The sequence below is a fragment of the Vibrio olivae genome, assembly GCF_042428525.1.
Lineage (GTDB): Bacteria > Pseudomonadota > Gammaproteobacteria > Enterobacterales > Vibrionaceae > Vibrio > Vibrio olivae.
This window is the reverse complement of record NZ_JBHMEP010000003.1, coordinates 115,344-230,686: the sequence shown is the minus strand read 5'-3', so window position 1 is coordinate 230,686 and position 115,343 is coordinate 115,344. Positions and strand designations below refer to the sequence as shown.

Annotated in this window: 105 protein-coding genes and 1 tRNA gene (2 of these 106 cut by a window edge); 48 read left to right on the top strand and 58 right to left on the bottom strand. The window is 45.7% G+C overall.

Annotated elements, in window-relative coordinates:
- The 5 genes in view from traI to ACFFUV_RS13755 are tightly spaced (at most 53 nt apart) and all read right to left on the bottom strand, a layout consistent with a single transcriptional unit that may run on beyond the window.
- Positions 1-718, bottom strand: the beginning of a protein-coding gene (gene traI, locus ACFFUV_RS13775; RefSeq protein ID WP_390193784.1) for a TraI/MobA(P) family conjugative relaxase. It extends 1,055 nt beyond the left edge of the window; only the first 718 of its 1,773 coding nucleotides appear in the window; the start codon lies at positions 716-718; its stop codon lies off the left edge, out of view.
- 5 nt (positions 719-723) lie between these two features.
- Positions 724-1,086 (bottom strand): conjugal transfer transcriptional regulator TraJ, encoded by a 363-nt coding sequence (gene traJ, locus ACFFUV_RS13770; protein WP_222767671.1) that lies wholly within the window; start codon positions 1,084-1,086, stop codon positions 724-726.
- 53 nt (positions 1,087-1,139) lie between these two features.
- Complete coding sequence (locus ACFFUV_RS13765; protein WP_390193782.1) at positions 1,140-1,433, bottom strand: hypothetical protein; 294 nt, start codon at positions 1,431-1,433, stop codon at positions 1,140-1,142.
- Entirely contained in the window at positions 1,430-1,774 is a 345-nt protein-coding gene (locus ACFFUV_RS13760; protein WP_222767670.1) for a TraK family protein, read from the bottom strand. The genes ACFFUV_RS13765 and ACFFUV_RS13760 overlap by 4 nt, the downstream gene beginning before the upstream one ends.
- Position 1,775: 1 nt before the next feature.
- Complete coding sequence (locus tag ACFFUV_RS13755; RefSeq protein WP_113600399.1) at positions 1,776-2,015, bottom strand: helix-turn-helix domain-containing protein; 240 nt, start codon at positions 2,013-2,015, stop codon at positions 1,776-1,778.
- A gap of 779 nt (positions 2,016-2,794) precedes the next feature.
- On the opposite strand from ACFFUV_RS13755, the gene ACFFUV_RS13750 reads away from it, so the two are divergent.
- Positions 2,795-5,038 carry a KAP family P-loop NTPase fold protein gene (locus ACFFUV_RS13750; protein ID WP_390193777.1) on the top strand — a complete coding sequence of 748 codons (2,244 nt, stop codon included), beginning with the start codon at positions 2,795-2,797 and terminating at the stop codon, positions 5,036-5,038.
- A gap of 310 nt (positions 5,039-5,348) precedes the next feature.
- Here the strand turns inward: ACFFUV_RS13750 and ACFFUV_RS13745 are convergent, their stop codons facing one another.
- The 11 genes from ACFFUV_RS13745 to rpsU form a co-directional block, all read right to left on the bottom strand.
- The gene (locus ACFFUV_RS13745; protein WP_390193774.1) at positions 5,349-6,014 is read right to left on the bottom strand and encodes an HhH-GDP family DNA glycosylase; all 666 of its coding nucleotides are present in this window, start codon (positions 6,012-6,014) and stop codon (positions 5,349-5,351) included.
- Positions 5,989-6,627 carry a 7-cyano-7-deazaguanine synthase gene (locus ACFFUV_RS13740; RefSeq protein ID WP_222767667.1) on the bottom strand — a complete coding sequence of 213 codons (639 nt, stop codon included), beginning with the start codon at positions 6,625-6,627 and terminating at the stop codon, positions 5,989-5,991. The genes ACFFUV_RS13745 and ACFFUV_RS13740 overlap by 26 nt, the downstream gene beginning before the upstream one ends.
- Positions 6,624-7,940 (bottom strand): nucleoside 2-deoxyribosyltransferase, encoded by a 1,317-nt coding sequence (locus ACFFUV_RS13735; protein WP_222767666.1) that lies wholly within the window; start codon positions 7,938-7,940, stop codon positions 6,624-6,626. The genes ACFFUV_RS13740 and ACFFUV_RS13735 overlap by 4 nt, the downstream gene beginning before the upstream one ends.
- Positions 7,941-7,958: 18 nt before the next feature.
- Positions 7,959-8,339 carry a hypothetical protein gene (locus ACFFUV_RS13730; RefSeq protein ID WP_058966369.1) on the bottom strand — a complete coding sequence of 127 codons (381 nt, stop codon included), beginning with the start codon at positions 8,337-8,339 and terminating at the stop codon, positions 7,959-7,961.
- Positions 8,340-8,631: 292 nt separating this feature from the next.
- Positions 8,632-9,045 (bottom strand): hypothetical protein, encoded by a 414-nt coding sequence (locus ACFFUV_RS13725; RefSeq protein WP_390193769.1) that lies wholly within the window; start codon positions 9,043-9,045, stop codon positions 8,632-8,634.
- Between the two features lie 256 nt (positions 9,046-9,301).
- Positions 9,302-10,393, bottom strand: a complete 1,092-nt coding sequence (locus ACFFUV_RS13720) for a site-specific integrase (RefSeq protein WP_060658328.1) — start codon at positions 10,391-10,393, stop codon at positions 9,302-9,304.
- A gap of 98 nt (positions 10,394-10,491) precedes the next feature.
- A tRNA-Ile gene (locus tag ACFFUV_RS13715) sits at positions 10,492-10,567 on the bottom strand.
- Between the two features lie 143 nt (positions 10,568-10,710).
- Positions 10,711-12,576, bottom strand: coding sequence for an RNA polymerase sigma factor RpoD (gene rpoD, locus ACFFUV_RS13710; protein WP_390193763.1), 1,866 nt, complete (start codon positions 12,574-12,576; stop codon positions 10,711-10,713).
- A gap of 102 nt (positions 12,577-12,678) precedes the next feature.
- Positions 12,679-14,442: a DNA primase gene (dnaG, locus tag ACFFUV_RS13705; RefSeq protein ID WP_390193760.1), complete on the bottom strand. Its 1,764-nt coding sequence runs from the start codon at positions 14,440-14,442 to the stop codon at positions 12,679-12,681.
- 99 nt (positions 14,443-14,541) lie between these two features.
- Positions 14,542-14,985: a GatB/YqeY domain-containing protein gene (locus ACFFUV_RS13700; protein WP_390193757.1), complete on the bottom strand. Its 444-nt coding sequence runs from the start codon at positions 14,983-14,985 to the stop codon at positions 14,542-14,544.
- A gap of 27 nt (positions 14,986-15,012) precedes the next feature.
- Entirely contained in the window at positions 15,013-15,228 is a 216-nt protein-coding gene (gene rpsU, locus ACFFUV_RS13695) for a 30S ribosomal protein S21 (RefSeq protein ID WP_001145625.1), read from the bottom strand.
- 228 nt (positions 15,229-15,456) lie between these two features.
- Between rpsU and tsaD the strand changes: the two genes are divergently transcribed.
- Positions 15,457-16,476 (top strand): tRNA (adenosine(37)-N6)-threonylcarbamoyltransferase complex transferase subunit TsaD, encoded by a 1,020-nt coding sequence (gene tsaD / locus ACFFUV_RS13690; RefSeq protein WP_390193754.1) that lies wholly within the window; start codon positions 15,457-15,459, stop codon positions 16,474-16,476.
- Between the two features lie 121 nt (positions 16,477-16,597).
- Positions 16,598-17,413 carry an alpha/beta fold hydrolase gene (locus ACFFUV_RS13685; RefSeq protein WP_390193751.1) on the top strand — a complete coding sequence of 272 codons (816 nt, stop codon included), beginning with the start codon at positions 16,598-16,600 and terminating at the stop codon, positions 17,411-17,413.
- Between the two features lie 19 nt (positions 17,414-17,432).
- Here the strand turns inward: ACFFUV_RS13685 and plsY are convergent, their stop codons facing one another.
- The gene (gene plsY, locus ACFFUV_RS13680; RefSeq protein WP_390193748.1) at positions 17,433-18,047 is read right to left on the bottom strand and encodes a glycerol-3-phosphate 1-O-acyltransferase PlsY; all 615 of its coding nucleotides are present in this window, start codon (positions 18,045-18,047) and stop codon (positions 17,433-17,435) included.
- 121 nt (positions 18,048-18,168) lie between these two features.
- Here plsY and folB point away from each other — a divergent pair, with 121 nt between their 5' ends.
- The 12 genes from folB to rpoS all read left to right on the top strand — a co-directional run bounded on the left by folB (position 18,169) and on the right by rpoS (position 26,767).
- Positions 18,169-18,522, top strand: a complete 354-nt coding sequence (gene folB / locus ACFFUV_RS13675) for a bifunctional dihydroneopterin aldolase/7,8-dihydroneopterin epimerase (RefSeq protein WP_390193745.1) — start codon at positions 18,169-18,171, stop codon at positions 18,520-18,522.
- Positions 18,519-19,007, top strand: a complete 489-nt coding sequence (gene folK / locus ACFFUV_RS13670) for a 2-amino-4-hydroxy-6-hydroxymethyldihydropteridine diphosphokinase (protein WP_390193743.1) — start codon at positions 18,519-18,521, stop codon at positions 19,005-19,007. The genes folB and folK (ACFFUV_RS13670) overlap by 4 nt, the downstream gene beginning before the upstream one ends.
- 20 nt (positions 19,008-19,027) lie before the next feature.
- Positions 19,028-19,798: an undecaprenyl-diphosphate phosphatase gene (locus ACFFUV_RS13665; RefSeq protein ID WP_390193740.1), complete on the top strand. Its 771-nt coding sequence runs from the start codon at positions 19,028-19,030 to the stop codon at positions 19,796-19,798.
- A 91-nt stretch (positions 19,799-19,889) separates the two neighbouring features.
- A complete protein-coding gene (locus tag ACFFUV_RS13660) occupies positions 19,890-20,693 on the top strand; it encodes an undecaprenyl-diphosphate phosphatase (protein WP_390193737.1) in 804 nt (267 codons plus the stop codon).
- A gap of 124 nt (positions 20,694-20,817) precedes the next feature.
- Positions 20,818-21,099, top strand: a complete 282-nt coding sequence (gene ftsB, locus ACFFUV_RS13655) for a cell division protein FtsB (protein ID WP_390193734.1) — start codon at positions 20,818-20,820, stop codon at positions 21,097-21,099.
- Positions 21,096-21,821: a 2-C-methyl-D-erythritol 4-phosphate cytidylyltransferase gene (gene ispD, locus ACFFUV_RS13650; RefSeq protein ID WP_390193731.1), complete on the top strand. Its 726-nt coding sequence runs from the start codon at positions 21,096-21,098 to the stop codon at positions 21,819-21,821. The genes ftsB and ispD overlap by 4 nt, the downstream gene beginning before the upstream one ends.
- Entirely contained in the window at positions 21,818-22,294 is a 477-nt protein-coding gene (ispF, locus tag ACFFUV_RS13645) for a 2-C-methyl-D-erythritol 2,4-cyclodiphosphate synthase (protein WP_390193727.1), read from the top strand. Before ispD ends, ispF begins: the two co-directional genes overlap by 4 nt.
- A 17-nt stretch (positions 22,295-22,311) precedes the next feature.
- Positions 22,312-23,358 carry a tRNA pseudouridine(13) synthase TruD gene (gene truD, locus ACFFUV_RS13640; protein ID WP_390193722.1) on the top strand — a complete coding sequence of 349 codons (1,047 nt, stop codon included), beginning with the start codon at positions 22,312-22,314 and terminating at the stop codon, positions 23,356-23,358.
- An 11-nt stretch (positions 23,359-23,369) separates the two neighbouring features.
- Positions 23,370-24,116: a 5'/3'-nucleotidase SurE gene (surE, locus tag ACFFUV_RS13635; protein ID WP_390193720.1), complete on the top strand. Its 747-nt coding sequence runs from the start codon at positions 23,370-23,372 to the stop codon at positions 24,114-24,116.
- 2 nt (positions 24,117-24,118) lie between these two features.
- Entirely contained in the window at positions 24,119-24,745 is a 627-nt protein-coding gene (locus ACFFUV_RS13630) for a protein-L-isoaspartate(D-aspartate) O-methyltransferase (protein ID WP_390193717.1), read from the top strand.
- Positions 24,746-24,749: 4 nt separating this feature from the next.
- A complete protein-coding gene (locus tag ACFFUV_RS13625; protein WP_390193714.1) occupies positions 24,750-25,712 on the top strand; it encodes a peptidoglycan DD-metalloendopeptidase family protein in 963 nt (320 codons plus the stop codon).
- A 74-nt stretch (positions 25,713-25,786) separates the two neighbouring features.
- Positions 25,787-26,767, top strand: coding sequence for an RNA polymerase sigma factor RpoS (gene rpoS / locus ACFFUV_RS13620; protein ID WP_390193711.1), 981 nt, complete (start codon positions 25,787-25,789; stop codon positions 26,765-26,767).
- 76 nt (positions 26,768-26,843) lie between these two features.
- On the opposite strand, the gene ACFFUV_RS13615 is transcribed toward rpoS, so the two are convergent.
- On the bottom strand, positions 26,844-28,112 hold the full coding sequence (locus tag ACFFUV_RS13615; protein WP_390193709.1) for an HlyC/CorC family transporter: 1,269 nt from the start codon (positions 28,110-28,112) through the stop codon (positions 26,844-26,846).
- A 110-nt stretch (positions 28,113-28,222) separates the two neighbouring features.
- The gene (locus ACFFUV_RS13610) at positions 28,223-29,017 is read right to left on the bottom strand and encodes a cytochrome C assembly family protein (RefSeq protein ID WP_390193707.1); all 795 of its coding nucleotides are present in this window, start codon (positions 29,015-29,017) and stop codon (positions 28,223-28,225) included.
- 176 nt (positions 29,018-29,193) lie between these two features.
- Here ACFFUV_RS13610 and ffh point away from each other — a divergent pair, with 176 nt between their 5' ends.
- The 5 genes from ffh to rplS all read left to right on the top strand — a co-directional run bounded on the left by ffh (position 29,194) and on the right by rplS (position 32,815).
- Positions 29,194-30,573 carry a signal recognition particle protein gene (ffh, locus tag ACFFUV_RS13605; protein WP_390193704.1) on the top strand — a complete coding sequence of 460 codons (1,380 nt, stop codon included), beginning with the start codon at positions 29,194-29,196 and terminating at the stop codon, positions 30,571-30,573.
- A gap of 262 nt (positions 30,574-30,835) precedes the next feature.
- Positions 30,836-31,084 (top strand): 30S ribosomal protein S16, encoded by a 249-nt coding sequence (rpsP, locus tag ACFFUV_RS13600; protein ID WP_004742593.1) that lies wholly within the window; start codon positions 30,836-30,838, stop codon positions 31,082-31,084.
- Positions 31,085-31,101: 17 nt separating this feature from the next.
- The gene (gene rimM, locus ACFFUV_RS13595) at positions 31,102-31,650 is read left to right on the top strand and encodes a ribosome maturation factor RimM (protein WP_390193702.1); all 549 of its coding nucleotides are present in this window, start codon (positions 31,102-31,104) and stop codon (positions 31,648-31,650) included.
- Positions 31,651-31,676: 26 nt separating this feature from the next.
- Positions 31,677-32,420 carry a tRNA (guanosine(37)-N1)-methyltransferase TrmD gene (gene trmD, locus ACFFUV_RS13590; protein WP_390193701.1) on the top strand — a complete coding sequence of 248 codons (744 nt, stop codon included), beginning with the start codon at positions 31,677-31,679 and terminating at the stop codon, positions 32,418-32,420.
- Positions 32,421-32,461: 41 nt separating this feature from the next.
- Positions 32,462-32,815: a 50S ribosomal protein L19 gene (gene rplS, locus ACFFUV_RS13585; RefSeq protein WP_390193699.1), complete on the top strand. Its 354-nt coding sequence runs from the start codon at positions 32,462-32,464 to the stop codon at positions 32,813-32,815.
- Between the two features lie 276 nt (positions 32,816-33,091).
- On the opposite strand, the gene yacG is transcribed toward rplS, so the two are convergent.
- The 8 genes from yacG to nadC all read right to left on the bottom strand — a co-directional run bounded on the left by yacG (position 33,092) and on the right by nadC (position 40,091).
- Positions 33,092-33,289: a DNA gyrase inhibitor YacG gene (gene yacG, locus ACFFUV_RS13580; RefSeq protein WP_390193697.1), complete on the bottom strand. Its 198-nt coding sequence runs from the start codon at positions 33,287-33,289 to the stop codon at positions 33,092-33,094.
- A 75-nt stretch (positions 33,290-33,364) separates the two neighbouring features.
- Positions 33,365-34,105 carry a cell division protein ZapD gene (zapD, locus tag ACFFUV_RS13575; protein WP_390193695.1) on the bottom strand — a complete coding sequence of 247 codons (741 nt, stop codon included), beginning with the start codon at positions 34,103-34,105 and terminating at the stop codon, positions 33,365-33,367.
- Positions 34,106-34,144: 39 nt separating this feature from the next.
- Entirely contained in the window at positions 34,145-34,753 is a 609-nt protein-coding gene (gene coaE / locus ACFFUV_RS13570) for a dephospho-CoA kinase (protein WP_390193692.1), read from the bottom strand.
- A 1-nt stretch (position 34,754) separates the two neighbouring features.
- Positions 34,755-35,624: a prepilin peptidase gene (locus ACFFUV_RS13565; protein WP_390193691.1), complete on the bottom strand. Its 870-nt coding sequence runs from the start codon at positions 35,622-35,624 to the stop codon at positions 34,755-34,757.
- Between the two features lie 66 nt (positions 35,625-35,690).
- Positions 35,691-36,908 carry a type II secretion system F family protein gene (locus ACFFUV_RS13560; protein WP_390193688.1) on the bottom strand — a complete coding sequence of 406 codons (1,218 nt, stop codon included), beginning with the start codon at positions 36,906-36,908 and terminating at the stop codon, positions 35,691-35,693.
- Positions 36,909-36,920: 12 nt separating this feature from the next.
- Positions 36,921-38,561, bottom strand: a complete 1,641-nt coding sequence (locus tag ACFFUV_RS13555) for a GspE/PulE family protein (protein WP_390193686.1) — start codon at positions 38,559-38,561, stop codon at positions 36,921-36,923.
- Positions 38,558-39,109 (bottom strand): pilin, encoded by a 552-nt coding sequence (locus ACFFUV_RS13550; RefSeq protein ID WP_390193684.1) that lies wholly within the window; start codon positions 39,107-39,109, stop codon positions 38,558-38,560. The genes ACFFUV_RS13555 and ACFFUV_RS13550 overlap by 4 nt, the downstream gene beginning before the upstream one ends.
- 94 nt (positions 39,110-39,203) lie before the next feature.
- Positions 39,204-40,091, bottom strand: coding sequence for a carboxylating nicotinate-nucleotide diphosphorylase (nadC, locus tag ACFFUV_RS13545; RefSeq protein ID WP_390193682.1), 888 nt, complete (start codon positions 40,089-40,091; stop codon positions 39,204-39,206).
- Between the two features lie 132 nt (positions 40,092-40,223).
- On the opposite strand from nadC, the gene ampD reads away from it, so the two are divergent.
- The gene (ampD, locus tag ACFFUV_RS13540) at positions 40,224-40,769 is read left to right on the top strand and encodes a 1,6-anhydro-N-acetylmuramyl-L-alanine amidase AmpD (protein WP_390193680.1); all 546 of its coding nucleotides are present in this window, start codon (positions 40,224-40,226) and stop codon (positions 40,767-40,769) included.
- 79 nt (positions 40,770-40,848) lie between these two features.
- Here the strand turns inward: ampD and fldB are convergent, their stop codons facing one another.
- On the bottom strand, positions 40,849-41,367 hold the full coding sequence (fldB, locus tag ACFFUV_RS13535; RefSeq protein ID WP_390193678.1) for a flavodoxin FldB: 519 nt from the start codon (positions 41,365-41,367) through the stop codon (positions 40,849-40,851).
- A 144-nt stretch (positions 41,368-41,511) separates the two neighbouring features.
- Between fldB and xerD the strand changes: the two genes are divergently transcribed.
- The 7 genes from xerD (at position 41,512) to lpdA (ending at position 52,410) form a co-directional block, all read left to right on the top strand.
- Positions 41,512-42,408, top strand: coding sequence for a site-specific tyrosine recombinase XerD (xerD, locus tag ACFFUV_RS13530; RefSeq protein ID WP_390193896.1), 897 nt, complete (start codon positions 41,512-41,514; stop codon positions 42,406-42,408).
- Between the two features lie 5 nt (positions 42,409-42,413).
- Positions 42,414-43,202 (top strand): bifunctional protein-disulfide isomerase/oxidoreductase DsbC, encoded by a 789-nt coding sequence (dsbC, locus tag ACFFUV_RS13525; RefSeq protein ID WP_390193675.1) that lies wholly within the window; start codon positions 42,414-42,416, stop codon positions 43,200-43,202.
- A 38-nt stretch (positions 43,203-43,240) separates the two neighbouring features.
- On the top strand, positions 43,241-44,980 hold the full coding sequence (gene recJ / locus ACFFUV_RS13520; RefSeq protein WP_390193673.1) for a single-stranded-DNA-specific exonuclease RecJ: 1,740 nt from the start codon (positions 43,241-43,243) through the stop codon (positions 44,978-44,980).
- A gap of 365 nt (positions 44,981-45,345) precedes the next feature.
- Positions 45,346-46,113 carry a pyruvate dehydrogenase complex transcriptional repressor PdhR gene (gene pdhR / locus ACFFUV_RS13515; protein ID WP_390193670.1) on the top strand — a complete coding sequence of 256 codons (768 nt, stop codon included), beginning with the start codon at positions 45,346-45,348 and terminating at the stop codon, positions 46,111-46,113.
- 49 nt (positions 46,114-46,162) lie between these two features.
- Positions 46,163-48,823 (top strand): pyruvate dehydrogenase (acetyl-transferring), homodimeric type, encoded by a 2,661-nt coding sequence (gene aceE, locus ACFFUV_RS13510; protein ID WP_390193666.1) that lies wholly within the window; start codon positions 46,163-46,165, stop codon positions 48,821-48,823.
- A 17-nt stretch (positions 48,824-48,840) separates the two neighbouring features.
- Positions 48,841-50,718, top strand: coding sequence for a pyruvate dehydrogenase complex dihydrolipoyllysine-residue acetyltransferase (gene aceF, locus ACFFUV_RS13505; RefSeq protein WP_390193664.1), 1,878 nt, complete (start codon positions 48,841-48,843; stop codon positions 50,716-50,718).
- Positions 50,719-50,985: 267 nt separating this feature from the next.
- A complete protein-coding gene (gene lpdA, locus ACFFUV_RS13500) occupies positions 50,986-52,410 on the top strand; it encodes a dihydrolipoyl dehydrogenase (RefSeq protein WP_390193660.1) in 1,425 nt (474 codons plus the stop codon).
- A 106-nt stretch (positions 52,411-52,516) separates the two neighbouring features.
- On the opposite strand, the gene ACFFUV_RS13495 is transcribed toward lpdA, so the two are convergent.
- Positions 52,517-53,131, bottom strand: coding sequence for a LuxR/HapR/OpaR family quorum-sensing transcriptional regulator (locus ACFFUV_RS13495; protein WP_390193658.1), 615 nt, complete (start codon positions 53,129-53,131; stop codon positions 52,517-52,519).
- A gap of 292 nt (positions 53,132-53,423) precedes the next feature.
- Here ACFFUV_RS13495 and hpt point away from each other — a divergent pair, with 292 nt between their 5' ends.
- The gene (gene hpt, locus ACFFUV_RS13490; RefSeq protein WP_390193655.1) at positions 53,424-53,954 is read left to right on the top strand and encodes a hypoxanthine phosphoribosyltransferase; all 531 of its coding nucleotides are present in this window, start codon (positions 53,424-53,426) and stop codon (positions 53,952-53,954) included.
- 78 nt (positions 53,955-54,032) lie between these two features.
- Here the strand turns inward: hpt and can are convergent, their stop codons facing one another.
- A complete protein-coding gene (can, locus tag ACFFUV_RS13485) occupies positions 54,033-54,701 on the bottom strand; it encodes a carbonate dehydratase (RefSeq protein ID WP_390193652.1) in 669 nt (222 codons plus the stop codon).
- A 286-nt stretch (positions 54,702-54,987) separates the two neighbouring features.
- On the opposite strand from can, the gene ACFFUV_RS13480 reads away from it, so the two are divergent.
- Together ACFFUV_RS13480 and ACFFUV_RS13475 are read left to right on the top strand one after the other, a co-directional pair.
- Positions 54,988-55,911 carry an ABC transporter ATP-binding protein gene (locus ACFFUV_RS13480; RefSeq protein WP_390193650.1) on the top strand — a complete coding sequence of 308 codons (924 nt, stop codon included), beginning with the start codon at positions 54,988-54,990 and terminating at the stop codon, positions 55,909-55,911.
- Positions 55,912-55,915: 4 nt separating this feature from the next.
- Entirely contained in the window at positions 55,916-56,686 is a 771-nt protein-coding gene (locus ACFFUV_RS13475; RefSeq protein WP_390193647.1) for an ABC transporter permease, read from the top strand.
- A 58-nt stretch (positions 56,687-56,744) separates the two neighbouring features.
- Here the strand turns inward: ACFFUV_RS13475 and panC are convergent, their stop codons facing one another.
- The 7 genes from panC to sfsA all read right to left on the bottom strand — a co-directional run bounded on the left by panC (position 56,745) and on the right by sfsA (position 62,706).
- Positions 56,745-57,647, bottom strand: a complete 903-nt coding sequence (panC, locus tag ACFFUV_RS13470) for a pantoate--beta-alanine ligase (protein ID WP_390193645.1) — start codon at positions 57,645-57,647, stop codon at positions 56,745-56,747.
- Positions 57,648-57,658: 11 nt separating this feature from the next.
- A complete protein-coding gene (gene panB, locus ACFFUV_RS13465; RefSeq protein ID WP_390193643.1) occupies positions 57,659-58,453 on the bottom strand; it encodes a 3-methyl-2-oxobutanoate hydroxymethyltransferase in 795 nt (264 codons plus the stop codon).
- Positions 58,454-58,477: 24 nt separating this feature from the next.
- A complete protein-coding gene (gene folK, locus ACFFUV_RS13460) occupies positions 58,478-58,963 on the bottom strand; it encodes a 2-amino-4-hydroxy-6-hydroxymethyldihydropteridine diphosphokinase (protein WP_390193641.1) in 486 nt (161 codons plus the stop codon).
- Positions 58,960-60,309 (bottom strand): polynucleotide adenylyltransferase PcnB, encoded by a 1,350-nt coding sequence (gene pcnB / locus ACFFUV_RS13455; RefSeq protein WP_390193893.1) that lies wholly within the window; start codon positions 60,307-60,309, stop codon positions 58,960-58,962. The genes folK (ACFFUV_RS13460) and pcnB overlap by 4 nt, the downstream gene beginning before the upstream one ends.
- An 87-nt stretch (positions 60,310-60,396) precedes the next feature.
- Positions 60,397-61,287: a tRNA glutamyl-Q(34) synthetase GluQRS gene (gluQRS, locus tag ACFFUV_RS13450; RefSeq protein ID WP_390193639.1), complete on the bottom strand. Its 891-nt coding sequence runs from the start codon at positions 61,285-61,287 to the stop codon at positions 60,397-60,399.
- Between the two features lie 118 nt (positions 61,288-61,405).
- Positions 61,406-61,855: an RNA polymerase-binding protein DksA gene (gene dksA / locus ACFFUV_RS13445; protein WP_390193637.1), complete on the bottom strand. Its 450-nt coding sequence runs from the start codon at positions 61,853-61,855 to the stop codon at positions 61,406-61,408.
- 137 nt (positions 61,856-61,992) lie between these two features.
- Positions 61,993-62,706 (bottom strand): DNA/RNA nuclease SfsA, encoded by a 714-nt coding sequence (gene sfsA / locus ACFFUV_RS13440; RefSeq protein ID WP_390193635.1) that lies wholly within the window; start codon positions 62,704-62,706, stop codon positions 61,993-61,995.
- Between the two features lie 56 nt (positions 62,707-62,762).
- Here sfsA and hrpB point away from each other — a divergent pair, with 56 nt between their 5' ends.
- From hrpB to acnB, 4 genes are all read left to right on the top strand, one after another.
- Positions 62,763-65,243, top strand: a complete 2,481-nt coding sequence (gene hrpB / locus ACFFUV_RS13435) for an ATP-dependent helicase HrpB (protein WP_390193633.1) — start codon at positions 62,763-62,765, stop codon at positions 65,241-65,243.
- A complete protein-coding gene (gene mrcB, locus ACFFUV_RS13430) occupies positions 65,240-67,588 on the top strand; it encodes a penicillin-binding protein 1B (protein ID WP_390193630.1) in 2,349 nt (782 codons plus the stop codon). The genes hrpB and mrcB overlap by 4 nt, the downstream gene beginning before the upstream one ends.
- Positions 67,589-67,661: 73 nt before the next feature.
- A complete protein-coding gene (locus ACFFUV_RS13425; RefSeq protein ID WP_390193890.1) occupies positions 67,662-69,929 on the top strand; it encodes a patatin-like phospholipase family protein in 2,268 nt (755 codons plus the stop codon).
- Positions 69,930-70,182: 253 nt separating this feature from the next.
- A complete protein-coding gene (gene acnB, locus ACFFUV_RS13420) occupies positions 70,183-72,780 on the top strand; it encodes a bifunctional aconitate hydratase 2/2-methylisocitrate dehydratase (RefSeq protein WP_390193629.1) in 2,598 nt (865 codons plus the stop codon).
- A 125-nt stretch (positions 72,781-72,905) separates the two neighbouring features.
- Here acnB and ACFFUV_RS13415 read toward each other — a convergent pair whose 3' ends face one another.
- The 3 genes from ACFFUV_RS13415 to ACFFUV_RS13405 form a co-directional block, all read right to left on the bottom strand.
- The gene (locus tag ACFFUV_RS13415) at positions 72,906-74,039 is read right to left on the bottom strand and encodes a glycerate kinase (RefSeq protein WP_390193627.1); all 1,134 of its coding nucleotides are present in this window, start codon (positions 74,037-74,039) and stop codon (positions 72,906-72,908) included.
- A gap of 19 nt (positions 74,040-74,058) precedes the next feature.
- The gene (locus ACFFUV_RS13410; protein WP_390193625.1) at positions 74,059-75,324 is read right to left on the bottom strand and encodes a GntP family permease; all 1,266 of its coding nucleotides are present in this window, start codon (positions 75,322-75,324) and stop codon (positions 74,059-74,061) included.
- 137 nt (positions 75,325-75,461) lie between these two features.
- Positions 75,462-76,607: a sugar diacid recognition domain-containing protein gene (locus ACFFUV_RS13405; RefSeq protein WP_390193623.1), complete on the bottom strand. Its 1,146-nt coding sequence runs from the start codon at positions 76,605-76,607 to the stop codon at positions 75,462-75,464.
- 87 nt (positions 76,608-76,694) lie between these two features.
- On the opposite strand from ACFFUV_RS13405, the gene ACFFUV_RS13400 reads away from it, so the two are divergent.
- From ACFFUV_RS13400 to ACFFUV_RS13375, 6 genes are all read left to right on the top strand, one after another.
- Positions 76,695-77,063, top strand: a complete 369-nt coding sequence (locus ACFFUV_RS13400; protein ID WP_390193622.1) for a YacL family protein — start codon at positions 76,695-76,697, stop codon at positions 77,061-77,063.
- Between the two features lie 197 nt (positions 77,064-77,260).
- The gene (gene glnK, locus ACFFUV_RS13395; RefSeq protein WP_093274608.1) at positions 77,261-77,599 is read left to right on the top strand and encodes a P-II family nitrogen regulator; all 339 of its coding nucleotides are present in this window, start codon (positions 77,261-77,263) and stop codon (positions 77,597-77,599) included.
- A 27-nt stretch (positions 77,600-77,626) separates the two neighbouring features.
- On the top strand, positions 77,627-78,856 hold the full coding sequence (gene amtB / locus ACFFUV_RS13390) for an ammonium transporter AmtB (protein WP_390193619.1): 1,230 nt from the start codon (positions 77,627-77,629) through the stop codon (positions 78,854-78,856).
- 143 nt (positions 78,857-78,999) lie between these two features.
- A complete protein-coding gene (locus tag ACFFUV_RS13385; protein ID WP_390193617.1) occupies positions 79,000-80,013 on the top strand; it encodes a Fe(3+) ABC transporter substrate-binding protein in 1,014 nt (337 codons plus the stop codon).
- Positions 80,014-80,093: 80 nt separating this feature from the next.
- Complete coding sequence (locus tag ACFFUV_RS13380; RefSeq protein WP_390193614.1) at positions 80,094-81,719, top strand: ABC transporter permease; 1,626 nt, start codon at positions 80,094-80,096, stop codon at positions 81,717-81,719.
- Positions 81,719-82,747, top strand: coding sequence for an ABC transporter ATP-binding protein (locus ACFFUV_RS13375; RefSeq protein WP_390193612.1), 1,029 nt, complete (start codon positions 81,719-81,721; stop codon positions 82,745-82,747). The genes ACFFUV_RS13380 and ACFFUV_RS13375 overlap by 1 nt, the downstream gene beginning before the upstream one ends.
- An 87-nt stretch (positions 82,748-82,834) precedes the next feature.
- Here the strand turns inward: ACFFUV_RS13375 and ACFFUV_RS13370 are convergent, their stop codons facing one another.
- From ACFFUV_RS13370 to ACFFUV_RS13315, 12 genes are all read right to left on the bottom strand, one after another.
- A complete protein-coding gene (locus ACFFUV_RS13370) occupies positions 82,835-84,247 on the bottom strand; it encodes a phosphoglucomutase/phosphomannomutase family protein (protein WP_390193609.1) in 1,413 nt (470 codons plus the stop codon).
- 47 nt (positions 84,248-84,294) lie between these two features.
- A complete protein-coding gene (locus ACFFUV_RS13365; protein WP_390193606.1) occupies positions 84,295-86,700 on the bottom strand; it encodes a glycoside hydrolase family 94 protein in 2,406 nt (801 codons plus the stop codon).
- Between the two features lie 69 nt (positions 86,701-86,769).
- Positions 86,770-88,698, bottom strand: coding sequence for a beta-N-acetylhexosaminidase (locus ACFFUV_RS13360; RefSeq protein ID WP_390193604.1), 1,929 nt, complete (start codon positions 88,696-88,698; stop codon positions 86,770-86,772).
- A 31-nt stretch (positions 88,699-88,729) separates the two neighbouring features.
- Positions 88,730-90,469, bottom strand: a complete 1,740-nt coding sequence (locus tag ACFFUV_RS13355; protein WP_390193601.1) for a glycoside hydrolase family 9 protein — start codon at positions 90,467-90,469, stop codon at positions 88,730-88,732.
- A gap of 84 nt (positions 90,470-90,553) precedes the next feature.
- Positions 90,554-91,546: an ABC transporter ATP-binding protein gene (locus ACFFUV_RS13350; protein WP_390193599.1), complete on the bottom strand. Its 993-nt coding sequence runs from the start codon at positions 91,544-91,546 to the stop codon at positions 90,554-90,556.
- 24 nt (positions 91,547-91,570) lie between these two features.
- On the bottom strand, positions 91,571-92,554 hold the full coding sequence (locus ACFFUV_RS13345) for an ABC transporter ATP-binding protein (protein ID WP_390193597.1): 984 nt from the start codon (positions 92,552-92,554) through the stop codon (positions 91,571-91,573).
- A 2-nt stretch (positions 92,555-92,556) separates the two neighbouring features.
- Entirely contained in the window at positions 92,557-93,582 is a 1,026-nt protein-coding gene (locus ACFFUV_RS13340) for an ABC transporter permease (RefSeq protein ID WP_390193596.1), read from the bottom strand.
- Between the two features lie 2 nt (positions 93,583-93,584).
- Positions 93,585-94,571 (bottom strand): ABC transporter permease, encoded by a 987-nt coding sequence (locus ACFFUV_RS13335; protein WP_390193595.1) that lies wholly within the window; start codon positions 94,569-94,571, stop codon positions 93,585-93,587.
- Positions 94,572-94,739: 168 nt separating this feature from the next.
- Positions 94,740-96,422 (bottom strand): ABC transporter substrate-binding protein, encoded by a 1,683-nt coding sequence (locus tag ACFFUV_RS13330; protein WP_390193593.1) that lies wholly within the window; start codon positions 96,420-96,422, stop codon positions 94,740-94,742.
- Positions 96,423-97,134: 712 nt separating this feature from the next.
- Positions 97,135-100,527, bottom strand: a complete 3,393-nt coding sequence (locus ACFFUV_RS13325) for a response regulator (protein WP_390193592.1) — start codon at positions 100,525-100,527, stop codon at positions 97,135-97,137.
- 185 nt (positions 100,528-100,712) lie between these two features.
- Positions 100,713-101,735 (bottom strand): 16S rRNA (guanine(1207)-N(2))-methyltransferase RsmC, encoded by a 1,023-nt coding sequence (gene rsmC, locus ACFFUV_RS13320; protein ID WP_390193590.1) that lies wholly within the window; start codon positions 101,733-101,735, stop codon positions 100,713-100,715.
- A 63-nt stretch (positions 101,736-101,798) separates the two neighbouring features.
- Positions 101,799-102,884, bottom strand: coding sequence for an AI-2E family transporter (locus ACFFUV_RS13315; RefSeq protein ID WP_390193588.1), 1,086 nt, complete (start codon positions 102,882-102,884; stop codon positions 101,799-101,801).
- Positions 102,885-102,920: 36 nt separating this feature from the next.
- Here ACFFUV_RS13315 and ACFFUV_RS13310 point away from each other — a divergent pair, with 36 nt between their 5' ends.
- Positions 102,921-103,082 carry a hypothetical protein gene (locus ACFFUV_RS13310; protein ID WP_390193587.1) on the top strand — a complete coding sequence of 54 codons (162 nt, stop codon included), beginning with the start codon at positions 102,921-102,923 and terminating at the stop codon, positions 103,080-103,082.
- A gap of 35 nt (positions 103,083-103,117) precedes the next feature.
- Here the strand turns inward: ACFFUV_RS13310 and hemL are convergent, their stop codons facing one another.
- Positions 103,118-104,410 carry a glutamate-1-semialdehyde 2,1-aminomutase gene (gene hemL, locus ACFFUV_RS13305; protein ID WP_390193585.1) on the bottom strand — a complete coding sequence of 431 codons (1,293 nt, stop codon included), beginning with the start codon at positions 104,408-104,410 and terminating at the stop codon, positions 103,118-103,120.
- A 270-nt stretch (positions 104,411-104,680) separates the two neighbouring features.
- Between hemL and erpA the strand changes: the two genes are divergently transcribed.
- Entirely contained in the window at positions 104,681-105,022 is a 342-nt protein-coding gene (gene erpA, locus ACFFUV_RS13300) for an iron-sulfur cluster insertion protein ErpA (RefSeq protein WP_390193583.1), read from the top strand.
- A gap of 63 nt (positions 105,023-105,085) precedes the next feature.
- On the opposite strand, the gene shyC is transcribed toward erpA, so the two are convergent.
- Entirely contained in the window at positions 105,086-106,372 is a 1,287-nt protein-coding gene (gene shyC, locus ACFFUV_RS13295; protein WP_390193581.1) for a peptidoglycan DD-endopeptidase ShyC, read from the bottom strand.
- Between the two features lie 127 nt (positions 106,373-106,499).
- On the opposite strand from shyC, the gene tyrS reads away from it, so the two are divergent.
- Positions 106,500-107,687 carry a tyrosine--tRNA ligase gene (tyrS, locus tag ACFFUV_RS13290; RefSeq protein WP_390193579.1) on the top strand — a complete coding sequence of 396 codons (1,188 nt, stop codon included), beginning with the start codon at positions 106,500-106,502 and terminating at the stop codon, positions 107,685-107,687.
- 74 nt (positions 107,688-107,761) lie between these two features.
- On the opposite strand, the gene ACFFUV_RS13285 is transcribed toward tyrS, so the two are convergent.
- From ACFFUV_RS13285 to ACFFUV_RS13275, 3 genes are all read right to left on the bottom strand, one after another.
- Positions 107,762-108,163 carry a YbaN family protein gene (locus tag ACFFUV_RS13285; protein WP_390193577.1) on the bottom strand — a complete coding sequence of 134 codons (402 nt, stop codon included), beginning with the start codon at positions 108,161-108,163 and terminating at the stop codon, positions 107,762-107,764.
- Between the two features lie 105 nt (positions 108,164-108,268).
- Positions 108,269-109,702: a serine-type D-Ala-D-Ala carboxypeptidase gene (gene dacB, locus ACFFUV_RS13280; protein WP_390193575.1), complete on the bottom strand. Its 1,434-nt coding sequence runs from the start codon at positions 109,700-109,702 to the stop codon at positions 108,269-108,271.
- Positions 109,703-109,802: 100 nt separating this feature from the next.
- The gene (locus tag ACFFUV_RS13275) at positions 109,803-110,822 is read right to left on the bottom strand and encodes a porin (protein ID WP_390193573.1); all 1,020 of its coding nucleotides are present in this window, start codon (positions 110,820-110,822) and stop codon (positions 109,803-109,805) included.
- A gap of 550 nt (positions 110,823-111,372) precedes the next feature.
- Here ACFFUV_RS13275 and greA point away from each other — a divergent pair.
- A complete protein-coding gene (greA, locus tag ACFFUV_RS13270) occupies positions 111,373-111,846 on the top strand; it encodes a transcription elongation factor GreA (protein ID WP_390193570.1) in 474 nt (157 codons plus the stop codon).
- 88 nt (positions 111,847-111,934) lie between these two features.
- Here the strand turns inward: greA and yhbY are convergent, their stop codons facing one another.
- Entirely contained in the window at positions 111,935-112,231 is a 297-nt protein-coding gene (yhbY, locus tag ACFFUV_RS13265; RefSeq protein ID WP_390193567.1) for a ribosome assembly RNA-binding protein YhbY, read from the bottom strand.
- A 110-nt stretch (positions 112,232-112,341) separates the two neighbouring features.
- On the opposite strand from yhbY, the gene rlmE reads away from it, so the two are divergent.
- The 3 genes from rlmE to folP form a co-directional block, all read left to right on the top strand.
- On the top strand, positions 112,342-112,971 hold the full coding sequence (gene rlmE, locus ACFFUV_RS13260) for a 23S rRNA (uridine(2552)-2'-O)-methyltransferase RlmE (RefSeq protein WP_390193564.1): 630 nt from the start codon (positions 112,342-112,344) through the stop codon (positions 112,969-112,971).
- A gap of 109 nt (positions 112,972-113,080) precedes the next feature.
- On the top strand, positions 113,081-115,051 hold the full coding sequence (gene ftsH, locus ACFFUV_RS13255; protein ID WP_390193563.1) for an ATP-dependent zinc metalloprotease FtsH: 1,971 nt from the start codon (positions 113,081-113,083) through the stop codon (positions 115,049-115,051).
- Positions 115,052-115,118: 67 nt separating this feature from the next.
- Positions 115,119-115,343, top strand: partial view of a dihydropteroate synthase gene (folP, locus tag ACFFUV_RS13250; protein ID WP_390193560.1) — the start only. Its footprint extends 606 nt past the window's final position; the window shows 225 of its 831 coding nt (coding positions 1-225); the start codon lies at positions 115,119-115,121; its stop codon lies beyond the right edge, outside the window.

The window sequence follows — 115,343 nt, the reverse complement described above, 5'->3', positions numbered from 1 at the left end:
GATAGCGCGCAACCGTACTGGCTTTGACCGTGATGTCATTGTCAGCCGAGAAAACCAAACCATTACCTTTGGCCGATAGCGTTAGGCCATGTGTGCGGCAGGTATCGTGCAGTTCAGCCCAGGTTTGGGCGGCTTTCATCTCTTCTAAGCACTCTCGTTTAATCCAACCTGTCAGGCTCTCAATACCAGAATGTCTCTCCATGTCAGCCGCGCGCGCAGCGTTGTGAGTTTGCTGTGGTGTGTGATTGTCCTGCTGGAGTCCAAACGCTTTTTCTAACTGCTCACATTGTTCGGCCAAGGTTCGATAGGCGGCATACGGTTCGTGCATAGTGTGGCGCGTGGGATGAATCTTATTGATGGCAACATGGATATGCAGGTTGTCGGTGTCGTTGTGAACGGCGCTGATACGTTGATGATCGCTAAATCCAAGGCTGTCACACACACGTTTTTCAATCTCTGAAAGCACGTCCTGCTCAAGCTGTTCACCGGCTCGGAAGCTGATGATCAGGTGATAGGTTTTATCGTTCTTTGCCCGGGTGTTCGACTGCTGAGTGGCAAGCACTTCGCTGATTGCGTCCCGCACGGAATCGGCGTGGCAGTTCGTCAGCTTTACGTGCCCTAAGCGGTGCTCTTTGCTTTGAGCATCGGTGAGGTAATTGATTAAGCCGGCAAAATCAGATTTGTGCGTGGAACGCATCGGAATGTGTTTAACAATCATGACTATTACCTTTGGCGCAGGACCGACTCCATGATGGTGCTCATCTGATCTTTGGTGGTATCAATCCGGTTCAGCACGGCTTTAATGGTCGGCACACCGATTTGCGCGGCTTTAACATCGTTGGTCAGCCAGAGTTTGAGTAAACCGCCAAGACGGCCAAGATCGCCGTTGACCTTAACCAGTTCCCGCACTTGCTCAGCATCGACGACGCTTTTCACTTGGCGTCCCTGACCAATTCTGCGCAGGTAAGTGGATACGCTTAGCCCGGCTTGTTTGGCGTTGGCTTCAATCAGTTCGCGTTCTTCCGGCAGGCAATAGACTTTGATTGGCGTCGTATTCTTCCTGGTAACTTTCTCTGCATGATTCATGTGTTGTCTCCGTCTCGAACCGTCTGTTACTGACTCGGCCCCGCAGGGCAGGATTACCGTTGAGCGCCCTGGCGCGAATAAGGGAAGTGAAGTGGTAACCGCCGACTTGTCGGAGGGACCACTTCACCTATCCTGCCCGCAATATCGCCCGCAACTGTGTTTTGGATACCGCAGGTATGCTGTGCTGTTATCGCGCAATTGCGCGTAAACCAGCCCAAAAGCAGGCAAAAACACGAACAAACCACATCAATACCAGCGAAAAACACACAAAGTTGTGTCGGCGTTGCGCGTTGGTAGCGCCGCGACTGCGAGCTAACAGCGGGTAAACAGCGTGGCTGCGTATTCATATCAAGTCCTGCGTATTTGGCTTGGCATCAAACGAAAATCCGCTGATCTTGCGAGACACGTTTTGCTTCTCTTTCATTGGCTTATTGGTTGTGCAGGGCTTGGGGGCCGTCGTGATGTACTGCTTTACGTAGCGCAGAAATGTTTCATAGCGGAACGAGATATATTTCTGCTCCGTTAGGTACTCCCAAATGGTTTTGAGGTTATATCCGGCCTCAATGCTTTCCTCGACGAAGGGTTGAACGCCAAGGAAGGTCGCGAGAACTTCCTGTTTGGTAGGGGGGCGAGTATTGGGCTGGCGCTGAATAATCCAGGCTTGCAGCTCTTTGACGTAATCCGACATCTCAAGCCTCCATATTGTTCGGGGTAGCCTGGTCAATTAAGTTGGCGATATCGGAGACTTTGAAATAAACCCGTCTGCCTATTTTTAGTCGATTGGGTTTCAGCTTGTTGGCTAAATCGCAGTTAGTGCGAAGAGTAATTCTCAACCCTTCAGGGCTGCGATGCAGGATCTCCGCGACTTGAGTAAACGAAAGCAGCGGTGAATTTCCGTATTTGTTGTACAACCATTCTTCAGTCGTCATGTTGCTCTCCTTCGTAACGTTCGTTATTACTTTGAATCTGAGCGTATGAAATATGTATTTTCGTGTCAAATGGCGACATTTTTGGTGTATAGCTATACTTTTCGTGAATTTTGTCGACAATTTCCGATATGTCGTAAGTTTTTTGATTTGATGTTTTCTATTTTTTAGCGGCTAAAATCTAGTCTTTGCTGAATTTGAGCTCCAATGATTTCGGTATATCGAACATTGATGGATTTAATAACAGTATTGTATTTTTATATGATTGTTATTATTCAAAAAAAATGGTTTAGATGCTAAGAATACAAGTGAAGGGGGGATGAGTGGTATAAACCAAGTGAGAGAGTAATTAGGGGTGAATTAATTCAGGTGAAACACGCTCTATTTGTAAAATAGCTGAATTGATATTTCTCTGATTTACATCTGTGTTTGTGATTTGTGTCACCATTATAGTTAGGTGACCACATTCTATGATCGTGAATGTGCCCCTCAAGTGTCAACAAGCACGAGCTTCTGAGAGAACAGTGGGCGTTACTGTGGTTATAGCGGTGCTATTGATATATTAGGGGAGATTTTAATGGTCTATCATTATTATCCAGTTATAAAACTGTAATTCATTGATACAAAAATGCTTTGATCGAATCAGGCGTTGTTGTACCAAATGGTTTTCTTAATATCTAGCCCTATTTCCTACGTCTCTTTTGAGTTTGGATGTTTCATTGTTCTTTCGTTCAATTGGCGTAGTATCAATGTGTTAATTAAAATTTTTCTAGGTGTTGTAGATGACTGAACACACATTTTCTGCAGATAGGCCAATAACAAAAGCCGAAGAAGATTTACTGGGAAGGGTTAACTTTTCGAATAATTTGGCTAATGCGCTATCGTCCTGGTCAGGTAAGGATAGCCTAGTTGTAGCTCTTCATGGTCGATGGGGGAGTGGTAAATCGTCAATTAAAAATATGACATTAGAAAAGCTAAGAAGCTCACCTTCAGCTATAGATGTTGTAGAGTTTAATCCATGGGAGTGGGCTGCTCAGGATAAGATTACGTCATCTTTTTTTACTGAGATATCTACGACGATTGGCCGTAAGGATAGGTCTGGAAAAACTAAGGCATTGTCTTTAACTCTACTTAAATACAGCCAATACCTGACGACTGGTGAAGTCGTATTTAGCAGTTTTCTAACAGGAATACCCGTATTTCTAGCAGCTTTAGCATCTGTAGGTTTTTTAACGAGCCAGTGGTTATCGTCGCTATGGTTAGAAGATTTATCTGCATGGGTATTAGCTACTTTGGGTGTATTAGTCGGATTGGCTAAGTGGGGAGGTGTTAGACTGAAAAAAATTGGTAGAAGTCTACTTGAGATCTCTAAATTGGATCAGCAGGGCTTAAAGGACATTCGTAAAGAGCTTGCCAATTTATTGAAGAGCAGGAAGGAACCACTAATTGTTGTAATGGATGATATTGATCGCCTTACTGTTTCTCAATTAAGAATGATATTCCAATTAGTAAAAGCTAATGCAGATTTTCCAAATGTCGTTTTCTTATTGATTTTTCAAAGAGACATCGTTGAAGACAAACTAACAACTAAGTCTCAGACTGGACGTGATTTTTTAGAGAAAATAATTCAAGTCCCCTTCGATATTCCAGTGATTGAAGAAAGCAGAGTTCATTCATTTTTATTCAACCAACTTGACTCAATGATAGCCGCCGATAAAAAGGCTCTTGAGCTTTTTGACAATCAATATTGGGGTAATATTTTTCAAACTACATTGAGATACTATTTGAGAGATTTGAGAAGTGTTAATCGTTATATATCAACACTGTCTTTTCATTTATCACTTATGTCAGGAGAGAGAGCTAATGAAGTTAATCCCGTAGATCTTATGGCGTTGGAGTGTATGCGCGTTTTTGAGCCTGATGTATACAAAAAAATTTCTAGTTCAAAAAGTACTTTAGCTAAGAGTAGTCATCAGACTAACTCCGATGACAGAGAAGTAATTCTCGCTATTATTGACGCAGCTCCGGAGATGAATAGAGAGTACGTAAAAGGTTTTTTTCAAGTAGTTTTTCCTGCGACTAAGTACGCAATTGAAAATAGAGGATTTAAGTCATCTGGCTCTGATAGTTTCAAGAATCTGCGTGTGTGTTCGCCACATCACTTTGATAAATATTTCCTGTTAAATACGCCAGATGGTCGTTTGTCTAATTCGGAACTTACTGAGCTGATTGAATTGACTTGCAACTATGATGTGTTCTTAGAACGTCTTAGAACTTTGAATAGTTTGGGCCTCATTCAGCAAGTTCTCAGTCAATTAGAGCTTAGGAGTGAAGATATTCCTCTTGATAATGGTCCAATCTATGTCAGGGCTATGATAGACATGGGAGATGTTGTTGACTCTCGGAGAATAGGATTTACAGACTTTGATTCCAATACTCGTATTATGAGGTTAGTGAGTTGGTTCCTATTTAGAATTCCAAATAAAGATAAGCGAGCAGAGTTACTCATTGAAAGTTTTAGGCGGTCAGATGGATTGTCGATAGTCGAAACGTTATTAGTTACAGATGAACAGCGTCTTGAAAAGGAAGAATCTCAAGAGGAATTGTTGCTACCTGAAGAGGCTACGAAAACTTTAAAAACAGAGTTTATTGATAGGCTAGTAGCTAAGTCAGAAGAGCCAGAAAAAATATTAAATAGCGAACACGCAGTATCTTGGCTATATCATTGGTCAGAGTGGGGAGAACATATACAACCTAAAAAATGGCTAGAAACTCAAGCTAAATGCAATGTTATTAGTGTCTTGAAGATATTTGTATCCCAATCCGCTTCATATGGAATGGAAGATCGTGTATCTCGAATACGAAATGTTATGAGGTTAGACGATTTAGAATATTTCTTATCAATTGAATGGGTTTCAGAAATAGTAGATGATTTGAATCAACACAATATGGAAGAAAGTGAATTGCAGATTTTGAAACTCTACTCACAGGCTCTAGATGCTAGAAACAGAGGTGTGAGACCCTAATAAGTCATTGCTTTCTATGCATTTTCTACAGCCCTTCAAATGTTAATGAAGTGAGAATTATGCTTGTGTAGTCTGGCATAACTCATAAAAATATTGGCTTATTGACACCTGAGAGGGGCACTTTAGCTTTTTGGCAATCGCGTCCAATTCTTCAACCAGGTCTTCGGCTCGAAGGTACGTGCGTAAGTGTAGCGGCGTAGCATCTGCATCGATTTATGCCCGCTGATGGCGGTTGGCCGAACCGGATTATTAATCGTCTACTTAAAGGATTCTAACGTCTTTACTTTGAGCTTGCTGTTACTTGCGTGTGTTAAAAAAGAGATTGTTGGGGGGAGGTTTGTACTGAAAGAGTTCTCCAAACCCATGAATCAAACCCTCGTCTGGAAATTGTTAATAGGTCTGCTGCTGAGCAGAAGACATCTTTTAAAAAAGTATAATCGCTGTTCTCAATACCAGCACTTTTCGCAAAGCTACGGATGTGTCTATCTACAGCAATTGAATCTATACCAACTAGACATTTCATGTAATCAACAGTTTTTGGACCAATACCGTTTAGGGATTGAAGATCTGAACAAAAATCGTCTTTCATGAGTTTGTTTTTCAGATCGCTGGCAGTATGAATGTCATTGTTTAACATATAAGACACAAGGTTTTCGAATCTAGAGAGCTTTGTCGAGTGAGTCCAGTTAAGAATCTTTTGTGGACCATCTTGTTGAAGCAACCGAGCTAATTCACAAGTACTTTTCATTTCTGAGTATGTGTTAAGTATCGCTAGTACCCTAGGTCTGACTACAGTAGTGTAGTTCAGTCCTGCTTGGAGTACTGAATCAGCTAGGATTGCTCCCATATGATCATAAGTTGGTCTGTATTGATGTCCATCAACTTCCAAGCCTTGCTCTTTGGCATAGTTTGCTAAAATTCTTGCGGACTTAAGAATTTCAATCGTCGCTTCAAGGTTTGGTGTGATCGCGTTCATCTCTAATAACTTTCAATGCATTTAGTCTTTCGACACAATTAGGACAAGCTCCGCATGGGAAACTGCTTGATGCCTGACAAGAGTACGTTCTTCCTATAGGTACACGTAGTTTCATCGCTTCTTGTACTACATCAGCTTTACTTGAGAACCTAAATGGAGAATGAAACCTAACAGGACCAATGGATTCAGTTAGACCATCAAGCTTATTCATAAAACTAGAAGTACAGTCAATTTCCTTTGCATGATTGCTGTTGATGAAACCAGTATAGACATCGAGAATACCTATCGTCTGGGCTCGTGCTGCAGCGGCTGCGAAAAATAGCATAGTTCGATATGGGATGTACAGATCATCATCAACTATGTCGTCTGCCCACAAATCAGCTTCATCGATCAATCTAGATGTAGAGCCTCTAAAAATTTCACTGATATCAACTCTTTCTGGGCATGGACAGGAAGCAGGTAAGACCTCATTTAATCTTGACCATTCTGTTTCGACGCAATGCTGTCCGTAATCGAAGAACAGTGGATAAACTTCATGCCCTTTTTCAAGAAGTTTATATACCACAGTGGTGGAATCCAGCCCCCCTGATGTTAACACTATGGCTTTTGTCATTTTCTATTCTCCAAATATGAAAGTTCAACGTAGAGATGATTCAAACATTCGTCGAGGTCGGAAGAGTATTTATTACTACCAGTCACTACCATATTATTATCGTTCTCTCGATTAGGGTCATAAGTTATTACAGGTATTCCTTTAGCTAAGCCAATACCAACCTCTACCAATGTTCCAGGGTCTCTTTGAAGTGGAATTGCAAATATCACGTCACATACATTAATGAGCGCACAGTCGTCCTCATAAGCTTTTCGACGTTCAAAGTTGGAAGATTTTTCGTTTAGCTCCCCGTTCTCAAGTACAGGTCTTCTAATATTGAAGTTGTGGTACTCTAAGCTGGATATAGCTGAGTCAAGATGCTTTCTATCAATATAGCTGAAGTCAGGTGCGGCTATATAAATGTTATATTTCTTCCTTGCATGCCAAGACAAGGATGTTCCGCCAATGCTTTTGTGTTTATCTAAAGGTGTATTGTGGCTTCTTTGAACGGTTCTCTTAAAGTCGTCTGGAAATGTCGTTTGGGAGTAGTAAGTCGCTGAAAGGGCACCTCGCCAAACGGCGTCTTCAATTGAATGAGAAAAAAATCGATAAGCTGCAGCTACAGCAGTAAAGACGTCACCTACACCGACAGAGTTCACTGTTTTCTGAAGGATTGCCGGGACAGACACTATTCGATCGGACGCTAAGTCAAATAGTCTACTTCCTCCTCTATTTTCTTTTAGTACAACGCTGCATGGAGATAAGTTTTGAGCTTCCGTAATCAAACTGGATATGTCGTTTGCTGCTAGACCCAGAAATAAATCTGAAGATGTAGAGAGGTAAATAGTTTCGATTTTTCCTGTAATTGGGCTTAACACGCTTAGATCTGAAATGTCGTAAGCAACATCGATGCTAAACTTCGCATTGGGACTAAAGTAGTCGGTTAGTGTTTTAACGCAAAATCGTCCAGGAAAAAGAATTACGTTATCGAAAGATGTTAGTTTCTGTGTGTCTTGAGTAAACTCAATACTTTTTCTATCCCTTAACAACTCTTCGTAGCCTTGCTGGCCAACTTCTCTTTGGTCAACTAAAGACATAATATTCGGTGAGCCAAGAACCTCACCAATTACAATTACTTCATCACAACCGTGACACTTTAGATAATTGGTTGCCTCTGAGGTAAGGTAGCTGGGGCAGATTATTGCAGCAGAGTATTTAATGTTATTTGCCCAAAGACCTCTAGCGGCATGAATAATACCTCCTAAACGCATTTTGCATGAGTTGTGTTCGGATGGCAGTGTGTAATCTATGAATATCTCACCAAGTATCAACATGTTCACTTACCTGCTCAATCATGGAGTGGTGATTGGACGAATGTCTATTTCAATTATTGGATTTAATCCGTTCGAAGAGTTGGATATAACACCAGCATATGAATAGCCATTTTCCATACAGTTGAGTAAGTAGTTGTAACCAGTAGGGAGTGCGCCGCAGTCTTTACCAGAAATTGCATCAACTGCAACAATTCTGGGAGACATAAATTGAATTAAAACCGTGTTACCAGCAGGAGGTACATCTTGTTTTGTATTATAAAAAGACGACTGTGCGACCTCTTCCAAAAGACAAGATATTGATAGCTGACACTGATCTTCGCCACTTGTGCCACCTGTACTACCATCTTCGCTTCTGGTCTTAGTGTAATCAGTGAAGCTTCCAGATCCCGTACTACCCATAATTAAAGTCCTTATTATTCGATTTAAACTCCATACTAATTAATAAGCTAGGGGGCTTCTTTGGTATACGTCCCATTTTATGCGTGTTGTTTTATAATGAATAAAAAAGGTGGCAGGGATGCTTATCGGGCTCATATGAAGCTGATGAACAATGAGTAGATATCTATCCCTCAAATATCACTGAACATGGCTTTCGTCGAGCTCTCTCCTAGTTTCGCAAGAGCCAGCCGACTTCATTGACATTTGAGGGGCACTTTTGTTGAGGATGTACTTTATTGAAGTTGTACGGACTTCATTGACGGTCTTTACTAGCTTTTTCTACTACCAATAAAAATGTCATGCTAACAGTAGCTAAAGCAAAAGAAAGAGGTGTATTTACCCAGTTAAACTCACTAATTTCAAATGTGGCGGCGACAACGACAGATAACATTAGGCCCGCCGTAATCATGAACATTGGAATGGAGTGATAAGACTCAAAATAGTTAGCGAATGAAAAAAGAGCCGCATAACCGGCAATCGCTGCTAACAAGGCTAGGATTACATTCGCAGTAATTCCAACTCCAGGCAATAGGTTATACAAGAATTCAATCCAGTTTCCTTGGGCTAAGGAAGCGGGGAAGTAGCTCATGTATGCAACAGCTAATGCAGGAAATACTAAATAATTTGCAACGCTTTTGATGGCTGGTAGTTTTAATAGGATATCCATAGTGCCTCACTAAGTTTGATTAAACAAAGATCATTCCCTCTAGGTTTAATATTAAACATAATCTAGTATTTAGTTTGAGTGTTAAATCACGTTAAGTTTTAACTATGAAAGAGTTAGAAATGTATTGGCTATAACAATCAGAGTTCTTTCTGTATTACAGCCCCCCAAGTGTCAGTAAACCAGCCCTGATCATTGCTCACAGCCAGACCACATCGGCCTAATCCTCATTTCATTGACACTTGAGGGGCAGAGTTGGCTAAGCCTTTTTCCCTTTCGCAATTGCGTCTAGTTCTTCAACCAAGTCTTCGGCTCTGAGGTGAGTGTAGCGGCGTAGCATCTGCATTGATTTGTGGCCGCTGATAGCTGCGACCTGTTGATCACTTAATCCACCTTCAACCAAACGACTGACACTCTCGTGGCGCAGGTCGTGGAATTTAAAATCTTTCAGGCCTATCTTGGCTTTAATCTTCATCCATACCTTATTGAAGTTGTACGGGCGTCGCTTGCCGTCTTTGCCTGGTTCGCCAAAGAAAATCAGGTCGGTATCAATGGGCCGTACCGGATTATTAATCGCCTGCTTAAAGGATTCTAACGCCAGGAGAGAAAGCGGAACGGTTCTCGGCATGGTGTTTTTGGTTTCGACCAGGAAAACCACACGCTTTTTTAAATCAACCTGAGAGCGGCGCAGAGAAGTGATTTCAGAGGAACGCATACCGGTTTCCAGCGCGATACGAACAATCCAGGCCAGCATCGGATTGGTGTGTGCCTCAACGGCTTCCAGGAGCTGTAACTCTTCTTCCTCGGTCAAGCGTCGTTCCCGGCCAGAAGGCGGGGAGGGCTTACGAATATTCTGGACCGGGTTAATTGCCAGGCCGATCCCCCATTCTTTAATCGCAATGTTGTACAGGTGACTGAGCAGGGCCAGGTCAATGCGCACGGTATTAGGTGAGCGAGGCTTGGGTGCCGGGTTACCTCTGGCGTCACAACGGTCCAGGCCAGCTAATCGGTCATCTCGATACTTGGCAATGATTTCTGGAGTCAGGGCGGCCAGGGAGTATTTCCCCAGGGCTTTGATAATCGGTTTGGAATGTCTTGCATCACAGGCAGCAGTCGCTGGTCGTTTGGTCGGTGAGATTTCTGCCAGGTAGCGTTTTAATGCTTCTTCAATGGTGAGTCGTTCTGACGAGGAACGTTTGATGTAGACGCCACGCACAATTTCATCTTCGGTGCGTCTTGCCCAATCCTCGGCATCGCGTTTGAGACGAAAAGTTTTAGACGTCGTCGGCCAGCCGGTTTTTCGAATAACGGCTTTCCAGGTACCAGAAGAGGTTTTAACTAAAGTTGCCATGTGAGTACTCCCGAATGCGTACTGTACTGATTTTGTACCTCGGGACGGAATAAAAGGCAACATTCAAAGAAGGGTAAGCGATAAGTACTTGATTTGAATGGTGGCCCCTCGCAGACTTGAACTGCGGACCAATCGATTATGAGTCGACTGCTCTAACCACTGAGCTAAGGGGCCAATGTGGAGCGAGAATTATAGGGGAAGCGGCTCATACTGTCTAGACAGTAAGGTGGCTAAATGCGCTTAGTTTTTATTCACTTAACCTTACGAGCAATAAAAAAGGTGAGCTAACGCTCACCTTTTAATCAACAACACACGAGTTACTCGTCTAAAAAGCTACGCAGAGTTTCTGAGCGGCTTGGGTGACGCAGTTTACGTAGAGCTTTGGCTTCAATCTGACGAATACGCTCACGGGTTACGTCAAACTGTTTACCTACTTCTTCTAGCGTGTGGTCTGTGTTCATATCAATACCAAAACGCATACGCAGTACTTTGGCTTCACGTGGAGTAAGCCCTGAGAGTACGTCACGAGTTGCGCCTTTCAAGCTTGTAGCTGTTGCTGAATCCAGTGGCAACTCAAGCGTTGTATCTTCAATGAAATCACCTAGATGCGAATCTTCGTCATCACCGATTGGTGTTTCCATCGAGATAGGCTCTTTCGCGATTTTCAGTACTTTGCGAATCTTATCTTCAGGCATCTGCATACGTTCTGCCAATTCTTCAGGAAGAGGCTCACGGCCCATTTCTTGAAGCATTTGACGTGAAATACGGTTCAGCTTGTTGATCGTTTCGATCATGTGTACTGGAATACGAATGGTACGAGCTTGGTCTGCGATTGAACGAGTGATTGCTTGGCGAATCCACCATGTCGCATAAGTTGAGAACTTGTAACCACGACGGTATTCGAATTTATCCACCGCTTTCATCAAACCGATGTTACCTTCCTGAATAAGATCCAAGAATTGGAGACCACGGTTGGTGTACTTCTTGGCAATAGAGATAACCAGACGCAAGTTCGCTTCAACCATTTCTTTTTTCGCACGACGAGCTTTCGCTTCACCGATCGACATACGACGGCTGATATCTTTAATGCTTTGTACACACAGTGATGTTTCGTTTTCAATCGTTTTGAGTTTCAAGATTGAGCGACGAATGTCATCTTCGTAACGTTTAATCTTCTCTGCATAAGGCTTGTCTGAAGCAAGAACTTCATCTAACCATGCTTCGCTTGATTCATTACCTGTAAATAGGGCGATGAATGATTTCTTCGGCATTTTGCCGTATTCAACCGCTGAGCGCATGATAAGACGCTCTTGAGTACGAACGCGTTCCATTGAGGTACGTAGTTCTTGTACTAGATAGTCAAACTGTTTCGGTGTTAAACGGAACTCTTTAAATACATCCAACATGACTTCGCCAGCTGCGTCTGCTTTTGCACTGTTTTCACCGTGCTCGTTTAACGCTAACTGGTAATCTTGGAATGTATTACGTAGAGACGTGAATTTCTCTAGCGCAAGTTCTGGGTCAATACCGACATCGGTTTCTTCTTCATCACTATCTTTATCATCATCCTCGTCTTCATCTTCATCTTCAATGTCGTCTTCGTCATCGAGATCCGATTCAGCCAGTTCAGAACCGATATGGGTCGCCGTTGGTGCAGCGGTTTCATCTGCATCTGGGTCCACAAAACCGGTGATCAAGTCAGTTAAGCGTAGCTCTTCGGCTTGAACTTTATCGAACTGTTCTAGGATGTATGGGATGGTGCCTGGGTAGATAGCAACAGCGTTTTGAACTTGGTTAATACCGTCTTCAATACGCTTTGCAATATCAATTTCACCTTCGCGAGTCAGTAGCTCAACGGTACCCATTTCACGCATATACATGCGGACAGGGTCAGTGGTACGGCCAATTTCACTTTCAACACTAGAAAGTGCTGCTGCCGCTGCTTCCGCCGCATCTTCATCGGTAATGGTGTCATCATCGTTTAGAGCAAGATCATCTGCATCAGGGGCAGTTTCAACTACCTTGATGCCCATGTCGTTGATCATCTGAATAATGTCTTCTACCTGTTCTGAGTCTACAATCTCAGCAGGTAGGTGGTCGTTTACTTCGGCGTAGGTCAGATAGCCTTGCTCTTTGCCTTTAATTACAAGGAGTTTTAGCTGTGACTGCGGATTTTGATCCATAGACGGTATCCAACTTAGTATCTGGTGAAGGAATTAGTATGCGAATTGCAAACCATACATGTTAACAAATTAATTGATTGCTGACTATTCAAACAAACAGGGTTACGCTTTTAAATCTAGCATTAATGCCATCAGCTCCCTTCTTTCATCGACTGATAAGCCGACGCTTCTCTCTTTGGCTTGCAGCTTGTCAATTTGTTTTTCCACACATTGAGCCAGTATTCTGTCCAATGAGTCTAAAAATATATCTTCTTGATTGTCGTCATCGAGTGGCACTTCCCACCCGGCTAAACGAGACAAGGTCGTCTCGTGCTGATGATTTCGCCAATGTTCTATTAACATTCCGGTATTGATATGGGGATTAGCCCGACAATAATCAAGCACATCGACTAATAAACTCAGCCCCGGCACAGGTAGGTCTCTGACACTGCTGAGATCCGGTATCAATTGAGCATAGTTTGGATTTTGGATTAAGAGTGCAATGACTTCTCGCATTGGAGTCCGTTTAATCTCGCGATGAGGTTGAGGACGCTTAGCCTGACTGTCGTCTCGACTAATTAATTGCTGAAGCTGGCGTTCATCCATTAATCCTAGGCGTTTACCAAGGAGTTCCCTTAAGTATAGCCTGAGTGTGCCACCTGGTACTTTTTCTATTAAAGGAACGGCTAAAGCGCTCAACTTCGCCATTCCTTCTCGAGTACTGACATCAACATCTTGCATTAAAGAGTTAAACATAAACTCTGAAAGCGGCGTTGCATTGGCGACTTGTTCTTCAAATGCCTGTTTACCGTGTTGGCGAATGTAAGAATCTGGGTCTTCGCCATCAGGTAAAAACATAAACTTGAGTTGACGGCCATCCGTTAAATAGGGCAGAGCATTTTCCATCGCTCGCCAAGCTGCTTCTCGCCCGGCACGGTCGCCATCGTAACAACACACCACATTACTGGTTTGACGAAACAGAATTTGCAAATGATCGCCGGTGGTTGACGTTCCTAATGAGGCAACGGAATAATCCACGCCATATTGTGCAAGCGCCACCACATCCATGTAGCCTTCGACCACTAAAATGTGGGGTGGTTCGCGATAAGCCTGCAAGACTTCATAAAGTCCATAAAGCTCTTTTCCTTTATGGAAGATAGGCGTCTCTGGTGAGTTGAGATATTTCGGCGTACCTTCACCAAGCACTCGCCCGCCAAAACCAATCACACGGCCGCGTCGGTCACGAATCGGAAACATGACTCGGCCTCGAAAACGGTCATAGCGATTGCCTTTGTCGTTTTCAATCAATATACCGCCAGACACCAGCATGTCTTGGACCGCTTTCTGCTGACCAAAGTTCTTACGCACCAGATCCCACTCGTCAGCGACATAACCGATACCAAATTTCTGGACAATCTCGCCAGATAAACCTCGGTTCTTCAAATAGTCAATGGCGACTTTACTGCTTGAAAGCTTCAATTGCTGACGGTAAAACTGGGCAATACTGCCCATTAAGTCATAGAGGCTGCGTTTTTCTTCACTGCTGGCTTGCGGCCCTCGCGGAGCATTTTGGCTGCCGCTGCGTTGTTCTCTTGGGACTTCAAGACCTAAGAACGACGCCAACTCTTCAATTGCTTCAGGAAACTCTAAACGCTCATATTCCATCAGAAAGTCGATGGCATTACCGTGAACGCCACAACCGAAGCAATGGTAAAATTGCTTCTCTTGACTGACTGAAAAAGAGGGGGTTTTCTCGTTGTGAAAAGGACAACAAGCCCCATAGTTTTTACCTTTTTTCTTAAGTTTCACGCGCGCATCAATGATGTCGACAATATCCAGTCGAGCAAGAAGATCATCAATGAAACTGCGGGGAATGTGTCCTGCCATAAAACCTAACAAAAAAAGAAAACCAGACGGGAGAATACAAACAAGCCGTGCGTTCCATAGGATTGCACGGCTTGCTGCAATAGTTTTTGTGGGTAAACCTTAAGCGAGCTTAGCGCGAACTAAACCACTGACTTTACCCATGTCTGCACGCCCTTGAATCTGAGGCTTAAGCACGCCCATCACTTTGCCCATGTCTTGCATGCTCGCCGCACCTGAGTCAGCAATAGCACGTTCAATTAGTGCACTTACTTCGTCATCGCTAAGCGGTTGAGGCATAAAATCCTCAAGAACGGTGATTTCAGCTTGCTCTGCTTCGGCAAGGTCTTGACGACCTGCTGATTCATATTGAGCGACAGAGTCGCGACGCTGTTTAACCATTTTGGTCAACACTGCAATAATGTCGTCGTCAGTCAGAGTAATTCTCTCGTCGACTTCACGTTGCTTGATGTCAGATAAGGCTAAACGAATAGTGCCAAGGCGCAATTTGTCCTTGGCTTTCATCGCTAATTTTTGCTCTTCTTTGAGTTGGTCAATAAGAGCCATAACTAATTCCTCTTAGGGATTCAGCTATTAGTACAAACGAACGCGACGAGCGTTTTCGCGAGCTAGCTTCTTAGCGTGACGCTTTTGAGCTGCTGCTTTAGCGCGTTTGCGAACGGTAGTTGGTTTTTCGTAGTGCTCACGACGACGCACTTCAGAAAGGATACCTGCTTTTTCGCAAGAGCGCTTGAAACGACGTAGAGCAACGTCGAATGGTTCGTTTTCACGTACTTTAACTACTGGCATATGCCTTTCACCTCAGGGGTTATTCGTTAACGCTGGAGTTTATGCGCCAAGTCATGTGACCCGGTCTACAACCAGCTAGATCAAAAATGGTGCGGAATTTTAATCCGAACCAAGTCAGTTTGTAAAGCCTTTTGTCGATTATTGTCTGTACAAAATTTGTTTGAGACGCCAATTACAGGTAAGATTGCCGCCAATTTCAAATTCAGCAATCACCCCTTCGAGATTACCATGCGCATTCTAGGTATTGAAACCTCCTGTGATGAAACTGGCATTGCCATTTATGACGACCAAAATGGGTTGTTGGCTCATAAGCTTTATAGTCAAGTTAAACTGCATGCCGACTACGGCGGCGTTGTACCTGAACTGGCCTCGCGAGATCATGTTAAGAAAACCATTCCGCTGATAAAAGCGGCGATGGCAGAAGCGAATCTTACGCCTCAAGATATTGATGGTGTAGCGTACACGGCTGGGCCTGGGCTTGTCGGGGCGTTACTTGTTGGCGCAACAATAGGCCGCAGTTTAGCTTACGCATGGAATGTTCCTGCAGTGCCGGTGCACCATATGGAAGGTCACTTGTTAGCGCCAATGCTTGAAGATAATCCACCGCCATTTCCGTTTGTGGCGGTATTGGTCTCAGGTGGTCACTCGATGATGGTCGAAGTTAAGGGCATTGGCGAATACACCATCTTAGGTGAATCGATTGATGATGCCGCTGGTGAAGCATTTGATAAGACTGCCAAATTAATGGGGTTGGATTATCCTGGCGGGCCGTTGCTCTCACGTTTGGCTGAAAAAGGGACGCCGGGACGTTTTAAATTCCCTCGTCCAATGACTGATCGTCCTGGCTTGGATATGAGCTTTTCGGGCTTAAAAACGTTTACCGCCAATACCATCGCGGCTAATGGGGACGACGAGCAAACTCGCGCGGACATCGCCCTAGCGTTTGAAGAAGCGGTATGCGCCACTCTCGCCATTAAATGTCGCCGCGCATTGGAACAGACAGGGATGAAGCGTATCGTCATCGCTGGCGGTGTCAGTGCCAATAAACGTTTACGTGCTGAGCTTGCTAAGTTGGCGGAAAAAGTCGGAGGGGACGTTTATTATCCTCGTACTGAGTTTTGCACCGACAATGGGGCAATGATTGCTTATGCCGGCATGCAACGTTTACGTAATGGTGAAGTGGCTGATCTTGAAGTGCAAGCAACACCGCGTTGGCCTATTGATCAGCTGACGCCTGTTGCTTCATGATTCTCAACAATAAATTGATGCCGATTCAAAACAGTCACTTCGGTGGCTGTTTTTGTTTTTCTTAGGCGCCCATTTCGCGGTAAAAATGAACCGTTTAGTTTTATAAAAAAGTAGGAACAGGATGAAGACGTTTTCGATAGATGGCCAACAGATGGCGTACCATGATTATGGTCAAGGCCCTGTTGTTGTATTTGGCCACAGTTATTTGTGGGACAGTCAAATGTGGCAACCACAAATAGAAATGTTGAGTCAGTCTTATCGCTGTATTGTTCCCGATTTTTGGGCTCATGGTTTATCGCAAGCCGCGCCTTACAACATGGCTAACTTACGTGATTACGCCGCTCACATTCTCGCCTTGATGGATTATCTCGGGGTTGAAACTTTCTCGATTGTTGGTTTATCCATGGGAGGAATGTGGGGCGCGGAGGTTGTTTCACTAGCGCCGAAGCGGGTTGAGTCGTTGGTTTTGATGGACACGTTTTTGGGGTTAGAGCCTGAAGTTACCAATCGAAAATATTTTGCGATGTTAGAAACCATCTCTTTATCACAGATGGTGCCGCAGCAGTTAATTGATACGGTTGGGCCTATCTTTTTCGCGAAGAATGTTCGTCAAGATAACCCGCACTTGATAGAGCTATTTGAGCGTCGTTTGGCAGCCATCAAAGGACAAGATGCCGTAGAAATCGCCCGTGTTGGGCGGATGGTTTTTGGTCGCCGCGATATGATCGATGAAATTGAAATGTTTCATTTGCCGGTGCTGATTGCTGTTGGGCAAGACGATATACCGCGACCAGTGCTTGAGTCATATTTAATGCATGATTGCATTGAGGGGAGTCAGTTGGTCGAAATTCCGAGTGCTGGCCATATTGCCAATCTTGAGCAGCCAGAATACGTCACGCGAACGTTGCAATCCTTCCTCGAGAAAATTCGCCGCTGAGGCTAAATTGGCAAGGTGATTAAGATGGTTTCTTCAACGAAGAGGCTGTCTTTTTACCGACTTTGGGTTCGGTACCACTCACTAATCGCCGAATATTTTGATGGTGACGCAAGACAATCAAGCAGCACAGCATGGCGACGGGTAAAGTGTATTGTGGCTTGATAAGCCAAGTATATAAGGGAGCAATAAGGACGGTAATGATTGCTGCCAGCGATGAGTAACGAAAGACCACGGCGATCACCAGCCAAGTGAACATGATCAGTAAAGTCAAATCCCAGCCAATCGGTGCAATTGCCCCTAAAGCGGTCGCCACCCCTTTTCCGCCTTTAAAATGGAAAAATAGAGGGTACATATGCCCAAGACACGCCGCTATCGCCACCAAACCTAAAATTAAAGGTTCAATTTCAAGAAAATACCCTGCCCAAACTGGAATCGTGCCTTTTAGCATGTCACATAACAGTACCGCTGCCGCACTTTTTTTCCCGCCAATGCGCATTACATTGGTTGCTCCTGGATTGTTGGAGCCGACGGAACGAGGGTCAGGTAGGCGGAGTAATCGACAGATCAGCACTGCGCTAGAAATAGAACCTAGCAGATAGGCGCAGATAATCATCGACAGTGCTAATGGCGTCATAAAGGTTACTCGCGTGAAACAGGTGCTCGATAAGCAAGTAGTTGATATCATACCTGCTTATGGCACATAGTACGATGTTTTACCGAGTTTAGGTATCCGACCTGTATAGGATTTGAACCGCATGGATAAAGTTTTTATCGAACAACTGACTGTTATTACTACGATTGGCGTGTATGACTGGGAACAGCAAATTAAGCAAAAATTGGTCTTGGATATCGAAATGGGTCATGACAACCGCCCAGCTGGATTGAGTGATAACGTAGAAGATGCACTGGATTATGCCAAAGTGAGCCAGACAATTATTGATCACATCGAACAGGGACGGTTTCTGCTGGTCGAACGCGTTGCAGAAGAAGTCGCTGAGCTTATTCAAACTCAGTTCTCAGTACCTTGGGTTAAGATTCGCTTAACCAAGCCGGGGGCTGTTGCTCAAGCGAGTGGTGTGGGGGTTGTCATTGAGCGAGGTCTGCAATGACCACGGTTTATCTGGGGATCGGCTCGAATGTTGACCGCGAACGTCATATAGAACACGCGGTCTCTCTGCTCCGTTCGTTGGGTGAGCAGATTAAATTATCAACGATCTATCAGAGTGAAGCTGTTGGGTTCAAAAGTGAGCCCTTTTACAACCTTGTATTAGAAATGAAAACCGCGTTGAATTTACAAGATTTTTCTTTGGCTTTGAGAGAAATCGAGTTTCACTGTGGACGTGACAGCCAAGCGAAAAAGTTTGAAGCACGCACGATTGATTTGGATATTTTGCTCTTTGGCGATGCCGTTTCAGACTCAAAGCCTGAGTTGCCGCGTTCTGATATCTATCGGTATCCCTTTGTGATTCAACCTCTTTATGAACTTTGTCCGGAACTTATCTTACCGAACGATGGTCGCACTGTCCGAGCAGTTTGGCATCAAGCCAAAGATTTACATTTATTAGATGAGGTTAAACCTTGGTTTAATCCTTAACCCAACACTAGAGTAAATACATGGATATAATTCAAAGTGCCATTCTCGGTTTGATCGAGGGTGTTACTGAATTTTTGCCGATATCTTCAACCGGACATTTGATTATTGCGAGTGAGTGGCTCGGTTTACCACAAACGGACAGCAATAAAGCATTTGAAGTTATTATCCAACTTTCCGCTATTTTGGCGGTCGTCACCAATTACAAGGAGCGCTTTCAGCCCAAATATTTTTCTTTATGGGTCAAAGTGTTGATCTCATTCCTTCCTATCGCCATCGTTGGCTTCATTTTTAAAGACCAAGTGAAATCTCTATTTACCATCGACGTTGTCCCAGTGATGTTCATCATCGGCGGGGTGATTTTCTTGTGGGTCGAACACTATTTAAAAGATCGGGATCCCACGACTTTAACGTTAGATGACATAAGTTACCGTCAGGCAGGTATTATCGGTTTTGCTCAGATCTTTGCCTTAGTGCCCGGAACCAGTCGTGCAGGTTCGACGATCGTCGGATCTTTACTGGCAGGAGTCAGCCGTACGGCCAGTGCAGAATACTCTTTCTTATTGGCTTTACCCGTTATGGTAGCCGCGAGTGGCTTGGATTTGATTGAGCACTATCAGGACTTTACTGGTGAGCAAGCGATGCCATTATTGGTTGGTTTTGCGGTTTCCTATCTGTCTGCTTGGGTCGTAATGAAAGTGTTCTTGGCGTTCCTAAGTCGATTCACATTTAGAGCGTTTGGCCTCTACCGAATCGTCTTTGGCGTTGCCTTATTGCTTTGGTTACATGCATAGTTTTTGATGTGTGGTGTATTTTCCGCACAGTGATAAATGTCTGCGCTCGTCAATCAAAGGCAGCGTAGAGCAATAAAAATAAGAGAAAATAATGAGTTATTTTGAAGCGTTTATTTTGGCTCTGATTCAGGGTTTAACGGAGTTTCTTCCGATCTCAAGTTCCGCTCACCTGATATTACCTTCCGCAATTTTAGGTTGGGAAGACCAAGGGCTCGCCTTTGATGTGGCCGTTCACGTTGGGACATTGTTAGCTGTGGTGATTTACTTTCGTCATGAAGTAGTAACGTTGCTTACGGCATTTTTGGCCTCAATTTTTAAAGGTGACCGTAGTAAAGAAGCTAAATTGGCATGGATGATTGTGATTGCCACCATTCCAGCCTGCTTATTTGGTTACCTAATGAAAGATTTTATTGAGGTATACCTTCGTAGTGCCTGGGTGATTGCGGCGACGACCATTATATTTGGTTTACTGCTTTGGGTGGTTGATCGCAACGCTCCCCTTCGTGATGATGAGTACCAGGCGGGTTGGAAACAAGCGCTAATGATTGGCATCGCTCAGGCTGTGGCCATGATCCCTGGGACATCACGTTCTGGCGCGACCATTACCGCAGCTCTGTATTTAGGCTTTACACGTGAAGCGGCAGCGCGCTTCTCCTTCTTAATGTCGATTCCGATCATTCTGTTAGCCGGTAGCTACCTCGGTGCCCAGTTAATTACCAGTGGTGAGCCTGTACATCTCGGTTTCTTACTGACGGGGATTATCACGTCATTTATCAGTGCTTATCTATGTATCTACTTCTTTTTGAAGATGATCTCGCGCATGGGGATGACCCCTTTTGTTATTTATCGCTTGTTGCTCGGAATCGGATTGATGGTGTTTATGATGCTAAACTAACCATTTAAGCTTTAACACGATATAAAGTCAGATCTTTATCAAGACCACATAGAGCAATGTCGCTTGAAATGCGCCATTGTGGTATATATGTGGTCTTTGTTTTTTCTGGGTTGCAATAAACATTATGCGATTATTTTCTTTAGCTTTGTTGACGTTATTTGCCGCGCTGCAATACACCATGTGGTTTGGTAAGAACGGCGTTAGTGACTTTAAAGCCGTCAACAGCGAAATCGAGGTGCAACACCAAGTAAACAAAAGCTTACAAACCAGAAATAGTGAAATGTTTGCTGAAATCGATGATTTGCGCCAAGGGTTAGATGCTATTGAAGAGCGAGCACGCCATGAGTTAGGAATGGTAAAAGAGGGAGAAACCTTCTACCGGATTATCGGAGAGGAAGCACAATGAGTGCTCATCGCGCAGATTTTTCGGTTATTGCATTAGTACCGGCCGCTGGCATTGGTAGCCGCATGCAAGCTGATCGCCCCAAACAATATTTAACGATTGGTGAGAAAACCGTACTTGAACATACCATTTATCGCCTGCTTGAACATCCTCAGGTTCAACAAGTCGTGGTGGTTCTTGCTGATGATGATCCCTACTTTTCTGCGCTGCCTTGTGCAGCGGATCCCCGCATTCAACGAGTCTCAATTGCGCGTGGAAAAGAGCGAGCAGATTCAGTGCTCAAAGGGTTAGAATTTATTCAAGCGCATTGCCATGCTCATTGGGCCATGGTGCATGATGCTGCTCGTCCATGTGTACGCCTAACAGATATCGATCGGCTTATTGAGCAAGTCTCGTGTCATGATGTCGGTGGTATTTTAGCCGCTCCGGTGCGCGATACCATGAAGCGTTCAACGCCATGCGCGCATATTACACAAACCGTCGAACGTGTTGCTCTGTGGCATGCATTAACACCGCAACTGTTTCCTGTCGAAAGTTTAACGCATGCACTACGCGGCGCTTTAGCCAGTTCAGCCGTCATCACAGATGAAGCCTCTGCACTCGAATGGGCTGGTAAACAGCCACTTTTAGTGACGGGGTCGGCAGACAACATTAAAATTACTCAACCTGAAGATCTCGCCTTGGCTGAGTTTTATTTACAAAGAGAAAACAAGGATAAATCATGATTCGAATTGGTCACGGCTTTGATGTTCATAAGTTTGGCGGAGAAGGGCCGGTTATTATTGGCGGCGTTGCAGTGCCTTATGAGCAAGGTTTATTGGCCCATTCTGATGGTGATGTCGCTTTGCATGCGCTCACTGATGCTTTACTCGGCGCAATAGCGGCTGGTGATATTGGTCGCCACTTTCCTGATACCGATGATAAGTGGAAAGGAGCCAACAGTCGCGAACTGCTGAAAGACGTGTATCAACGCGTTAAAAAGCAGGGCTATGTGTTAGGCAATGCGGATGTCACGATAATGGCGCAAGCGCCTAAAATGGCCCCGCACATTGAACACATGTGCCAAGCGATTGCAGACGATTTAGAGACGTCACTGGGGAATGTGAACGTGAAAGCCACAACCACAGAGCGTTTAGGATTTACTGGGCGTAAAGAAGGTATTGCAGCGGAAGCTGTAGTGCTACTGGTTAAAGCTTAATTAATAAGAAATGCATCATGACAGATATTTTAACGCCCTTTGCGTACCTTCATGGCCAGCCTACGGCAAGCGCTAAATTAAAAGAAACCGCAGAAGATTTTCAAGTTTACGAACAGCTTGGCTACGAATTGGCTGGCCAAGGTGAACATTTGATGTTGCGGATCCGTAAGCGAGGCGAAAATACGGCATTTGTTGCCAATGAATTAGCCAAAGCTTGCCAAGTTAAATCAAAAGACGTGAGTTGGGCCGGGCTCAAAGATCGCCATGCGGTGACAGAGCAGTGGTTTAGTGTCCATTTACCAAAAGGTGATGAACCAGGTCTCAGCGCGTTTCTTGCTCAGTATCCGCATATCGAAGTTATAGAGAAAACTCGTCATAACAAAAAGCTGCGCCCCGGTGATCTCCAAGGGAACCATTTTGTCGTCACTTTGAGTGACGTCAGTGATGTTGAAGAGGTGGTGAATCGTTTGACGGCGATAGCTGAGCGCGGAGTGCCGAACTATTTCGGCGCACAACGATTTGGCCAGCAAGGCAACAACCTCGACGAAGCTAGACGTTGGGGACGTGATAACGTGCGGACTCGTAATCAAAACAAGCGCAGTTTGTATCTTTCAACGGCGCGATCGTGGATTTTCAATCATATTGTCTCGGCTCGCATTAACAACAATGTGTTTGATGATGTTGTGGTTGGTGATCTGTTGCTGGAAAATGGCCGTCCGAGTGAGCCAGTGAGCGAACAAGACCTCACGGCTGCAAAGCAGAAAGTGATTAATGGTGACGCGCAGGTTAGCGCAGCACTTGCAGGAGATAATGCTTTGCCTACAACCGCTCAGGCATTAATTCTTGAGCAGCCCCATCTTGATGCAGAACCCGATTTAATGGCATTAATTCGGGGTAACCGCATGCGCCATGAGCGCCGTGCGATTGCATTGAAGCCAGAACAATTCAGTTGGCAAGTGGACGGATCACGCATTACTTTGAATTTTTCTTTGCCATCAGGTTGTTATGCAACCTCAATTACCCGAGAATTGATTAACGAAATCGAAGTAATACGCGAGTACTAACGGAGGAAGTTGTGTTAAGAGTTTTGCTGAGTAACGATGACGGTGTGCATGCTGAAGGTATTCGAGTGTTAGCTGATGCGCTACGTGACCGCGCAGATATCACCATCGTCGCCCCAGATCGTAACCGGTCTGGAGCTTCAAACTCACTGACGTTAGAACAGCCTTTGCGCGTGCGTGAAATTGAGCCTCAAGTCTACTCAGTTGAGGGGACTCCGACCGATTGTGTGCACTTTGCGCTCAATGAGTTAATGAAAGATCGTATGCCTGATTTGGTATTAACTGGGATTAATCATGGCGCCAATTTAGGTGATGATGTGCTTTATTCTGGCACAGTTGCCGCGGCCATGGAGGGGCATTTTTTAGGTGTGCAAGCCATTGCTTTTTCCCTTGTGGGTAAAACGCATTTTGCCACTGCTGCTCATATTGCTCGAGAATTAGTCGAACAGCATCTAAAGCAGCCTATTCCCACTAACCGTTTATTGAATGTTAATGTGCCTGATGTCGCTATTGATCAGTTACAGGGAACTTTTGTTACTCGCCTTGGTGCGCGTCATCATGCAGAGGATATGATCAAACAAAAGGATCCTAGAGGACATGACATCTATTGGTTAGGTCCTCCAGGCAAAGAGCAAGATGCTGGAGAAGGGACGGATTTCCATGCAATTGAAAACGGTTATGTTTCTCTCACTCCGCTGCAAGTGGATCTCACGGCCCATGAATCATTGCTCACTATGGATAATTGGTTAAAGGATAAGTAGGCATGTCCAGACCACAAGCCGACCGACTGATTGAATTTTTGCGTACAAATGGCATTCAAGACCAGCGAGTATTGGATGCGATCTATCGAGTGCCAAGAGAGCGTTTTGTCTCTCAAGCCATGATCCATCAAGCTTATGATAATAACGCGCTTCCAATTGGTCAGGGGCAAACCATTTCTCAGCCATACATCGTGGCTAAAATGACGCAGTGCTTGGAACTTCGTCATGACAGTAAAGTCTTAGAGGTGGGCACAGGATCGGGTTATCAGACGGCGGTGTTGGCACAGCTGGTGGAACACGTTTATTCTATCGAAAGAATTAAATCGCTGCAGTGGGAAGCCAAGCGTCGTCTCAAACAGTTAGATATCTATAATGTCTTTACCAAGCATGGTGATGGGTGGAATGGCTGGCCCGCTCGCGGCCCATTTGACGCGATCATCGTCACTGCAGCCCCGACGTTTATACCGCAGTTACTCCTTGAGCAGTTGACTGAAGGGGGCGTAATGGTGATTCCCGTTGGTGATGTAGAACAGCAACTGCTTAAAATCACTCGTCGTGGAGAAGACTTTATCTCGGAGCCGATTGAAATGGTTCGCTTTGTTCCACTGGTAGCAGGTGATTTAGCATAGTTAAATGAATAAATCTTTACAATCTAAAACCTTATTAATGGCTAGCATTGCACTTTCCTTAACTGGGTGTGCTGTGCATTCCCCTGCGCCAGTATCAGGTTTACATAAAGATTATGATAGTGTGCCGAGAGGAAGTTACCGAGGCAGCTATTACGAAGTTAAAAAAGGCGATACGCTGTACTTTATCGCTTACATCACAGATAAAGATGTAAATGACCTTATTCGTTACAATCATTTACAAAAACCTTATACCATTTACCCAGGCCAAAAACTCAATTTATGGCGTCCAGTTTACACCCCTCCATCTTATGGTGGAACAGGAGCTGGGGCCGAGGTGGGTGCCGTAGCAAGTACGGTAAAACCTAGCGTTGCGGCCTCTACACCGATTGTTTCTTCCCCCTCATCCTCCTCATCTGCTGCATCTTTGAACAAAAACTCTAGTCAAGGAGTTAGCACTAAACCGCTTTCTCCAGCTCAAAAGTTGAGCAAAAAAGACGCAGAAAAGAGGGTTGAACAATCAAAATCAAAGGAGTATGTTGATTCTGCTGGTAAAAGAAATGTTAATAAAACTGCCAGTGGAACCAAGCCTAAAAACGACAAAGTAACCAAATGGTTATGGCCTACGAAAGGGAGAGTCATTAAAAATTTCTCTGCTGGGGACCAAGGAAATAAAGGCATTGATATCGCGGGTCAGCGTGGTCAATCAATCGTTTCCACAGCAGGAGGCACCGTCGTCTACTCGGGTAATGCACTCAGAGGTTATGGTAATTTAGTTATTGTTAAACATAATGATAATTACCTAAGCGCTTATGCGCACAACGACCGGTTGCTTGTACACGAAGGACAAAGTGTCAAAGCAGGCCAAAAGATTGCCACGATGGGAAGTTCGGGTTCTAACAGTGTTCGCTTGCACTTTGAAATTCGCTATCAAGGTAAGTCAGTGAATCCCAAACGCTACTTACCGTAATGTTTACTTGTAAAGAGTAAAAATAGCGACATATTAAGCAGTAATGTCTTGCTATCTCGCCAGGGGGAGGCGTTATGAGTATCAGCAATACAGCATCTAAAGTAGAAGAATTTGATATCGACAACGAAGCCATGGAAGCTTTGGAGAAGGACAATTCTGACACCCTTTCAAATACAGCTCTTAAAGAAGAGTTTGATGCATCTGTCAAAAGTTTGGATGCCACTCAGCTTTATTTAGGAGAAATCGGCTTTTCACCACTTTTAACCGCAGAAGAAGAAGTTCTTTACGCCCGTCGTGCTTTACGCGGAGATGAGGCAGCTCGCAAACGTATGATAGAAAGTAACTTGCGTTTGGTGGTTAAAATTTCGCGTCGTTACAGCAATCGCGGTTTAGCACTGCTTGATCTCATTGAAGAAGGTAACCTCGGTCTTATTCGTGCTGTCGAGAAGTTCGACCCTGAACGTGGTTTCCGTTTTTCTACGTATGCGACTTGGTGGATTCGTCAAACCATTGAACGTGCGCTGATGAATCAAACTCGTACTATTCGTCTCCCTATTCATGTTGTCAAAGAATTGAATATCTACCTACGCACCGCTCGTGAGTTATCGCAAAAGCTGGACCATGAACCTACCGCAGAAGAAATCGCTCAGCAGTTGGACCGTCCGGTGGATGACGTCAGTAAAATGTTGCGCCTTAATGAGCGAGTCAGTTCGGTAGATACGCCAATTGGTGGTGGTGAGAGTGAGAAAGCCTTACTCGATATCATTCCAGATATTAATAATTGTGACCCACAGGTTTCAACTCAAGATGATGACATCAAGAACTCTTTGATTCACTGGCTTGAAGAGCTTAATCCTAAACAAAAAGAGGTGCTTGCACGTCGCTTTGGACTATTGGGGTATGAGCCTTCGACGCTAGAGGAAGTCGGCCGTGAAATCAATCTTACCCGTGAACGTGTTCGTCAAATTCAGGTGGAAGGCTTACGGCGTTTGCGTGAAATACTCGTCAAACAAGGGCTTAATATGGAAAGCCTGTTTAGCGTTGAAGAAGAATAACGTTTCTTATTGTGTGTTGATAAGCAGAAAAAAGCCTTGGCGTTTGCCAAGGCTTTATTGTCTCTAATGAAAAGAATTATTTCTTGCGACGTGGATATACGCGAACCAGTTTGATGCGATTCTCTTCTAGTTCAACGATTTCCATCGGATGGTTAGAAACCACAACGCTTAAATTGCTTTCTGGAATATGCTCTAAATACTCAAGAATCAAGCCGTTTAGAGTTCGTGGTCCTGAAGTCGGCAACTTCCACTTTAACCCTTTGTTGATATCACGAATGTTTGCACTACCTTCAATTAAGAAGCTTCCATCGCCTTGAGGGGTTATCTCTTCGGCTAAACTCGGTGCAATGGAGGTGGTAAATTCACCGACAATTTCTTCCAGAATATCTTCTAGTGTCACCAAGCCTATAATGTCACCATATTCATCGACGACTAAGCCAATGCGCTGTTTATTGCGCTGGAACTTTAACAGCTGGACGTTGAGTGGTGTGCCTTCGGGAATGAAATACACCTCGTCTGCAGCGCGTAATAAGGTCTCTTTATTAAACTCGTTCTTCTCAAGCATCAGACGGTATGCTTCGCGCAAGCGTAACATGCCTACGACTTCATCCACATTGTCACGATATAAAACGATACGTCCATGAGGCGAGTGCGTTAACTGACGAGAAATGGATTTCCAATCATCGTTGATATCGATGGCGCTGATCTCATTTCTTGGCACCATGATGTCATTCACGGTGACATGCTCTAAATCCAAAATAGACAGCAGCATATCTTGGTGACGGCGAGGAATCAGGCCGCCAGCTTCATTAACAACGGTTCTCAATTCTTCTGAGCTTAGATGGTCATCACCATGATTATCGACACGTATGCCGAGTAAACGAATAAAGCCATTCGTAATGAAGTTAACAAATACCACAAGAGGAGAGAGTAACTTCATCAGAAATATCAATACGATACTACTGGTAAAAGAGACACGTTCTGGATAAAGAGCGGCCAAGGTTTTTGGCGTCACTTCTGAAAACACCAAAATGACCAATGTCAGCACACCCGTTGCAATCGCAACCCCCATATCGCCGTAGAGACGCATACCAATAATGGTCGCGATAGCGGAGGCAAGAATATTAACAAGGTTATTACCAATGAGAATCAAACCAATCAAACGGTCTGGTCGATTGAGTAGTCTTTCAACACGACGAGCGCCTTTGTGGCCATTATTGGAAAGGTGTTTAAGGCGATAACGGTTCAGCGACATCATGCCTGTTTCTGAACCAGAGAAATAACCGGAGATAATAATAAGACACGCGAGTAGCGCAAATAAGATACCCGTTGATATGTCGTCCAAAGCTTAAAACTTCCTTATACAATAATGAATGAGTTTTGGGCTAAACTGAAAATAACGTTGAAAGATAATGAAAACTACTACCTAGCGCCCAAAACAAGGTGTCGATCGGTTTAGTGCAGTATAAATTCTCGAACAAAGCGGCTACCAAAATAGGCGAGCGTCAAAATCATCGCACCAATCACCGTCAACCAAGTGGCTCGACGTCCTCGCCACCCACGTTGGTAATGCCCCCACAATAAAACGGAATAGACGACCCATGCAACAAAAGAGAGGATGCCCTTGTGAGCTTGTCCTTGTGCAAACATATCTTGGACGAACATAAACCCGGTTAATAAAGTTCCGGTCAACAGCACATTTCCGACTAGGATGATCTTGAAAAGTTGTCTTTCTACCATCATTAAAGGCGGAAGGTTAGGGTTAATTGCTAACGCTTTTTTGGTTTTTAATTTGCGATCTAACCATACCAGTTGCAGAGAGTAGAGGGCAGCAATGGATAGCGTTGAGTAGGCAAACAGCGCGATGGAAATATGAAATAGCAAAGCAGGTTCGTGCTCAAGATGCGTAATGAACGAGCTGGGTAAGAAGGCTGCAGCGAGTAAATTAATCGCTGAAAAGCCATAGATAACAGGGAGTAAAAACCACAATCGCGTTTTGACCATAGCAATACTCATTGATAGAGAAATGATAAAGCCTATCAAAGAAGCGACGTTAAGAATGCTGAGGTTTTGTCCCGAGGTGGCAATGATGAGGTCGTGCAAAAGCCAACCGTGAAACACCAAAGCTCCGACCGCGCTGATGAAAACGGTCTTGACGCGAATGCCTGTTTGTTGAACCAGTCCTGGTACGATGGTTGCGATAGCCAAAACGTACAGAATGGCAGCAGCAACGGCAGCAATGTTATCCATGAGTCTCTTATATTGAAATACGTTGGGCAGATTATACCCTGCATCAATTAGTTGGGCTATGTCTATAAAACAATTGTAAAAGTGAAAGTTTAAATCTGCATAGATCGGTGTCATGCTTTGCATGGCTAAGGTATACTCACTTTAATTTATCGCCGAATGCAAGCGAAGAGTAAAAGATGTTTGATAATTTAACGGATCGATTATCCAAAACGCTGAAAAACATCAGCGGTAAAGGTCGTTTGACCGAAGACAATATCAAGGAAACCCTGCGTGAAGTTCGTATGGCTTTGTTGGAAGCCGACGTTGCGTTGCCTGTGGTTCGTGATTTTGTAAAACGCGTAAAAGAAGGCGCGGTGGGTGTTGAGGTTTCTAAATCGTTGACGCCTGGCCAAGAGTTCATCAAGATCGTTCAATCTGAGCTTGAAGCGGTGATGGGGGAGTCTAACGAGGCGCTCAACCTAGCGGCTCAACCACCTGCCGTAATTTTGATGGCTGGTTTACAGGGTGCGGGTAAAACCACCAGTGTAGGTAAACTCTCCAAGCTCCTTAAAGAGCGTGACAAAAAGAAAGTCTTGGTAGTTTCTGCTGACGTTTATCGCCCGGCCGCGATCAAACAGTTGGAAACGCTTGCTACAGATATCGGTGTCGATTTCTTCCCATCCTCACCGGATCAAAAGCCAATTGATATTGCTAATGCTGCCATTGACCACGCTAAGAAGAAATTCTTTGACGTGCTGATTGTCGATACCGCAGGTCGCCTTGCGATCGACGAAGATATGATGGCAGAAATCCAGCAGTTGCATAATGCGATTACGCCTGTTGAGACGCTGTTTGTGGTTGATGCCATGACAGGTCAAGATGCGGCGAATACAGCCAAAGCTTTCGGTGATGCGTTGCCGCTCACTGGTGTCATTCTGACCAAAGTAGATGGTGATGCTCGTGGTGGTGCCGCGCTGTCGGTTCGTCATATCACTGGTAAGCCAATCAAATTCTTGGGTGTGGGTGAGAAAACCGATGCTCTCGAACCTTTCCATCCTGATCGTGTTGCATCACGCATTCTTGGAATGGGGGATGTTCTGTCGCTTATCGAAGATCTGCAGCGTAACGTTGATGAAGAGAAAGCACAGAAGCTGGCGAAAAAATTCAAAGAGAAAAAAGGCTTTGATTTAGAAGATTTTCGTGAGCAGTTGGGGCAAATGCAAAATATGGGCGGCATGATGGGGATGATGGACAAATTACCCGGTATGTCCCAACTCCCTGATAATGTGAAAGACAAAGTTGATGATAAAATGTTTAAACAAATGGAAGCTATCATTAACTCTATGACCATGAAAGAGCGTCAGCGTCCTGAACTGATTAAAGGTTCACGTAAAAAGCGTATCGCTGCAGGTTCGGGCACTCAGGTACAAGATGTTAATCGTCTGCTTAAGCAATTTACCCAAATGCAAAAGATGATGAAAAAAATGCAGAAGGGTGGCATGAAAGGCATGATGCGTAATATGCAAGGAATGATGGGTGGTGGCGGTGGCGGCGGTTTTAACCCATTTGGCCGCTAGACAAGCCTGAAATTTTAAAAAAGAGCGTAGCAAATAGCCACGCTCTTTTTATATTAAGGGGTTAAAGGTTCGTAAGTACTTTTGTTAGCTTGGTCACAGAACGGCTTGAGCCAATCAAGTGGCTAAAAAATAGCTAAACCCCTTGCATTGCGTTGGAATAAGGGTAAAATTCCGGAGCTTTATTTTGGCACGAGACCCCAAGTTATTTTTTATGAGTAGCTTCTGGGGTTAATTTTATTTTTGAGAAAGCAAAGAGGACGATATGGTAACCATTCGTTTGGCACGTCACGGCGCTAAGAAGCGTCCATTCTATCAAATCGTAGTAGCGGATAGCCGCAATGCTGCAACTGGCCGTTTCATCGAAAAAGTAGGTTTCTTTAACCCTACTGCTCAAGGTCAAGAAGAAGGTCTACGTCTAGACCTAGATCGCGTTAACCACTGGGTTGGTCAAGGCGCATCTGTATCTGACCGCGTAGCTAAGCTAGTTAAAGACGCTCAAAAAGCGGCTTAATTGAGTAGCTTAACTCGATGGAAGGTAAAGAAATGAACAATAAGCAGAGCGATAAAATAGTTGTCGGCAAATTTGGCGCGACTTATGGAATTCGTGGATGGCTTAAAGTCTTTTCTTACACAGACAATGCTGAAAGCATTTTCGATTACAGCCCTTGGTTTGTGAACCAAAAGGGTGATTGGGTTGAGTACAAAGTGGAAAGCTGGAAACGCCATAACAAAGGTATGGTGGTTAAGCTTGAAGGCATGGATGTTCGTGAAGACGCGCATTTAATGACGAACTTTGAAATTGCTATTGACCCGGCGGTACTGCCTGAACTGTCAGAAGATGAGTTCTACTGGCGTGAATTGTTTGGCATGCAAGTTGTTACGACCAAAGGTTATGACCTTGGTGTTGTGACAGATATGCTTGAAACAGGTTCAAACGATGTTTTGGTAGTCAAAGCCAATCTAAAAGATGCTTTTGGGCAAAAGGAACGATTAATCCCGTTCCTTGAAGAGCAGGTGATCATACAGATTGATCGCTCAGCTCAACGGATCGAAGTTGACTGGGATCCTGGATTTTAACTCCCCTGTAACGGAGTAAGAACACTATGTGGGTTGGCGTTATTAGCCTATTTCCTGACATGTTCCGCAGCGTTACGGATTTTGGAGTAACAGGCCAAGCGGTTAAAAAAGGTCTTTTATCAGTTGAGACATGGAATCCTCGAGATTTCACTCATGATAAGCATCGCACTGTTGATGATAGACCTTACGGTGGTGGCCCTGGTATGTTGATGATGGTTCAGCCTTTGCGCGATGCCATTCATACGGCGAAACAGGCAGCACCGGGTAAGACGAAGGTCATTTATCTCTCTCCTCAAGGTCGAAAATTAGACCAACAAGGAGTTGAAGAACTGGCAACTAATGACAATTTATTGCTCATTTGTGGTCGTTATGAAGGGGTAGATGAACGCATTATTCAATCAGAAGTCGACGAAGAATGGTCGATTGGTGATTTTGTAATGACGGGTGGTGAAATACCAGCCATGACGTTGATTGATTCAGTTTCTCGGTTTATTCCGGGGGTACTTGGCGATTTTGCGTCGGCAGAAGAAGACTCTTTTGCCAATGGCTTATTGGATTGTCCCCACTATACTCGTCCTGAGGTGCTCGATGGCGTTGAAGTTCCTTCAGTGCTTAAGTCGGGAAATCATAAGGACATTCGTCGTTGGCGATTAAAGCAATCGCTAGGCCGTACTTGGCTACGAAGACCAGAGCTCCTGGAAAACCTAGCTCTGACTGACGAACAGGAACTATTACTGGCTGATTTCATTAAAGAGTATCGAGCTCAGTAACCTAATTTATTTAGTATCAGTTTATTCTAGGAATTTAAAAAATGAGTAACATCATCAAAGCTCTTGAGCAAGAGCAAATGAAAAAAGACCTACCTAACTTTGCACCAGGTGACACTGTTGTTGTTCAAGTTAAGGTAAAAGAAGGCGACCGTGAACGTCTACAGGCGTTCGAAGGCGTAGTTATCGGTATTCGTAACCGTGGTCTACACTCTGCTTTCACTGTACGTAAAATCTCTAGCGGTGAAGGTGTTGAGCGTACGTTCCAAACTCACTCTCCAATGGTTGATAGCATTGAAGTTAAACGCCGTGGTGCAGTACGTCGTGCCAAGTTGTACTACCTACGTGAGCGTTCTGGTAAGTCAGCTCGTATCAAAGAGAAACTTGCTAAGAAGTAATGCTATAACTAGCGTTCTCATACGAAACGGGGCCTCTACAGGCCCCGTTTTTTTATTTTGGGATTTAAGCTGGTGGTATTTCACGCTAGCAGCGTCGTCGGTACTCATTTACGGGTGTAAACTCCGTTCCTCCTCCTTGTTATCGTAAAATACTCCGGCGCTTAAATTCACCGAAATGAACAGTACTTGCTATGAGGTTGTGGTCTAACGGATTGTTTGAAAATAAAAAAGGCTGATGTTTGCACATCAACCTTTGATTCTTAAATTAGGAAAAGATTAGTATTGGTCTTCTGACCAACCATCGCTGTCCGACATATCTGGCGCACCAGGGATCGACTTCTCTTCATCCGCCCATTCGCCAAAATCAATCATTTGGCATTTTTTACTGCAAAATGGGCGATGAGGGCTTTGCTCTCCCCATTCGACATCAGTGCCGCATTGAGGGCATTTAACGATCGTTACCTTTTTTTCCATGATCAAAACCTAGTATGGAGACAATGCGGGTATTGTTGACGCTTCAACAAGGAATTGCAAATAGAACGTCGACGGTTAAGAGCATACCGCGAGTTCAAATTCGACGTCGGCGGAGCTTGCTTGACCACTGGCAAAATCAATGAATTTGATTGCGAAGCGATTTTTGTGTCCGGAAATCATTGGATAAACGCCATAGTGACCCGGTATCGATAAACGTAGAATGTTCGCTTCTTCAGCATCACTTTGATAAAAACCGTTGGTTGCAATGTGGGATTTAAACATTCCGGTTTCTCGCGCTAGGCGTAGCCACATTTCTAGGGCGTCTGACAGCGGCTTGAGCTTTTCTACCCATTTATTGGTATCGCGAGTTTTGACGTCTTCACTAAGGTGAAGCCAATGATGTAGCGCAGGCAGATCAAAGCCACATGCTCCGCCTGGTAAGTTAAATCGTTGGCGAATCGCACTTAGGAAGCGATCTTCTTTGAGTGACAGACCAAAGCGTTCTGATTGCATCAAGGTGCCGTGAATGGTGTCGATATCTTGCAATACATGCTGCAGCATTTCTTGGTCGACACCATCTACATTGAGCCAGCTACGATAAGTTAATCGCTGCTTTTCAATGTCTTTCGCTAACTCACTTTTTAACTGAATCTGATCAAAGATTTCGAGCAAATCAAACAATGAACGGAAGAAAAGTAGGTGCTGGAGCTCATCGCGAAATTGAGCGGACACTTTCAACTGGCGCAACAAATATTCAACGCGCAGGTAGATTCGTGTCTTCTCGTTTAGTGGATGTTCAAAATAATGAGCTGTCATGCAATAAAAAGCCTTCCTGTAAGATTACCTTATTCATTCTCACAGATTTTCCCTACACAATGCTAGGTACTTTTGGTGTAATTCTGTGATTTGAGGCAAAAGTTTCTGGTTTTTTGCATCATTTTTAACCACATCGTCAGCGATGGCTAAACGTTGTTCACGATCGGCCTGCGCAGCAAGAATTGCACGTGCTTGCTGCTCTGAAACTTGGTCACGCTGCATGGTTCGTTCAATCTGGGTCGAGGGTTCAACATCGACCACTAATACGCGTTGAGCAAGACGCTGGAGATCGTTCTCTACCATTAATGGAATAACCAATAACGCATAGGGCGATTGCACCATATCGAGTTGTTCAAGCATACTTTGACGAATCAATGGGTGAAGTAACTGGTTGACCCAGTGCTTTTCACTTTCGTCAGAAAAAATGATTTCTCTTAGTTTCTTACGATTAAGGCGACCATCGTTGAGAATTATTTCATTTCCGTAGCGTTCGATAAGTGCATTTAATCCGATGGTATTGGGTTCAACAACCTCACGGGCAACGACATCCGCATCGACGATCTCGATGTCAAAATGTTGATGAAATAAGTTGGCGACGGTGGTTTTTCCGCTGGCAATACCTCCGGTCAAACCGACAACATAAGTCATGTTAATACCCCAAATAATGCTGAAAATACCAGGCCATAAACGGCGTACCCCACATCATAATGACCCAACCAGCAATGGCTAGATAAGGGCCAAAAGGAAAAGCCTTATCGATACCTTGCTTTTGTAGCCTCAACTGAATTAAGCCAAACACTAATCCAACTACTGACGAAAGCAGAACAACGAATGGGAGAGCTTGCCAGCCTAACCAAGCGCCAAGGGCGGCAAGTAATTTAAAATCGCCATAGCCCATACCTTCCTTGCCAGTCAGTAATTTAAACAACCAATAGACTGTCCATAAGCAAAGGTAACCACTGATCGCACCAATCACCGCGTCTTGCAAGGATATCGGGCTAATACCGACTAAGGCCAAGAATATTCCCGCCCAAACAAGCGGTAGAGTGATTTGGTCGGGCAGTAGCAAAGTGGCAAAGTCGATACCAGTTAATGCAATAAGAACGAGTGTGAATGCAATCAGGGCAAGGGCATAAGGTGTTGAGCCAAATTGCCAGGCGACACCGGCACACGTGAGCGCAGAAAGGAGCTCAACCAAAGGATAGCGAATACTGATTGACCGTGAGCAATAGCGACATTTGCCCTTGAGCATGAGCCAGCTTATCAGGGGAATATTGTCTTTTATTTTGAGCCGAGTTTGGCAGTGTGGGCAAGTCGATGCTGGCAGACTTAAATTGAATACATCAGTGGGTGGTTCGATATGATATTCAGGAAAGCTTTCGGCACAGTCTCGTCGCCATTCTCGTTCCATCATAAGTGGCAGGCGATATATCACCACATTAAGAAAACTGCCAATGATCAAACCAAAAATAGCGGCCATCAGAGGGAATAGCCAAGGGTAAAACTGGAAAGCTTCCATAGAGTCTCTCTTATTGATGACAAGTCATAAGCTTGGCACAACTTTCGCGCTAAAGTGGAGAGGATTCTACCCTAATACACTCATTAAATTAAAGATTGGTAAATACATCGCGATAACTAATGCACCAATCAGCGAGCCTAAAACGAGGATAATCATAGGCTCTATCGCTTTACCAAGGTTATCGGTGAGATTTTCTACCTCAAACTCATATAAGTCAGAGACTTTCAATAACATGGTATCCATTTGACCACTTTGCTCGCCAATGTGCAGCATTTGAAGCATTAACTCGGGAAAACACTGTGTCTGGCGCAATGCATTCGTTAACCCACTCCCGGCAGCCGTATCTTGAAGGGCGTGTTGCAGCTGAATTTGATAGTAGGCCTGCTGCGTGGTCGCGATGGCATTTTCTAGCCCAGTAAGTATCGATACACCAGCTTGGCAACTTAAAGCCAAACTGCGGCTGAATCGGGCTAATGCGGCCTTGCTTAGAAGCTCACCGATAATCGGTAACCTTAAACTTAAACGGCTCAGACTTAATTGCCATTGCGGATGACGTTTGACGGCCCAGTGAAGGACAGTGAAAGGAAGGGTGGCAAGGATCAAATGCACGACGTTCAATGTCTGAATGTAGGTCGACAACGTTAACACTTGCTGAGTAAACCAAGGGAGCGATGCTCCGAAGCTTGAAAACATACGCTCAAACTCGGGAATCACCATCGTCAGCATTAAGTAACTGACAACGAGGGCCACAAAGACAATCAGCAATGGGTAGATCATGGCTTTAATCACTTTTGACTTTAAACGCTGTGACTTCTCTCGATAATCGGTTAAACGAGAAAGAGTGGGCGCAAGTCGCCCTGAGAGTTCGCCATTCGCAATCAGCTGACAATAGAAGTCATCGAACTGAGGGCTGGCATGGCGTAAAGCGTTGGCGAGTGAATGCCCTGATTCAAGATGAGTGATTAATTGGTAAAGCAGTGCACGCATCCCTGCTTTGTGTTGAGTTTGTGTGATTAGTGCCAAAGCGGGTAAGAGTGCCACGCCAGAGTTCAACAGTGTTGAGAGCTGCTGAGTTAACATCGTAATATCTGATTGTGTCACACGATGTTTCAGCTGAGCAAAAATCGATAGCGACAGCTGAGTGAGTCGCAGTACCTCTAATCCTTGGGCTCTCAGTTGCTCATTGGCGTGTTCACTTGAACAGGCCAGCAGCGATCCTCGAACCCGTGCGGTCGAACGTTTAGCAGTGTATCGATAACGATGTAAAGGTAATTTCGGCATCATAAACGTGGTTTGCTAGCTAAGCACCCGCTGGATCTCAGCATAACTGGTGTTACCCTGCTGATAGACAAGCGTTGCCGATTGCTGCAACGTTTGCATGCCTTTCTGCTCGGCTAAATGCTGGATGTGTTCGATAGGCTGTGATTGGGCAATGGCAAGAGCGAGTTCTCGGTCAATGGGCATCAATTCGTAAATGCCCACTCTTCCTTGATAGCCACGATAGCAGTGTGAACAACCATTCGGATCAGCGGTAAATGATGAATGTTGCGCGTTATTATCGCCGGACTCAGTCACAGCAGGCTGTTTACAGTGAGTACATAACTTACGAACGAGTCGTTGGGCGATAATCAGATTGATTGACGATGCGAGATTGAACATCTCCACGCCGATTTGAGAGAGTCGAATAATGCTTTCTGAGGCGGATTGGGTGTGTAGCGTTGCTAACACTAAATGCCCGGTTTGCGCAGCTTTGACAGCGATGTCGGCAGTTTCTTGATCGCGAATTTCTCCGACCATTAACACATCGGGATCTTGGCGTAAGAACGCACGAAGCGCGTGGGCGAAATGAAAGCCAATCCCCGTATTTATTTGCACTTGGTTGATGCCATCGAGTTGGATCTCGATTGGGTCTTCAGCGCTGGCTATATTCAGATCGGTGCGGTTTAAATGTTTGAGGCCACTATATAAAGTAACCGTCTTGCCACTGCCCGTTGGGCCTGTCACTAAAATTAGCCCTTGTGGCTTATTGAGTGCCGTCACATAGTGATGTTGCTGGGCCGGAGTTAATCCTAATTTGGTGAGATCAAGATCGGCGGCGTTTTTATCGACCACTCTAAGTACCACTTTTTCACCCCATAGTGTTGGGAGCGTTGATACACGCATATCCAGCTCTAAGCCTTGGTTTAGCATCATCTGTAAACGTCCATCTTGCGGCAGTCTTTGCTCGGCAATATCCAACTTAGCGAGAATTTTAATTCGGCCTATGATTCGGCGTCCTAACTGAATATCGGGTTGGTCTATCACGTTAAGCAGGCCATCACAGCGTAAGCGAATTCGATAATGATGCTCAAAGGGCTCGAGATGGATGTCAGAAGCTTGGCGACGCTGAGCCTGGGTAAATAAGTCATCGATGTATTGGCTTATGGTTGCATGTTGATGGTCAGGCTCATTATCTAGTGAATCTTTGGAAGGCGTGTGAGCTTGTGGTGTGGATTCATGAATCGCAAATGGGGGCGTTTGCGAGCCAAACCCGTAAAGGTATTGCAGTGCGCCAATGAGCTCTACACCGTTACACAAAACCAGTTCAATGTTGCAACCACAATGGAAGCGCAGCATTTCTTCAAGCTGGTCTGTCGTTGGGTCGGCGACTGCTATGGTTAAATGCTGAAGATGACGTTCTATGGGAAGGGCTTGATAATCGTGCCATAGTTTTCCTTGGTTGAGCTCACGGCATAGCTTGAGGTAGTCGTAATCACTTAATGATACGACGCTAATTCCTAATTGGTGGCTTAAGAACTGACACAATTGCTGAGCATTGACTCCGATCTCTGTGACTAAGGTTTTTAGGTCTGGAGTCCCTTGAATCTCGATTTGAGCACATTGCTGTTCAGTCAGCCAATTTGCTTGGCGCAGCAGATCGATAAGTACTGCCTTCATGGTTGGCTCTCCGGGCAACTGCTCGCAATAATGTCGGCGGATTCGCCTTCGCCAAGAGACGTAGTACAAAACCAGCCATTCGCGGCTCTTGAGTAAAGCAGACGAGTACCTGTGGTGATCGCGCTGTTGTCGAAAGCAAACGCGAAGCCATCATCCTCTATAGACAGTGTGCCTAAATTAGATGCACTGGCGGAGGTCCCGAGCGCTTGCCATATGTCATTGGACTGCTCACTCGATATAGCACCATGTTGCTGATAATAGAGTTCGGCTGGGGTAAGCAGTGACTTAAGCATACTCAACGCGGAGGCCATTTCCGCTTTCTTTACATAGTGTTGATAAGCCGGAACCGCGATAGAAGATAGGATGCCAATGATCGCGACGACAATCATCAATTCAATTAAGGTAAATCCAGAGTGCTTTGAGCAAGAGAATGTGCGCATTGCTTGTTTGATCAGCCGATTTATTTCGAATGCACTGAGAGTAAAAGTATCGAGTGAATTTAGCGGTGGAATGATTCGGTGAGTGCGTAAGCAGTAAAGAAAATTCACCGCTGTGCGACATTGGGTTTACGGCGTCATTTGATCTCGGTCGAAACAAAAACAGAAGGCAGGTGCCTTCTGTTTTTATCAATGAAAGTGATGATTATTTGAAACGCATTGAAAGGTCCATGGCTCTGACGTGCTTAGTCAGCGCACCAACCGAGATATAATCCACACCCGTTTCAGCATATTCACGTAGCGTTTCTAAGGTCACATTGCCTGAGTTTTCTAATGCCGCGCGACCTGCATTAATGGCGACCGCTTCACGCATCATTTCGGTTGAGAAGTTATCCAGCATTATAATATCCGCTCCCGCATCGATGGCTTGCTGTAATTCTTCCAAACTCTCGGTTTCGACCTCGACCGGTTTACCGGGGTTAAGCTGCTTGGCGGTTGCAATCGCTTGCTCTATGCCACCACATGCAATGATATGATTCTCTTTAATCAGATAGGCGTCAAAGACTCCGATGCGGTGGTTAAAGCCACCGCCACAAGCGACAGCGTATTTCAAAGCACTACGCAGGCCAGGAATGGTTTTGCGAGTATCAAGTAGTTTGCAGTTTGTCCCTTTTAGAATATTGGCGTATTTGGCTGTTTCTGTGGCACAGCCTGAAAGGGTTTGAATAAAATTCATCGCATTACGTTCACCCGTAAGCAGAATGCGTGCAGGCCCCTTGAGGTGGCATAGCGTTTGATTCGGCTCAACCTGATCGCCATCGTTAACGAGCCAATGGATGACGACGTCACCACCCAGTAATTTAAAGACTTCGTCAGCCCACGCTTGACCGCAAAAGACACCAGCTTCACGAGTGATGATCGTCGCTTCATTCTGTGCATCTGCGGGGATCAAACTCGCTGTGATATCCGCATTGGGATCGAGTGTACCACCCAAGTCTTCTTTTAAGGTATCTGTCACTGAGCGTGTGATTTCAAGCGGAAGTTGCTGCTTTAAATAGTCAAGGCGAGCTTGGCTGTTATGGGTATCTTTCATCACAAATCTTATCAAACCGAATAAACTGAGCGGCTATGATACGGTGTCTTGACATCAAATTCAGCCATTAATCTCGCTTTTCAGTAAGAAGGCGATAAAATCGTTGTAGCGCAAATAGATAAGGGTAATGTGATGATCGATTCTAGCGGCTGGTACCAATTCGCAAGACAGGTTCCTTCACCGTATTTTGACCAGCGCAGTGATGTGCAGGACATCTCGCTGCTGGTGGTTCATAACATCAGTTTGCCACCGGGAGAATTTGGTGGGCCTTACATCGAACAATTTTTTACCGGTCAACTGGATGCCAATCAGCATCCTTTCTTTAAGGTCATCCATAACATGGGGGTCTCGGCGCATTGTTTGATTCGTCGAGACGGAGAAGTGGTACAGTTTGTTTCTTTTCTTGAGCGAGCATGGCACGCCGGAAAATCATCGTTTGCTGGGCGAGAAAAGTGCAACGATTACTCTATTGGCATTGAGTTAGAGGGCAGCGACTTTGTGGCGTATAGCGCTGAGCAGTATCAAGCTTTAGCTACGCTGACTCAGCACTTAATGGTCCATTATCCGCAGATCACTGAGCCTCGAATTACCGGGCACCAATATATTGCACCCTTAAGAAAAACCGACCCCGGCTTGGTATTTGATTGGCGGAGATTCCGCCGCTTGCTTGTTAGGTAAAGCGAGCGGCGGCTAGGGGCGGCTAGGGCGAAGGACGCCACCCTCAATTTGCTTTTGTCGCAAGTCTCTGGTGACGATCTTAGAGTGCGTCGTGGTATTCCACTAAAATCTGTTCAACCCAGGCTTCGATCCGCTGGTCACTCAATTCATATTGCGAATCTTCATCGAGCGCAAGGCCAACAAAGTGGCTCTCATCTTCGGTGAGAGCTTTTGAAGCATCAAATTCATACCCTTGGTTTGGCCAGTAACCCAGGATCGTTGCACCCGTCTTCACGATTTCGTCGTGAAGTAGGCCCATCGCATCCAGATACCATTCCCCATAACCTTCTTGATCGCCTAAGCCGAACAATGCGACGTGTTTGTCTTTTAGCGATACGCCATCGATTTGCTGCCATGCCGCGCTCCAGTCTTCCTGAATCTCACCGAAATCCCACGTGGAAATCCCCAAGATCAGAAAATCGTAGTCGTTCATTAAGGATAGAGGAGAATCTTTGACATTGTGGACATCGACCAATTCTTCACCGATCAATTGACGAATTTTTTCTGCTGCCATTTCGGTGTAACAAGTGGTGGAGCCGTAAAACAGACCAATCTTCATAATTTTCTTTTTCAATTCTTACGTTAACCAGCAAATTCTAACCGTATTCCTACGCCTTTTACATGATAAATTTTGTAGCATTGTGTGGATGGCTCCCGTAGAGTGAAGCGGTCAATTGTCGAGAGGTAAGTTGTGTCAGAACGAGTGTTGGCCGAGCAAGGTCTGGTTGAACAGTTTTTAGATGCGATGTGGATGGAGCGAGGATTGTCTGAAAACACCTTGGCATCATATCGCAATGATCTAATGAAATTGCTAGCGTGGATGGAAGAGAACAATTACCGTTTGAACTTCATCAGCTTGACAGGTCTTCAACAATATCAAACTTGGTTACTTGACCAAGATTATAAACAAACCTCACGCGCTCGAATGTTGTCGGCTATTCGCCGGCTGTTTCAGTATTTGCATCGTGAAAAAGTACGTGCTGATGATCCGAGTGCATTGCTGGTTAGCCCCAAATTACCCAAACGTCTTCCAAAAGATCTCACCGAAGATCAGGTTGATGCATTATTGAATGCGCCGGATCCGAACGATCCACTTGAACTGCGTGATAAAGCGATGTTGGAGTTACTGTATGCCACTGGTCTTCGTGTTACCGAATTGGTGAGCTTAACCATGGAAAATATCAGTTTGCGCCAAGGGGTAGTGCGAGTAACCGGTAAAGGCGGAAAAGAGCGTTTGGTTCCAATGGGGGAAGACGCCGTCGATTGGATTGAAACTTTTCTTGAGAAGGGGCGGTCTATATTGCTTGGCGAACAGACCTCCGACGTTGTTTTTCCGAGTAAACGCGCACGTCAGATGACACGGCAAACCTTTTGGCACCGAATTAAACACTATGCTGTTCTTGCCGGAATTGATACCGAAATGCTATCACCGCACGTATTGAGACATGCCTTTGCAACGCACCTACTGAACTATGGGGCAGATCTCAGAGTGGTGCAGATGCTACTGGGGCATAGTGACTTATCAACCACGCAAATTTATACTCACGTGGCAACGGAAAGACTCAAACAAATTCATAATCAGCATCATCCAAGGGCTTGAAAATAATGACCAAAGTATTCAGCGTAATCAGAAAACTGGCTTTGTTAACGCTACCGCTATTTGTGGTAGCGTGTAATGCCGACGAAGTGAGCAGTGACAATAGCAGCAGCGCGGCAGTGAGTGAACAAAGTATTGATAAAGCAGCGTTGATTGAACGTTTTTCTGCGTTGAATCTTCAAGTCTCTGATATTGTACCAGCCGATATTCCGGGTCTCATTGAAGTACACACTCAGGGTGGGATTCTTTATGCGTCACCGGATGGTCAGTATTTCATCGCGGGTACCTTGTATCATTTGGATGAGCAAGGGCGTTACGAAGATGTTCAGGCGGTACGCCAGGCGCCAATCAATGCACAGAAAATCGCAGAGTTTCGTGACCAAATGATTGAGTACAAGGCGGATAACGAAAAATATGTCGTCACTGTATTTACTGATATCACCTGTGGTTACTGTGTCCGTTTACATAGCCAAATGCAGCAATACAATGATTTGGGTATTACCGTGCATTATCTGGCTTTCCCTCGCCAAGGCAGCACGGGGCCAGTTGCCGATGATATGGCAGCGATTTGGTGTGCGGATGACAAACAAGCCGCATTGGATGCAGCAAAAACCAAGCGCGAAGTCCCAGAGCCAAGTGGTGATATGGCACAGTGTAAGCAGCAAGTGAAAAATCAACATGATCTTGGTGTTGCACTCGGTATGAGCGGAACGCCTGCCATCTTCTTACCTAACGGTAAAATGATCGGTGGCTATCTACCACCGGAGCGCTTACTGCAAGAGCTTGAAAGTATTTAACGATTTGGAAGGCAGGCAATTCGCCTGCCGAATTTATTATGATTGAAATTCAACAGCGTCCGGAAGTCGATCTCTCATTACTTCCTGATTCCATTCCTGCGCTGCTGCGCAAAATATACATTCGTCGTGGAATTACCCAAGCTGAACAGCTAAATACGGCAGCAAAAGCGTTAAAATCGTATCAAATGCTTGATGGTATCGAGCAGGCGGTAGAGATTTTATTCGCGGCAATTCAAAACCATAAACGTATTATCGTGGTCGGAGATTTTGATGCCGATGGCGCGACCAGCTCCGCGTTATCGGTGCTGGCATTGCGTATGTTGGGGTGTCACAACGTTGACTACTTAGTTCCGAATCGATTTGAAGATGGTTACGGGCTAAGCCCAGAAGTTGTGGATCAGGCGCTTGAACTCGGCGTCGAAGTGATCATGACGGTAGATAACGGCGTCTCCTCAATTGAAGGTGTGCGTTATGCCAAGCAAAATGGTCTGCAAGTTGTGGTGACAGACCACCACTTACCGGGGCATGAATTGCCCATTGCCGATGCCATCGTCAACCCAAATCTTGAAACCTGTTCATTTCCTTCAAAAGCGCTGGCTGGGGTGGGGGTCGCGTTTTACTTGATGATGGCTTTGTGTGTCCATATGCGCAAAGTCGGCTGGTTCCAAACTCAAGGAATGGCGGAACCTAAGCTAATGGAACTGATTGATTTAGTGGCGTTAGGTACCGTCGCTGACGTGGTGCCATTGGATGACAATAACCGTATTTTGGTTCATCAAGGGTTACAACGCATTCGGGCGGGTAAAGCACGCCCGGGAATTCAAGCTTTGATTGAGGTAGCCAAACGTGACGCGCGACGGTTGATCGCCACGGACTTTGGCTTTGCGCTTGGGCCCAGAATTAATGCGGCAGGGCGCTTAGATGATATGTCGTTTGGCGTTGAATTGTTAATGTGTAATAACATTCATGCTGCGAGACGCATGGCGAGTGAATTGGATGGGCTGAATCAGACTCGTAAAGAAATAGAAGCGGGGATGAAGCAAGAAGCCATGGCCTTCTGTGAGCGGTTGCAGTTTGGCGAAAACAGCCAATTGCCTCATGGGTTGGTTCTGTTTCAACGTGACTGGCATCAAGGCGTTATCGGTATTTTAGCATCACGAATCAAAGAGCAGTTCCACCGCCCGGTGATTGCATTCGCAGACGGTGGAGAAGGTACGGTTAAAGGCTCATGCCGTTCAATTCCCGGCTTACATATGCGAGATACACTGGATAAAATTGATACTCAAAATCCGGGGCTAATTTTAAAATTCGGTGGTCATGCGATGGCGGCGGGATTAACCATCAAAGAAGATGATTTTGAGCGTTTTGCGCGTTTATTCGATGAGATGGTTAAGCAGGAGCTTGATGAGGCAGCACTGAAAGGTGTTGTACTTTCTGATGGCGAACTGACGCCCGAAGAGTTTTCGATGTATACCGCAGAGATGCTGCGTGCAGCAGGCCCATGGGGGCAAGCCTTTCCTGAGCCAATTTTTGATGGAGAGTTTAAAGTCTTGCATCAAAAGTTAGTCGGGGAAAAGCACTTAAAAATGATGCTTGAACCCCTGTATCGCGGACATCCTACCAACCTCACTATCGATGGAATCGCATTTAATGTTGATTTACGTCGCTGGCCTGATGCGTCAGTGAAAACGGTACGTCTCGCCTATAAGTTGGATATCAACGAGTTTCGTGGAAATCAGTCGTTACAAATAATGATCGAGCATATTGAAGCGAAATAATAAAACAAATCGATATATATAAATCATCGAAGCCAATGCTATGTCATTGGCTTTTTTATTGATTTTATTTATTTATCTTGGCTCGATGTAACACTCATTCACGCAAATTCTTCACCTTTTGTTAAAACCCGTCGACTATTGTGCCAACAGGCTCCCAAAAGTGGAGTGTGTTGACCGATTGTAATTGGTCAGACCATTTTTATTGTTGTTTTAATGCCCGAATGTTATCAGGCTGTTGAGTCCTGATGGCTTCTATGACTTAGGTCAATTTTTGGCTGGACAAAAACGTTTTAATTATGTTAATTTCTTCGCCATCTTAAAATTGGTATTACCAATTGCCTACAAGAGTAACAGAATAACAAATTATGGCTTATCAAAGGATTCGTCAGCCAAAACTCTCAGATGTGATTGAACAAGAGTTAGAACGGTTGATTGTGGAAGGAACACTCTCTCCGGGGCAAAAGTTGCCTCCAGAGCGCGAACTGGCTAAGCAGTTTGACGTGTCTCGTCCGTCAATCCGAGAAGCCATCCAGCGTTTGGAAGCAAAGCGTCTACTGACGCGTCGTCAAGGTGGTGGCACTTTCGTTAGTGACAACATTTGGACGAGCTTTTCTGATCCTTTGCTAAATTTATTGTCTAGTCACTCAGAAACACAGCTTGATTTACTGGAAACTCGCCATGCGATGGAAGGTATATCAGCGTATTTCGCGGCATTGCGTGGTACCAGCGAAGATTTTGCTCGAATTCAAGAGTGCTTAGAACGTATCAGTGAGCAACAAGCTAGCAAAAACGTCGAGGCAGAATCTGCCGCGGTTATGGAGTTTTTGATTGCGCTTACCGAAGCGGCCCATAACGTGGTCTTGCTGCATATTGTTCGTAGCTTAGCGCCTTTGCTTGAGCAGAATATTTCTCAAAATTTAAAGTTATTACACCGCCGCGATGACGTGGTGGAGAAAGTAAGCAAACACCGAGCTAACATTGTGGATGCGATTGTTTCAGGTCAGCCAGACAAGGCGCGAGAAATGTGTCATTCGCATTTAGCTTATATCGAAGAAACATTGTTGGATTTGACTCGCGAAGAGTCTCGTCGCGAACGTTCTTTGCGTCGAATTCAACAAGGCAATGACTCTTAACGAGTCATGCTCGTTTAAGTAGATCCAACCAACAGAAGGATAGATCGCCATGTCTGATATGAAGCATGACGTAGATGCACTGGAGACTCAAGAATGGCTTGCTGCCCTTGAGTCAGTTGTACGTGAAGAAGGTGTGGAACGTGCTCAGTTCTTACTTGAGCAAGTTCTAGACAAAGCACGTCTAGACGGTGTTGACATGCCAACCGGAATCACCACCAACTACATCAATACGATTCCAGCCGATCAAGAACCTGCATACCCAGGTGATACCACTTTAGAACGTCGTATTCGTTCCATCATCCGTTGGAATGCAATCATGATCGTTCTACGTGCGTCTAAGAAAGATTTGGAACTAGGCGGCCACATGGCGTCTTTCCAATCATCTGCCGCATTCTATGAGACATGTTTTAACCACTTCTTCCGTGCGCCAAACGAAAAAGACGGCGGCGACTTGGTTTACTATCAAGGTCACATCTCTCCAGGGGTTTACTCTCGCGCATTCGTTGAAGGCCGTCTAACAGAAGAGCAGCTAGATAACTTCCGCCAAGAAGTGGATGGCAAAGGTATTCCTTCATACCCTCACCCGAAACTGATGCCTGAATTCTGGCAATTCCCAACCGTTTCTATGGGTCTGGGTCCTATCGCCTCAATTTACCAAGCGCGTTTCCTAAAATACCTTGAAGGTCGTGGTCTGAAAGATACTTCAGAACAGCGCGTTTACGCTTTCCTTGGCGATGGTGAAATGGATGAGCCAGAATCACGCGGTGCAATTTCATTCGCAGCACGTGAAAAACTGGACAACCTATGTTTCCTAATCAACTGTAACCTACAGCGTCTTGACGGCCCTGTAATGGGTAACGGTAAGATCATTCAAGAACTTGAAGGTCTATTCAAAGGTGCTGGTTGGAACGTTGTTAAGGTTATCTGGGGTAACAACTGGGATTCGCTACTTGCTAAAGATACGTCTGGTAAGCTTCTTCAACTGATGAACGAAACCATTGACGGCGACTACCAAACCTTCAAATCAAAAGATGGCGCGTACGTTCGTGAACACTTCTTTGGTAAATACCCAGAGACAGCAGCATTGGTTGCTGACATGACTGACGACGAAGTGTTCGCACTGAAACGTGGTGGTCATGAGTCTTCGAAACTATACGCGGCGTTCAAAAACGCTCAAGACACCAAAGGCAAGCCAACGGTTATTCTAGCGAAAACCGTGAAAGGCTATGGCATGGGTGAAGCGGCGGAAGGTAAAAACATCGCGCACCAAGTTAAGAAGATGGACATGACTCACGTACAACACTTGCGTGATCGTCTTGGCCTACAAGACTTGGTTTCTGATGAGACAATTAAAGAACTTCCATACTTGAAACTGGAAGAAGGCTCAAAAGAGTACGAATACCTACATGCTCGCCGTAAAGCGCTTCATGGTTATACGCCTCAGCGTCTACCTAACTTTACTCAAGAGTTTAAAGTACCTGAACTGGGTGACTTTAAAGCACTACTTGAAGAGCAAAAACGTGATATTTCATCAACCATGGCATTTGTTCGTTCTCTAAACGTCCTGCTGAAAGATAAGAACATTGGTCAAAACATCGTTCCTATCATCGCTGATGAAGCACGTACCTTTGGTATGGAAGGTTTGTTCCGTCAAGTGGGTATCTACAACCCGCATGGTCAAACTTACACGCCAGAAGACCGCGGTGTGGTTTCTTACTACAAAGAAGACACCTCAGGTCAAGTTCTGCAAGAAGGTATCAACGAGCTAGGTGCTATGTCTTCATGGGTTGCTGCAGCAACATCATACAGCACCAACAACTTGCCAATGATTCCTTTCTACATCTACTACTCAATGTTCGGTTTCCAACGTGTTGGCGACATGGCGTGGATGGCAGGTGACCAACAAGCTCGTGGTTTCCTATTAGGTGCAACGGCTGGTCGTACAACATTGAATGGTGAAGGTCTTCAACACGAAGATGGTCACTCACACATCATGGCGAACACAGTACCTAACTGTATCTCTTATGACCCAACTTTCGCTTACGAAGTTGCAGTGATCATGCAAGACGGCATTCGTCGTATGTATGGTGAGCAAGAGAACGTTTACTACTACTTGACGCTAATGAATGAAAACTACGCAATGCCAGCGATGCCTGAAGGCGCTGAAGAAGGCATTCGTAAAGGTATCTACAAGCTTGAAAGCAACGAAGGCAAAAAAGCCAAAGTTCAGCTACTAAGCTCTGGCACGATCATGAACGAAGTGCGTAAAGCAGGCCAAATCCTAAGCGAAGAATACGGCATTGCGTCTGACGTTTACTCTGTCACGTCATTCAATGAGCTGACTCGCGATGGTCAAGCAGCTGAGCGCTACAACATGCTTCACCCAGAAGCTGAAGCTCAAGTACCTTACATCACAACCGTGATGGGCAGTGAACCGGCAATCGCCGCGACTGACTACATGAAGAACTACGCTGAACAAGTCCGTGCATTTGTTCCTGCTGAGTCTTACAAAGTGTTGGGTACAGATGGCTTTGGTCGTTCAGATAGCCGCGATAACCTACGTCGTCACTTTGAAGTGAATGCGGGTTACGTTGTGGTTGCTGCGCTAAATGAGCTTGCGAAACGTGGTGATGTTGAGAAATCTGTCGTGACTGAAGCGATTAAGAAATTCGACATCGACGCAGACAAAACAAACCCACTATACGCTTAATAAAGGTAGGAAAAGCAATGGCAATCGAAATTAATGTACCAGACATCGGTGCGGATGAGGTTGAAGTTACTGAGATTCTGGTAAGCGTTGGTGACAAGGTTGAAGAAGAACAGTCTCTGATCACGGTTGAAGGCGATAAAGCTTCTATGGAAGTTCCAGCTTCTCAAGCCGGTGTAGTTAAAGAAATTAAAGTCGCTGAAGGTGACAAAGTTTCTACTGGTTCTCTTATCATGGTCTTTGAAGAAGAAGCGGGCGCAGCAGCGCCGGCTCCTGCTGCAGAAGCGGCACCAGCCCCAGCGGCAGCGCCTGCTGCAGCTGAAGTCAAAGAAGTGAACGTACCGGACATCGGTGGCGACGAAGTTGAAGTCACTGAAATCATGGTCGCTGTCGGTGATACGGTTGAAGAAGAGCAATCGTTGATCACCGTTGAAGGTGATAAGGCGTCAATGGAAGTTCCGGCTCCATTTGCCGGCACCGTCAAAGAAATCAAAATCGCTTCTGGTGACAAAGTGTCAACAGGTTCACTGATCATGGTCTTTGAAACCGCAGGTTCAGGTGCTCCAGCAGCGCCGGCGGAAGCATCTGCGCCAGCAGCGGCTCCAGCAGCAGCGGCTGACAAAGAAGTGAACGTACCAGATATCGGCGGCGATGAAGTTGAAGTCACTGAGATCATGGTTGCAGTTGGCGACATGATTGAAGAAGAGCAATCTTTGATCACCGTTGAAGGCGACAAAGCGTCAATGGAAGTACCTGCACCATTCGCAGGTAAAGTAAAAGAGATCAAGATCGCTGCTGGCGATAAAGTGTCTACTGGCTCTCTGATCATGGTCTTTGAAGTAGCAGGCGCAGCGCCAGCTGCCGCTCCTGCTCAAGCAGCAGCACCTGCAGCACCAGCAGCGAAAGCGGAAGCTCCAAAAGCGGAAGCGGCACCAGCAGCCTCTACCGGTGATTTCCAAGAAAACAACGAGTATGCGCATGCGTCTCCAGTTGTTCGCCGTCTTGCTCGTGAATTTGGCGTTAACCTTTCTAAGGTTAAAGGTTCGGGTCGTAAGAGCCGTATCCTAAAAGAAGACGTTCAGAATTACGTGAAAGAAGCGCTTAAGCGTCTTGAGTCTGGTGCGGGAGCATCAGGTAAAGGTGACGGTGCAGCACTTGGCCTACTTCCTTGGCCAAAAGTGGACTTCAGTAAGTTTGGTGAAACAGAAGTTAAACCACTTTCACGCATTAAGAAGATCTCGGGTGCGAACCTGCACCGCAACTGGGTGATGATCCCACACGTTACCCAATGGGATAACGCGGATATCACTGAGCTAGAGAAATTCCGTAAAGAACAAAATGCGATCGAAGCGAAAAAAGACACGGGTATGAAGATCACGCCTCTTGTGTTCATCATGAAAGCCGTGGCTAAAGCGCTTGAAGAGTTCCCTGCGTTTAACTCTTCTCTGTCTGAAGATGGCGAAAGCTTGATTCTGAAGAAATTCGTCAACGTGGGCATTGCGGTTGATACACCAAATGGCCTAGTGGTTCCTGTCTTTAAAGACGTGAACAAGAAAGGTATTTACGAACTTTCAGAAGAGTTGGCGGCGGTATCGAAGAAAGCACGTGCAGGTAAACTGACGGCTTCTGATATGCAAGGTGGCTGTTTCACTATCTCAAGCCTTGGTGGTATCGGTGGTACGGCATTTACACCTATCGTGAATGCGCCAGAAGTTGGCATTTTGGGTGTTTCTAAGTCTGAAATGAAACCTGTGTGGAACGGCAAAGAATTTGCTCCGCGTCTACAACTACCTCTATCACTGTCGTATGATCACCGTGTGATTGATGGTGCAGAAGGTGCGCGTTTCATTACTTACTTGAACGCTTGTCTATCTGACATTCGTCGTCTAGTTCTTTAATAGACATTCGATGATTAAAGAGAGGCGGCGTTAGGCCGCCTCTCTAATCAACTTTGACGACAACTTCGTTAAAATCGGAGTCAAAAATCTGGTTTCACAAGCGAATTGTTGTCTAGCTCACAGGCTAAATGGATTTACTTTTCACACCATTAACATCTCTGTAAACTGTTGACGGTCTGAAAAATTGGTTAAAGCCCAACATTACTTTATACCTACAAAATCAATACCCACTCAGCCTGTTAGGGATAATGACTACAAGAGGTCAAAATGAGCAAAGAAATTAAAGCCCAAGTGGTTGTACTTGGTGCCGGTCCTGCTGGTTACTCCGCTGCATTCCGTTGTGCAGACTTAGGTCTGGACACTGTTCTTATTGAACGTTACAGCACGCTTGGTGGCGTGTGTCTAAACGTGGGTTGTATCCCATCAAAAGCCTTGCTTCACGTTGCGAAAGTAATTGAAGAAGCAAAAGCCCTTGCAGAGCACGGTATTGTCTTTGGTGAACCTCAAACGGACATCGATAAAGTACGTTTGTGGAAAGAGAAGGTGATCAACCAATTGACTGGTGGTCTTGGCGGTATGGCTAAGATGCGTAAAGTTAACGTGGTTAACGGTCTTGGTAAGTTCACGGGTCCTAACAGCATTGAAGTTGAAGGCGAAGACGGCACAACCGTCGTTAACTTCGACAACGCTATCGTGGCAGCGGGTTCTCGCCCAATCAAACTGCCGTTCATCCCGCATGAAGACCCACGCATTTGGGATTCAACGGATGCGCTTGAACTGAAAGAAGTTCCTGGAAAACTTCTCATCATGGGCGGTGGTATCATCGGTCTGGAAATGGGAACCGTTTACGACTCTCTAGGTTCACAAATTGACGTGGTCGAGATGTTCGACCAGGTAATCCCAGCAGCAGATAAAGACATCGTTAAGGTTTATACCAAACGTATCAAAGACAAGTTCAACTTGATGCTAGAAACCAAAGTCACCGCGGTTGAAGCAAAAGAAGATGGTATTTACGTTTCGATGGAAGGCAAAAAAGCGCCAGCAGAACCTGAGCGTTACGATGCGGTCCTTGTGGCTATCGGTCGTGTACCAAACGGCAAACTTCTGGAAGCTGAGAAAGCGGGTCTGGAAGTGGACGAGCGTGGCTTTATCAATGTTGATAAGCAAATGCGTACAAACGTACCGCACATCTTCGCAATCGGCGATATCGTTGGCCAACCAATGCTTGCCCACAAAGGTGTGCATGAAGGTCACGTCGCGGCTGAAGTTATTGCTGGTAAGAAACACTACTTCGATCCGAAAGTCATTCCTTCAATTGCGTACACTGAGCCAGAAGTGGCTTGGGTTGGTAAAACTGAAAAAGAAGCCAAAGAAGAAGGCATCAAGTACGAAGTGGCTACCTTCCCTTGGGCAGCGTCAGGCCGTGCAATCGCCTCTGACTGTGCTGACGGTATGACTAAGCTTATCTTTGATAAAGAGACTCATCGCGTTATTGGTGGTGCTATCGTTGGTACTAACGGTGGTGAATTGCTTGGTGAAATCGGTCTTGCGATCGAGATGGGTTGTGATGCCGAAGATATCGCATTGACCATTCATGCTCACCCAACATTGCATGAGTCTGTTGGTCTTGCATCTGAAGTCTTTGAAGGTACCATTACTGACCTTCCGAATGCGAAAGCGAAGAAGAAATAACGCGTCTTACACGTTAGAGCTTCAAATACAAAAAAAACCGCTGATTACGTCAGCGGTTTTTTATTATCAGTGATACAACATAAGTCACGTGTTACTCGAAGCATTATTAAGACGCTTTCTTGTAGATCGAGAGCATGTCCAAATAGTTTTGCGTTAAGCGTTGCATCGCTTCTTCATTGTGTAGACGGTTTGATTGCAAGAACAATGAGTAACATAAGCCATGGAACAATGTCGCCAGATCTTCAGGATCGTGCTCGTTGCTCAACTCTCCGCGTTCCATTGATTTCGCAAACATGTTTTGAATCAGTTTCTGATTGGTCTCGTTGGTATTGATAAACAGCGGCCAAACTTCATCGCGCGTTGAAGCGCTCCATTCAAACCATACGCGTAGCCAATCACAATCATTAACCACAAGGTGAACCATAGCACTGGTTAAGTTGTTAATGTTGTCTTTGGCGTGAAGGTCAAGGTCGATGTTTTCAGTGAGGAAGTTAGAGAATTGTCGTACTACGTAGTTGAGTACGTCATCCACCAAATCTTCACGAGTAGGAAAGTAGTTAAAGACAGTCGCCACAGACACTTGCGCGATTTCTGCAATGTCTGCATGACCGCCTCGTCCAATACCGCGTTTGGCGAACACTTCGAGTGCTATTTCCATTAACTGCTGCTTACGTTTTTGAGGCGAAAGCCGTGTACGTGGCCTTTTAGCTATTGAGTCCATAAGGGTATTTCCTTGCCAATTGAGTTGTCGTTGTATGGGCTGATATGCCCTATATAATTAATTATTATTTGCTTTTTAGCATTATGAGTGTAATGGTGCATATCATTTTGGTCAATCCTTTGCTGGGCTTTTATAATTAATTATATAATTTATAAAATACAGGTCAAAATTAACTAAATTTGTATTTTTCTATTGTCATTTTTACTTCATTACCATCAGTGGTAGACTTAGCGCCTTAAAATCGGTGCGCACTGCGTTCCAACCAAATCGTCAATAGAAAAACGAGAGAGTTATGAAGCACAGAGTAGATGTGATGATTTCTGAACAGCAAGTTCAGGAGCGCATTCACGAGCTAGGTAAACAGATCACCCAACATTATAAAGACAGCGAAGAACTGGTTCTTGTCGGCCTTTTACGTGGCTCGTTTGTCTTTATGGCAGACCTTGCTCGTAGCATTGACGTGATTCATCAAGTCGACTTCATGACCGCGTCGAGCTACGGTAACAGCATGGAAAGCTCGCGTGATGTCCGTATTTTGAAAGACCTAGATGATGACATCAAAGGTAAAGACGTATTATTGGTCGAAGATATCATTGATACTGGAAATACACTTTCAAAAGTATGTGAAATTTTGTCATTGCGTGAGCCAAATTCGATTAATATCTGTACATTGTTGGATAAGCCAAGTCGCCGCGAAGTTGACGTAAAAGTCGAATGGATTGGTTTCGATATTCCCGATGAATTCGTCGTTGGTGTAGGTATTGACTACGCGCAGAAATATCGTCATCTGCCGTTTATTGGCAAAGTGGTTCCTCTTGAGTAATCTCATTGCCTGATAAACGCTCATAAAAAAACGCCCATTTGGGCGTTTTTTATGACTGAAAACCTGAAAAGCTCAATCTTAGCGGCAAAGCAGCTTCTGATCTGGGTTTAAAATAGTGTCCAGTGCGGTTTGGTAAGAAGCTTCAACCGTCTCTCTTGAATTGCTGCGAATACCTAAGTATTCCAAACGGCCGTCTTCAATACCGTAAACAACGCCGTGAATTTCCACGTCTTGGCCTCGTTCCCATGCGTTTTGCATGATGGTTGAGTTACCCAGATTGTAGACTTGTTCTGCGACATTAATTTCACCAAGTTTGTCAGCGCGATCGGCCGCTGGCATTTGGTCTAAGTATTCACGATGCTTAAAGTAGACATCACGAATGTGCAGCAGCCAGTTGTTGATAAGGCCCAGATTCGGGTTATCAATCGCCGCATTCACACCGCCACAACCATAGTGACCACAAATGATGATATGTTTGACTTTCAACACATCAACCGCGTATTGGACGACGGATAGGCAGTTGAGGTCGGTATGAATGACTTGGTTCGCAACGTTACGGTGAACAAACAGTTCGCCGGAATAAAGTCCGGTTAAGCGTTCGGCCGGTACACGGCTATCTGAGCAGCCGATCCATAGAAAATCAGGTTTTTGACCTTCGGCTAGCTTGGTAAAGTATTCTGGACGTTCGGATTTGATTGACTCCGACCATTTTGAGTTGTTTTCAAAAAGCTGTTTAATTTCCGGCATGTTAACATTTCCCTAAAAACCTGTTTCCAATATACACAAATACCCGACAGCATTCTCGCAAAAAATAGGCAGGATAGGACTGTTCAGATGTGTTATGGGTTCCGTAATTGAAATCTGCCGATCTTTTCTACGACTTGCAAGCCTGACTCGTCGTCGATGTGTAAATTGTTGTGTGGTTTCTGTACAATTTTGTGTCGGAATCAAATAATTAATTTCCCTCTAGGGTTGAAAAAGCCGCATTTCAACGGCATCTGTAGAGGGTCTTGAGAAAACAAGCGACTTATATATGTACGCATTAGAAATAGAACAACTTAGAAAAACCTACGCTGGAGGTTTTGAAGCATTAAAGGGCATCAGCTTAAATGTCGAACAAGGAGACTTTTATGCACTCCTTGGCCCCAATGGGGCAGGTAAATCTACATCTATCGGTATCATTTCTTCACTCGTCAACAAAACATCTGGCCGCGTTAAGGTCTTTGGTTATGATATCGATACTGATCTTGAATTGGCGAAACAAAACCTTGGGCTGGTTCCGCAGGAGTTTAACTTCAATCAGTTTGAAACGGTTGAGCAAATTGTGATGCAGCAGGCGGGCTACTACGGTGTCTCCAAAGACGTGGCTAAGCAGCGCGCAGAAAAATATCTGTCAAAACTCGATCTTTGGGAGAAGCGTGATGAACGTGCGCGCAACTTATCGGGTGGGATGAAGCGTCGGCTGATGATTGCTCGTGCGTTAATGCACGAACCCAAATTGCTGATTTTGGATGAGCCAACCGCTGGAGTTGACATCGAATTGCGCCGCTCAATGTGGGAGTTTCTAAAAGAAATTAACCGCGACCAAGGCATTACTATCATCCTGACTACCCACTATTTAGAAGAAGCGGAAATGCTCTGTCGGCATATCGGTATTATCAATCGTGGTGAATTAATCGAAAACACCACGATGAAGTCATTGCTGAGTAAACTGAGTGTCGAGACCTTCATTCTTGATCTCGAAAACAATGATATTGAACTGCCTACGCTAAACGGGGTGAACGCCCAAGCGATGGTGGATGGTTCGCTGGAAATTGAACTGAACAAAAGCCAAGGCTTGAATTCAGTCTTTACTCAATTAACAGATCTTGGTGTGACCGTGACTTCAATGCGCAATAAAGCCAATCGTCTCGAAGAGTTATTTGTCAGCATTGTACGTGAACAACAAGGAGCCTAGTCGAATGTATCAGTTGTATTGGACAGCATTTCGCGCCTTATTAAGTAAAGAAGTTCATCGCTTTATGCGTATCTGGGTACAAACCCTAGTACCGCCAGCGATTACCATGACACTCTATTTCATTATTTTCGGTAATTTGATTGGCTCGCGTATTGGCGAAATGAACGGCTTTAGCTATATGGAATACATCGTTCCAGGCTTAATCATGATGTCGGTGATTACAAACTCGTACTCCAATGTTGCATCATCATTTTTTAGCGCCAAAATGCAGAAAAATATCGAAGAACTGTTGGTCGCACCTGTGCCGAACTATGTGATTATCGCTGGTTATGTGATGGGAGGCGTTACACGTGGTTTGTTGGTGGGGACGTTAGTCACTCTGGTTTCTCTGCTGTTTGTTGATTTAAATGTCGAACATTGGGGCATTATTATTGTCACCGTCTTCCTGACTTCAGTCGTGTTTGCATTAGGTGGTTTGATTAATGCCGTATTTGCGAAAACGTTTGATGATATCTCTATTGTCCCGACGTTTGTGCTCACCCCATTAACCTACTTGGGTGGGGTATTCTACTCGATCAGTCTGCTACCGGACTTTTGGCAAGTAGTCTCTAAAGTGAACCCGATTGTCTATATGGTCAATGCCTTCCGTTATGGCTTCTTAGGCGTTTCGGATGTGGGGATTGTTACTTCATTCAGTGTGCTGGGCATTTTTGTTGTATTACTTTATTCCGTAGCGCACTACTTGGTGACGAAAGGAATTGGCCTGCGTACCTAACCGATAACAAAGCAATAAAAAAGGTCGACGGATGTCGACCTTTTTTATTGCTAATCCATTAGGCGTCTTGGTGAGACGCTTCACTTTGTGTGTCTTTATCTTTCGTTTCGGCGTTGAGATCGATGACTTGGTTATCAATCAGTCGTACTTGACCTAAGTGCGCAGACATCAAAATCACCGCTTGAATACTTTGCTCAGTAATCGTTGATAAAGTATGGGCGTCTCGAATAAAAATCTCATCAGGGTGCAAACCTGCGGCTCGCAATTGATCATTGGCGTCTTCGATGATCGAGGCGTAGTCTCGTCGTCCGCTGCGAATCGTACTGCTTATCCAACGCATCGTACGAGCAAGGACAGGAGCACGCTGGCGTTGGTCAAGCGTCAAACGGTTGTTACGTGAACTCATCGCAAGGCCATCCATTTCGCGCACCGTGGGTACACCAATGATGATGATGTTCATGGCCATGTCGGAGACCATCTTACGAATCACCGCCAACTGCTGATAATCTTTTTCGCCAAAGCAGGCAATATCAGGTTGAACTAGGTTGAATAGCTTGGTGACCACGGTTGTCACACCGCGAAAGTGTCCCGGACGAGACGCGCCTTCAAGCATAGTGGATAACCCTGGTACATCGACGTAAGTGTGTTTATCCAATCCTTCAGGATAGATAACCTCAGGCGTTGGTGTAAAAACCAGATCCACAGACTCTTGGTTAAGCTTGTTGAGATCGTCATCGAGCGTGCGCGGATAGCTATTAAGATCGTCGGCGCGATCAAATTGCATCGGATTAACAAAGATACTAGCGACAACAATATCCGCCACTTCGCGTGCTTTGCGCACTAAACTCATGTGGCCTTCATGCAGGTTGCCCATGGTTGGGACAAAAGCGATCGTTCGGCCATCACGCTTATATTGGGCGATCTGTTCTCTTAACGTCGAAATGTCAGCAATGGTTTGCATGAGTATGTCCTCTAGGCAATCGTATGTTGTTCATCAGGAAAAGTGCCTGATTGCACATCTTGTAGGTACTTGGTCACAGCATCTCGCATATTTCCTGTTTCTTCGAGGAAGTTTTTCGAGAATTTCGGCATATAGTTGGCGGAAATACCAAACATATCGTGCATCACCAAAATTTGACCGTCGGTTTGGTTGCCTGCACCGATTCCGATGACCGGGACGTCCAATACTTCGGTAATGCGTGCAGCAAGATCGGCCGGAACGCATTCGAGTAAAATAACTTGTGCGCCAGCTTCTTGAAGAGCCAACGCGTCTTTTACCATGCGATCGGCTTTGTCGCTGTCACGACCTTGAACTTTATAACCACCAAAAATATTGACAGATTGAGGCGTTAGGCCGAGATGTGCACACACAGGAACGGCGCGCTCAGTCAGCATTTTTACGCAATCAACCAACCATTCACCACCTTCGATTTTGACCATGTTCGCGCCTGCTTGCATGATCTTCGCTGCGTTTTCACACGCTTGTTGTGGAGTGGCATAGCTCATGAAGGGCATGTCGGCCATCAGTAAGCTGTTTGGGCTACCCGCACGTACACAACGTGTGTGATAAGCAATATCTTCAACGGTCACTGGCAAGGTGTCTTCACGACCTTGCAATACCATACCTAATGAGTCGCCGACCAATAGCACCGGCATCTCTTGGCTTTCAAACAGTTGAGCGAAGCTGGCATCGTAAGCGGTTACCGAAGCAAACTTACGGCCTTCTTGCTTCCACTTCATCAAGTCATTAATGGTAATTTTTTTCATGTTCTTGTCCTTAGCAGGGAATGGCTAGGGGCGCCAAATGCTGAGTCCATTTTTGTCTACTGTCGCAAGTAGGGCTGGGAGCTCAGTCCCATCAGGGAGAGTCAAATTCGGTGCGATCTCAGCGAGCGGATAAAGCACAAATTCGCGCTGCTTCATTCCGTAATGAGGAACGGTTAAACGCTCAGAGTCGATCACCTCATTGCCGTAAAGTAAAATATCGAGGTCGAGGGTTCGTGGCCCCCAACGTTCGTCTTTACGTACGCGCCCGTGCTTTTGCTCAATTGCTTGTGTGCAATCAAGTAAAGCCAACGGCGTCAAAGTTGTTTTTATTTCCACGACTGCGTTGATGTAGTCGGGTTGATTTTGTGGCCCCATCGGTGTGCTGCTATAGAGCGAAGAAGCACTCACCCAAGTGGATTCTGGAAGATCTTTAAGTGCTTCAATCGCCTGCTGAGCTTGGCTCACCGGATCATCAAGATTACTGCCAATCGCAATAAAAACGGTAATCATGATGTTGCCTTGGTTTTTTTCTTATTGGTACGGCGACGCTTTGGTTTTGGCGAAGCACCGTCTATGTCTGCAACCATCGCTTGGCGCATATTGCGGCCGGCATTTTGAAAGGTTTCCCACCATTTGGCAAGTTGCTTTGTCTCTTCGCCTTCAATTTCACCGCGCATTTCAAGAAAATCAAACCCAGCACGGAACTTGTTCAGCTCCATTAAGCGAAAAGCGCGTTTGCCGTTGCGACGTGGCAGGCGTAGCTGCAGTTGCCAGATTTCTCGTATCGTAGCGGTATGACGGCGAGGAATGGCGATGGTTTTTACTTGTTCATCAATAATGATGTTACCCGCTTCCATCACAGCGTCGTAATAGGACAGCTTGCGCTCGGCCTGCAGCTGCTCCGCTTTGGCTTGCATTGGATACCACAGCATCGCGGCAAACATAAACGCAGGGTTGATGCGTTTACCACTCTCTATGCGCTGATCAGTCGCATCCAGTACTAAATCCAACATCTGTTCTGTTGGCGACGAATAATCGTCGCTAAAGAACTGAGCGATGGTTGGAAACAGTTGTTGGAACAGCTGATATTCGCGCATCAAATGATAGGTTTCCAAGCCAAGCCCGGTCTGGAGCATTTTGAGCGATTCTTCATACAGACGCGCTGACGGAATATCTTTCAACAACGGCGCAAGATGCTCGATAGGATCGGCCGTGTCTTCTTCAATGTCAAAATCCAGTTTGACGGCAAATCGAATGGCACGCAGCATACGAACTGGATCTTCACGATAGCGTACTTCTGGGTCGCCAATCAGGCGCACCAGTTTGTCTTCGAGATCTTCTACGCCACCAGCGTAATCGTGGATCGCGTAATTGGCGATGTTGTAGTACATCGCATTAATCGTGAAATCACGACGCTCAGCATCTTCATCAATGGTGCCATAGACGTTATCACGCAGTAGCATGCCTTCTTTTGATTGCTGAGCAATATTCTGAGCTTTCTCTTGATGATGACCACGAAAAGTCGCCACCTCAATGATGTCACGACCAAACATAATGTGGGCAAGACGAAAACGTCTACCGATTAAACGACAGTTACGAAACAGTTTTTTGATCTGCTCTGGCGTCGCATTGGTGGCGATATCAAAGTCTTTGGGGGTGTGTCCTAAAAGTAAATCTCGTACACCACCACCAACAAGATACGCATCAAATCCAGCACTGTGCAGACGATAAAGGACTTTCAGCGCGTTATCACTGATCTGCTTGCGGGAAATGTTGTGCTCTTCTCGAGTCATGAGATTTAAAGCGAGTTCTGGAATATGCGTTGCCTCGCTCGGTTTTGTATCGTTCTTATTCATCTGCTTTTGGCAATAATCACTAAAGCCAACCTTGCTTGGTTTATTCACTTAGGCCCAATCGGGACGAATTTTGCGGCTAATAATAGCTTAGCGCGCCGCATTTGAGAATCTTGGTGTGATCTCGAGTGCCATCGGTAGCTGAGAAACTTGCCAATGCGCCACTCCCCATTGAAGAATTTCTTCAATCTTGGCTTGTGATACGTCATCAGGAACCTGAAAGCCCAAAAACTGCATCGCATTGAGTAGCGCAGGACGAGGCTGATGGTCATCAATCGCTGTCGCATGATTCTGCTTAGATAATTTATGCCCATGTTGATCTAATGCGAGGGGCAAATGCAAGTAGCTTACCTGAGGCTTTGCGAGCAATTTATAGAGACTCAACTGACGTCCTGTTGGTTCAATCAGATCTGCGCCGCGCACAACTTCGGTCACACCTTGGTCAATGTCGTCTAATACTACTGCTAAATTGTACGCAAACAAACCATCGCGTCTTTTGATAATAAAATCTTCATCCGCCAATGGCTTAGGGATTTTAATCTCACCGTGTTTGATATCGTAAAATTGATAGACGGGTTGTGTCATGCACAGGCGTACAGAACATGCTTTAGGGGAGGTAATGTGTTTATTACGACAAGTTCCGCGATAAAAACCGCCCTCAGCTTTTATCTGTTTTCGAGTGCATTCACAGTAGTAAGCGGCATTGTGTTCTAACCAATGGTCAATTTGCGATTGATACAAATCGTGGCGCTGACTTTGGTATACGACTTCGCCGTCCCAATGCAGCTGATAAGCTTCAAGCGTTCTTAGAATTGCATCGGCTGCGCCTGGCATTTCACGTGGAGGGTCGAGATCTTCGATTCTGACTCGCCATTGGCCTTGTTGGGCTCGGGCTTGAAAGTAACTGCCTAAAGCCGCGACAAGAGATCCAAAATGCAAGGGACCAGACGGGGAAGGGGCAAAGCGTCCAATATATGTCATGACATTGCTCGCGAAAAGGTGGTGAATGGGGCGGAGATGCAAACCCCGAAAATATAAATTTCACGATGTAGTAAACCAAAAAGGGAGCCATAGCTCCCTTTTTATTAATAGCAGCGGTTTAACCCTGCATCTGTTTTTCTTTGATTTCAGCCAGTGTTTTACAGTCGATACATAGGTCTGCTGTAGGACGAGCTTCTAGACGACGAACACCGATTTCAACGCCACAAGACTCACAGAAACCGAAATCATCTTCTTCGATTTTGTTCAGTGTCTTTTCGATCTTTTTGATCAGACGACGTTCACGGTCTCGGTTACGCAGTTCTAGGCTGAACTCTTCTTCTTGAGATGCTCGGTCAACCGGATCTGGGAAGTTAGCGGCTTCGTCTTGCATGTGATGCACAGTACGGTTGACTTCTTCTCTTAACTGATTACGCCAAGCTTCTAAAATTTTTCTAAAATGAGCCAGTTGCTCAGGTGACATGTACTCTTCACCTGCTTTTTCCTGGTATGGCTCAACACCAGCAATGGCTAGGATGCCTAGCGCTTTCTTTTTTGATGATTCTGGCATGCAGCATCTCCTACTAACACCTAGTCAACTGCTTGAGCAGTTAATTTGAGGCGGGTATCTATAGCAAAAAGAATTGGGCGAGGCAAACACTGATTAGTAAACTTGTTGTCAATGTGAACACAACATCATTTTTTCTGTCAGTTAATGAACTCAATTGACTCGTTCAGTGCCATACCGTCTTTGTTCATCTCTGCTTTATAGCAGTAGACTTCGACTCCCTGTCTTTGCGCGTGTTTCAATAATTTTGAATAGTTCGCATCTATATGGTGTGCCGGAGAGACTTTTTCAATACCTGAATGTAAAACTACAAACAAAAGTACCGCTCTGCTTCCAGTATTGACCATTTCCGTTAATTCTCGCAGGTGCTTTTGACCACGAGTCGTCACCGCATCGGGGAAGTAGCCTTGTCCATGTTGTGCTTCATCCAACAAGGTGACACTTTTTACTTCTATATAACATTTTGGTTGAGCGTTTGATTTGAGCAAGATATCAATCCGGCTATTTTCATTGCCATATTTCACTTCTGCCTGAAGTTGCTCATACCCTTGTAGCTCATCAATGACGCCAGCCTCAATGGCTTCTATCGCCAATTGGTTGGCGCGAGCGGTATTAATGCAAATGGTATGCCTTTTTGCGGTTTCAACCAGTTCCCAACTATTTGGGTATTTGCGTTTTGGATTATCGGAAGTTGAGTACCAGATGGTGCTGCCGGGGTCAGCGCAGCCAGTCATTGCCCCTGTATTCGCACAATGGATGGTTCGCTCACTGCCGTCGGGTAACGTGATATCGGCGAGGAAGCGCTTGTAGCGTTTAATTAATATCGCCGGTTGGAGTTCGGGTTGAAAGTGCATTTAGTTACTGTTTTTATGTACAATGTCTGTCGTCATTACACCACAAGGTTTCTCCATTGTCACAACTGCCCATAGAAACAGTGATGCCGCAATTGCTTGCAGCGGTGTCTGATTGCCAACAATTGATCCTGAAAGCTGCACCAGGGGCGGGCAAGTCTACTCACTTTCCATTGTCAGTTTTGCAGGCCAACCTGTTGCCAGAAAAGATTATTTTACTTGAACCTAGGCGCTTGGCCGCGAGGAATATTGCGCGTTATCTTGCCAAACAACTGGGGGAGCAAGTTGGACAAACCGTTGGGTATCGCGTTCGTGGGGAAACCAAAACCAGTACGTACACACGTCTCGAGGTGGTGACTGAAGGCGTGTTAACCCGGATGATTCAGTCTGATCCCGAACTGAGCGGTATCAGTATGGTGATGTTTGATGAGTTTCATGAACGCAGCCTACATGCGGATACCGGGTTGGCTCTGTGTTTGGAAATTCAACAAGCGCTTCGTGACGATTTAAAGCTGGTGGTGATGTCGGCGACCTTGGATGGGCAAGCTCTCCAGCAATTATTGCCCGAAGCGCGTTTTATTGAGTCACAAGGGCGATCGTTTCCGGTTGATATTGTCTATCAACCCTTGGGGGCCAATGAGTATTTAGCGCCGTTTATGGCAAAAAAAATCAGCGCGCTTCTTCATCAGCATCATGGATCATTGCTCGCATTTTTACCTGGCGTTGGTGCTATTAAGCAGACTCAGCAAACGCTCGAATCATTGATTGCCGATGACGTGGATATTTGCCCGCTTTTCGGTCAATTAAGTGCTGATGAGCAGCAAAAAGCCATTGAGCCAAGCCCAAAGGGGCGGCGTAAAGTGGTACTTGCGACCAACATAGCGGAAACGTCTTTGACCATTGAAGGCATTCGCTTAGTGGTCGATAGTGGGCTTGAACGCACCGCCAGTTTTGATCTCAAAACGGGTATCAGTAAGCTTGAACAAATTCGCATTGCTCAGTCGTCTGCTGAGCAGCGCGCTGGCCGAGCTGGGCGCCTTGAAGCTGGTATCTGTGTGCGTTTGTATAGCGAGTCTCAGCTCAAACAACAACCCTATGTGCCAGTTCCAGAAATTGTTCGTAGCGATTTGTCGCCATTGGCGATGGAGTTGGCTCAATGGGGAACGACTCAGGTATCTGAATTGGCTTGGTTAGATTGTCCTCCAGCTGCGGCATTCAATCAGGCGAGGGCACTCTTACAGCGTCTGGGGCTGATGGACCGCCATTATCAACTCACCACGCAAGGGCAGAAAACCCAACACCTTGGGGTTGCGCCAAGAATCGGCGCTATGCTCACCAGCGCAGAGAATCGTTCGCAAACCGTCACCGCGGCGCTTGCTGCGGCCTTGCTTGAAGAACCTGAAAAGCAGCAAGTGGATTTTGCCCACAGTGCACAGCGCTTTTTATCACGTCGTCATAGCGTTCAGCAACGTGTGTTGGCGCGGGCGACGCAACTCGCCCGTTTATGCGGTGAATCGTTTGAGAGCCATGCTGTGGAGCCGACATTACTGGCTACGATGCTGTGTCGAGCTTTTCCTGAACGCATTGCGCAGCGACGTCCTACGCAATCGCAAAATGGGCAAGTCAGCTACCTATTAGCGAATGGCCATGGTGTTGAATTGAGTGATGAACACCCTTTAGCACAATGCGATTATTTGGTGGTTGCCGATGTCATGCGCAGTCCCAATGCTCGCCAATCAAGCCGGGTATTGCTTGCCGCTGAGCTTGATATTATTAGCGTTCAACAGCATATTCCGCATTTGCTTGTTGAGCATGAGTGGGTTGATTGGGATGATAAGCGTGGTCGTCTAGTCGCTGAATTGCGAGTGCAACTTGGGCAGTTGATATTAGAGCGTCAAGCGCTTGCCGATCCGCCTCGCGAAAAAATGACGCAAGCTTTACTTAACTATGTCCGTCGCCATGGTCTGAAAGTATTAAATTGGACGCCAAAAGCAACCAACCTGCTGGAGCGTGCTCGCTGTGGCGCAGAATGGTTGCCCGAGCAAGCGTGGCCTGAACTCGATGACTCCGCGTTGTTGAGCCATCTGGAAGATTGGCTCGAGCCGTATCTTCACTCAATTCACTCTGCCAAGCAGATAAACAAGGTCGATGTGTATCAAGCGTTGAATGCTTATTTAGGGTGGCCATTAAACCAGTCCATCGACCAATGGTTGCCTTGTGAATATCAATTGCCGACGGGCACTCGCAAGGCAATTCGCTATCAGCAAGGACAGCAACCGACGCTCTCCGTTCGCATGCAGGAAGTCTTTGGCGAACAAACCTCTCCAACCGTTGCGAACGGTACGGTGAAGGTTGTGTTGGAGTTACTTTCCCCTGCTCAGCGTCCTCTTCAAGTGACACAAGACTTAGCGGCTTTTTGGCAAGGCGCCTATAAAGACGTACAAAAAGAAATGAAAGGGCGTTACCCCAAACATGTGTGGCCTGATGATCCTGCATCCCACATCGCGACAACGAAAACCAAACGACAATTGAATTCATGACTGATAAGAAAACGCCGAAAAAGCCCCGAACTAACAATACGGCCAGTTCGAAAAAGCGCTCAAAAAACCGCAGTGGTTCAGCCAAGCATTCCATTTTAAAACGTTTGTGGAGCATTGGTTGGAAAGTCGCGTTGGTGGTGATCGCGATACTGATTTTTGTCGGTATCTATCTTGATAGCGTGGTCAAACAGCGCTTTGAAGGGCACTTGTTTGAATTACCAACGGTGGTGTATGCCAGAATTTTGAATTTGGCCCCTGGTGATGATATCTCGATTCAAGAAGTCCGTAACGAACTGGATGTGCTCAACTATCGTAAAGTCTCTCAGCCACATTATCCGGGGGAATATTCATCATCTTCGACCAAGATTGAAGTGATCCGTCGTCCGTTCGAATTCTCTGACGGCCCAGAACCGGATCGTCACGTTATGCTCTATTTTAACCAGTCTGGCTTGCAACGTATTCAGTCGTTAGAGAAGCGAGGCGATTTGGGTTACTTACGCATTGAGCCTAAAATGTTGGGGATGTTGGAAAAAGGGCAAGATGAACAACGACTATTTCTACGTCGCGAACAATTTCCGGAAGTGATGGTTGATGCGCTTCTTGTCACCGAAGATCGCAACTTTTATCGTCATGACGGTGTTTCTCCGATGGCGATCGCGCGCGCACTGGTTGCTAATATCAAGGCTGGACGCACGGTGCAAGGCGGTAGCACGCTGACTCAGCAATTGGCCAAGAACATCTTTTTATCCAGTGACCGGACTTTGTGGCGTAAATTACGTGAAGCTTACATGGCTCTCATCATTGACTATCGCTACAGCAAAGACCGTATCTTGGAAGGTTACCTGAATGAGGTGTATTTAGGGCAATCACGCGGAGAAGCGATTCACGGTTTTGGTTTGGCCTCTCGCCTTTATTTTGGTCAACCCATAGAAGAGCTACGTATTGATCAACTGGCACTGTTGGTGGGAATGGTCAAAGGTCCTTCCTACTATAATCCAGTCCGCTACCCTGAACGTGCCAAAGAACGCCGGGATTTGGTTTTAAAATTGATGATGCAGCAAAATATTTTGACACCGCGCCAATATGAACAGGCCGCGAGTCGAAATCTTGATATTCAGGATAATCCCAGAATTGCCAGCCGACAGCCTGCCTATTTTGAACAACTTAATCGTGAGCTGAAAGCGAAGGTCGGGGCAGGATTTAAATCGGAAGTGGGATTACGAGTATTTACCTCGCTGGATCCGGTATCGCAAGATGAACTGGAAAAATCAGTGGCGCGTAAAATTCCTGATCTTGCCAAAGTGGGTGGCAATGAGCTTGAAGCGGCGGCTGTCGCAGTTGATCGTCACAGTGGTGAAATTCGCGCCATGGTTGGAGGTAAACGCGCAGGCTATGATGGGTTTAACCGAGCGCTCAATGCCAGCCGCCAAATTGGCTCGTTGGCAAAGCCTGCGGTGTACCTAACGGCCTTGTCGCAACCAGATAAATATAATTTGGCGACCACACTTGATGATAAACCGCTGACGCTGAAAAATGAGAGCGGCGATTTGTGGGCACCACGTAACTATGATCGTAAGTTCCGAGGTGATGTCCCCTTGTACTTGGCGCTCGCCAAATCGCTAAATGTACCGACCGTACAGCTAGGCATGCAGCTTGGCATTGATAACGTGGTCGACACGTTTACTCGACTTGGCGTTAGTGGCGATGAAATTCGTCCTGTTCCATCAATGTTTTTGGGATCCTTTACCTTGACCCCAATTCAAGTCGCACAAATGTACCAAACCTTGACAAATTCGGGTAAAAAAGCCCAATTATCAGCGTTGCGATCGGTCATTGATCTCGATGGTAAGGTGATTTACGAATCCATTCCACGCGTGTCACAAACCGTCGAGCAGCAAGCTGCGTGGTTAACCACTTACGCCATGAAACGCGGCGTTTTGGAAGGGACAGGGCGCTATCTGCGTAGCCAATTTGGGTGGGCGGCCCTGGCGGGGAAAACCGGTACCAGTAACGACACTCGTGACAGTTGGTTTGTGGGGATTGATGGTCGAGAAGTGACAACCATTTGGGTTGGGCGCGACGACAACAAGCCGACACATTTAACAGGTTCGAGCGGCGCTTTACGTATTTATGCAGATTACCTTGCGCAGCGTGTCCCACAAAAATTGATTTTGCCGTGGCCAAAAGGCATTACGACGTTAGGCTTCTCACCAACCTCTGAAGGTGGGTTAGAGTTAGACTGTAATGATCGCCAGAAGCTTCCGGTGTGGGATCGAGATGGCGCGTTAAAAAAACAATGTGAAGATCAACCAGCACAATGGATTAAACGTATTTTTAGTTGGTAGTGATTTGGCACTTCGAGCCCAATGTGCGTGATAGTAAGGATAACAATAAGCAGTGCGAAATAGTGTTTATTTGATGATTTTGGGGTTGCTCAGTTTTAAGGTGGCGGCGCAATCGCTCCATCCAACCCCACCACATCATCCTCAAATTGCCGTGGTGCTTGCTGGTGGCGGTGCCAAAGGTGCTGCGCATATAGGCGTTCTTAAAGCGCTCGAAGATCTGCACGTCCCAATCGACTTCATTACTGGCACCAGTATGGGGGCATTTTTTGGTGGATTGTATGCCACTGGGATGAGCGCGGATGAGATCGAAGCATTGATCTATTCGGTGGATTGGAATAGCGGCTACCGTGACCGAGTGAGCCGAAGTGATCGCCGAATTCGTGATAAAGAATATGAAGACCGCTATCAACTAACCACAGATTTAGGCGTACGCTGGGGGGAGATTCGCGCTTACCGAGGTCTCGTTCAGGGGCAAGGAATGTTACGTATTTTGCGCGAAACGTCTGGTAACTTGCCCGCTTTTGAGTCGTTTGATGAATTAGCCATTCCCTATCGGTCTGTCGCAACGGACATCGTCAAACTGGAACCTGTGATTCTTGATAAGGGCAATTTAGCCGATGCCATGATGGCAAGTATGTCGGTGCCTGGCGCTTTGCCGCCCTACAATTTGAATGGCCGGCTGCTGGTCGATGGCGGTGTGATTAATAATATGCCGGTCAACATCGCCCGTGAAATTGGTGCGGAGGTCGTCATTGCTGTGGATATCAGTACTGATTATAAAACCGAAGACGATTTCAAAACTTTTTTTACGGTTGGAGAGCAACTCTCTAACTATCTAGTTAGGCGCAGTACCAAAGAGCAGGCCGATACGTTAAGCGACACTGACTTCCTGATACGCCCTGAAGTTGGCGATATGGAAACGACGGAGTTTCAAAAAATGCCTGAGGCGTATGTCAAAGGGTATGGTGCGGTCATGGCTCTTAAGGATGAGCTGGAGAAAATTGCGCTCTCCCCAGGGGATTACCAGCGCTACATTGAGCATAAACAAAGAGTGCGACGTCAGTTGCATTATGGTTCGAACACCCGAATCGATAAGTTGGTGATCAATAATCGAACCCACTACAGCGATTTGATTCTTGAAAACAAACTCAATTTAGAGCCGGGTAATACCTATAAATCGGAAGACATTGAACAGCGAATTCAGGACTTATATGCACTGGATCGTTTTGAATTGATCAATTACCGCTACTCACAAGATGATGCGCAGCAAACCACGTTGACCGTCGACGTTAATGAAAAATCTTGGGGCCCGAATTACCTTAACTTTCGCTTTTTCTTGGAAGATGACTTTGAAACCGAAAGTCAGTATTCATTGGGAGCATCGTTTAATTTTACTGACCTCAATCAGCATGGCGCAGAACTGCGTACCAATGTTGAAATGGGCACAGATAAGTTACTCGAAGCCGAACTCTATTCGCCTTTTTTCTCTCATCAAGAAGTTTTCACGACCTTTAGTGTCGGTTATGCAGATGAGCAACGCAGTGCGCCGGTGGCTGGCTTTGAGAATACAGACCTCAGCACCACCACGAACTATTTGCCAGTCAACTATCGCCAATTTGAGTTTGAAACGACCATTGGTTACCAAGCTTGGTTGTGGCGAGAACTCAAACTCGGTATTAATTTTACCAAAGGCAGTGGCAATTACTCGACCTTGCCTTCTTATGGGGAAATTGACTTTAGAAGTTTAGGGGCGTTTATTAATTATCGAATTGATTCGTTGGATAATTACAGTTTGCCGACTCGCGGGGTTTATCTGGATCTTAAATATCGAGTTTCCCATGACAACATCAAAGATCATCAAAGCCAAATTGACATCGAGTCTGGCGATGATACTTCCCATGAATTCCAAGCGAAATTTATGTGGGCATATACGGAAGAACGCCACACCGCGGTGGTGAATACTGACTTTGAGTGGGTGGAAAATAAAAACTCGACCATGCCGATCAACCCTAAAGAAGTGGGCGGATTCTTAAATCTGTCCGGAATTCCGCGCAATAGCTTGATTGGACAAAACAAAGCGTATGCAAGCCTTGTGTACCGTTATCGCTGGTTTGATAATAACTTCGGATTGTTCACTTCGCCCTTTTATCTTGGTGCGTCGATGGAGTATGGTGGCGTATGGACTGATGATTCATTGAATTACAATGAATTGCCCTTGTATGTTGCTGGGTCAGTTTTTGCTGGCGTAGATTCGCCACTCGGGCCTATTATGCTCGCTTATGGACAAACGGAGCAGGGCTATAATTCTGTGTACTTGATCTTAGGTACTACTTTTAAATAGTGCACTTTGCCAAGACATAATATAAAACGGGGATATTCATCAAGTTTTGTTCCAAGTTGATATGTTGGTCAAAGTGATGAGATTTTAATTTTAAGTTAAATTTGCTATTCTCCGTTCCACAGTTTGGCCTCTCTGGCGCTGTTTCTCAGTCAAAAATGAGTGATTAAAAGGCGAAAGGGAGCCAAGTTTCCAAGGATGTTCACTCCTCATTTTTAAAAAAATATAGGAGGAACCGCAATGAGAGGAATAAGTCGTGCTTGAAGCCTACCGTAAACACGTCGAAGAGCGTGCTGCCGAAGGAGTCGTCCCTAAACCACTAGACGCTGAGCAAGTCGCTGGTCTGGTTGAACTTCTGAAAAATCCCCCTCAAGGTGAAGAAGCGTTTATTCTTGACCTGTTGGAAAACCGTATTCCACCTGGTGTTGATGAAGCGGCTTATGTAAAAGCCGGCTTTCTGACTGCTGTTGCTAAAGGTGAAGTCCAATCCCCTCTCGTCAGTCGTGAACATGCGGCCAAGCTACTTGGCACTATGCAAGGCGGCTACAACATTGAGCCTTTAGTTACCTTACTTGATGATGAACAACTTGCACCGATTGCGGTTGAAGCCTTGTCTCATACTTTGCTCATGTTTGATGCTTTCTATGATGTTGAAGAAAAAGCTAAAAATGGCAATGAGTTTGCGAAGACGATTCTTAAGTCGTGGGCTGAAGCCGAATGGTTTCTGAAAAAGCCTAAGCTGGAAGAAAAAGTCACGTTAACGGTCTTTAAAGTCACGGGTGAAACCAACACGGATGACTTGTCTCCAGCTCCAGATGCTTGGTCTCGACCTGATATTCCTGTCCACGCTTTGGCGATGCTCAAAAACGAACGTGAAGGAATTGAGCCGGATCAGCCAGGAACAATAGGCCCGATCAAACAGATTGAAGCGCTAAAAGAGAAAGGCCACAAACTGGTGTACGTTGGTGACGTGGTTGGTACAGGCTCTTCTCGTAAATCTGCGACCAACTCTGTGCTTTGGTTTATGGGTGATGACATTCCGTTTGTGCCGAACAAGCGCGCGGGTGGTTTTGTGCTTGGCGGTAAGATTGCCCCGATTTTCTACAATACGATGGAAGACGCTGGTGCATTACCTATTGAATTGGATGTATCGAAGCTGAACATGGGGGATGTGATTGATGTTTACCCTTATGAAGGCAAAGTCTGCGCTCACGGCACGGATGAAGTCCTGTCGACTTTCAAATTGAAAACCGGTGTCTTGCTTGACGAAGTACGTGCTGGCGGACGTATTCCACTGATCATTGGTCGTGGCTTAACAGATAAAGCACGTGAGTCTCTTGGCCTTGAGCCAAGTGATGTATTCGCGAAACCTGTGCCAGTTGCTGATTCAGGCAAGGGATTCACTCTTGCACAGAAAATGGTCGGTAAAGCGTGTGGTGTCGAAGGCATTCGTCCTGGTACTTACTGTGAACCGAAAATGACCACCGTTGGCTCGCAAGATACCACCGGTCCAATGACCCGTGACGAGCTCAAAGATTTAGCGTGTCTAGGATTCTCTGCAGATTTAGTCATGCAGTCATTCTGTCACACCTCAGCGTATCCAAAACCTGTCGACGTCAATACGCACCATACTTTACCCGATTTCATTATGAATCGCGGTGGTGTCTCTCTACGTCCTGGTGACGGTATTATCCACTCATGGTTAAACCGTATGTTGCTACCTGATACCGTGGGTACAGGCGGTGATTCACATACCCGTTTCCCTCTTGGTATTTCTTTCCCTGCGGGGTCTGGTCTTGTGGCGTTCGCTGCGGCAACTGGTGTGATGCCTCTTGATATGCCTGAGTCAGTGTTAGTGCGTTTTAAGGGGAAAATGAAGCCAGGTATCACGTTACGTGATTTGGTTCATGCGATTCCTTATTACGGTATTAAACAAGGTCTATTAACGGTAGAGAAAGCAGGTAAAATTAATGAGTTCTCTGGCCGCGTGTTGGAGATTGAAGGTCTTGAGCATTTAACGGTTGAGCAGGCGTTTGAATTATCAGACGCATCGGCTGAGCGTTCAGCCGCTGGCTGTACCGTGAAATTATCTCAAGAATCGATTTCTGAGTACCTCAACTCTAACATCACTATGCTGAAATGGATGATCTCAGAAGGTTATGGCGATCGCCGTACGATTGAGCGTCGCGTTAAAGCAATGGAAGAGTGGTTAGCGAAACCTGAATTGATGGAAGCGGATAAAGATGCCGAATATGCGCATGTTGTCGAAATCGATCTCGCAGAAATCGATCAGCCAATTCTGTGTGCACCAAATGACCCGGATGATGCTCGCCTGTTGTCAGATGTTCAAGGTACGGAAATTGATGAAGTGTTTATCGGTTCTTGTATGACTAACATCGGTCACTTCCGCGCTGCGGGTAAACTGCTTGATAAGTACAATGGTCAATTGGAAACACGTCTTTGGGTGGCTCCACCAACCAAAATGGATAAAGACCAACTGATTGAAGAAGGTTACTATGGCATCTTTGGCCGTGCCGGGGTGCGTATAGAAACGCCGGGATGTTCATTGTGTATGGGTAACCAAGCACGTGTCGCTGAGAAATCAACCGTAATGTCGACGTCGACACGTAACTTCCCGAACCGTCTTGGTAATGGTGCGAACGTATTTTTGGCCTCAGCAGAACTTTCTGCAGTGGGGGCGATTATTGGCCGTATTCCGACCAAAGATGAGTACCTGCAGTATGCTGAGCAAATCGATGCAACAGCAGCCGATACTTATCGTTACCTCAACTTCCACTTGATGGATAACTATGTTGAGAAAGCGCAGGATGTTATTTTCCAAGAGCCAGCGTAAGCAGCTCCAGCGCCCTAGAATATCCATAGGGTAAGCAACAGAAAAAAGCCGCTGAACTCAGCGGCTTTTTATTTGGTCAGTAACCAAGTTATTTGGTCACGATGATGTGGTCAAACAACAAGCGCTTAATAGCGCATTTTATACATCGCTGCGACATTACGCGCGGTCAATTGCAGGTTATCGGCGGCTTGTTCTAGAGCCGTTTTTAATGGCACTGCTCCATTTACCACAGAAAATACCGCATCAATCCCATGCTCATGTACGACACCACAATCTTGAGCCAAACTGCCTGCAATACCGATCACCGAAAGGTCGTGCTTTTTAGCCATTCGAGCGACACCGATTGGTGTCTTACCATGAATGGTTTGGCTGTCAATTCGACCTTCACCAGTAATCACTAAATCAGTATCGGCGAGGACATCATCAAAGTTGACCGCGTCCATGACAATATCAATGCCTGGACGAAGTTGAGCGCCAAGAAGCGCAACAAACGCTGCTCCTAGGCCACCAGCAGCACCCGCGCCCGGAAGATCTTTGACCGAGCAGCCAAGATCGCGTTCAATGATCTGGGCGTAGTGTGCTAAGTTTTCATCCAAGGTTTTGACCATCTCCTCCGTCGCGCCTTTTTGAGGGCCAAACACATGTGAGGCGCCTTTAGGACCACAAAGTGGATTATCAACATCACAAGCGACCTCAAGGGTGATTTGACTTAAGCGAGGATCTAACTCGCTCACATCAATTCGAGCCAATTTATTGAGCTCACCACCACCAGCGCCGAGAGCATTTCCTTCGGCATCCAGCATTTTGACGCCTAAGGCTTGCGCCATACCGAGACCACCGTCATTAGTCGCACTGCCACCAATACCGATGATGATATGTTTCACGCCCTGATCGAGTACCGCTTTGATCAGCTCGCCAGTACCCACGCTGCTGGTCAGTAACGGGTTTCGCTGCTCGAATGAGACTAAGTGCAAACCAGAGGCCGCTGCCATTTCAATTACTGCGGTTTTTTTGTCCCCCATCAGGCCAAAAAAACCTTTAACACTATTGCCTAGCGGCGCGGTAACGTCGAGTTCAACGATAGAACCTTGAGTGGCATCAACCAAAGACTGTACGGTGCCTTCACCACCATCTGCCATGGGAAGCTTTACGTACTCAGCGTCTGGCAAGACTTGGCGAAAACCTTGCTCAATCGCTTGAGCGACCTCCATCGCCGTCAAGCTCTCTTTGAAAGAATCTGGAGCAATGACAATTTTCATTTTATGTTCCTAACTGAAATTAAATAAACCAGCCGAAGACGCCAAAGACCATCACAGAGATGAACGCAATCATAAGACCGACCGCAGATTCATAAGGGATTAATTTTAGACGTTCACGAATATCCATGTGCACGGCACCACCAGTGGCATGGAAGAAGCTACCATGAGGCATGTGATCCAATACCGTTGCCCCCGAGTGGATCATTGCTGCACCGGCCAATGCTGGTACACCTAACTCAAGAATAGTATGGCTAAACACATTGGAAGCGACGGCAGTACCTGCCGTTGTTGATGCGGTAGCTAATGACATCATGGCACCTGAAATAGGGGCAAGTAAATATGAAGGCAGCCCGGAAGCGGTCAATAGATCTATCAGACCGTCTTTAAGACCGGAATGAGCAATAATACCGGCTAGAGTACCCGTACCTAACAGCATCACGGCCACTGGCGCCATGCGGCTCAGTCCTGATACGGCAAAATGATTAGTGTCACGGAAGCGTCCCATGACCAATGCTCCCAGCAGGCCTCCAAGTGGTAAAGCAATCAGTGGATCCACATTGATGTCTGCGATAGGACGAAGCGCAAGCAAGGCAATCGCCACTAATGGAGCAACAATTGCAGCGCCAAAGCCAGGCAGCTTGGCATGATCAACCGCGATCACTTCTTTCTCTTGCACTTTTGAGCCGCGATTAACCAGCTTTTTGGCAATGAAATACGCGAAGAACATACCGCATAATCCTGGAATAATACCTGCGGCCATGACGGAGGTCAGAGGTACATTAAAGGCATCGGCTGCTGCAATGGCATTCGGGTTAGGTGACATCACGTTTCCTGCTTTACCACCACCGATCATCGCCAGCAAAATGGCCATTTTAGAAAGGTCTGCACGACGAGCGATAGCGAGAGCAATAGGCGAGACGGTGATGACCGCGACGTCAACGAAAACGCCAACAGCAGTCAAAATCATCGTGGCGAGGGCTAGAGCTAATAACGCTCGTGTTTCGCCAACTTTTTTTACAATGGTTTCTGCAATTGATGTAGCGGCACCAGACTCAATCAGTACGCCTGCCAATACACCCGCCGCCAAAATGCGCAGGACTGCGGTGACAATTCCTTGAGCTCCACCAATCATCAAACTGACCGTTTCTGTCAGTGAGACCCCACCAACTACACCGCCGATTAGGGCACCAATAATCATGCCGTATGCAGGTGGCACTTTTTTTAAGATCAATGTGATGGCTACAACTAATGCAGCCAGAGCACCTAAAGTAGAGACTTCAATCATGTTCTATTTCCATAGTATTTTTAGGTTTTTAACTTGGCTACTATATGGAAAGCGATGCATCGCTTCTTTGTACTATTGAACAAATAGTCGGCATGCAAGACCTTAGTTTGTTGTGTTTTTTTACAAGATTTCAGACGTTATAGGTGGAACTGGCAGGCTAAATACAGCAAAGTTTTCTCATTTAACTTATTGAAATTTAAAGATGTTATCTTTTCTACTTGTTCCAGTCGATAACGTAGAGTATTACGATGAATATGTAGGCTTGCACTAGTTTGATGCAGGTCGCAGTTTTGGGAAAAATAAATGTGCAGGGTTTTCAGCAACGTCCCTTTTTTGTCATGCCTTTCAAGTTTATCAATCGGCTCTCTGAGTAATTGTTGCTGCCAATCTTGATACTCTATACCGCTGAGTAACACGGGTAATTGGTGGTCGCTATAGAACAGCAGTGACTTTGTACTGTTCTGCTTTAATTGCATGGTTAATCTTGCTGTTTCAAAGGATTGCGCCAATCCTGAGAGAGCGGGGAAGTAATCGCCAATCGCAATTTTGACCGAAAATTCGTTTTCCTGCTGAATGCGTTTGAGAAGAGTATGCAGTCGTTTCGTCTCGATATCTTGGGACCAACCTTGTGAAGTGATGCTTATTGGTCTTAATGCCACAATTTGGTTCGATGAGACGGAAAGAATACCAACTATGCTGTCTTTTTCTGGTGATTCGAGAAGGTGAACCACTCTTTGCAAGTGTTCAAGGGTGATCACATGCCCCTTTTTGGGGATGACTTTGATCACTGATGCAATTCTTGGTTGGCTGAGATCCAAATTTAGCCGTTCAGCAATGGAGTTGATCTGCTCTTCTTTAAGCGTAACTCCTTTTATCAACTGAAGTAGTAGTTCTTCACGATGGCGTTTATTCCACTCGATCTTGGACATCATATCCGCTTGTTCTATGATCAACTCAGCGGTCATTTTTACTAATTCGCCATAGCGCCTAACGTCATCGGGTTGTCCTGAAATACCAACCACACCAATGACTTGATCTTGATAGTGAATCGGTAAATTGATGCCCGGCTTTACGCCTTGGAGGTTTTCGGCGGTGGCTACGTTAATATCAACGACACGGTTGTCAGTGATCGCCAAAATAGCACCGTCATGTTGCTGGTAGAGTCGGTTTGGGTCGCCAGAGCCAATGATTCGTCCCTGTTCGTCCATGACATTAATCGAGTAGTGAATAATTTTCATGGCCCGTTCAACGATTTGTTTGGCGATCACTTCATTTAACTGCATGATTTCTATTTGGAGTCTACGAGTGGAATCAAGGATAATATCAGGCAAAGTACAATAAGCTATAGTGATTAGCCAAACGGAAACACGATGGATTACGAATTTAAAAAAAATACTCTGGATGGCAGTTATACCTGTTCGTTCTCAATGGGCCATGAAGTGCTGGGGCGCTGGCTGCAAGAGGAAGTCGGAAATCGTTTAGAAAGAGTAGAAGAAATCTTTGATTTAATTGTAAGTTCTAAAAAAAATAACAGCCAAACTTTTCAATTAGTTGGTCGTGAGATCAGTATGTTTATTTCGAATAATGAAGTTGAAATAAAGCAAAATGCGCTTGAAGGAGAGGGGGATGAACTTTCTGGTGAGTCTTTTGAGATCTATGACTGCGAAAGTGTGAGCTATTGTGGTTTAGAAGATTTCGATTTAGTGATGCAAGATTGGAAAAAATTCATCATGCGCTGAAAACCAACTGCACTGAATTGGTGAGCGAATAAAAAAGCGCATTGTTTTAGGGAAAGGGTTGCACTTAAAAAGTGCAACCCTTTTTGTTATATGCAAAGGATTTTACTAAATCTGTTAACTATCAATAGGTTAAAAAGTTGGCACGACACTTGTTTTGTTTATTGCTGTGAAAGGAAGACTGCTTCAGAGAGGATGCAATGAAACTCATTAACGCCATAATCAAACCGTTCAAATTAGACGATGTTCGCGAAGCACTTGCTGATGTGGGTATCGAGGGTATGACTGTTTCAGAAGTCAAAGGCTTCGGACGTCAAAAGGGTCACACCGAGCTTTATCGCGGTGCCGAATACCAGGTAGATTTTCTACCAAAAGTAAAATTGGAGATCGCAACTCAAGCTGAGAACGTTGATCGCGTGATTGAAGCCATCACTAAAGCAGCGCACACCGGAAAAATCGGTGACGGTAAGATCTTCGTTTACGATCTGAGCCATGCCGTTCGTATCCGTACTGGTGAAATGGATACAGAAGCGCTGTAAAAGAATAATAAGGATTGGAGTAATACTATGGAAATCGCAACAACAGTAACCGAGTTACGTTATGCACTTGATACCTTCTACTTCCTCATTTCCGGTGCGTTGGTAATGTGGATGGCAGCAGGATTTGCCATGCTTGAAGCGGGCCTTGTTCGCTCAAAGAACACAACTGAAATTTTAACTAAGAACTTCGTTCTTTATGCTATCGCTTGTACTATGTACCTGCTAGTGGGTTACCACATCATGTATGTAGATAACGCAGAAGGCGGTTGGCTTCCTTCATTCGGAGCACTGATTGGCTCTCAAGGTGAAGGTGCAGACCACTCTCTAGAATCTGATTTCTTCTTCCAAGTTGTGTTCGTTGCAACAGCAATGTCAGTGGTTTCTGGCGCAGTTGCTGAACGTATGAAGCTATGGGCGTTCTTGATTTTCTCTGTTGTACTAACAGCGTTTATCTACCCTATGGAAGGCTACTGGACTTGGGGCGGCGGTTTCCTATCTGCTGCTGGCTTCAGCGACTTTGCTGGTTCTGGTATCGTTCATATGGCGGGTGCCTCTGCTGCGCTTGCAGGTGTACTGTTGCTGGGTGCTCGTAAAGGTAAATACGGTAAAAACGGCGAAATCTTCCCAATCCCTGGTTCAAACATGCCACTAGCAACGCTAGGTACCTTTATTCTATGGTTTGGCTGGTTTGGCTTTAACGGTGGTTCTCAGCTTATGGTTTCTGACTTTGAGAACGCAACAGCCGTTGGCCAAATTTTCCTAAACACTAACGCAGCTGCAGCCGCAGGTTCTATTGCCGCACTTCTTGTTTGTAAAACAACTTGGGGCAAAGCTGACCTAACTATGATCCTTAACGGTGCACTTGCTGGTCTTGTTGCGATTACTGCTGACCCACTATCACCAAGCCCGCTTTACTCTGTGGCTATCGGTGCTGTTGCTGGTGCAATCGTTGTGTTTAGCATTATTGGTCTTGATAAACTAAAAATCGACGATCCAGTGGGTGCTATCTCTGTACACGGTGTGTGTGGCTTCTTTGGTCTAATGGTTGTGCCTCTAAGCAATGGTGATGCTTCGTTTGGTTCTCAGCTACTTGGTGCCGTTGTTATCTTTGCTTGGGTATTTGTAGCGAGCTTAATTGTATGGGCTATCTTGAAAGCAACGATCGGTATCCGAGTTTCTGAAGACGAAGAAATGGAAGGTATGGACATGCATGACTGTGGTGTTGGTGCTTACCCTGAATTCGTTACTGTGAAATAAACTTTCGGTTACAAAACGAAACGAAAAAAACCTGCCCGAGGGCAGGTTTTTTGTTTTTACAGCGTTGTATACCGTTTTCGTCTGCTTATAATTATTTAATTGATAATCATTATTACTACTAATAATTGTAAAGGACTGCCTGAATGACTAAATATTTTTCACTTTCTCTATTGGCACTAAGTGCGCTGACTCCATCAGCGATGGCTGCTGAAGAAGTCAATGTTTACTCTTATCGTCAACCGTTTCTCGTGGAACCTATGCTTGAAGAGTTCACGCGTGAAACCGGGATTCGTGTCAATGTGAAATTTGCTAAAACGGGCATCGCAGAAAAGTTAGTTCAGGAAGGTGAGTACAGCCCGGCGGACGTTTTGCTCACCGTGGATATTGCTCGCCTTTCGGAACTCACCGATAAGAAAGTGGTTCAGCCTGTAAATAGCGAAGTTCTTGAAGCCAATATTCCAAGTCAATATCAAGACAGTAATAACGAGTGGTTTGGTTTAACAACGCGCACTCGCTCTGTGTATTCGTCAAAAGAGCGTATTGGAAAGCTTGGTCAAGACTTTGAGTATCTTGATCTTGCCAAGCCTGAATTCAAAGGAAAAATCTGTACGCGTAGTGGAAAGCACCCTTACAACATTTCATTGGTATCATCGATGATCGCTCATTATGGTGAGGCAGAAACCAAACAGTGGCTGGAAGGCGTCAAAGCTAACTTAGCACGTAAGCCGCAAGGTAATGACCGTGCTCAAGTTAAAGCAATCAAGGAAGGTTTGTGTGACGTTTCTCTGGGTAATAGCTACTACTTAGGCAAAATGGTGACAGACCCTGAACAAAAAGCGTGGGCAGACTCGGTGTATATCAACTTCCCTAACCAAGATAGCACAGGTACGCATGTGAATATCTCTGGGATGGCGATGGCGAAATACGCACCTAACCGTGAAAATGCATTGAAACTGATGGAGTTTTTATCAAACGACACCGCACAGACAATGTATGCTGAGATCAACTTTGAATACCCGGTGAAACCAGGTGTTGAACCGTCTCAATTAGTGGGCTCATGGGGTGAATTTAAAGCGGATACCTTGCCTTTAGATGAGATTGCGGCACATCACGAAGCGGCAATAAAGTTACTTGATGAAGTGAAATTTGATCTTTAATTGTTATTATTGTTGGCAACGAAAGACTTAACACAGCGCGGGTTGTTGTAAGCGCTGTAATTTTCGCCCATTAGGCCTTAATGAAAGATAAACATTATTTATGGCAGGCCAGTAGTGGCGTTCTCACGCTGCTACTGGTATTGCCTATTGTCGCGATTTTCTATACCTCGGTCGGAGACACTGATGAGCTATTTGCCCATCTGATGTCAACGGTCATGCCTACCTACGCCTATAACACCATTTTACTAACGCTAGGGGTGATGGTTTTAGCGCTCCTATTTGGTATTCCAAGTGCTTGGTTTATGGCGATGTGTCGTTTACCTGGCGAACGATTTTTACAATGGGCTTTGGTATTACCGCTCGCGATGCCTGGCTATATTGTCGGTTATATCTTTACTGATTGGTTTGATTTTGCAGGCCCTATCCAAGTCATGCTGCGCGATATCACGGGTTGGCAGGCTAAGGAGTATTGGTTTCCTGATATTCGAACGTTAACCGGCGCCGCGATTGTGCTGGCGTTGGTGCTCTATCCCTATGTGTATTTGCTGTGCCGCGCTGCATTTATGGAGCAGAATGTCTCTTTGCTCCAATCGGCGCGGTTATTAAAATGTTCCCCTTGGCAGAGCTTTCGACGTGTCTCTCTCCCTCTTGTACGCCCAGCAATTGCAGTCAGTCTGTCACTTGTCGCTATGGAGACGATTGGTGACTTTGGCACGGTCAGTTATTTTGCGGTGAATACCTTAACCACGGCGGTTTATGATACTTGGCTTGGGTATTCCAGCCTAAGTGCTGCTGCGAAAATCTCGGCGATGATGTTGGTTCTCATCGTTATACTGCTCAGTAGTGAGCGTTATAGCCGGCGTAAACAGAAGCTATTTCAAAGTGAATTTACCAGTCGTGAAGATTTTCGCTACACGCTGAAGGGATGGAAGAAGTGGTGTGCTCTGATTTGGTGTTGGGGTTTGATTGCCGTGGCTTTCATTTTTCCTTTAGGACAATTGATGGTCTTTGCATGGCATTATTTCGCACAAAGTTGGACTGAAGAATTTCGCCAGTTTGCGCTTAATAGTTTGTATGTATCATTGGCAGCCGCTGTCGTCAGCGTGATGGTGGCGTTGACGGTCAATTTCTATCATCGCTTAGAAAGCAACAAGCGTAGCTTGAGTTTTTTGCGCTTATCTTCACTGGGGTATGCGGTGCCTGGAACGGTATTAGCGATAGGAATAATGGTGCCGGTTTTGTCACTGGATCATGCAATCAATGATGTCGCTAAGTGGATGGATTGGGGACGGCCTGGTCTGATTTTCTCTGGCACCATGTTAGCGTTGATTTTTGCTATGGTTGTACGTTTCTCAGCCGTTGCGATTGGCAGTGTTGAAAGCAGCTTAAGTAAACTCTCTCCTTCTCTGGATATGGCTTCAAGAACCATGGGTTGTACGCCAAATCAAATGCTGCGGCGAGTACATCTGCCTCTGATTAAACGTGGGGCTCTGATTGCCGGGTTACTGGTCTTTATCGAGTCAATGAAAGAGCTCAATGCCTCTTTATTGCTGCGTCCTTTCAATTTTGAAACTCTGGCGACTTATGTCTACAACTTTGCCTCAGATGAGCAGTTAGAGCTGGCCGCACTTCCTGCCGTTTTGTTGGTGCTGGTGGGGCTGGTGCCTCTCGTATTAGTTAACCGTTCCTTGGAGCAAACACACTGATGAATAGCGCATTATCGATTAATCACCTGACGTGTAAGTATGATCAACAAGTGATTCTTGAATCGCTGTCTCTGAAGGTAGAGCAGGGTGAGATCGTTTGTTTGCTGGGAGCCAGTGGCTGCGGGAAAACAACGTTACTCAAAGCCATTGCGGGGTTGTTACCACTCAGCTCTGGCAGTATTAGTTTGCGCCACCAAACATTGGACGATGGACGCGATTGGCTACCTCCAGAGCAGCGCAATATTGGTATGATTTTTCAAGATTACGCTCTGTTTCCTCATCTCACTGTGGCTGAGAATGTCGGCTTTGGATTGACGGACGTTAAGCCTAATGAGCGCACTGACAAGGTCAATGAAATGTTGCATCTGGTGCACTTGCAAGACTTCGCCCAGCGCTATCCACATCAATTGTCTGGCGGACAGCAACAGCGTGTGGCCATTGCTCGGTCACTGGCTTATAAGCCGGATTTACTGTTGCTAGATGAACCTTTTTCTAATATTGATACTCAGGTTCGTCATGAGCTTATTGCTGAAATACGTCGATTATTCAAACAGCAAGGCGTGACCGCGATTTTTGTCACTCATAGCCGTGAAGAGGCGTTCGCTTTTGCTGATAAGATGGCGGTGATGAACCACGGCGTTATTGAACAATACGGAACCGCGAGTGAGCTTTATTACCACCCTTCGAGTAAGTTCGTCGCCGATTTTCTTGGTGGAGGAAGTTACCTAGCGGCTCGGCGAATTTCTGAGTCGGAGTATCAAACACAGCTTGGTTGTATCCCTGCAAAAGCGCAACACAATATCGATTTAAACCAAGCTTGCGAGCTGTTGCTTCGTCCACAGCATCTGGTGCTAGAAGCGGTGAATAACAGCGATATTCATGTTTTAGAGCAGCAGTTTATGGGCGATCATTGTCGCTACGTGATCAATGCGAGCGGCAGCCAATTATTGGCAAGCTCCAACGAGCCATTGACGGTAGGGCAAGCCGTGGCGGTGAGACTTCAGCCGCAAGGCGTATTGGCTTTTTAACCGCCGAGTGCCAGTCGTAGAATCAAAAAGTAGGGGACTTCATATCCCCTACTTCTGTGCAATGATTGGCCTTAAAGATACTCACTCCTACAGAGCTAGAAAATGTTTCATTATCTTGACCATATTCTGTGCCGAGGGTTTATCTGCCATTTCCGAAAATATCCGCAGCAGTGGTTCTGTCCCTGAAAATCGAGCAATGACCCACCCTCCATTGCTAAAATAAACTTTAGCGCCATCGTCGTAACTTACGCGCTCTATCGCCACGCCAAAATCTGGTAGCTGACGTTGGACATAGAGTTTGTCATACAATCTCTGCTTCTGTTCTGGTTTAAAACTGCAGTCGCCTTCTGCGGTATAAGCATAACCGTATCTATCGTAAATTTCGCCGAGTAATTGAGACAGGGTCTTGCTTGTGACCGAGAGCATTTCAATCAGTAAGCTTGAAGCAAACACCCCATCTTTCCCTTTGATATGCCCGCGAATTGTCAAGCCTCCTGAACTTTCGCCGCCAAGCAGCGCATCGGCTGCTTCCATTTGAGCGCTGATATGCTTAAAGCCTACAGGAACCTCAAAGCTCTTTTCTCCGTACTCAGCGGCGATCTTGTCCAATAAATGGGTGGTTGCGATATTTCTGACTACAGAGCCGCGCCAGCCTTTATATTCAAGTAGGTAGTAATAAAGTAGCAATAAGACTTCATTCGGATGAATAAAGTGCCCTTGTTCATCGATGATACCCAAGCGATCAGCGTCACCATCAGTGCCAATGCCAATGTCATAGCCTTCAGCGGCGACCAGATGTTTGAGCCGATAAAGCGTTGTGGCGTTTGGTGAAGGCATTAAGCCGCCAAAATCAGGATTTTTTCCATCGTGGATGACATCGACATCACATCGACCGTTAATTAACACGGTTTGCAGTGCATTTTTCGCCACGCCGAACATCGGATCGATCAATACTCGCAAATTCGCTGCTTTAATGGCCTCAATATCGATAAAGTTAATGATTGAATCGACAAATTCATTCATTGGGTTGATGATCTTGATTAAGCCATCATTGACGGCATGATCAAAGTCGACGCTATAAACATCACCAAAGGTTAATAGCGCGATTTGGCTTTCTATCCTCTGAGTAATCTCTTCATCAGCATCGCGCCCCCCTTGGATAAAGACTTTAATGCCATTGTAGTCAGCTGGGTTGTGCGAAGCGGTAATGCATGCAGAGTAGGCGCAGTCCATCTGTTTCGCTTTAAACATCACGACAGGGGTTGGGACAAATTTATCGATGAAGCTGACGTTAATCCCATTGGCAGCTAAAACTTCTGCCAGCCAACGCGCGGCTTTGTCTGACAAAAACCGGCGGTCATAACCAATAACGAATCCGCTCTGTTGTTTGCCTTCTTGATTGAGAATATTGGCCAGTGCTTGGGCGATAAGGCGAACATTATCGCGTGTAAACTCTTCGCCAATCAAGGCTCGCCAGCCTCCTGTTCCAAATTGAATCATGACTCATTCCTTGTATTTGGCCTCACGCTATGAGGCCTTATCATTGCTTAACCGAGCGTAACCACGACATGGTTCACTGTGCCTTGAGGCTGAGCGAGAATATCTCCCTCGATAGCGCTGCCATTGAGCTGTATTCTTTTTACTCCTTTGCTAACGCCAGATGGATTCTCAACGGTAATGACGTAGCGGGCCCCGCGCCATTGGCGAGTGACTTCAAATCCTGGCCAGTCGGTGGGAATACAAGGGTCTATTGTTAATGCATCAAACCCGGTACGGATGCCAAGAATAAAGTTGGTGACGGCAAAATAGGCCCATCCTGAGGTGCCGGTGAGCCACGGATGATTGGCTCGGCCATGATCTTGGTGATCTCGGCCCATAACAAATTGCACGTACGAGTAAGGTTCTGCGATACGCTTTTCGATCATGTCATTTTGATTGTAAGGATTAAGCGCGTCATAAAATTTCATCGCACGATCACCGCGTCCTAGCTTTGCTTCCGCAACCCAAGCCCAAGGGTTCGGGTGTGAGAAAATAGCGCCATTTTCTTTCACGCCTTGGTAAACTCGTGTGACAAAACCGATATCATCATTGGGGGTGGAGAATGACGGGGCATTCAGGTGTAACCCGTAATCACTGAATAAATGCTGGTCAACGGCATCCATCGCTTGCTGGCCGCGAGCAGGCTCTGCGAGGCCGGAAAGTACGGCAAGCGTATTTGACTCAAGATGAATCCGACCTTCCGTTTGTTGCGCCGTTCCAATTTTATCGCCTTGCTGAGTCAGGCCGCGAATATACCAGCCGCCTTCTTCATCCCATAACTCACTCTCACAGGCTTCTTTTACGTCTGCAGCCATACGTGTGTAATGCTCAGCGTCTTGAGTTTTACCTCGATATTGAGCGAGGGCGATAAATTCTTGTAATGCCCAGAAATGTAAGAATGACACCATCGCAGACTCACCACCGCCTAGGTTTAAACAATCATTCCAATCCGCGCGCAGTCCTTTACAAATCCCACTTTGACCAACATGCAAGGCGGAAAAATCTAGTGCGGCTTTCATGTGCTGGTAAACCGTGTCTTCACCACCATCAGCGTAAGGAATAACTTGGTCAATAAAGTCATGATCTCCGGTCTCCATTACGTAGCGGCATATGGTTGGAATCAGCCAAAGGTGATCGTCAGAGCAGGTATCTTTGATGCCGTGGATTTTATCTTCATTCGAGGGCGTAGGAACGACCGTGGGTGATTTGGATGGCGCGACATCTGCTTTGTCGGGATCAAACCAGTCAGGATCAAACAGATGCAAACCGTAGCCTGCTTGTACTTGACCTCGTAGAAGATCAATAAGTCGCTTACGGGTCTTATCTGGGTTGGTATGGGGCACGGAGATGGCGTCTTGCGCCGTATCACGGTAACCAAGCCCAGTGCGCCCACCGACCTCGATAAAGGAAGCAAAACGTGACCAAACCACGCAAGTCTCTGCTTGATACAAGGTCCAAGTGTTGATCATGGTATCTAACCCTGGGTTGGGTGAGCGGACTTGAAATTGGTCACAGCGTTGTTGCCAATGCTGCTGAATCTGGGCAAATGCGCTGTCAACGTTGTGTGGTTTCTGGTAGTGCTGGCGAAGGCGTTGACCGTTGCCTTTGCCGATGCCTAATAAGTAGGCAAAGCGGACTTCCTCACCCGGCTGTAATTCAAATTGTTTATGTAAAGAACCACAGTGGTTATAGCAAGTTTGCGCTGAGTTTGAGCATTGACCTTGTTCAACCGCAATCGGGTTCGATTCATCACGATAAAGACCTAAAAACTGATCGCGTTGACCGTCATAAGAGTCTGGTTCAAACGTCGATGCCAGATAGTAAAAACCTTCAAATTCATCGGTGTTGTAGAAAAGGTCATATTCAATCACGCCTTGTTGGTAGCTGGTGCCTGCTGAATAGAGTGACATTTGATGATTTTGGTTATCCGAAGCGATATGGCTAAAAGAGAACTCAACAAAAGAGAAGGCGCTGATTTTTCTCGGTGTATCGCCAGTATTGCGAATCACTACATCCCAAATCTCAACGTCTTCACCCTTAGGAACAAACAGTGTTTTGGTCGCCACAATAGAGGAATACTCGCAGCGAAATTTAGAGTAGGAGAGGCCATGACGTACTTCATAATTGGCTTCATTGAGGCTTTTGGCGACTGGTTGCCAGGAGATAGACCAATAATCACCAGTGTCATCATCTCTCAGATATACGTAGTGCCCTGGGCGGTCAAAGCTTGCATTGGTGCGGAATTTGGTTATTCGATTGTATTCTGGAGAGTTATAGAATGCGTATCCTCCTGCATTATGGGAGATCACGGAACAAAACTTTTCTGTACCGAGATAGTTGGTCCATGGAGCAGGGGCGTCTGGGCGCGTAATGACGTATTCGCGATTTTCATTGTCGAAATAGCCGTATTTCATGGCGTTATCCTTGTAAAAATAGACCTGGGTAGTAACTGAAATTAAGGGCGTTGCTGGCCACCGGGGCAATCAAATACTCGTTTTCCAAGGGTTTCGATAGCCAACGCCTTGTTTATCCCAGCGCTTAAGATGGACGGGTAACCGGCTGAGGTAATCATGCCACTCACGCTGTGTCGGCTGACTCCAACCGACTTCAGCAACCGCACTTAGCCTTGGATACACCATGTATTCCAAGCGCTGAGGCGTGGTGACGATTTCACTCCATAGGGCGCATTGAATGCCAAGAATGCGTTTACGAATAGGGTCGCTGGTGGCGATTTGTGCGAGAGGTTCATAGCGATAAGTGGTTTCCAACGGCAATACGTTCGCCCAACTGACCCCCGGTTCCTGCGGGGAAAAGTCTTGGCACATATCAAGATAAGTGTACTGCCCAGGTTGTAAGATGACATCAAACCCCTGCTTGGCGCAGTTCAGCGCCGCTTGTTCACTAAGCCATGAGTAAATCACGGTATCTTTACTGACTTTGTTTCCATGCTGCGCTTCTTCCCAACCAACCATACGTTTTCCCAATTTTTTGAGTTTGCTTTCTACATAGCTTAAAAGATGCCCCTGCAACTGATTGGGCTGCTCATAACCATGATCTTTCATCAGTTCCGCACACAGTGGGCAGTCACTCCATGCGCCTTCAGGAACTTCATCCGCGCCAATATGCAGCCATGGTGAAGGAAACAGTGCGCAGACTTCTTCTAAGACCGTATCAAGGAAGGTGTAGGTGCCAGCTAAAGCGGGGGATAAAACATTGTCGCGATAGTGCTGAACACTTTTATATTGAGAGTGGTCATTGGGATTAAACAGCAGTTCGGGCAAAGATTTGATGGCCGCACGGCAGTGTCCGGGGATATCAATTTCAGGAATGATGGTAATGCCTCGAATCGCAGCATACTCGATAACTTCTTGAATTTGCGTTTGGGTATAAAATTCTCCGTAAACACTGTCTAAATGGCTAAATTGAGGTTCGAGTTGAGTGCCATGGCCACGTTTTGCCCCGATCTCGGTGAGCTGGGGAAACGCTCGAATTTCGATGCGCCAGCCTTCGTCATCGGTTAGGTGCCAATGCAAGGTATTGAATTTGTAATAGGCTAACTGATTAATGAGCTTTTTGATGCTGGAGATGCTGTGGAAGTGACGAGCACAGTCCAACATCATGCCACGATAAGTAAACCGTGGTTTGTCGACGATCAGTACGCATGGCAAGTATCCACACTTGGTTTTTTCGTCAGGGAAGGTTAAGAGTTGCAGCAAGCTGGCGACACCATATACAAAGCCTCGTTCGCTACTGGCTTCAAGCAACACGCAGTGAGATTGAACGTTAAGCCGATAGCCTTGCGCATTCAGTGTTGGATTAAATTTAAGTTCCACATGATTCGTGGGGGTTGGTTGCTGGCCAAATTCGATGGCATATAGCTCAGCCATCTCTTGTTCAAGCCACTGTTTTGCGTTCGCCGCGAGCGAGCTATGACACAAGAGACAGGTGTTACTAGAGAGTAAGAATTGCCCCGATAGCGCTTGTAGTTGTTGCGGTTTGGGAATGATAGCAATTGCGCTAACTAGCGGATGGGGCAGCGATGATGAGTCGGCATTTTGCTGCGTAAGTGCGATAGGTGTGACGTCCACAGGGTAACGAAGGTGGTTGTCGACCACTAACATCGCCTGTTTAATTCCGTCGCTATGAAAACGAATCGGCATCGACTGTATGAGAAACTCACAATAGAAGTGGCCATTGGCCTCAAGTGGTGTCATGTTCGGTGTCAGTAAACAATCACTCCCCACTTGCTGGATGTCTCCTGTTGTTAAGCTTTTCGGTTCGATATAACGGTCAAAGAGAAATTCCAGTGACCAAGAACTAATACGTTGGTCACTGAGGTTGTGAACGGTCAGGCCCATAAGGCATCCGCGTTCAGATTCGCTCAATACGGTAAGATCAATGCGGTAATTCATTATTGCGTCTCATGAAATCTTTACGGCATGGTTAATGCTGTGATGAATGGGCAGAGTAATGTACGGTTTGTTGGCTGATCGCCAGTAAAAACCAGGCGGCATGAGGTATCCATTGTTCTCCCCAGCGCCAGTTTTGCAGCAAGTCATGACAGTGAGGTTCTGGATTGAAGGCGATGCCATCGGCATCATCAACGCCTGCAGTTATGCCGTTACAGATGCCTCCCTTGGCATTAAAAAAACCAAGTTGGGGTAAGTAATCGGGATTGTTGCGACCATGGCCGTCAAGCATGCAGATGTCATATGGATTGAGGCCCAAAATCCAATCAATGGCGTGCTGTGCATAGTCGAGCAGTCTTTTGCCCAAGTTCGAGTCGTCAATGAGCTCAGCGGCTTGGTAGGCAAAGCCGGCTAAGGAAGCAAGCCGTGCGTTTTCGCCTTGCCACCAGTAGCCTGTTTCGTTGTTTTGGGCGATGAAAAAGGCGTCATGCTTAGGTTGTTCAAGCGGCTTGACGTATTGACGTGGGTAGCCGAATGGGTTGTTTGTCGCGTGCGTAATCGCTAGCTCAAATTCACAGGCCTGTATGATCACGAGTTTTATTCTTTGTTTGCGATCATTATCGGATTCAATGGTGAGAAATTCACACAGGGCAAGCCCTGGAAGCCCGGCTTCTGCAGCATGATAATAAGGCCGACTCCCATCGTTATTTGCTGACCAAAAATGGCAGAAGTTATTGTCGCTGAGCTGACGCTGACAAACACGATCAGCCCAGATTCTACTCTCTTTAAGGTAGTCATCTCGCTGGGTACTTTTATATAACTCAACACATGCGAGCAGAGCGCAATACTCATCAATAATGTTTTCGCATCCATCATCGAGATAATGCTTATTGTACTCTCTCAAATGTTGGTACCCACGCTCGGCGGCATGAAGATATTGTTGTGGTGTGTAATCCCCGGCTAATTGCCAGCGTGCAATACGAGCCAATGCCGCAATCGTCATCCCCCCACCTTGGCGAAAACCACTTTGATGATCTTGTGATTTATCACCGTTTTGGGTTTGGTAAGCACAAATTTCACGCTGATCAGTGTGTTTCGACCATTGATCAAAGACCGTCATGTAAAAATAGCCGGATGGCGCTTGCATTCGCATCAGAAAATCGGCGCCATACAGGGCTTCTTCCTCTAAACGTAAAGTGACAAAGGGCGCTAACATCTGTTGCGTGGTTAACGTTTGATGACTTTTTAAGAAGCTCCAAACCACCATAGGAATTTGTTGTGGATTAAAGTAATTCGCGTAAGAAAGGTGGCTTAAATACTTGCTGACATCGCCAGAGGCATCGTACCAACCGCCGTGAACGTCGACTTTTTGTGGCGAAGTTTGGCGATTGCTTTGAAAGATAGGGACTTGGTGGTCAGCTTGTTCAAATTGGCCGCCACAGCGCTGTGATTTGAAATAGTGCAGCAGGTCGGAGAAGGTTCGTTTCAACAAAAGATGAGGTTTCACCTCAAATACAGGCGATTGTGTTTGCTCAAAGATCAAATAAAACTGACCACTATGGCTTAACGTCGAAAAATCGATTTGATGGAAGTAACCTTGAGGCCAATTAGCGACCTTTTCTCCTTGGTGTACGATGTAATGCGCAACGGTTAAATGGGTAGTGGCATCGACCAATCTCGCATTGTCACAGGTCAGACGTGGCTGCTGAGTCATCAGAATCGCTTGCTTTGGGCCATCAGTTTCGTAGCCGAGGTGGTTAATGAGCAGTTGCATTTCTCTCTCCAACACCATAATCATGTGGTTAAAGGTTCTATCGAGGCCAGAAAAGGCGGTTGGCCCCGATAGAAAAAGATCCTGTTATTGATACAGGTAACAACGAACAAAATGGTTGTCCGCCAGTTGGGTAACTTCTGGAAGCCTTTCTTTGCAGCGCTCTGTTGCGTGAGTGCAGCGTCCAGAAAATGGGCATCCAGTAGACTGAGGTGTCCACAGCGGAATTTCTCCGCGATGACCTTTTAGCTTGTCGTGAATCGATTTACTTGGATCGGGCACCGCCGAAACCAACAGTTGAGTGTAAGGGTGTTGAGGATCATGGATAATTTGTTCGGTGTCTCCCCATTCCACCATGTGGCCGACATACATCACCGCTAGGTCTTCGGCTATATAGCGCGCTGTGGCGATATCGTGCGTGATGTAAAGCAGCGACATCTGCTTTTCAAACTTCATTTCTTCCATCAAATTCAACACGCCAGCGCGAATCGAAACATCAAGCATGGACGTTGGTTCATCGGCCAGAACCACTTCAGCGCCCACAGCGATATTGCGGGCAAGATTCACCCTTTGACGTTGACCACCGGAAAGTTGATGGGGGAACTTGTCTGCCGTTTCTTTGGGAGGGATCAGTCCGACTTGCTCTAGCAAGTCATAAACGCGTTCCTGCAGCTCTTTCTTATTACCGCGAGCGACTTTTTTATGGATCAACAGTGGCCGAGCAATATGGTGAAAGATATTGTGGGTAGGATTGAGAGAACCAAAAGGATCTTGCCATACCATTTGAATACCTTCACGGTAATGCATGAGATCTTTTTTCGCGCGGATCGTGGCGATATCACGTCCTTTGTATTCAATCGCACCGTCGGTTGGTGCGTACATTTTTGCGATCATCTTGGCCGTGGTTGATTTACCGGATCCGGATTCTCCCACCACAGAAAGCCCGCGACTTTTATACATTTTAAATGACACGTCATTAATAGCGCGCATCATTGGCTGATTCAGAGCATTGCTGTTGATTGGAAAATCTTTCACTAAGTTTTTACCTTCAACCAACAGTTCACCGCGTGTTTGACTCATATTCGACTCCAGAAAAATTCGTAGTTACAACTTGCTTTGAACGATGGGCTCACCATATAGGTGGCAATTGGAATAGCGGCCCGGTTCGATGCAGCGCAGTTCGGTTGCAACATGAGTGCAAGCGTCATGGACACGATCACAGCGTGCTTGAAAGCGGCAACCCGTCGGGATTTCTAACAAGTTAAGTGGGTTGCCAGGAATGCCCTTGAGCTTGGTTTTTGGCCCAGTTAGTGGTGGAAAAGAGCTCCCTAGGCCATGAGTGTAGGGATGATAAGGGCTCTGCAGTATTTGTTTTGAGGGCGCCACTTCGATCAGTTCACCCGAATACATAATGCCAATGCGATCTGAAAACTCGACCATCAACGAGAGATCATGCGTGATAAAGAGGATCGAAAAGCCAAACTCCTCTTTGAGTGCGTAGATCTTTTGTAGAATTTCACGCTGGACCACGACATCCAATGCCGTTGTCGGTTCATCCATAATGATCATTTTGGGATTCAGTGCCAAAGCAATCGCGATCACTAAGCGTTGGCGCATTCCACCTGAAAACTGATGAGGATAATCGTTCAATCGGCTAGGATGAATGTCGACGATCTCTAATAGACCTTCCGCTCGGTTTTTGGCTTGACGACGCGTCATGCTGGTATGGCGCATGATCACGTCGCAAAACTGCTCTTCCATCGTAAGAACGGGATTTAATGCATTCATGGCACTTTGAAATACCATCGACATTTGGCTCCAGCGAAATGCCTGCATTTGGGATTCGCTGTACTTGAGGATGTCTTCACCATTGAAAACAACCTCTCCGCCGGTGATAAATGCTGGTGGCTTGTGAAGGCGCATGAGCGAGAAGGCAACGGTAGACTTACCACAGCCAGACTCTCCAGCGAGGCCAAAAACCTCACCAGGAGCTATGTCAAAGCTCACGTTATTGCAGGCACGGACATCGCCAGCATCAGTAATGTAGTCAACGCATAGATTGCGGATTGAAATTAGCGGTTGAGTCATGATTATTTGTCTCCATTCCACAAGGCATGTTGAGTTGTTGGCTCTGGTTTCTGAGATTGTTTCTCTTGCTTGACCAGTTTCTTCCAGCGTTTCATGCCTTTTTGAGCCCGTAGTTGTGGGTTGGCAATTTCATCGACGGCGAAGTTAAGTAGCGCTAAACCGGTGACAAGCAGAGTCAGTGCAATACAAGGCGCTAGCAACTCCCACCAAGCACCAATAAGCATTGATGAAGACGTTTGAACGTTATAAAGCATAATGCCCCAACTGATGGTATTCGGGTCGCCTAGCCCCAAGAAGGAGATAATCGATTCCATGGTGATGGCATACATCACCGAGCCTATAAAACTTGCACCGACGATTGGCACGAGGTTGGGTAAGATTTCAACGAAAATGATGCGAAAAGCAGACTCTCCAAGAACCTCTGCTGCTTTGACAAATTCTTTCTCTCGCAGCGCCAAGGTTTGTGATCGCACGACACGAGCCCCCCAGGCCCACGATGTACAACCGATAATAATGGCGATGGTTAGTGGCCCAGCTTCACCAATAAATGCGGCAAGGACAAACAGCAGCGGATACTGTGGAATCACAAGCATGATATTCATTGCCGCGGTAAGCACATCATCGATACGTCCGCCAAAATAGCCAGCTGAAATGCCAATTACAGTCGCAAGGAAACAGACCGTTATTCCAGCGCCAAAGCCTACCGCGAGAGATACTCGAGCTCCGTGCGCCAGTTGGGACCATACGTCGCGTCCCATTCGTGTTGTACCAAGGGTATGGTCTTGCTTTTTGGACATCGCAAGCGTACGGCGGTCATTACCCAAGTGAGTCGCAATCCAACCGTCCGGGTTAGTATTGGCCGCTTTGGTCACCCAACTTGGGTATTCATGAGGGTTACCAGTACGCTTATCCGGCGCATGCTTAGTTAATAGAGGGGCCGCGAGTGCAACGAATAAGAACAGACCGACGATGAACGAACCCGCACGAGCGACCGGATTAAGCAGGATCAGTTGAATCAGAGCTTGCATGATTATTTGCCTCCTTTACGTAGGCGAGGATCGAGTACGACATACAACATGTCTGCGATTAAGTTGAAGGACAGCATGAACAAGGTCATGATCAGCAGCTGCCCCTGGAGAACCTGATAGTCACGAGCATTGATAGCATTGAGCAGCAGCGTTCCAAGTCCTGGGTAGTTGAAAATGATCTCAACAATCAGCTGCCCACCGATTGCCATGCCAAGTGACATAGAGAGAGCCGTAACGCTTGGCAGTAGGGCGTTACGCGCCGCATAGTTGAATACCACTCGGTTTTCGCTTAATCCTTTGCCTTTTGCCATGGTGATGTAGTCTTCGGCGAGAAGGTTAATCATGTTGTTACGCATATTGACCAGAAACCCACCGATTTGAACGACTGATGCGCAAATCAAAGGCAGTACCGCGTGGTAACCGACATCTTTTACAAACGCCCAGTTTGTCCAGTCAGGGGTGGTTCCTGGGGTATAGGCATAACCGGTTGGAAACCATTTGAGACCAATGGCAAAGATAAACAGTGCCAGCATGGCAATGACCACTTGTGGTACGGCTTGTAGTATCAACATGCCAGGTGTTACGAAAGTGTCGTATTTACTGCCGCGCTTCCAAGCGGCAAAAATGCCAAGCAGTGAACCGAGAGAAAAAGATAGAATGACCGCACTGCCTGCTAAAAACAGTGACCAGCCAAATGCGCTGCCAAGCAGTGAGTTGACAGACAAAGGATAAAATTGAATTGATGTGCCTAATTCCCAGCTCAATATATTTTTCATATAAGCGATGTATTGAGTGACCAGACCACCATCGACAAAGCCCAGTAGTTCTTTCATGGCGGCAATTCTCTCAGGTGTCACTTGCACCGAGGCGTTTGCAAACATCATCGTTACCGGATCGCCGGGCATTGCTCGTGGAATAACAAAATTTAATGTTGCCGCAACCAGTAAAGCGACCAAATAAAATGACAGACGTCTTAAAAAATAACCCATAACTCACACCTTAAAACTCACCCAGATTTATTGGATCTGGTTGGAGATGACTTTGAAACCTTAAATTCAAAGTAAATTCCCCCCTGACGTACGAGCGCCATCAATTAAGATATTGATAGTTAGGGGGATAGAGCGGCACACCGTCGCGTGCCGCTAACAGAGGGACTGTTACTGAACTGGTTTTAAATCCAATACATGCAAGAGACGCTCTGGAATACCAGCCCAAATGTTTGGACGGCCTTTCGGATTCTCTTCATTCCACCAACCCGTGAAGCGTTTGGTGTTGTACTGGAACATGTAGGCGCCAGACATCACAGGAATGGTCACTTGGTCTTTGGCAATGATTTGCTGAATCCCATGAGCGATATCTAACTGCTCATCTTTATCCGCGGTCTTATAGAAGCTGTTTAGCAACCCATCCAGCTTCTGATTCTTGTAAAAGTGCATCGCGAATCGCGGCATACCTTCACCAGATTGCAACGCTGAGTTATAGGCACTATTCCAGTAGGTATAAGGGTCAGCACCGTGGAAATAGTTGGTGTAAGCCACATCGTAGGTACCTTCGAGCATCGCTTGGTTATAAACCGAGAAGTCTGGCGTACGAGCTTTGGCTTTGATGCCCGCTTCAGCTAACTGTTCAACGGCTAATTGCACCGTGTTGTTAAAGTCCGTCCAACCATTGGGGGATTGAATCAGCAGCTCAAAAGACTTACCAGAAGGCGTTTCAACAAACCCGTCACCATCCACATCTTGAAATCCAGCTTTGTTGAGTAGAGATTTCGAAGCGTCGAGGTTATAAGAGTTATATTGTTTGAACTTGTTGTGAACACTTTCATCCGACCAAGCTTCAAACGCATAGCCCAGGCCGGAAGCAAAGTCATTGACTGTACCGCCACCGTAAAAAGCGATATCGATGATTGTTTGACGATCCAGCGCCATTGAGAATGCACGACGAAAATCGACGTTGGTGAGGGCTTCATTTTTCGCAGGGTCTGCGTTTTTGAAGTTCACCACGAACGCTTGAGTACCTGATGGCGGGTACCAGTAGTGGTGGGTTGGGCTCGCCGCAGCGTAAGTCCGGTCGATATCGGGAATAAACGAAGACGTCCAATCCATTTCACCGTTCACGACTTTACCTAGAAATTGATCGTTATTAGCGATTTGTGGCACTCGCAAACAATCAACGTCTAGATTGTCATTGTCCCAGTAGTTGGGGTTACGACATTGAATGTACAGCTGAGCCGTAAAGGTATCGATTTCGGTAAAAGGACCGGACCCTACCGGATTCTCGTTAGTAAATGTTGCTGGGTCTTTAACGTTTTTCCAGATGTGCTCAGGGACAACCGGCACTTTTGAAATTTCGTAAGGAACATTGGAGTTGGCTTCCGTTAAGCGGAAACGAACTTGATAGTCGCTAATCTTTTCAACACCAGAAACCCAAGAGTTGATACCACTTTGATCCAATTCTGGTTTTTCTTTTACTAAGTTAAACGAATAAATTACATCATCGGCGGTAAACGCTTGGCCATCTGACCACTTGACGCCTTTGCGAATGTTAAAAGTGACGCTCATTAGATCGTCAGCCATTTTGTAGCTTTCAGCTAAACGAAATACAGGTGTATTACCATGCATTTCGTTAAAGACCACAAGAGGTTCGTACATAAAGTCCGTCGTCGTGTGCAGGTTAGTTGCGCCCAAATAAGGATTAAAGTTACGAACAAAAGTAGTAAATTCTTTAGGATGAACCGTTAACTCACTGCGTTCTGCTGCGTTTGTAAACGAAGCATATCCAGTGGTTGCAGTAGCAATCATTGCGGTTGCTACTGCGGTTTTTTTTATATTGGCAAGCATAGCTGTTCCTTACTATTTGCTTTCATTTCACTTGTGATGAATCACGTTTTCATCACTCTCTAAGAACTACCTCAGGGATCGTTTCTGCCGATGGCTGAAAGTAATATGAGTGGCCTGTAGCCCTTAGTTAGAGTTAAGAAAACACCTTATCGACAAATTAGGCAATTGCCTTTCTCGTTAAAAACGTCAAAACCACTTTGAAGTCCGTCAATATCGGCAAAAATAAGAAAAAACTCACGTTGGACATCCTAAAAAGACGCTTGAACTGGCTCGCAGTTTCTCCATCTTTGTTATATGTGTGTGAGTATTTGCTTACTTTTCAGGTTTTTTATAATAAGGGGTTGTCTGATTTTATTTTGAGGTGCGATCTTCATCACTTGGTGGTTGACGATTATTTTATGCGTCCAAATTACCATGCTGAGATTGTTGTGATTAGACTCGCAATCCGCAGGTTTTATGACGTTTTATCGCTGCTAAGTAGTGCGCTTGTCAGTTTTATCCGCCCACTTCTCTTTTAGTGGAAATCGAATCTTGATGTTATTTCTCATCAATTATTAAGAGCAAATACCCAGTCGCTTATCTCATCGCAGCAAGTCCGGTTGAGAAGGTGCAATAAGGGTATCGCGCCTTAGGCATGATACTTCAAAGCGCAGGCTAAGGGAGTCAGGGCGGTATTAATGCTCATGATATCAACCGTGATTAGACACGTTGATCAGCTCGTCAGCAGGTGCTGCAGTTTGTTGCGTAGCTTTTCGATATGCACACGCTCAGGGCTTTGCTCTTGGCAATGCTCAAGAATGTAATCCAGGGAGTTCAATACGGTACGCCAACGCGGGGTTTTGGGGAGCGTTTCGATGCGTAAGTATTTATCTAAGGTACGGGTTTGTAGAGTGCTTCTATCTAGGTAGACGCGCCATAAGCCACTTTGCTCAGCAAACGTAAACTTACTCTGGCCGGTGACATTCTCCCAATAGTCGAGTGCGCTGGTCATCGCATCGACTAAGACTTCACGCATCAACTCGGGTTTAGACAAGCGGTCATCCCCCGCTTTGTCTACCATTTGGCTGAATTCGCCGCCAAGCTGTTTTAGTTCCTCGAGTTTCGCGGCATCACCCTCAAACGCATAGCTGGAAAGCGCTTCGACTGCGGTTTCTAGATCGGTAATACGGTGGCTGTGATAGGTCCCTTCAGCGGCAAAGATATACAGTGATTTCAGCTCACCTCCTTTTGGAAGAGTCAGAATGTCACAGGTTAACGTTTGGCGGACTTCCTTAATATAGACGCTGATATCGCCACAGTAATGTTCTTGATTCACCTCGAGATATTTTAGCGCGATCAACTCGCTGGCGTTGGAGCGTTTGAGTTGCTCTTGGGTTCGATGAAACAGCTTAGCTGCAGCTTCATTGGCATAGCGAATACGATTGTCTTCGCGCAGACATAATATGGCTTCAGGCGCGCTATCAAGTTGCTCAAGTAAGCGTCCTTGTGTTTCTAGCAGGCTTGCTTCGATCATTGCTCTTTGCTTGAGTTCTGATTTTAGGAACTGATTTTCTAGCCGCCGCTGTTCGGCTTTACTGGCCGTTAAATGAGCTGCAATACGTGCCGCTAATTCTTGTTTGTTAAATGGCTTTGATAGGTAATCGTTGGCACCGGCGTCAAACCCTCGAATACGATCATTGGGCTGATTTAATGCGGTGAGCATGATGATCGGCAAACTGGCATGATCGTAGCGCTGACGCAGTGTTTCACATACTTCATAGCCACTCATTCCAGGCATCATGATATCAAGCAGAAGTAATTCCGGCTTTTGCTGGTCAATTAACTCCAGTGCTTCAGGACCGCTTTGCGCGCTGCGTACTCGATAACCTTCCATGCGCAGGAAGCTATCGAGTACCCGGACATTGACCGGTTCATCATCAACAATGAGTAGCAAAGGCCCATCAGGATTCTCTTGCAGGCCGCGGCGGTCAGTTAAGTCGAGGTCATTGCTTTCAGGCACACTAAAATGGGTGTTATTCCGTTGATCAACTTGCTCAATTTGTTCTCTTGAAGCAACGGGGAGTGTGAAGCTAAAGGTGGTTCCCACCATAGGTTGACTGCTGACATAGAGCGAACCATCCATCAGTTCGACTAATTGGCGGCTAATTGAAAGTCCGAGCCCTGCGCCTTGTCGATAACGGTTGGCATCATTGCCCGCTTGTATCAGTGGTTCAAAAATATGCTCAAGTTGATCGGCTGGAATGCCTTGCCCAGTGTCGACGACTTGAACGCGAATGTGGTCATCAACCACACTAGCAGAAATAACTATTTTTCCTTCACTGGTGTATTTAATGGCATTGCCAACCAAGTTGTACATCACTTGTTCAAGGCGCTGAGGATCGGCGCTGACCCACAGTGGCTGATCTTCAATCTGATTAATAATACGCAGCGGCTTGTTACCCAGCAGGTGAGAGGACAGCTCTAAGACAAGGCGCGTCGAGCTGGAGATATCGACAGCGGTAGTATGAATATCTAAATTTCCATAGCGCATCTTATGGTAGTCGAGCAGGTCATCGACCAAATTAGCAAGACGTTGGCCGCTGCTAATGATGATATCTAATTGATATTTGTGATCTGAGGTCAGGGGGCCATTCGCTCCGCTGGTTAACGCCTCTGCGATCCCGACCATACCATGTAGTGGAGTTCTTAACTCATGGGAGGTGGTTGCCAAGAATTCATCTTTGAGCTTATCGGCGAGTTGCAAATCGTCATTTTGCTTTTGAATCAGCTTGAGGTTTTCTGCCAGTTCCTGATTTTTTTGATTGATCAGTTGCATCTTATCGTGGATCGAGCGTTGCATCCGCTCAAAACTGACGGCTAAGCGACCAATTTCATCTTTGCGGTCGGTATGAATAATTTCGGTGTCTAGCTCACCCGCTGAGACCTTTTCGGCAGCCCAAGTGAGCTTTAGTAGCGGTGCGGTAATGAAGTTAGAAAGATAATGAGAGGCGATAAAGACTAAAATAATCGCGGTGACCATAGCGAAAATAAATACGGTTTCGAGCTGATTAACTCGAGCGAACGCTTCTTTTTGCGGAATTTCGACGACGATGGCCCAATGGATTCCTTTGAGTGAAATTGGCGCATACGCGGCGATAATCGGTTGATTGTTGGTGTTGGTATAGGTCCCGACATCGGCGGTGCCTGCCAGCGCTTTGTCGATCACATCAACACTTTTATCAATGTCTGATTGTTGATAAGCCAATGTCTTTGATTGGTGGTTTTCACCAACTAATAGCGTTCGAAGCCCTGAAGTATGACGGGATTTATCCGCTATGAGTTTAGTAATGCCGTTATTGGGTAGCCGAAACATCGCATAGCTGTGAAGATAGCCTTGCTGAATAATCGGCGCGGCAAGCCAAGCGACGCGCTCTCCATGTTCATCTTGTGCGAAATCAGAGAGTACAACAGGCGTAAAGTCTTCGTTGGTTTTTCGCTTTTCGTGTACCCATTGTTCGAGTTGACGAAATGTCTCACCAAGTTTGTCGTTTTTATAGCGACCACTGTGCAAGTTTGTCCCGTAGTAGCCATATTTATAGATGGAATAGGTGACATTTCCTTCACGGTCGACCAATAAAATGTCGTCAAAATCGGAGCGTTTAAGCAGTTCTAAGTAGCTTCGATGGTAACGTTTATGCAATAAGCGATATCGTTCCGTCCCGTTAAACAAGGACGATTCTGGTAAAATCGATGTTTTTATTTGGTCCCCAGAACCTCTGATATAACGCTGCTGAGCATTACTGCGAGCTTGCTCGATGGTTAGTCCTAGGTTTTGGAAAGCGTTGACTAACCCATAAAATCGCCCACCACTGGCGTAAGCCAGCTCCGAGCGGACAAATCCCATCACTTCGGACTCTTTCGCCAGCAAGTAGTCAATAACCTGCTGTTGCTTGCTATCGCGGACAGAGCGTAAGTGAGACGTACTTTGTTCTTGAAGATCTTTACTGTGAGATTGAAGGAAAAACAGCGCGGTAACCGTGAGTGGAGTAATGCTCAAGACCAAAAAAGCCAGCATTAAGGTGTTATGAAGACGCTTAAATTTCTGTTTTTTATAAAGGCTGAACATAATTATGCTGTTTATTCCAAGAGGGAAAGTCACGATGGTTGAGAGCCATCAAGGCTCTAACAGCACAAATTAAAGAGTTTTTTCGCTTTGACAAGTAAGTTGGGTAGGAAGCGTGGTTAAACGCCCACTTTTTACCAGTAAGGAATGAAAGAGCCTGAAAATACGGTGATTTTCAGGCCTAAACATTACTTTTTCGCGTGATAAATGGAAAATTTATTGGTTTTATTGATGGTTTCACAGTGCCCATAACTACCCTCAATAATCGGTGGGTATTTTAAAAAGCTGTTGGCAACGATAAACAATTCACCGTGAGCGGTTTGATGGTTCGGCGCGTCACGTAATAAGGTTTCAGTCGCGCTGTAACTGGTGTCCAACCCTGAGTGGAACGGTGGATTACTAATAATATAATCGTAATCGCTCGCCGTGTTGGAATACACATCCGAGGCAAATACGCGACCTGTCAATTGGTTGGCATTCAATGTCTCTTGGCTAGAGGCAATGGCAAGTGCACTGACATCGGTCATCTCTAGTTCGATATCTGGATTCAACGTGGCAAGTACTGCGCCGATAACTCCTGCACCACAGCCAAAGTCGAGCGTTTTTCCCCGCAATGTTGGAAGTGAATCCAACAGCAGGCGAGAGCCATGGTCAAATTCACCATGGCTAAATACACCAGGTAAGCTTTTTACTGTGAGTGTGTGCTGCTGATAATCAACTTGGTAGGTTTTAAACCAAGCTTGCAGTTCAAAGGGCTTGGTGACTTGTTCGCATTGCCCCCAATAAAAGGAACAGCGCCGGGCTGAATCATATTTATTGATTGCGCCATACGCCTGAAATTGTTGCTCAATGCTTTTGACGCCTGAGCGATTTTCACCAACCACCACAATTTCGGTACCTGCGCCCAATTTACTCATTAACATTGACAGTAAATATTCCGCTTCCGCTTTCGCTTTAGGCCAATAGAGTAGAACCATATCTGCGGGTTTTTCTGCTCGCCACTCGATCCCAAACTCACTGTAGATCTCTGGATGAGACTGCAATTGACGGTAATAGCCGTAATGGGTTGTAAAGACGGAAACCGATGCGCAGTGCTCGGTAAGCTCAAGAGGAAATAAGTCTTCAACTTCGCCGGCAACAACAAGGTGTTTATCGGCAAAATAGGCTAATTGACGCTGAGCAATTTGGCTTGGAGCAGTATAAGCAGACATAAAAATGATGGTGTAGTCAAAACAAGGGGCGATTTTCGCATAAACCGCCCCTTGCTTGAAGCATTAGCTTTGATCTTGCTTATCGAGAAAGCGAGAAAACTCTTCCTCGTAGAGATTAAACAACACGATGGTAATAGCAAAAATTAATGGGCCGTAAAGTAGCCCTATAAGCCCGAACAATTGCAATCCTCCCAATAAAGAGAAGAAAATCATCAAGGTATTCATGCCATTGCTGCCCTGCATTAGCAGTGGACGCAGAAGGTTGTCAATGGAACCCACCACCACAATACTCCACGCTGCAAGGAAAATCGCCCAGGTCGTGTCGCCAGTCAAAAAGAGGTACGCAGCGGCGGGAATCCAAACTAAAGCGGTACCAACAACGGGGATGAATGAGGCAAAGCCCATCATTGTGCCCCAAAATAACATAGGAAATCCGGTAATGCCCATTCCGATACCACCAGCAAATCCCTGAGCAAGTGCGGTTAAAAACGAGCCCATTACCGCAGATTTGGACACTTTCTCTACTTCTTCAAACAAACGGTCTTCTTGGCTACGTGAAAACGGCAATATATGACGAATAATATGAATAATACGATTGTGATCGCGAAGTAAAAAGAACAGCACAAACAGCATTAAGAAGAAGTCGAGTAGGAAGTTGGTGGCGTCTCCTAATATTTTGGCACTCATGCCAACCAGGCGTGTGCCAAAACCAGAAGCAAATTCAGCAAGGCGTTTAGCAATATCTTGAGGTTCCACTTCATCAAAAGGTAAATAGTGATTTGCCCAGTTTAAAGCGGTCGTGACCCAAGGGTGTTCAAAGGCCGTTTGAATACCATCATGGGTTACCCATTTATATATGTTTTCTGATAATACAGACCCTTGTTGTACTAAGGCTGAGAGTACAAAAAGTAGTGGTATCACAATAATAAAGGTCAAAATGGTACAGGAGATTAGGGAACAAATATTGGGGTGCTCACCAAATCGCGCTTCGATTTTTTCATGCAGTGGATACATCAACATCGAAATGATAAACGCCAAGATAATCGGATTGAGATAAGGAATTAACAGCTGGTAACAGGCAAACATTGCGGCCAATAACGCAATGATCAATACCCAATGGCTGGATGATATTTTTAGATTTTCTCTCACGTTCATGACCTATATGGTGATTTGAATGAGAGTATAATGACGGCAAACGTAAGTGCGATCAATGGAGTCAGTGAAATGGGGTGTTGCGATAATAAGGCAAAAGATAAAAACCAAAACATGAATAAAATCAGAAAGGTGCCATGGTTTGGTGTGGTGCTGGGGGTTTTAGCTATCTTGGTGATGCTTAATTGGCAATAAAACGCTCAGACGAATTCTCGCCTGAGCGCTGACTTTTATGCTTGTTTGGCGAGTTCAGCAAAGCTGCGTTCTGCCGCTTCAAGCGTTGCTTCAATCTCTTTTGAACCGTGAGCGAGCGAGGTAAAGCTGGCTTCAAAGGCTGATGGCGCCAAGTATACGCCGTACCCCAACATAAGGTGGAAGAAGCGTTTAAAGCGTTCTACATCACATTGAGCGACATGTTCGTAGCAAGTGACTTCCGGTTGGTCGGTAAAGAAAAAACCGAACATCCCGCCAACTTGGTGTACGACCAACGGAATGCTGTACTTGTCTGCAAGCTCTTTGAAGCCGTCAGCAAGTTGTTTGGTCTTAGACGCCAAGCGTTTTTCATTACCTTCTTCTTTTAACATGTTGAGACACGCGTAGCCTGCCGCCATGGCCACCGGATTACCAGAGAGCGTGCCCGCTTGATAAACCGGCCCTGTTGGAGCCACGTGCTGCATAACTTCTTTGCGACCACCAAAGGCCCCTACAGGCATACCGCCGCCGATAACTTTACCTAGCGTGGTTAAATCGGGTTTGATGTTATAGTGTGCTTGAGCGCCGCCCAATGCCACACGAAAACCGGTCATGACTTCATCAAAGATCAGTAACGCACCTTCTTGGTCACAGATCTCGCGTAGACCTTGATGAAAACCATCGACAGGTGGGATGCAGTTCATGTTGCCAGCAACGGGTTCAACGATAATACAAGCAATTTGATCTTTGTGAGTGGAAAACAGCTCACGAACAGACTCCAGATCGTTAAAGGTTGCGGTTAATGTGTGTTTCGCAAAATCAGCAGGTACACCGGGAGAACTAGGTTGGCCCAAGGTAAGCGCACCAGACCCAGCTTTGACTAACAGGCTATCAGCATGACCGTGGTAGCAGCCTTCAAATTTGATGATTTTATCGCGTCCGGTGTAACCGCGAGCGAGGCGAATCGCACTCATGGTTGCTTCAGTACCTGAGCTTACCATGCGTACTTGTTCCATAGAGGGGACGAGTTCACTCACCAATTCGGCCATATTAATTTCAAGCTCGGTAGGGGCTCCAAAGCTTAAACCCCGCTGAGCGGCTTCAATGACCGCTTCACGGATAACCGCGTGATTGTGGCCAAGAATCATCGGACCCCAAGACCCTACGTAGTCGATGTACGCTTTGCCATCGGCATCAAAGATTAAGGCGCCGTCTGCTCGTTCGATAAATAAAGGCGAACCACCGACACCATTAAACGCGCGTACTGGCGAGTTAACGCCACCGGGAATACGTTGCTGTGCTTTTGCGTAAAGCTCTGCGGATTTGGTCATTGGTATATCCTCTTTTGATTGCTCGGACCAATTTGCAAGGCATTGTACCTGTCCAAGACTCAGCGAGGAATGATAAGTTAAAAATAATCGCGATATCATTAAAAAAAAGCGTCTTAAAACAAGAAAAAAGCGTCAACGGAGTGGAATGTTATTGGTGAATACTTGAACGCAGCAGTCAGGTATTAGATAATCACCGAATATGAGATACATGGGATAGGCTGTGGCATCTGTGTCTATTCAGTCTCACCCAAATAAAAAAGAGAGGTCGTCGTGAGCGAAGTCAATGTACCTTTAACGTTTTCTGATACAGCTGCAATGCGTGTCAAAACCTTGATTGCAGAAGAAGAAAACCCAGAGCTCAAGCTGCGAGTATACATTACCGGAGGCGGCTGTAGCGGTTTTCAATATGGTTTCACCTTTGACGAAAACGTCAATGATGGAGACACCACGATCGTCAACAGTGGCGTGACTCTGGTGGTTGATCCCATGAGTTTGCAATATTTGATCGGTGGTAAAGTGGATTACACTGAAGGGTTAGAAGGTGCACGCTTCTTTATTGATAACCCAAATGCCACCACCACTTGCGGCTGTGGCGCTTCATTTAGTGTATAAACACTGAATCACCAAAAGAAAAAGCACTGATTTATCAGTGCTTTTTTTGTTCTTGGCATTTAGTTACTGCTTGGCTAATAACTGACTGTAGCGATCAAGTTTGCCTAAGCGTACTTTTGCGTTGGCGATAAACGTCGCTTTGTTTTTACCGGTCAATGATTTTGACTGAGGTAAAGAGACGGTTCGCGGGTTTTTGTGGCGACCATTAACCAAGAATTCATAGTGCAAGTGAGGGCCGGTCACACGACCTGTGCTACCCAGAGTGCCGATGGTTTGCCCTTGTTTAACACGTTGACCGGTTTTGACTGTACGTTTGGTTAGATGCAGATATTTGGTGATGTATGTGCTGCTGTGACGAATAAACACATAGTTACCATTATATTTGTTGTAGCTCGATTTCTGAACGATACCATCACCTGCCGCCCAAATAGGTGTGCCGACCGGGGCCACATAATCTGTGCCGCGATGAGGCCTGACTTGACCTGTGACTGGGTGTAAGCGGCGAGGGTTGAAGTTGGAGCTAACACGACGAAAATCTAGGGGGGAGCGCAAAAAGGCTTTTTTCATCGCTCGGCCTGTTTCATCATAATAACTTTCGCTATGATCGTCGTAGATCGCTTTGAATGTCTCGCCTTGGTTGGTAAAGATAGCGGCGATAATTCGTCCTCGTTGTACCACTTCACCTTCAACAATTTTTTCCTGATACAGCACTTTGAATCCGTCCCCGCGACGAATATCTAGCGCGAAATCGATATCCCAACCAAAAATTTTGGCGATCTCGATGATTTGATTAGCGGTTAACCCCGCGGCTTTACCCGCATTCCAAAAGCTCGAGGTAATGGAAGCCTGCGCGTAGTTATATTGATAATGAACTTCTTTTTTATCTACGCTGGAATCATAACTCTGTTCGGTTTTGGAGATGACAAAGGTTTCATCTGCACTAAGACGTCGTTTGAGTTGAATCAGATCTCTTTGCTCATCAAAGCCAAACTCCAACACATCGCCTGGGCGTAAGTGCGTCAGTTGCTGCTTAATGTCTTTATTGGTTGTCGTCAGCTGATAAAGCAACCGTGATGAGAGCCCTAAACGTTTGAACAGTACCGCAGCACTCTCCCCTGAACCTACGGTGTGCTTTTCCCACTTTAAACTCGCGAGAGGAGAGTCTATTTTGGGTGAAGAGAGGTTCTGAGGGTTGATTTCAATCGGATAGTGTTGACCAATTTGATAAAAACTTGACTCGTGATGCAAACTTTTAGGGGAAGGCAAGCACAGCGCAACGATCATGAGAACAATGCACAGCGCAATGAGGATACGATGAAGCTTCGGTAAACGAGCAAAAATAGATAACATTATAAATTCGTAGCGACAAAATCATAAAAAACGGCTTGGTTAAGTCTAACTGGTTTCAAAAAGCATCGCTATTCAAGTAAGATGTCGAACTATCAAATTTTTGCCAAATCTGTGGGAGAGAACAAGAATGGCGAGTATTGAAGCAGCACTGGCCGAGATTAAGCGTGGTGTGGATGAGTTGATTCCAGAAGAGGAATTGATCGCAAAACTGAAAGAAGGCCGTCCCCTTCGTATTAAATTAGGTGCGGATCCAACGGCGCCAGATATCCATTTGGGGCACACGGTTATTTTTAATAAGTTACGCACGTTTCAAGAGCTTGGTCATGATGTGACTTTCTTGATTGGTGACTTTACCGGTATGGTGGGTGACCCAACCGGCAAAAATACCACGCGTCCACCGTTGACTCGTGAAGACGTACTACGTAACGCGGAAACCTATAAAGAACAGGTATTCAAGATTCTGGATCCGGCGAAAACCAAGATCGAGTTTAACTCGAATTGGTTATCTGAATTAGGCGCGGAAGGCATGATTCGTCTTGCTGCGAATCAAACCGTTGCGCGCATGCTAGAACGTGATGACTTTAAAAAGCGTTACTCAAGAGGCCAACCTATCGCGATTCACGAGTTCATGTATCCGTTATTGCAAGGTTATGACTCGGTCGCGATGGAAACCGATGTCGAACTGGGTGGTACCGATCAGAAATTTAACTTGTTGATGGGGCGTGAACTGCAAAAAGCCAACGGTCAGAAACCTCAAGTTGTGTTGATGATGCCATTGTTAGTCGGCTTAGATGGCGAGAAGAAAATGTCTAAGTCAGCGAACAACTATATTGGTATTAGCGAAGCACCAAGCGAAATGTTCGGTAAAATCATGTCGATTTCAGATGATCTGATGTGGAGCTACTACGAATTACTTTCGTTCCGTCCGTTAGAAGAAATTGCACAGTTTAAACAGGAAATTGCTAACGGTAAGAACCCACGCGATATCAAAATTCTGTTGGCGAAAGAGATCATTGCGCGTTATCACACGGATGCGGATGCGGATGCGGCTGAGCAAGAGTTTATTAATCGTTTCCAAAAAGGTGCGGTGCCTGATGAGATGCCAGAGTTTAGTTTTGACTCAGGTGTACCGGTGAGCAATTTGCTAAAAGAAGCGGGACTTTGCTCTTCAACGTCTGATGCTATGCGTATGGTGAAACAAGGCGCAGCGAAGTTGGATGGTGAAAAAATCACTGACGCGAAATTAACGCCAGAAGCGGGAACGTATGTTTTCCAAGTGGGTAAACGTAAATTCGCTCGTATTACTATCAAGTAATCGAGGTTAATAACCCCCGTTAATAAAAAAGCGCCTTTGTGGCGCTTTTTTATTTCCATTGACTTAGCATGATCTCATTGTTCTGGCTGATAAGTGCGAAAACGAAGAATAAACCAAGTTTCAAATACTAGCAGGCTAATGATCGCCCACTGCCAGTGAGTTCCGTAAGCAACAAAGTACAATACGCTGCCCATCGACAACCAAATAACCACCAAAGATTGCCATTTCTCACGTTTGGTTAATCCTTTTTTATCTTTCAAACGTCGAGCAATCGGCCCAAGAGTTCGATGATCCAGCAGCCATTGCTGGAAGGCTGGTGAAGAGCAGCCGAAACAATATAAGGCCAACAGGATAAAAGGGACGGTGGGTAATAATGGAACGGTGACGCCAATCAACCCGAGGATGACGCAGGTCCAACCGACACAACTATACCCCTTGCGTTTTATTGCTTCTGTTTTTGAACAGGGTTGGTTCATCTCATCGACACAATATATAGGAACAATGTTTTTAGTATCGTTAGCGAAGTACCGATAAGCAAATAGATTTCAACGATAGTTCGTGTTGCTTTTATCAATTGATGTTTACTTTTTTGCCGTAGCTTGACTGTCAGTCACAATGGTCCGGTAAAAGCGCTGCTCAAATTGGGTGAGTGGTGCGATGGTGCTTGGCTGAGCCTCATTACGTTCAGGTGGATAGTAGTCAGTCACATATTGCACAAACAGAGTTTTCGGTTTGCCAAAACGATCTAAACCAAATCCCGCCATATTATGACTGCCATATAAAGAGCCACTTTTGGCTATGATGTTGTTTTGTATTGGTGCTCGACGCATGCTGCGTCGGTATTTTAACGTCCCATCTACCCCCGCGATTGGCATATGACGAATTAAATTCAGCTTGTCATCTTGTTGCCAAATGTAGCGTAAAACATCGCTCATTGCTTTTACCGTCATGCGGTTATTGCGTGACAAGCCGGAGCCATCCGCCATCGGTAAATCAGACAAATCCAAATTCGCGTGTGAGAACAACACTTGTTTGATCGCCTCGGTGCCATTGTTGAAACTCCCGGGTTGAATGAAGAAATGTGCACCAATGGTTTTAGTCAGGCTGTCAGCAATCAAATTATCAGAGTGCTTAAGCATCGTATCAAGTAATCCATCCAACGTTTCAGACTGGTGAATAACGAGACGCTTTACTTGTTGAGCACTATTTGGCGTACCGATCTTAACTTGGCCTTTAAGCTCAATGCCGGCCTGACGAAGTTGGGCGTATATGACGCGAGAGGCATAGAGTGTTGGGTTTTGAACCGCAAAGCGCAGAGGAAGCGGTTTGGAACGTTCCACGAGACAGCCTTGTAATTGATAGTGGTTATTCTGAGTGGTCAATAGCTCTAGATCACACTGACTGCTCTTTTGTCCGGCTTTAGTGACGGTTTGAGCTTGGGTAATGACATGTATCGGGTAATGCTCAGGGACAAACACACGAGTTGAGCCATCTTTTTTGGTGTATATTGAGGCTTCAATACAGTTGTCATCGATAATCACTGCACTGGCGGGCGCACTGTAGCAAACGCCAAGAATATCCCACGGCCAACCTACAGCGCGATCATAACCACTGAATACGCTGGTATCTAGCCAAATGTCGCCATCAATATGCGTGATGCCTTGTTGCTTCGCACTCACTAGCATGGCATGCAAATCGGAGGTGGTTAACGTCGGATCACCAGAAAAGCGAAAAACCAGATCTTGGTCAGCGCTTGATAACTCGGTTTGATAGCGAAAATCGTCACCAAGCTCAAGTTTCGCCGCCAGTGCAGTAACCAGTTTGAGCGTACTGGCTGGTGGAAAGTAAACATCTTGATTGCCAGTGGTTTCTAAATTGCGTTGTGTCGCTAACTCTTGAATGACTAGGCCGACGCGAGTGCCATTAGGGAGGGGAGCTGTGAGTTCACTAGCCTGAATGGTGAATACGGAAGCGAAAATCAATACCGCTAGGCAAAATAAGCGTCGAAGAAACATAGAAAGTCAGCAGAATATAAAAACAGTGACACAGTATAGCGAGTATAAAAAACGCCTGCTAGCGAGCAGGCGTCTTATCTTTATGACTTTAATCGAGAGATTAGAAGTCGTAACGTAGACCTAGAGCAATTGAGTCTTCAGCTTGCGCTTTTGTCGCTGGGCCGTTACCTAACTGAGTATTACTGCCTATAGTATCACCGTCGCTAATTAGGTTAAAGTTGTATGAAACGTAACCGCGGAAGTTTGGTTTGAAGAAGTACGATGCATCAACTGCGAGGTTATCTGCCGATGTTTCATTGTTAGTTTCGGCGTTGTTGTAGGTAGTAGTGAAAACTGTTTTGTCTACAGTGTACGCCGCTGCCACTTCGTAACCTGTGTAATCAACGTTGTCATTAGTATTGGCGATTTGTAGTTCACCATCAGTGAATAATCCCGCTAGGTATAGGTTGTTATATGTCCAGTTTGCGCCAAGCATGTATTCGTTAGACTCGTCTTGGTCAGCGTAACCCGCGGCTAGCTTGATACCAGTGTCTGCAATTGCATAGATAGCAGATAGCGAGTAGCCATCTTTGCCGTTGTCTTCAAATTCACCAGTTGTTCCGTCATCAGCATCTGCAAAACGGTAGCTTGCACGTACGTCTAGGTTTTGGAAGCTGCCTTTATACGCCAACATGTTGTCAGTACGGTCTGCAACTGCCAGTTTGTATGCTGCTGAGTTTCCGTGGTAGCCCATGATATCGGTGAAGTCAGTGACAACGCCTAGCGAGCCTTCAGTTTTACCATAAGAAACTTGACCAAATTGACCACCTAACCCTGCGTAAGCGAGACGAGTTGTTAGGTCACTGTCACCTTCATCAGTGCCTTGGCCTTGTTCATTGGTAGTAAATTCGCCTTCCCAGAAGCCAATGCCGTATAGGTTTTGGTTAACTTGCGCAATACCTTCGAAGTTTAAGCGAATACGAGTCTTATCTGTTGCTTTTCCGTCTTGTAGAAGCATACGTCCTTCAGCACGGCCGCCCATGTTCACAGTGTTACCGTCTTGGTTGTAAAGTTCCGCGGCATTTACACCTGTCGCCACTGCTGCGGCTGATACTGCTAGAGCAATCAGAGTCTTGTTCATTTTATTAGTCCTAATTTACTGTCCATAAATAAATTTGAGCTGGGCACTCAAGCATGAATACACGAGTTGCCCGTAGGGGGGATAGCCTTAGCCAACGCGTTTTATATTAAACAGTTGTTAAAATATAAAAATCATTGGACTTCCGCTAAGGAATCTCGGAACTAGTTGTACCGCTAAAGTTCCGCGATTAGATAGTAAAATGATATAAATTACACATTTGAACAGTGTTTTATTTTTAGCGAAAAAAATATCAAACTACTGATATTTAATGAAATTATGCCTTATTTATGATTTTTTTAGTTAAGTGATCTTTTAGTTTTTTTTAGTTTAATATTTGTTGATAATCACGAGATTGATACGAGTAAGCAAATTTATTCATTTTGGTAACTTTTTATTTATTTGAAGTGGATCACACGTGCCGGAATTAGGATGATTTCATAGCTAACTTTGTTTACACTACAAGAAATTGAATATTCACCACCACTACCTAACCCTCTTGGGTTGGGTAGTTTTATTTTGTCCAAAAATTACTTTGGCATAGAGGTATGAAATGGAAAAAGTCCCAATGACTGTGAATGGCGAAGCGAAGCTGCGCCAAGAACTCGACAGACTACTAAAACTTCGCCCACAAATTTCACAAGCAATTGCTGAAGCGCGCGAATTGGGTGATTTAAAAGAAAACGCAGAATACCATGCTGCCCGTGAAGAGCAGGGCATTTGCGAAGCTCAGATTCGTGATATTGAATACAAGCTTTCCATTGCACAGGTTATTGATGTGACGAAAATGGAAAACACGGGCAAAGTCATTTTTGGGACGACAGTTACCCTGATTGACATGGATACTGAAGAAGAAAAGACATTCCAAATTGTCGGCGATGATGAAGCGGACATTAAAGCCGGTCGTATTTCGGTCAGCTCGCCGATGGCGCGTGGATTGATTGGTAAACTGGAAGGCGATGAAGTATCGATTACCACACCAGGTGGTGTGAAAGATTACGAAATCGACCGTGTCGATTACATTTAAATTTGTTTTCTTAGCGACAGCTTAGATTTCAAATACAAGTTAATAAAAAAGGTCGTAATTACGACCTTTTTTATTCTGCACACAACGATTACTTGCGTGGTAGTTCAATCTTGCGCTGTTCGCTTTGGCGATACAAAACCAAGGTTTTGCCAATAACTTGGACTTTTTCTGCGCCTGTTTCGCGAACAATGGCGTCAACAATCAAGTTTTTTGTTTCACGATCTTCTGAAGCCACTTTTACCTTGAGCAGTTCATGATGGTCCAGCGCGATTTCGATTTCTGCTAGTACAGCCTCGGTTAAGCCATTTGCGCCCAGTAGGACGACAGGTTTCAGATTGTGAGCTAGACCTTTGAGATGCTGCTTTTGTTTGGTGCTTAGGTTCATTACGCGGCCAATTTTATTTACTATTAGGGTTGAAAAACTGCATTTTAACGCCATCTATCCCTTAAGACTATCAATTATTGGGCTAGATGCGCTCTACCGGTCGAAAATAGATGAGTAAACAAAAACACTCAGCCAGCTCCGGACGCTGGTTGAAAGAACATTTTGATGATAAATACGTGAATGAAGCCAAAAAGAAAGGCTACCGTTCCCGTGCGATTTTTAAAATCGAAGAAATTCAAAATAAAGACAAATTGCTAAAACCGGGAATGACAGTGGTGGATCTCGGGGCAGCCCCTGGTGGTTGGTCGCAATATGCCGCGGGCATCGTTGGCGATGAAGGGCAGGTGATTGCCTGTGATATTTTGCCGATGGATTCAATTGCTGGAGTGGCTTTTTTACAAGGTGATTTTCGTGAAGAAGCGGTATTAGACGCGTTGCTTGAACGAATTCAACCAAGCATGGTGGATGTGGTGATGTCAGATATGGCGCCAAATATGGCAGGCAATTTATCTGTCGACCAACCTCGTGCAATGTATCTAGTTGAGCTAGCATTAGATATGTGTCGACAAGTTCTGGCACCTAATGGTAGTTTTGTGGTGAAAGTCTTCCAAGGTGAAGGTTTTGATCAGTATCTTAAAGATGTCCGTGATCTGTTTAAAGCGGTTAAGATACGCAAACCAGATTCTTCTCGCGCTCGCTCTCGAGAAGTTTATATTGTAGCCACTGGTTACAAAGGTTAACCAAATAGCGCATTGACGCTACGGTTTACCCTATAGCTACAGTTTATAATCTGTAGTACCCTACCTTTTAATTACAATTAGTTATCGAGAGGCTGACACCTTGAGTGACATGGCAAAAAATTTAATTTTGTGGCTCGTTATCGCTGTCGTATTGATGTCTGTTTTCCAGAGCTTTGGCCCTGGTGAAAGCAGCGGCAGAGCAGTCGATTATACGACCTTTGTACAAGAAGTTGGCAAAGGCCAGATTCAAGAAGCAACTTTCAAAGATAGTGAAATCACCTTTACACGTCGTGGTAGCGCAACTCGCAACGTGACGTACATGCCCGTTTATGATCAAAAGCTTCTCGATGATTTGATTAATCAAAACGTCAAAGTTCAAGGTACTCCACCGGAAGAACAAAGCTTGCTTGGAACCATCTTTATCTCTTGGTTCCCGATGATTTTGTTGATCGGTGTGTGGATCTTCTTTATGCGCCAAATGCAAGGTGGCGGCGGTAAAGGCGCAATGTCTTTCGGTAAAAGTAAAGCGCGGATGATGAGCGAAGAGCAAATCAAAACCACCTTTGCTGATGTCGCTGGTTGTGATGAAGCCAAAGAAGATGTGAAAGAGCTGGTCGATTATCTGCGTGATCCGAGTCGATTCCAAAAGTTGGGCGGTAAGATTCCAACTGGTGTATTGATGGTTGGTCCTCCAGGTACGGGTAAAACCTTGCTCGCGAAAGCCATTGCGGGTGAAGCAAAAGTCCCATTCTTTACGATCTCAGGTTCTGACTTTGTTGAAATGTTTGTTGGTGTCGGTGCATCCCGTGTCCGTGACATGTTTGAACAAGCGAAAAAGGCAGCGCCTTGTATCATCTTTATCGATGAAATCGATGCTGTTGGTCGTCAACGTGGTGCTGGTGTGGGCGGCGGACACGATGAACGTGAACAAACGCTAAACCAAATGCTGGTTGAAATGGATGGTTTCGAAGGTAACGAAGGTATCATCGTTATCGCGGCAACCAACCGTCCTGATGTTCTTGACCCCGCGCTACTTCGTCCCGGTCGTTTCGACCGTCAAGTCGTGGTTGGTCTACCCGATGTTCGAGGCCGTGAGCAAATCCTTAAAGTTCACATGCGTAAGGTTCCGCTAGCGGGAGACGTTGAGCCGTCTTTGATCGCACGTGGTACACCGGGCTTTTCGGGCGCTGACTTAGCAAACCTTGTTAACGAAGCGGCTTTATTTGCTGCACGTGGTAACAAGCGTAATGTCTCGATGGTCGAATTTGAACTGGCTAAAGACAAAATCATGATGGGTGCGGAGCGCCGTTCTATGGTGATGTCTGAAGAGACGAAAGAGTCTACTGCGTACCACGAAGCAGGACATGCAATCGTTGGGCGCTTGGTGCCTGAACATGACCCTGTCTATAAAGTCTCGATTATTCCACGTGGCCGCGCTTTAGGTGTGACGATGTATCTTCCTGAGCATGATCGTGTCAGTATGTCGCGTCAGCATTTGGAGTCGATGATTTCCAGCTTGTATGGTGGACGTTTAGCAGAAGAGCTTATTTATGGCGCTGACAAAGTCTCCACTGGCGCTTCTAACGATATCGAACGTGCAACAGAAATTGCTCGCAAGATGGTTACCCAATGGGGCTTCTCTGAAAAACTGGGTCCTCTTTTATATGCTGAAGATGAAGGCGAAGTTTTTCTTGGCCGTAGCGTGACGCAAACTAAGCATATGTCAGATGACACTGCTAAGCTGATTGACGATGAAGTTCGTAAGATCATTGATCGCAACTATGACCGAGCTAAGCAAATCATTGAAGACAATATGGATATCATGCATGCGATGAAAGATGCATTGATGAAGTATGAAACGATTGATGCTGGTCAAATCGATGATTTGATGGAACGTAAGGCGGATATCCGTGAACCTGCAGGATGGGTTGATAACGACCATGATAGCGGTTCTAAAGGAGCAAAGTCTGACGAGAAACCATCTCCAGCAGCGCCAACCAAAGTTGACGATGATTCGAACAGTGAAGTTTCCGAAGATACCAACTTAAACGAATCAGCTGAGAAAAAAGACAGCGAGTAACCCGTCTTTTGATTGAAACCCCGAGTTTACTCGGGGTTTTTTGTTTTAGGGATAATGAGTTTTAAAAATGAAGTTAACAGCACATAATCGAGTTCTTGACCTGACCAAACCACACGTGATGGGGATCTTAAATGTTACTCCCGACTCTTTTTCTGATGGTGGTCGTTTCAATACCATCGAGACGGCGTTGCAGCGCGTGGAAGCGATGGTCAATGCTGGTGTCACGATCATTGATATTGGCGGCGAGTCGACGCGCCCTGGCGCACCTGAAGTGAGTGAACAAGAAGAGCTT

Coding starts and splice junctions, on each gene's coding strand:
- traJ (WP_222767671.1), bottom strand. CDS start 1,086: ATGAATCATGCAGAGAAAGTTACCAGGAAGAATACGACGCCAATCAAA.
- ACFFUV_RS13765 (WP_390193782.1), bottom strand. CDS start 1,433: ATGAATACGCAGCCACGCTGTTTACCCGCTGTTAGCTCGCAGTCGCGG.
- ACFFUV_RS13760 (WP_222767670.1), bottom strand. CDS start 1,774: ATGTCGGATTACGTCAAAGAGCTGCAAGCCTGGATTATTCAGCGCCAG.
- ACFFUV_RS13755 (WP_113600399.1), bottom strand. CDS start 2,015: ATGACGACTGAAGAATGGTTGTACAACAAATACGGAAATTCACCGCTG.
- ACFFUV_RS13750 (WP_390193777.1), top strand. CDS start 2,795: ATGACTGAACACACATTTTCTGCAGATAGGCCAATAACAAAAGCCGAA.
- ACFFUV_RS13745 (WP_390193774.1), bottom strand. CDS start 6,014: ATGAACGCGATCACACCAAACCTTGAAGCGACGATTGAAATTCTTAAG.
- ACFFUV_RS13740 (WP_222767667.1), bottom strand. CDS start 6,627: ATGACAAAAGCCATAGTGTTAACATCAGGGGGGCTGGATTCCACCACT.
- ACFFUV_RS13735 (WP_222767666.1), bottom strand. CDS start 7,940: ATGTTGATACTTGGTGAGATATTCATAGATTACACACTGCCATCCGAA.
- ACFFUV_RS13730 (WP_058966369.1), bottom strand. CDS start 8,339: ATGGGTAGTACGGGATCTGGAAGCTTCACTGATTACACTAAGACCAGA.
- ACFFUV_RS13725 (WP_390193769.1), bottom strand. CDS start 9,045: ATGGATATCCTATTAAAACTACCAGCCATCAAAAGCGTTGCAAATTAT.
- ACFFUV_RS13720 (WP_060658328.1), bottom strand. CDS start 10,393: ATGGCAACTTTAGTTAAAACCTCTTCTGGTACCTGGAAAGCCGTTATT.
- rpoD (WP_390193763.1), bottom strand. CDS start 12,576: ATGGATCAAAATCCGCAGTCACAGCTAAAACTCCTTGTAATTAAAGGC.
- dnaG (WP_390193760.1), bottom strand. CDS start 14,442: ATGGCAGGACACATTCCCCGCAGTTTCATTGATGATCTTCTTGCTCGA.
- ACFFUV_RS13700 (WP_390193757.1), bottom strand. CDS start 14,985: ATGGCTCTTATTGACCAACTCAAAGAAGAGCAAAAATTAGCGATGAAA.
- rpsU (WP_001145625.1), bottom strand. CDS start 15,228: ATGCCAGTAGTTAAAGTACGTGAAAACGAACCATTCGACGTTGCTCTA.
- tsaD (WP_390193754.1), top strand. CDS start 15,457: ATGCGCATTCTAGGTATTGAAACCTCCTGTGATGAAACTGGCATTGCC.
- ACFFUV_RS13685 (WP_390193751.1), top strand. CDS start 16,598: ATGAAGACGTTTTCGATAGATGGCCAACAGATGGCGTACCATGATTAT.
- plsY (WP_390193748.1), bottom strand. CDS start 18,047: ATGACGCCATTAGCACTGTCGATGATTATCTGCGCCTATCTGCTAGGT.
- folB (WP_390193745.1), top strand. CDS start 18,169: ATGGATAAAGTTTTTATCGAACAACTGACTGTTATTACTACGATTGGC.
- folK (WP_390193743.1), top strand. CDS start 18,519: ATGACCACGGTTTATCTGGGGATCGGCTCGAATGTTGACCGCGAACGT.
- ACFFUV_RS13665 (WP_390193740.1), top strand. CDS start 19,028: ATGGATATAATTCAAAGTGCCATTCTCGGTTTGATCGAGGGTGTTACT.
- ACFFUV_RS13660 (WP_390193737.1), top strand. CDS start 19,890: ATGAGTTATTTTGAAGCGTTTATTTTGGCTCTGATTCAGGGTTTAACG.
- ftsB (WP_390193734.1), top strand. CDS start 20,818: ATGCGATTATTTTCTTTAGCTTTGTTGACGTTATTTGCCGCGCTGCAA.
- ispD (WP_390193731.1), top strand. CDS start 21,096: ATGAGTGCTCATCGCGCAGATTTTTCGGTTATTGCATTAGTACCGGCC.
- ispF (WP_390193727.1), top strand. CDS start 21,818: ATGATTCGAATTGGTCACGGCTTTGATGTTCATAAGTTTGGCGGAGAA.
- truD (WP_390193722.1), top strand. CDS start 22,312: ATGACAGATATTTTAACGCCCTTTGCGTACCTTCATGGCCAGCCTACG.
- ACFFUV_RS13630 (WP_390193717.1), top strand. CDS start 24,119: ATGTCCAGACCACAAGCCGACCGACTGATTGAATTTTTGCGTACAAAT.
- ACFFUV_RS13625 (WP_390193714.1), top strand. CDS start 24,750: ATGAATAAATCTTTACAATCTAAAACCTTATTAATGGCTAGCATTGCA.
- rpoS (WP_390193711.1), top strand. CDS start 25,787: ATGAGTATCAGCAATACAGCATCTAAAGTAGAAGAATTTGATATCGAC.
- ACFFUV_RS13610 (WP_390193707.1), bottom strand. CDS start 29,017: ATGGATAACATTGCTGCCGTTGCTGCTGCCATTCTGTACGTTTTGGCT.
- ffh (WP_390193704.1), top strand. CDS start 29,194: ATGTTTGATAATTTAACGGATCGATTATCCAAAACGCTGAAAAACATC.
- rpsP (WP_004742593.1), top strand. CDS start 30,836: ATGGTAACCATTCGTTTGGCACGTCACGGCGCTAAGAAGCGTCCATTC.
- rimM (WP_390193702.1), top strand. CDS start 31,102: ATGGAAGGTAAAGAAATGAACAATAAGCAGAGCGATAAAATAGTTGTC.
- trmD (WP_390193701.1), top strand. CDS start 31,677: ATGTGGGTTGGCGTTATTAGCCTATTTCCTGACATGTTCCGCAGCGTT.
- rplS (WP_390193699.1), top strand. CDS start 32,462: ATGAGTAACATCATCAAAGCTCTTGAGCAAGAGCAAATGAAAAAAGAC.
- yacG (WP_390193697.1), bottom strand. CDS start 33,289: ATGGAAAAAAAGGTAACGATCGTTAAATGCCCTCAATGCGGCACTGAT.
- zapD (WP_390193695.1), bottom strand. CDS start 34,105: ATGACAGCTCATTATTTTGAACATCCACTAAACGAGAAGACACGAATC.
- coaE (WP_390193692.1), bottom strand. CDS start 34,753: ATGACTTATGTTGTCGGTTTGACCGGAGGTATTGCCAGCGGAAAAACC.
- ACFFUV_RS13565 (WP_390193691.1), bottom strand. CDS start 35,624: ATGGAAGCTTTCCAGTTTTACCCTTGGCTATTCCCTCTGATGGCCGCT.
- ACFFUV_RS13560 (WP_390193688.1), bottom strand. CDS start 36,908: ATGATGCCGAAATTACCTTTACATCGTTATCGATACACTGCTAAACGT.
- ACFFUV_RS13555 (WP_390193686.1), bottom strand. CDS start 38,561: ATGAAGGCAGTACTTATCGATCTGCTGCGCCAAGCAAATTGGCTGACT.
- nadC (WP_390193682.1), bottom strand. CDS start 40,091: ATGAAAGATACCCATAACAGCCAAGCTCGCCTTGACTATTTAAAGCAG.
- ampD (WP_390193680.1), top strand. CDS start 40,224: ATGATCGATTCTAGCGGCTGGTACCAATTCGCAAGACAGGTTCCTTCA.
- fldB (WP_390193678.1), bottom strand. CDS start 41,367: ATGAAGATTGGTCTGTTTTACGGCTCCACCACTTGTTACACCGAAATG.
- dsbC (WP_390193675.1), top strand. CDS start 42,414: ATGACCAAAGTATTCAGCGTAATCAGAAAACTGGCTTTGTTAACGCTA.
- recJ (WP_390193673.1), top strand. CDS start 43,241: ATGATTGAAATTCAACAGCGTCCGGAAGTCGATCTCTCATTACTTCCT.
- pdhR (WP_390193670.1), top strand. CDS start 45,346: ATGGCTTATCAAAGGATTCGTCAGCCAAAACTCTCAGATGTGATTGAA.
- aceE (WP_390193666.1), top strand. CDS start 46,163: ATGTCTGATATGAAGCATGACGTAGATGCACTGGAGACTCAAGAATGG.
- aceF (WP_390193664.1), top strand. CDS start 48,841: ATGGCAATCGAAATTAATGTACCAGACATCGGTGCGGATGAGGTTGAA.
- lpdA (WP_390193660.1), top strand. CDS start 50,986: ATGAGCAAAGAAATTAAAGCCCAAGTGGTTGTACTTGGTGCCGGTCCT.
- ACFFUV_RS13495 (WP_390193658.1), bottom strand. CDS start 53,131: ATGGACTCAATAGCTAAAAGGCCACGTACACGGCTTTCGCCTCAAAAA.
- hpt (WP_390193655.1), top strand. CDS start 53,424: ATGAAGCACAGAGTAGATGTGATGATTTCTGAACAGCAAGTTCAGGAG.
- can (WP_390193652.1), bottom strand. CDS start 54,701: ATGCCGGAAATTAAACAGCTTTTTGAAAACAACTCAAAATGGTCGGAG.
- ACFFUV_RS13480 (WP_390193650.1), top strand. CDS start 54,988: ATGTACGCATTAGAAATAGAACAACTTAGAAAAACCTACGCTGGAGGT.
- ACFFUV_RS13475 (WP_390193647.1), top strand. CDS start 55,916: ATGTATCAGTTGTATTGGACAGCATTTCGCGCCTTATTAAGTAAAGAA.
- panC (WP_390193645.1), bottom strand. CDS start 57,647: ATGCAAACCATTGCTGACATTTCGACGTTAAGAGAACAGATCGCCCAA.
- panB (WP_390193643.1), bottom strand. CDS start 58,453: ATGAAAAAAATTACCATTAATGACTTGATGAAGTGGAAGCAAGAAGGC.
- folK (WP_390193641.1), bottom strand. CDS start 58,963: ATGATTACCGTTTTTATTGCGATTGGCAGTAATCTTGATGATCCGGTG.
- pcnB (WP_390193893.1), bottom strand. CDS start 60,309: ATGAATAAGAACGATACAAAACCGAGCGAGGCAACGCATATTCCAGAA.
- gluQRS (WP_390193639.1), bottom strand. CDS start 61,287: ATGACATATATTGGACGCTTTGCCCCTTCCCCGTCTGGTCCCTTGCAT.
- dksA (WP_390193637.1), bottom strand. CDS start 61,855: ATGCCAGAATCATCAAAAAAGAAAGCGCTAGGCATCCTAGCCATTGCT.
- sfsA (WP_390193635.1), bottom strand. CDS start 62,706: ATGCACTTTCAACCCGAACTCCAACCGGCGATATTAATTAAACGCTAC.
- mrcB (WP_390193630.1), top strand. CDS start 65,240: ATGACTGATAAGAAAACGCCGAAAAAGCCCCGAACTAACAATACGGCC.
- ACFFUV_RS13425 (WP_390193890.1), top strand. CDS start 67,662: ATGATTTTGGGGTTGCTCAGTTTTAAGGTGGCGGCGCAATCGCTCCAT.
- ACFFUV_RS13415 (WP_390193627.1), bottom strand. CDS start 74,039: ATGAAAATTGTCATTGCTCCAGATTCTTTCAAAGAGAGCTTGACGGCG.
- ACFFUV_RS13410 (WP_390193625.1), bottom strand. CDS start 75,324: ATGATTGAAGTCTCTACTTTAGGTGCTCTGGCTGCATTAGTTGTAGCC.
- ACFFUV_RS13405 (WP_390193623.1), bottom strand. CDS start 76,607: ATGCAGTTAAATGAAGTGATCGCCAAACAAATCGTTGAACGGGCCATG.
- ACFFUV_RS13400 (WP_390193622.1), top strand. CDS start 76,695: ATGGATTACGAATTTAAAAAAAATACTCTGGATGGCAGTTATACCTGT.
- glnK (WP_093274608.1), top strand. CDS start 77,261: ATGAAACTCATTAACGCCATAATCAAACCGTTCAAATTAGACGATGTT.
- amtB (WP_390193619.1), top strand. CDS start 77,627: ATGGAAATCGCAACAACAGTAACCGAGTTACGTTATGCACTTGATACC.
- ACFFUV_RS13385 (WP_390193617.1), top strand. CDS start 79,000: ATGACTAAATATTTTTCACTTTCTCTATTGGCACTAAGTGCGCTGACT.
- ACFFUV_RS13380 (WP_390193614.1), top strand. CDS start 80,094: ATGAAAGATAAACATTATTTATGGCAGGCCAGTAGTGGCGTTCTCACG.
- ACFFUV_RS13375 (WP_390193612.1), top strand. CDS start 81,719: ATGAATAGCGCATTATCGATTAATCACCTGACGTGTAAGTATGATCAA.
- ACFFUV_RS13370 (WP_390193609.1), bottom strand. CDS start 84,247: ATGATTCAATTTGGAACAGGAGGCTGGCGAGCCTTGATTGGCGAAGAG.
- ACFFUV_RS13365 (WP_390193606.1), bottom strand. CDS start 86,700: ATGAAATACGGCTATTTCGACAATGAAAATCGCGAATACGTCATTACG.
- ACFFUV_RS13360 (WP_390193604.1), bottom strand. CDS start 88,698: ATGAATTACCGCATTGATCTTACCGTATTGAGCGAATCTGAACGCGGA.
- ACFFUV_RS13355 (WP_390193601.1), bottom strand. CDS start 90,469: ATGCAACTGCTCATTAACCACCTCGGCTACGAAACTGATGGCCCAAAG.
- ACFFUV_RS13350 (WP_390193599.1), bottom strand. CDS start 91,546: ATGAGTCAAACACGCGGTGAACTGTTGGTTGAAGGTAAAAACTTAGTG.
- ACFFUV_RS13345 (WP_390193597.1), bottom strand. CDS start 92,554: ATGACTCAACCGCTAATTTCAATCCGCAATCTATGCGTTGACTACATT.
- ACFFUV_RS13340 (WP_390193596.1), bottom strand. CDS start 93,582: ATGCAAGCTCTGATTCAACTGATCCTGCTTAATCCGGTCGCTCGTGCG.
- ACFFUV_RS13335 (WP_390193595.1), bottom strand. CDS start 94,571: ATGGGTTATTTTTTAAGACGTCTGTCATTTTATTTGGTCGCTTTACTG.
- ACFFUV_RS13330 (WP_390193593.1), bottom strand. CDS start 96,422: ATGCTTGCCAATATAAAAAAAACCGCAGTAGCAACCGCAATGATTGCT.
- ACFFUV_RS13325 (WP_390193592.1), bottom strand. CDS start 100,527: ATGTTCAGCCTTTATAAAAAACAGAAATTTAAGCGTCTTCATAACACC.
- rsmC (WP_390193590.1), bottom strand. CDS start 101,735: ATGTCTGCTTATACTGCTCCAAGCCAAATTGCTCAGCGTCAATTAGCC.
- ACFFUV_RS13310 (WP_390193587.1), top strand. CDS start 102,921: ATGACGGCAAACGTAAGTGCGATCAATGGAGTCAGTGAAATGGGGTGT.
- hemL (WP_390193585.1), bottom strand. CDS start 104,410: ATGACCAAATCCGCAGAGCTTTACGCAAAAGCACAGCAACGTATTCCC.
- shyC (WP_390193581.1), bottom strand. CDS start 106,372: ATGTTATCTATTTTTGCTCGTTTACCGAAGCTTCATCGTATCCTCATT.
- tyrS (WP_390193579.1), top strand. CDS start 106,500: ATGGCGAGTATTGAAGCAGCACTGGCCGAGATTAAGCGTGGTGTGGAT.
- ACFFUV_RS13285 (WP_390193577.1), bottom strand. CDS start 108,163: ATGAACCAACCCTGTTCAAAAACAGAAGCAATAAAACGCAAGGGGTAT.
- dacB (WP_390193575.1), bottom strand. CDS start 109,702: ATGTTTCTTCGACGCTTATTTTGCCTAGCGGTATTGATTTTCGCTTCC.
- ACFFUV_RS13275 (WP_390193573.1), bottom strand. CDS start 110,822: ATGAACAAGACTCTGATTGCTCTAGCAGTATCAGCCGCAGCAGTGGCG.
- greA (WP_390193570.1), top strand. CDS start 111,373: ATGGAAAAAGTCCCAATGACTGTGAATGGCGAAGCGAAGCTGCGCCAA.
- yhbY (WP_390193567.1), bottom strand. CDS start 112,231: ATGAACCTAAGCACCAAACAAAAGCAGCATCTCAAAGGTCTAGCTCAC.
- rlmE (WP_390193564.1), top strand. CDS start 112,342: ATGAGTAAACAAAAACACTCAGCCAGCTCCGGACGCTGGTTGAAAGAA.
- ftsH (WP_390193563.1), top strand. CDS start 113,081: ATGGCAAAAAATTTAATTTTGTGGCTCGTTATCGCTGTCGTATTGATG.